Here is a 114,361-nt window from a genome sequence, read left to right on the forward strand (position 1 = left end):
GGCCGCGGGCCCGCGCAGCCGTTCGTCGAGCCGACGCGCCGCGTCCCGGAAGGCCCGGCCCATCCCGGGGCGGCCCAGCCGCAGCGCGAACCGGAACGGGCCCGAGCCGTCGACGGCGAAGGTCCAGCGCAACCGCGTCCCGTTCCCGGCCGGGGTGAGCAGCCACTCCTCCACCAGGGCCCGGAGGCCCGGGGTGTTGGCCTCGTCGACCCGATAGGCGTACCGCTCGGAGGGCTGTGCCGCGAGGATCGTCTCGCGCAGTACCGCGCCGCCCCTGAGCCGGATCTCGCGGCCCGTGCCCTGCCCGAGGGGCCGGGCCGCCGTCACCGCGGTGAACCAGCGGGGCCAGCCCGACACGTCGTCGGCGAGCGCGTGATAGATGTCCTCGGGGGACGCGGACAGCTCGGCGGCGTACACCAGGCGCAGGGGAGCGGACTCGACGAAGTCGATTCCGACGGGACGGAGCGGGCGTGACACGGGTGCACCTCCGTGCGGTCGAGGGCGTACAGAACGGCGCACACCCTAACTGGCGCTCCGTCAGATGTCTTCGCCCGCAGGGAGATCAGGCTGCGGGACGGAGCGGGCGGCGGCCGTGATGTTGCGTGCCATGCCGCCGAACACCACCGAGTGGAACGGCCACACGCTCCACCAGTAGGCGTGACCGAGCAGCCCGCGCGGATGGAACAGCGCGCGCTGACGATAGACCGTCCGGCCCTGGTCGTCACGGCCCGTCGAGAGTTCGAGCCAGGCAAGTCCGGGCAGCCTCATCTCCGCCCGCAGCCGCAGCAACTCACCCGGAATGATCTCCTCCACACGCCAGAAGTCCAGCGAGTCGCCCACCCGCAGCCGTTGCCGGTCCCGACGCCCGCGCCGCAGCCCGACACCGCCGACGATCCGGTCGAGCCAGCCGCGCACGGCCCAGGCGAGCGGGAAGGAGTACCAGCCGTTCTCGCCGCCGATGCCCTCGATCACCCGCCAGAGCGCGTCCGGCGCCACCGGTACCACCAGTTCCCGTTCGTCACGGTAGAGCGTGCCGCCCGACCAGTCGGGGTCGGTGGGCAGCGGATCGCTGGGCGCCCCGGGGACCGAGGCGGAGGACCAGCGGGTGTCGACCCGGGCGTCCCGGATGCGCTGGAGCGCCAGCCGCACCGCCCGGTCGAAGCCGGTGGGGCCGCCGGGCGGATCGGGTACGTACCGGGCGATGTCGTGCTCACGGCAGACCACCTCGTGCCGCAGCGACTCGGCCAGCGGGCGGGCGATCGCGTGCGGCACGGGCGTCACCAGACCGATCCACAGGCCGGACAGTCCGGGAGTCAGTACCGGAACGGGCAGGATCACCCGGTGCGGCAGTCCGGCCACCTCGGTGTACCGCCGCATCATGTCCCGGTACGTCATGACGTCCGGGCCCCCGATGTCGAACGTGCGGTTCACCTCGGCGGGCAGGCCGGCGCAGCCGACGAGATACCGCACCACGTCCCGCACCGCGATCGGCTGGATCGATGTACGGACCCAGCTCGGTGTGAGCATCACCGGCAGCCGCTCCGTGAGATGGCGCAGGATCTCGAACGAGGCCGAGCCCGAACCGATCACGACCGCCGCGCGCAGGACTGCCGTCGGCACCCCGGAACCGAGGAGCACACGGCCCACCTCGGCCCGCGACCGCAGGTGCGGCGACAACTCCCGTTCGGGCACCCCGGCCGGGATCAGCCCGCCGAGATAGACGATCCGCCCGACCCCGGCCTCCCGGGCCCGCTCACCGAAGATCCGCGCCGCCTCGCGGTCCGTCTCCTCGAACCCCGGTCCGGAGCCGAGCGCGTGCACCAGGTAGTACGCGACATCCACGCCCCGCATGGCCTCCCGCACCGAAGCGGCGTCGCGGACATCGCCCGCCACCACCTCGACCCGGCCCGCCCACGGGTGATCCCGCAGCTTGCCAGGGGTCCGCGCCAGCGCGCGCACCCGGTGCCCGGCATCGAGCAGCGCGGGCACCAGCCTGCCGCCGATGTACCCGGTGGCGCCGGTCACCAGACACCGCAGTCCCGCCTCGCCCGAGGGTTCGCTCATCTGCCCGAGTCTTCCACCGGACCGTGGCGTGCGGCCCGGCGAGGGGCTCCGAACGGCCGCACCGTCCCTTCATGGTCCGGACCGCTCCGGACGGCCCAGCAGATCGTCGAGGACCCGGCCGAACACCCGGCGGCCCGCCGCGGCGATCAGCGGATCGGTCCACCCGGGCAGCCCCCGTACCCGCAACTCCTCCACCCACACCACACGGGAACCGGACTCCGCCGGACGCACGTCGATCGAGGCCCGGCCCCGCACCGGCGAGCCACGCTTCTCCAGCAGGCAGAGCCCCGCGCGCCCGGCGACGGGCGGCGCCCACCGCACCACTTCCATCGGATCGTCGAAACCCAGCGGCCCCACCCCGGTCCGCGCCACGAACACGGTCCCCGCCCCGGTCGCCACCCCCGGCACCACGGTGATCCGGGTCAGCGGTACCCGCTCGGCGTGCCGCTCCCAGTCCGTCACCCGACGCCAGCACTCGGCAGGCGGCAGCGACGTGGAGCGTTCGATCCGGAAGAAGGCCATCCCCCGATCCTTCCGCATCCGCCGGGCGCCGGGCGCGAAGCCTCGCGCCCGGGTTCCGCCCTCAGCTGTCGTCGGCCGCGCTCCGGCCCGCCACCAGCAGGCCCGGAAGATGCTCCTCGATCTCCTCGCGATCGGCCGACGACAGCCCCGCGTCCGTCACGAAGGTGTCCACCTGCTCCAGCCCGGCGAACGAACTCAGCCCCACCGTGCCCCACTTGGTGTGGTCCGCGACCACCACCACCCGCCGCGCCGATCGGACGAAACGCCGGTTGGTCTCGGCCTCCGCCAGATTCGGCGTCGAGAGCCCCGCCTCCACCGAGATCCCGTGCACCCCGAGGAACAGCACATCGAAGTGGAGCGAGTCGATCGCCCGATCGGCCACCGGTCCCACCAACGAGTCGGAAGGGGTGCGCATCCCGCCCGTGAGCACCACCGTCGCGGACCCGGAGCGCGTGCCGCCCGCGGTGCCCGCGCGCTGCGCGGAGTGGAACACGTCGGAGACCCGCACCGAATTGGTCACCACCGTCAGATCCGGTACGTCCAGCAGTCGTTGGGCGAGCGCGTACGTCGTCGTGCCGCCGGACAGGGCGATGGCACTGCCGGGCACCGCCATCGCCGCGGCCGCCCGCGCGATGTCCTCCTTGGCGGTCAGCTCCAGCGCCGACTTGGCCTCGAAGCCTGGTTCGTGCGTGCTCGCCTCGACCACCGGAACGGCACCGCCGTGCACCTTCTCGATCACGCCCTGACGGGCCAGCGCGTCCAGGTCGCGGCGCACGGTCATGTCGGAGACGTTCAGCGTGCGGGTCAGTTCATTGACCCGCACCCCGCCCCGCCTGCGCACCTCGTCGAGGATCAGGGCACGTCGCTGCTCCGCGAGCAGGTTCTGATGGTCGCTCAACGCCCCGGTGCTCCTTCCCGCCGGTCGCCTGTGCCGGAACGGGATCATCCTGCCACGCGGTGTCGCCGCCCCCCGCAGTGGGGAGATTCCGTGAGGGCGGCGCGGACCGTATCGCTCCGCCACAATCCTGGTGACGTTCCATCAGTATTTTTCCCCCACACGAATGAGAGTGAGTCACCCCAGTGCCACCTGCCACCCAGGCCCCACCACCCCCGGGGCCCGCGCTGGAGTTGCTGGTCCACGGCGTGGGCGGCGCCACCCCCCAGGAGATGCTCGAAGACCCGCGCGTGGTCCGGATCACCGGCGACACCACCGCGGCCATCTACCGACGCCCCGCGGACACGGACGCCGAACAGCACCCCGAACGGTACCGCGACCGGCCCATCGAAGAGGCATACTGCTGGTCCAACCTCACCTCCGGCAACGGCTCTCGGGCCCTGTGGCTGCTGCTGCTCCCCTTCATGGTCGTCAACCTCGCCCACTGGATGCGCCCCACCGCCCGGGCCCGCACTCGCACGGTACGTCTGTACGGCGTCCTGGTCCGGCTCGTCGCGCTCAGCCTCACGGTCCTGCTGACGGCGTCGGTCTGCGAGGTCGCGCTCGACCTGACGGCCTGGCAGTGCGCGGGCGTGGCGGACTGCTCGGGCCGACGGTCCTGGCTCGGCTTCCTGTCCTCGGCGCAGGGCGGCTGGTGGTCGCAGCCGGGCCGCAGGCTGGCCGTCGCCGCGCTGGTGCCCACCGCCCTGGTGGGGCTGCTCTGGTTCCTGTCCAACCGGACGTGGAGCGCGTACGAGTCGCAGCGCCCGCTCACCGGCTCCGCACCGGACGAAGCCGATCCGGAGACCGGAGACGACCCGGGCGCCGCCGACGCGACCGCAAGCCGATCGGCCCTCGGCAGGCCGGGATTCTGGTACGGACGCCGGCTGGTCGCCCGATTGCGCGCCGCCCACACCGCGGCCGGATTCCTGACGGTCGCGGCGTCGGTCGCGGGAGCCGCGATCCGCCACGACCGCGCCGCCCCCGGTCCGGTGCCGGGTGTCCTCGGCGGGTTCATCGAGGTGGCGCTGGTCCTGGGCGCGCTCGTCGTGCTGTGGGTCGTCTGCCGACGGGGCCGCAGCGAGCGGCGCCTCGACAACCGACTCGACCGCGCCCTCATCACCTACCTGCCGGGTGCCGCCCTGACACTGCTCGTCCTCGCCGCGGTGTACGCCGCCTTGTCGCGTCCGGGCTGGGCGTCGGCGGGCGCCCTGCCGGGCCATGCGGCCTTCGGCATCGTCACGCTCGTCCAGGTACTGCTCGTCGTCCTCCTCGCCGCGGTGTCCCTCGGCCTGTACCGCCGCACTCCCGAGCCCCGCACGGTCCTGTACGGACTCGGCGGCCCGGTGGTGGCCATGCTCGCCTGCGCGCTCGGCGGCGTCATGACCGGCGGCGTCGCCCAGTGGGTCGCGGACTGGCTCGACGGCTCCGGCACCCCGGGCATGGCCGGTGCCCTCATCGAGGGCCCGCCGGTGCTGCTCAGCTGGCAGGCCGCGGTCATCCCGGTGCTGCTGGTGCTGCTGGTGATCCCGGGCATCCTGCTCCTCGTGCGCACCTGGCTCAAGGCCCGCGCCCTGGAACCGGAGGTGGACCGGGAGTACGGACCGAAGCAGCCCGATCCCGCCCGCACGCGGCAGATCGCCCGGATCCGCGCAACGGCGGCCCTCACCGACTCCGCGCCCTGGATCATCGGCCCGATCGCCGGTGCCGCGCTGCTGCTCGGCGCGGCTGCGGTCGGCGGTGCCTGGGCGAGCGGCAAGGTGCCCGGGGAGGCGATGAAGGGCAGCGGTCCGTTCGCCGAGGCCGTGGCCCGGGCCGCGCAGTCCACCGGTTCCTGGATGATCGGATTCGGCTTCATACTGTTCGTCACCTGGGGGAGGCGCGCCTACCGGGACGCCTCCGCACGGCGCACGATCGGCATCCTCTGGGACGTCGGCACGTTCTGGCCACGTGCCGCGCACCCCTTCGCACCGCCCTGCTACGCCGAGCGCGCCGTCCCCGACCTGGTGTCACGGATGTCCGGCTGGACCGGGCGCACCGGCGGCCGTCTCGTCATCTCCGGCCATTCCCAGGGCAGCGTCCTCGCCGCCTCCGCGGTGTGGCAGCTGCCCGCACGGACGCGAGGCCGTGTCGCCCTGCTCACCTACGGTTCGCCGATCGAGCGGTTGTACGGTCGCTGGTTCCCCGCCTACTTCGGTCCCGGACCGCTGCACGGTCTCCACCGCACCGTCCGCTGCTGGCGCAACCTCTGGCGGGCCACCGACCCGATCGGCGGCCGGGTCGGATTCGACGAGGTGCCGGGGGCCGCGGTGGACTGCGGGCCGCTCAAGGACCCCCTGGTCTACGGACGCACGCCCGAACATCCGCTGCCCGAACCCGTGCTGGGGCACTTCGACTACCAGGCCGATCCCGGCTTCGCCGAAGAACGAGCCGCGCTGCTGGACCGGCTCGGCCCGGTCCTGCCCCACCAGGCGGCGGCGGAGAAACCCGGGCCCGTGCCGTCCCGGAGCCCGTCGGGCGACCGCTGACCGAGCGGCCGCCCGACGGACGCTCAGGGCAGTTCCGGCAGATCCTCGGGATGGAGCAGGCTGAGGTCGTCCGTGCTCGGCTCGGCGAGCTGGGCGACCCGGCCCGCGTGCCGCTCCACCATCGCCTCGAAGGTCTGCCGCGCGGTGCGGCCGTTACCGAACGCCGGGCCCTTGGGAAGCTCGGCGAAGTACTTCAGCAGTGCCTCGCCGGACCCGGGGGCCAGGCTGTACTCGTGCTCGTCGGCCTGCTGCTCGACGATCCGGAGCAGCTCGGCGGGCTCGTAGTCGCCGAAGGTGATGGTCCGCGAGAACCGGGACGCCACACCGGGGTTGACGGTGAGGAACCGCTCCATCTCGTGGGTGTATCCGGCGACGATGACGACCACCGCGTCCCGGTGGTCCTCCATCAGCTTCACGAGCGTGTCGATCGCCTCCCGGCCGAAGTCGCGGCCGGAGTCCTCGGGGGACAGGGCGTACGCCTCGTCGACGAACAGCACCCCGCCGCGCGCCCGGTCGAAGGCATCCTGGGTCCGGATGGCGGTCGACCCGATGTGCTCGCCGACCAGATCGACGCGGGACACCTCGACCAGATGCCCCCGCTCCAGCACGCCGAGCGAGGCGAGGATCTCGCCGTACAGCCGGGCCACGGTGGTCTTGCCGGTGCCGGGGGAGCCGGTGAAGACGAGATGGCGCCGGACCGAGGCGGCTTTGAGCCCCGCCTCCCGTCGCCGACGGCCGACCTCGATCATGTCGGTGAGGGCACGCACCTCCCGCTTGACGCTGTCCAGGCCCACCAGGGCGTCCAGTTCCCCGAGAACCGTCTCCGAGTCTCGCGCCGGGGCGGCGGCCGGCACTTCGGCCGGGGCGGCGGCCGGATCCGCCGTTCGCGGCGCGGGAACCGCCCCGAGCAGAACGGGAGCGGCCGGCTGTGCCGCAGTGAGCACGGCGGGCGGCGACGGGACGGGGGAGCGCAGCGCGCTCTCGTCGCTGGTGCAGTCCTCCACGACCGGTCCCGCGTTCTGGCCGTCGCCGTGTGCGCCGCCCTCGGCGAACTCGTATCCGCCGCGGGCGCACCGCTCGGTGCGGCACCGGGTCAGCGTCGTACGGCATCCGTCCATCACGTGGAAGCCGTAGCCGTCGCTGCCGGTGACGCGGCAGCCGCGGAAGGTGCCGCGGCCCTCGGCGGAGACGTAGAAACCGGCCTCGGTGGGCGAGGCGACCGTGCAGCGCTCGATGACCGGATCGGCCCCCTTGGTGACGATGACCCCGGTCTGCACCGTGTCGACGGTGCAGTTGTTCAGCGTGCCGCCGCTGCCGTGATCGCGGAACCAGGCGCCGGTGGACGCCTCGCGGACCCGGCAGTCGTCGAGTTGGGCGGTCGCCCCGTCGCTCACCGACACCGCGGTGTTGCGGATCTGCGAGAGATCGCTGTCGACCACGTCGGCGCGCGAACCCCGGTCGAGCACGAAGATGGCGTCCGGCACGTCGTGGACCCGGCAGGAGTCCAGTATCACCGTGGCCCCGTCGCTCACCCAGACCGCCGGGTAGTCGCCCGTACTGTCATGGATCTCGCACTGGTTGGCGTCGACGCGGGTGCCCGGATCCCAGACCGAGAGGCCGTTGCGGCCGAACCGGCGCACCGCGGAGCGGGTCAGCGTGAGCACCGAACGGGAACGCAGGTCCACCGCGTTCTCCGGGATGTCGTGGATGTCGCAGTCGGCGAGGGTCAGTACGGCGTCGGTGTCGAGCGTGACTCCGTCCGCCGAGGTGCGGTGCACCGTGCAGTCGGTGAGATGGGCCGCCGCACGGGCGGAGACCTGTATCCCGCTGCCCTTGATCTCGTACACCTCGCAGCCGACGGCCTCCAGTCCGCTGCCCTCACCGGTGACGCTCAGCCCGGCTCCCGACGCGTGGTGGACCCGGCAGCGCTCCAGCCGCGGATGGGCGCCGTCACGCACCGAGACACCGGACTGCCCGGCCGAGACGACCTCGCACTGCTCGAACACCCCGCCCGCGCCGTCGAGCACGGCGATACCGGCCCCGGCCGGGTTGTCGACGGTGCAGCGGCGCACCGTCGGCCGGGCCGCGCCGCGCACCTCGATCCCGGCGGCCGAGCGCGTGACGATCCGCAGGTCGGCGAGGTCCGGTGCGCCGTCCTCGACGAGCAGTGCCGGGGCCGTCGAGTCCTGGCCCTCCACGTGCACGTCGGTCACGACGGCGGAGGCACGGACGGTCAACGGGACACCGTCGACCGGCGCGATCCGCACCGAGCCGACCGAGCCCTCCGGCCCGCGCAGCGTCACCGCGCGGTGCAGGACCAGGTTCTCCCGGTAGGTGCCCGGTGCGACGGTGAGGACGTCGCCGTCCGCCGCGGCCTCCAGAGCTGCGGTGAGGGAGGGGTACTCGCCTGTGCGGCGCCGCCACCGCGATGTGCCGGTGTGCGTCACCTGGACCGTGCCCTGTGCCATGGCGCTGCTGTGCCCCCACCTCGTGCGTGTGTGATGCCCCTGCCACCGGCCTCCGGGCAGCGGCGGACCTCGGGTCCGCCCCTCCCGGGGAAGCGTGCGGGCCGGTCCACCGTAGCGCGCGCGGCGGGCGGCAGTTGACCCGATCGGCTGCCGATCAGCTGCCGGTCCCGGTCCTGCCCCAGTCCGGACCGGCCTCGGCCCAGTCCCGGTCGATCCGTTCGTACCGGTTGCGGACCATGCGCCGCACGATCGGCCGACGGCCGCCCTCGACCGCTGCGGCGACGAGCAGCATCGCACCGACGCCGGCCAGCACCGCGTGCGTGCGGGCCGTCGCCGCGTCCATGGGACGGGGCACGGGGCGGCCCGCGCGATCCGTCCAGATCTCCACCGCGGCACCGGGTTCGGTCCGCCGGGACGGCGTGGTCACCGTGCCCCGGCGCTCCGTGCCGTCCGGGGCCGTCCAACGGGCCGTCACCGATGTCTGCGCGGCGCGTTCCGAGGACACCTCGGGGTCGGCGGCGGATCGGGGCGCCACCGGCGCGGTGCGCAGCACGATCGCCGTCGTGGCACGCCGCTCCGCCCGTTCGGCCCGCACCGTCCGCTGCAGGGCCTCGTCGGCGAGCGAGCCGCATGCCCAGCCCAGGGCCGGCGCCGCCGACAGCATGAGGAGCAGCGCGACGAGGGCCACCCATGCCTCGCGCCGGTCGGTGGCACGGCGCAGCGCGTTGCGCCGCCAGCGCCACACTCCCGCAGCCGCCCGCACCGTCCCGCCCCCCTTCCGTATCCGTCCTGGCCCGATACGGCACGCTTCATGCGTCGAAGCGCCGAAGAGGGCGCGACCGCACCCCGCATGACGTGCCGCCCACCCCTGCGGGTTCCTGCCGACGGACGCGGTTGACGGGCCGTCGGGTGCGCCCGACGGCCCGCGGAACGCCGAAGTCGCCGACGAGTCCCCATGGCTCGACGACGACCTCGGTTACGACCGTGCGACTCCCGCTCGGTACTTCTGACGGGTCAGTACCCCCGGCCCTGGTACGGGCGGTTGTACGGATCCTCGTAGGGCGAGGGTGCCGGGGCGGGGCGCGGAGCCGCCGGGCGCATCGCCTCGTACCCGGTGGTGGGCGCGGGCCGCTGATGCTGCTGCTGCGGCGGGTAGGGCGCCTGGTACCCGCCCCGGGGCGCGGCCGGCTGCTGCGGGATGTACGGTGCCGGGGCGTTGTGCAGCGGGGTGGGCTGCATCGGCGTGTATCCCTGCGGGGCCGGCTGCTGGTAGCCGTACGGCGGGCCGGGCTGGGAAGGGGCCGCCGGGAGAGCGGGTAGCGCCGCCGGCAGGGCTGGCAGATGGCTGTTGCCCGTGTCGTAGGCGGCGGGCACTCGGATCGGGGCGATCTGAGGGGTGCCCCGCTCCGCGACCAGGGAGTCGTAGATCGGAGTGTCGGGGAAGGACGACGCGGCGTAGTAGCCGCTGCCGAAGGTGGAGCGGGGGGACGTCATGCCACCTAAGTTAAGCCCACGACGCGCTGGTTGGGGAGCCTGGTAAGAGGGTTGTTTTGCGTGTTGTGGGTGAACCTCGTTCCCCAATGCGAGCGAACTTGGCAAAAAGGGGCATCGAAGGGTGTTGGGATCATGTAAAGAGGCGTGTTCCGGGGGTTACCGGAAGATCACCGGATGTCGACGACTCCGTTGCGCGGCTGCGGCCGCCGGGGCATTAGGTTGGCGGAGAAAGGCCTTCGGGCAGCCGGACTCGCGATGGGGGCGAGCATGACCATGCTAAAAGGCGCCAATGTTCCGGTGGCGGCTCGGGCCGTAGGGGTCGAATTGGGGTGGCGCACCTCTCCGGCGGCCCCGGATGTGGACGGCTCGGCGCTGCTGCTCGTATCCGGAAAGGTGCGCGGCGACGCCGACTTCGTCTTTTACAACCAGCCCGTCCACGCTTCCGGCTCGGTGCGTCACGAGGGCAAGCGGGCCGTCGGCGACACGGTGACCGACCGGCTCGCGGTCGACCTGGCGCGGGTCGAGCCGGACATCGAGCGCGTGGTCCTCGCGGCCTCCGCCGACGGCGGTACCTTCGGGCAGGTCACGGGGCTGTACGTGCGGATCACGGACGCGGCGGACGGTTCGGAGATCGCCCGCTTCGACAGCACGGACGCGACCGTCGAGACCGCGTTCATCCTCGGCGAGCTCTACCGGCGCCAGGGTGCCTGGAAATTCCGCGCCGTCGGCCAGGGATACAGCACCGGCCTCGAAGGTCTCGCGACGGACTTCGGTATTTCCGTCGATGAACCGCAGCGGCCCCAGCCCAATCAACAACCTCAATCGCCGCGGCACCCCCAGCATGCGGCGCGCATTGACCAACTTCCCCCGCCTCCGCCGGTACTTCCGCCCATGCCCGCGGCGACACCTCCGACACCTTCCGCACCGCCCGTCCCCACGCCCGTGCGTCTGACCAAGGTGACGCTCACCAAGCAGGCTCCGTCGGTCTCGCTCGCCAAACAGGGCGGTACTTCCGGAGTCCTCCGGGTGAATCTCAACTGGCAAGTCCGGAAACAGTTCACGGGCTGGGGTCGCAAACTCGGCAGGGCGGTCGCCAATCACGCGGATCTCGACCTCGATCTCTGCGCGCTCTACGAACTCGCCGACGGCCGCAAGGGGGTTGTGCAGGCACTGGGGAACGCGTTCGGCGCGCTCCACCAGCCCCCCTACATCCACCTCGACGGCGACGACCGCACCGGCGCCGTCGCCACCGGCGAGAACCTCACGGTCAACCTCGACCAGAAGGACAAGTTCCGCCGCGTCCTGATCTTCGTCACCATCTACGAGGGCGCCCGGAGCTTCGCCGACCTCCACGCGACCGTCACTCTCCAGCCCCAGCACGGAGCCCCGATCGACTTCTCGCTCGACGAATGCACGGTCCCGTCCACCGTCTGCGCGCTCGCGCTCCTCACCGGCAACGGCGGGGACCTCACCGTGCAGCGGGAGGCCCGCTACCTCGTGCCGCAGCGCGGAGTCAGCCCGCAGCGCACCGTCGACTACGCATACGGGTGGGGAATGAACTGGACCCCCGGCCGCAAATGACCCCCCGGACGTCCGGCCGGTGCTGCCGCCCCCGGCCCACGGCCGGTCCGCTCACCGGTCCGGCGCGGCCTCGGGACGGGCGTACGTGCGCCCCTTCCAGGCCGCGCCCCGGCCCCGGTGGTGCCGCACCGCCGAGTCGACCGTCATCAACAGGTACAGCGCGGCGGTGAACGGCAGCAGCGGGGCCCACCACAGCGACTGGCGGTAGTGGTTCAGCATCGGCAGGTACGTCCCGGCCATCACCGCCCACGCCGACCCGCCCGCCCATGCGGCCACCGGGTCACCGCCCAGCAGCCCGGCGGCGAGCGCGACCGGCGGCACCAGGTACACCAGGGCGAGGCCCAGCACCGTTCCCAGGAGCAGGAACGGACTGTGCCGCAGCTGGGCGTACGCGCTCCGCGACACCATCCGCCACAGATCCGCCAGGCACGGGTACGGCCGCACGCTGTCCACCCGCTCTGCGAGCCCCAGCCAGATCCGCCCGCCGCTGCGTCGCACCGCCCGCGCCAGCGACACGTCGTCGATCACCGCATGCCGGATCGACTCGGGCACCCGCGCCCGGTCCGCGGCCACGGTCCGCAGCAGCACGCAGCCGCCGGCCGCCGCGGCCGTGCGCGCCCCCTCCCGATTCACCCACCGGAACGGGTAGAGCTGCGCGAAGAAGTACACGAAGGCGGGGACCACCAGCCGTTCCCACCCGCTCGACACCCGCAGCCTGGCCATCTGCGAGACCAGGTCGTACCCGCCCGACACGGCGGAGGCGACCAGCTCCCGCAGGCTGTCCGGCTCATGCGCGATGTCGGCATCCGTCAGCAGTAAGTACTCCGGGGTCCTGGCCCGGGCCAGGACCATCCCGTGCCGCACGGCCCAGAGCTTGCCCGTCCAGCCCGGCTCCGGCTCGCCCGGCGACACCACCGTCACCGGCAGACCGCCGTACCGCACGGACAGCGCACGGGCGACGTCCCCGGTCCCGTCCTTGCTGCAGTCGTCGACGAGGAAGATCTCCGCGGTTCCCGGATAGTCCTGTGCGAGCAGCGACGGCAGACTCACCGGGAGCATGTCTGCTTCGTCACGTGCGGGCACCACGATCGCCACCGACGGCCAGCGTTCCGGCGGCTCGCGGCGCGGCAGTCTCTGGTCGGTCCGCCAGAAGAACCCCTGTCCCAGCAGCAACCACACCCACGCGGCCAGCGAACCCACGGCGATCCAGGCAATGGCACTCATTCGCCGCAGTCTGCACCACTGAGGAGGAATCGCAAGGGCGGTCGACTATGGTGACCGGGTGAAGATCGCGCTCATGGACTCCGGAATCGGCCTGCTCGCGGCCGCCGCCGCGGTACGCAGGCTCAGGCCCGACGCCGACCTGGTGATCTCCTCCGACCCCGACAGCATGCCCTGGGGACCGCGCACCCCCGAGGACCTGACCGGCCGCGCGCTGGACGTGGCCCGTGCGGCCGCCGCCCAGCGGCCCGACGCGTTGATCGTCGCCTGCAACACGGCCACCGTGCACGCCCTGCCTGCGCTCCGCGCCGAGCTGGAACCCACGCTGCCGGTCATCGGCACCGTCCCCGCCATCAAGCCGTCCGCCGCCGGCGGCGGGCCGGTCGCGATCTGGGCCACGCCCGCCACCACCGGCAGCCCGTACCAGCGCGGACTCATCCGGGAATTCGCGGGCTCCGTCACCGTCGCCGAGATCCCGTGTCCGGGGCTCGCCGACGCCGTCGAACATGCGGACGATTCGGCTGTCGACCGGGCCGTCGCCGCGGCCGCCGCACGCACTCCGCGCGATGCCCGGGCCGTGGTTCTGGGCTGCACCCACTACGAACTCGTCGCCGAGCGCATCCGCGCCGCCCTGCGGGAGCACGGCCTGCCGCCCGTCGCCCTGCACGGATCCGCCGGCGCCGTCGCAGCCCAGGCACTGCGCCGAATCGGGGAGGCACCCGCCCCGTCGGCCCAACCGGTCGGAAGTCTCACCGTGCTCCTCGGCGGACGCACCGCCGACCTGCCGCAGGCCGCCCTGAGCTACGCCGAGGGGCAACTGCTGGCGGCCGCCGCCCCCGCCCACTGACCCCCTCACGGCCCGTCCGGGCAGTCCCGGCGTGCGGTCCCCTGAGTACGCTGCTTGACATGAGGGACCACCCCCGAAAACCGAGGCACACCGGAGCCGAACCCCACTCCGACGTCTGGATCGGACGGGCCACCAACCGGGTCCAGTGGGTGCTCGCCGCCGCCGGCGCCGCCTGCCTGGCGCTCGGGGTCCAGCTGGCCGTCACCTCCAACTGGACCACCGGGATCGCCCCGCTGCTGATGTCCGTGATCGGCTGTGTGGCCGCCGGACTGCTCATGCTCTTCGGCACCCTCGCCTTCGTGAACGTGGCCGTCAGGGTCGACGGCGACGCCCTGGAGGTGCGCTGCGGCCACATGGGCCTGCCCCGCCGCCGGATCCTGCTGGCCCACGTCGTGGGCGCGGACTTCGCGCCCCGGGTCACCCCGCGCCAGTGGGGCGGATGGGGCTACCGCTGGCGTCCGGAACAGGGCACCGCCGTGGTGGTCCGCAGGGGCGAGGGCCTGGTGCTCCGGCTCGGCGACGGCCGGACGTTCACCATCACGGTCGACGACGCCGAGGCGGGCGTGCGGTTCATCCGCGAGCGCCTGCGCCTGTCGGGGACCGGCGCGGCAGCCGGGACCTGACGCCGGGCACGGCCGCCGGCGCCCCCGGAACCCGCCCGCCGGGCGGCGGTCCCGGGCCGAGGACGGTCCGCATCCTCGGGGGACGGCGCCGAATCGACTCGGCGCACACGGCCTCCTCGCGGACGGGGCTGCTCGGCGCACAGCCGATGACCGTAGACTCCGCCGGGTGAGCGCCACCATCACCCCAGTCGACGACCCGCAGCAGCCCGCACCGCCCCCCTCGTCCGGGGCCGGACGGCTCGCCCCGCGGCTCGTACGGCCCGCAGCCGCCGTCGTCTCGGGCGTGCTGCTGTACCTGAGCTTCCCGCCGCGGCCCCTGTGGTGGCTGGTCCTGCCGGGATTCGCCCTGCTCGGCTGGGTGCTGCACGAGCGCCGCCTGCGCGCCGGGTTCGGCCTCGGCCTCCTCGCCGGGCTGGGATTCATGCTGCCGCTGCTGCACTGGACGGGCGAGGAGGTCGGCCCGGTGCCGTGGCTGGCGCTCGCCGCCGCCGAGGCATTGTTCATCGCGGTCGGCTGCATGGGGATCGCCGCCGTCTCGCGCCTCCCGTGCCGGCCGGTGTGGGCCGCGGCGGTCTGGGTCCTCGACGAGGCGATCCGGGCCCGGGTCCCGTTCGGCGGCTTCCCCTGGGGAAAGATCGCCTTCGGCCAGGCGGACGGTGTGTTCCTGCCGCTCGCGGCCGTGGGCGGCACACCACTGCTCTCCTTCGCCGTGGTGCTGTGCGGCTTCGGTCTCCACGAGGTGGTGCACCGGATCCGCGCCCACCGCGGCACCCGTGAGGTGCCTCGGGCAGCCGTGGCCGCCGCCGCGGCGACCGTCCTCGTCCCCGTCGCCGGTGCCTTCGCCGCCCTGCCGCTCGTGGACGACTCGGCCGAGGACGGAACCGCTACCGTCGCCGCCGTCCAGGGCAACGTGCCGCGGCTCGGACTCGACTTCAACGCCCAGCGCCGTGCCGTCCTCGACAACCACGCCCGCCGCACCGAGGAACTCGCCCGGGACGTGAAGGCGGGCAGGAAGCCGCAGCCCGACTTCGTGCTGTGGCCGGAGAACTCCTCCGATCTCGACCCCTACCGGAACGTCGATGCCCGCATCGTGATCGACGAGGCGGTGAAGGCGATCGGCGTCCCCACCGTGGTCGGCGCGGTGCTCGACCCCGACACCGGCAAGCTGCGCAACTCACTCATCCGGTGGGACCCGGACAAGGGGCCCGTCGAGACCTACGACAAACGCCACATCCAGCCGTTCGGCGAGTACATCCCCATGCGGTCCGTCGCACGCCTCTTCAGCTCCGACGTGGACCGGGTCCGGCGGGACTTCGGACCGGGGAAGGAGGTCGGCGTCTTCGACCTGTCCGGCACCTACACGGGACTCGTGACCTGCTACGAGGCCGCGTTCGACGACGCCGTGCGGGACACCGTCGAGCACGGCGCCCAGCTGATCGCCGTGCCCAGCAACAACGCCACCTTCGGGCGCAGCGAGATGACCTACCAGCAGCTCGCCATGTCCCGGGTACGGGCCGTGGAGCACAGCAGGTCCGTCGTCGTCCCCGTCACCAGCGGGGTGAGCGCGATCATCCGGCCCGACGGGACCGTCGTCCGCAAGACGAAGCTCTTCACCCCGGACGTGCTCGTCGACGAGGTGCCGCTGCGGTCCTCGCTGACCCCCGCGACCCGCCTGGGCGCGCTCCCCGAGGGCGTGCTCGCACTGATTGCCGCGGCGGGACTCGGCTGGGTCGCCGTCCGTTCGGTACGGCTGCGGCGCGCCCGTTGACCGTCGTGTCGTGGCAGGGGCAGCGCATGAGGGCTGTCCCGTAATCCCCGACGGGCGCGCAACATCCCCGACGGGCGCGCAACGACAGCTGCTTCCCCGGGCTCCCGGCTGCGCTCGCGCAGGGGAGGCCCCGTTCCTCGCCGCATTGTCGGGACGTCCGCACACATCCGGTATGCGGACGTCCCTCCGCCTCGCGATGCACCGCACCCGACGCCGCGCACCGATCTGCCACGGGACAGCCCTTACGACCTGGGGAGTAATTGGGCTCGACGTCGCGGCTGCCGTGCTGGACGACGTTCCTTCTGCTGAGCCCTATTGCTTCTTGGGTCGCGACTTCGAGGCCGCCCAGATCAGTTGCAGCTGCCCGATCTCAGCGACGTTCTTCATCAGCTCGGCGTTCAGCCAGGCGATCATGTGTCCGATGGTGTTGTCCGGAGGGGTCTGCCACGGCAGCGTGGAGGCGGCGTCCAGATCGGCGTCGGTGAGTTTGTCGAGGACCGCTAGCCACTGGGTACGCAGATCCTGTAGCCAGGCCACGGTCGCCGGTCCGTTGCCGGGCCAGGTGAAGTCGGTACGCTCCCGGGGCGTACGTCCCTGTGCGTGATCGATGGCAGTGCTCCACCACCAGCCGATGTGCCAGCTCACCCAGCCGATGGTGGGAACCGGAACGGGGTCGGGCTCGGTGTTGGCCCAGTCCGGCAGCCAGTTCCCGGCGGCGTCCGGGCGCACTGTCCAAGTCAGGTCAGTGGGCTCCCACAGAAAGGCCTCGGGTGCGAGCCGCTCCAAGTGGTACTCGAACAGTGACCAGGTCATGTCGAACTGCCAGCGCAGTAACTCACGGCGGGGATTCCTCATCGTTCGATCCTCGCATGGTGCCCTGGAGGGCAGCCGTCACGTCGCCTGGCGTGGTGCATCAGGGTGTCACGGTGTAGCGCGCAGCAGACCCATCGCGTGAGATGAATCCGCGCGAGCGTCGCGGGCGAATGCGAGCACGTCAGATCAGGCCGTGACGGAGAAGGGCCGTACGGGTTAGGTGAGTTGTGAAGCTGACCTGGGCCCGTACAGCCTGCTCCCATCCTGCCCTGTCCGGGGTCTCCCGCGCACATTTCGGCGATTTGCTCCAAGAACTCGCGCCCAGGTGGACGGCGGTCCGCGAGTCCGCGTTGCATGAGCGGCGCGGGGGTGCCCGGCGCCGGGCGGCTGGGGCGGGCCGTAAGCAGAAGCTGGTCTTCCCCGACCGGCTGCTGGCCACCCTCGTCCACTTGCGGCTCGGGCTTCCGCATGCCGCCCTGGCCGAGCTGTTCGATGTCGATCGCTCCACCATCTCCACTGCGATCCGCGAGGTCCGGCCGCTGCTCGCGGCCCGTGGCTTCGCCGTCCCCGACCGGCGCGGCCTGCGCCTGCGGACCTTGGAGGATGTCTTCGCCTACGCCGAAGCCGAAGGCGTCGACCTCCGCATCGATGGCACGGAAGTCCAGGTCAGACGTCCCAAGGCCGGGCGCGCCGGACGTAAGGCGTTCGTCTCCGGCAAGAAGAAGCAGAACACCATCAAGACGACTACGTTCAGCGATCACCAAGGCCGTACCCTGTTCTCCGGCGTGACGCGGCCGGGCCGCGTGCACGACCAGACCGCCGTGCGCACCGAGGGCATCGCCGAGCAATTCCGCCTCCGCCCAAATGTGAAAGTTGAGGTGGACGAGGGCTACCGCGGCTTGGCCAACGAATTCCCACACCAGGTCAGCGCTCCGCCGAGGAAGCCGAAGGACGACGTGTGTGACGGCGAGAGGCGGGCCTGGCGTGAACAGCGACGCAGGCAGTCCTCGGCTCGGATCTGTGTGGAGCACACCAATGCCGAGTACAAGCAGTGGCGCCCGCTCCAGCGCTACACCGGACGGCGTGAGGACTACGACGAGACCCACCGCGCCATCGCCGGTCTGGTCTCCGACCGCTCCGCCCGCAGGGCAACCCGCCGCAGGACGAGTACCGAGCTGGTGCCCGTCCGCACGACGACCTGCTGATCACCCGACAGCCAAACCCCCAGGCCAGCACGTCCCGATCCCAATTGTCCCCGTGATCGTTAGGGTCGGACGCATGGCAACTCCTGATTTCATCCGCCGGATCCGCGCCACCGCGGGCAACCAGCTGCTCCTGCTGCCGGGCGTGACCGCCGTGGTCTTCGACGACGGGGGCAGAGTGCTTCTGGGCCGACGTGCCGACACCGGCAAATGGGCCCTGGTCGGCGGCATCTGCGAGCCGGGCGAACAACCGGCGGCCACCGCGGAGCGTGAGGTGTACGAAGAGACCGGCGTGCACTGCGTGGCCGAACGCGTGGTGCTCACACAGGCCCTGGCGCCGGTCCAGTACGCCAACGGCGACCACTGTCAGTACCTGGACGTCACGTTCCGCTGCCGGGCAACGGGCGGTGAGGCGTGCGTCAACGACGACGAGTCGCTGGAGGTGGGCTGGTACCCGGTGGACGCGTTGCCGCCGCTCGACGAGTTCTCCCTCCTGAGGATCAAGCAGTCCATGACCGACGAGCCCACCTGGTTCGAACCCACCGCCCGGCCGTGACCGCGCTGCCCGTCGCCCGCCCCGGCGACGGGCACCGTCGCATCCGGTGACCGCATGCGGGCGAACGGCTCGCCGGGCGGTTCCCGCCGTCGGCCGCGCACCGTCCGCCGACCCGGACCACCGTGCCGTCGGTGTCGACGATCACGAGCCCGTCGGGCCGGGCGGAACGGCACGCGGGTCCGGCACGGCAGGGCAGCGGTTCCCCGTCCCGCGGCCGGTGGCCGCCGGACGGGGAACCGGTCACGCGCCGCGGCCGAAGCCGTACGCGGTCCGAGGTGCCTCTGCGGGACGTCCCTCAACTCGGGGGCATCAGGACGGTGTCGACGAGGTACACGGTGGCGTTCGCCGTCCGGATGTCGCCGCAGACGATGTTCGCCTTGTCGTTGACCTTGAACGACTCACCCGACCCGGAGGTCTTGAGCATCGAGCCCTCCATGGTCTTGAAGCTTCCGTTCGGAAGCTGGCTGGAGGTCACGGTCTTGTCCACGACGTGGTACGTCAGGACCTTCTTGAGCTTTGCCTTGTCCTTCAACAGGGCGGCGAGCTCCGTCTTGGGGACCTTGTCGAAGGCCGCGTTGGTCGGTGCGAACACCGTGATGTGCTTCGCGTCGTCGAGCTTGGTGGTGAGGCCCGCGTCCTTCAGCGCCAGTGCCAGCTTGGTCAGTTGAGGGTTGGTCGCGGCGGCCCTGGCCACGCGCTCCTTGGACATCGCGTCGATGCTGCCCTTGCCGTTCTTCGGGAGCGAGGAGCAGCCGGGCCCGAACGGGCTCGGCGTTCCCGACGCGTTCGCGGCGACGGGCACCGCGTCATCGGCGAGTGCGTGTGGGGCGAGAACACCCAACGACAGGGGTAGCACCGTCGCGGCGGCGACGGACGCGACGACGGTGCGTGCGTGGAGTGCCTGCATGTCGGTTCCTCATTCCCTCGGGATGGAGGTCCGCGCGGCTTCCACCGGAAACCGACGGGCCGAGGACGGTGGCCGGCCGCCGGACGGGATGTCCGCACCGCTCCGGCACGCTCGCTCGGGCCACCGGGTCAAGCCTAGGCAGCAGTGGGCGGGATCTGCATCCGGTGGCGGACGGACCCCTCGTCCGACCGGGTGCGCGGTGCGGCGTGTCGGTTGGCCCCGGGCGACCGCGCGGTGATCATCCGTTGCGGGAGCACACGACGCGGGAGAAGGGCCGGTGATGGACGGGGCGAGGCCGGGAGGCGGCGGCATCCGCCGTCGCACGGGCCGCGTGTATCGCGCCCTGGCGGCGGCCATGGCCCTCTGCGCCCTGTCGGCCGTCGGCTGTTCCCCCGACCCCGGTCCGACTTCCGGTCCCGGCACGACGGGCACGCCACGCACGGAGCTGTCCCGTTGCCATAGCACCGTGGTGGGCGTGGCGCACCCCGACGACGACCTCTTCTTCCTGAACCCGGAGATCCTGCGGACGATTCGCGGGAACTGCCCGGTGCACACCGTGTACCTGACCGCGGGGAACGGCGCCGTTCAAAACCGCCTGAAGGCACTGGAGTACGTGGACCGCAGAGAGTACGGGGTACGGTCGGCCTACGCGTCCATGGCGGGGGCCGCCGACGACTGGAGACAGTCCGATGTGCGGTCCGACGGAGTTCGGATCAGATCCTTCCTGCTGGCCGGCCGGCCCCGGGGCGCCGAGGTCCGGCTCACCTTCCTCGACCTCCACGACGGGCTTCCGCACGGCCAGGAGGCCGACAGCGTGCTCAGGCTCTACGACGGGAGCAGACGGAGCGTCCACGGGTTCCTCGGGGACGTGAGCTACGACGAGGAGCGGCTGCTCGCCACGCTCTCCGCCCTGGTGCGGGACAGCCGTGCGGACCGCATCCTGACCATGGATTACGACAACGCGTCGTTCGCGTTCGGCCTCGGCGGAGGCGTCGACCACAGCGACCACGGCATCACGGCGCGTTACTTCAGGAGGGCGGGCTACGCACTCGGAGTCCCGGTGACGGGCTACCTCGCCTACACGATGTCGCCGATGAAGGCGAATCTCACCTCCGCGCAGGCAGCCGACAAGGAACGGGTGGCACGTTGGTACATCGCCAGGCGCCGGTGCCGCGCCACCGGATGGTGCGCGAACGTGCCGCCCTACAGCGGCCCGCTCCAGGAGGACTGGAAGTTGTGGCTCCACCGGCAGTACGTGCAGGTCCACCGAGCTCCGCGGCCCGGTGAGATCCTCGGGGACATCGGCCGGACCACGTACCACACAGGCCCGGATCCGGCACAGTGCCTCGACGCGTCGACCGGTTCGGCACGGCCCGGAGAAGTCCGCATCCGCGCCTGCGACGGATCCGCCGGCCAGCGATGGCGGACCGGGCACGACGGCGCCGTCGGACCGAAGAGCGCGCCGGGTTCCTGCCTCACCGCCACCGGCGCCGACGTCCGGCTCGAACCCTGCCGCGGCGGCGCGGAGCAGCGGTGGACCCGTGTGCCGTGGAAGAGCCCGACCTGGAAGCGTACGGCCTGGCGCATCGAGGGCGGCGGTCGTCGCTGCCTCTACCAGGACGACCGCGAACTCCCGTCCCGTTGGAACGGCCGGGACCATCCTGCCCCGCAGCTGACCCTCGCCGACTGTTCCGGCCCGGCCCGGCCGGAACAGTACTGGCAGTGGGGCACCTGACGGATCGCGCGCGGGCGCGGCCGTGGAGCGGTCCTCGGGCGGCCATGTCCCGGCCCCCACCCCGGGCGGGCGGAATCGGCGTGTGCCGGGGCACGGCACGAGCGTCCGCCGTCGGAGCGCGGGAGCCGAGCGTATTGCTGCTCCAGCAGCTTTCGCCCGGTGCAGTAGCTTGCCAAGGCCCCCCTGGAACACGCGCCGTCGCGCGGCGGAACGACCGGAGGATTCCCTCATGCCCCGAGAGGCGCCCTACCTCGCAGTGGCCGACGCACTGCGTGCACGCATCCTCGCGGGGGAGTGGGGGACCGGGGCACGTCTGCCCTCCCGCATACGGCTCGCCGAGGAGTACGGGGTCGGACGCAACGTCGTGCAGAGGGCCGTGGACCGTCTGATCATCGACGGCCTCCTCGAAGGACGCGCGGGATCGGGCACCTACGTCAGCACACCGCGCGAACGCCTGCGGCTGGTCCGCTCGCGGCACCGTGAACGCCGGGCCGGTTCCTCCCCGTCGTTCGGCGCGAGGGAGCGGGGCAGTGCCGACGCCTGGGACGCGCACAGCCAGGTTCGCGTCCCCGCCCCCGAGGCGATCGCCGAGCGGCTGGCCATCGGTCCCGGGGACCTCTGCGTCCGCACGTACTACGAGTTCCTCGCCGACGGGCGGCCCGTCCAACTCTCCGAATCCTGGGAGCCGATGGCGATCACGGACGGAACGCCGGTCGTGCTGCCCGAGAGGGGGCCCCTGGCGGGAAAGGGGGTGGTCGAGCGCATGCGCTCCATCGGTGTGGTCGTCGAGACCGTGGTCGAGGTGCCGCGCCCGGCCCGTGCCACCCGGGCCCAGGCGAACCTGCTGGGCATCGGCATGGGGGATCTCGTGCTGCGGATCGAGCGGACCATCCACGACATCGACGGACGCCCGGTGGAAACGGCCGACATGGTCATACCGGACGCGTGCCGGGAAGTGGTCTACGAGTTCGGGGCCGACCGGCCGCAGCGGTCGGGGCAGGAGAGCGACACCTCCACGCCGAACCACGGGGGACCCACGTGCCCAAGGCATTGAGGACCGGACTCCTGCGCGAGCGGGACTTCGGGCGGCTCTTCGCCGCCACCGCGCTCGGTCAACTGGGCGACCGCATCACCTTCCTGGCGTTGCCGTGGGTGGCCATCGCGGCATTGGACGCCGACGAATTCCAGGTCGGACTCCTGGCCGCGACGACGACGGCGGGCTCGCTCCTGGTCGGGCTGCCCGCGGGCGCGTGGGTGGACCGAACCCGCAAGCGATCGACGATGATCGGCGCGGATCTCGCTCGCGCGCTGCTCCTCTCGACGATCCCCGCGGCCTGGTGGGCGGACCTCCTCACCATCCGGTGGCTCTACGCGGTCGCCCTGGTCCACGGAGTGCTGACGGTCTTCTTCGACGTCGCCCACGTCAGCTACCTCCCGCACCTGGTGGGCCGCGGCAGGCTGGTCGAGGGGAACGCGAAGCTCTCGGCGGTGCGCTCGGTGACGAGTATCGGCGGACCCGCGATGGCCGGGCCGCTGATCGGCCTGGGCGGAGCCCCCGTGACGCTCCTGGTGAGTTCGGCCGGAATGGCCGTGTCGGGGCTGCTCGCGGCCACCATCCGCGCACGCGAACGGAAGCCGGAGCGCAGTGAGCGGCGTCGGCTGGGGCGAGAGATCAAAGAGGGGCTGATCTTCGTCCTCCGGTCCCCCGTACTTCGTGCGATCGTGCTGGGGGATGCGGTCTTCAACTTCTTCCTGGCCCTGTACCAGGCCGTGCTACTGGTCTTTCTGGAACGGGAGGCCGGTATCGGGTCCTTCGGGACCGGTCTCGTCCTGTCGGGAATGGGGTGCGGTGCCCTGCTGGGCGCACTGTCGGCGACGAGGGTCTCGAAGCGGGTCGGGCAGGGTCGCGTCATCTGGGTCGCGATCCTGGTCACCTGCCCGTCGACCGCCCTGATGCCGTCGGCACGACCGGGGTGGAGCTTGTGCGTGGCCGCGGTCGGACTCGCGGCTCTTTCGATGGGCGGGGTCGTCCGTGTCGTGGCCCAGTCGAGTCTTCAACAGGCACTCACACCGGATCGGCTTCTGGGCCGGATGAGCGCGACCGCTCGATTCGTGTCCTGGGGCGGGATTCCGTTGGGCGGGCTGTTGGGCGGGGCCTCGGGTTCCCTGTTCGGAGCGGCGGCCACGCTGTGGATCGGCGCGGCCGGCATGACGCTGAGTTTCCTGCCCGCCTTCCTCTCGCCCCTGCGCCCCACGCGCACATGGCCCGCGGAACATGCCCCGACCCACCCGACGGGGCTGCCGAAGGAGCCGATGGACGACGCGGACCTGTGCTGACGGCCGTCGTCCGCGGCGCGTCGGGGCCCGGGCCGGGGGATGCGACAGGTCGAAGTCGGCGATGGACGGGCCGACGACCGGCGCGATGCGGGACCATGCGCATCAGGACCGCGCACCAGTCGTTCGTCCCTCGCCGATTCACGTCGGCGCACCGTCGTCAAGGAGGGCTCCGATGTCATCTTCCCCGTCCGCGCCACGGACCGACCGCACGCAGCGGACCGTCGCCGCTGTGCATGCCGCCCCGGTGTTCATGGACACCGAGGCGACCGTCGACAAGGTCATCGGATTCGTCGAACGGGCCGGCCGGGAGGGCATCGACCTCCTGGTGTTCCCCGAGACCTTCGTACCGGGCTACCCGTACTGGATCGAGGCATACGCGCCGTTGGACCAGCAGAGCGCCAACGCCGCCTACGCCGGTGCCTCCGTCGAGGTGGCCGGACCACAGATCGCCCGGGTCCGGTCCGCGTGCCGCCGCGCCGGGGTCGGTACGGTCCTCGGCGTCAGCGAACGGCTCCCCGGTACCCGCACCTGTTTCAACAGTCAGGTCTTCATCGACCCCGACGGCAGTCTTCTCGGCGTGCACCGCAAGCTCCAACCCACCTATGCCGAACGGATCGTGTGGGCTCAGGGCGGTGGTTCGACGCTCGGCGTGTTCGACAGCGCGCTGGGCCGGATCGGCGGACTTGCCTGCTGGGAGCACACCATGAACCTGGCCCGACAGGCCCTGATCGCCCAGGGCCAGGAGATCCACGCGGCGGCCTGGCCCGGGCTGTCCACCATGGCGGGCTTCGAGGCCGTCGCCGACATCCAGATCGACGCCATGATGAAGACCCACGCACTCACCGCCCAGACCTTCGTCGTCTCCGCCGGCAACCCGGTGGACGCGACGTGCCTGAGCTGGATGGAGTCGGCCATGGGCCCCCAGAAGCACATCACCGAGGGCGGCGGCTGGTCGGCCGTGATCCACCCCTTCACCCAGTACCTGGCCGGACCGCACACCGGTCCGGAGGAGCGGCTCGTCACCGCCCGGATCGACCTCGCCGACCTCGACGCCGTCAAGGTCTGGGTCGACTCCCGCGGCCACTACGCACGACCGGAGATCCTCGGCCTGCGCGTCGACCGCCGCCCGCTCTGGCACGACGAGGGCCGCCGCGAGTGGCCCGCCGCCCCGGACGACGACACCGAGCGGCCCGCGAGCGGAACCGACTGAGCGCGGAGCGCGGGCGGCACCGCGACGCGGGCCCGGTGCGCCCGACGCCCCGCCGATGCCGTTCCGAACGCAGCGATGCAGTTGCCCGGCGCGGGCGGAAGTACCGGGGCTCGGTCCGCATGGCCGAAATCCCCGCCTTCCGCGGCGCGATCGTCGAATCCGTCCTCGCGGCCGCCCGCCGTGGAACGCCGTCCCCGGCCGGGCGGCGGTCCACCGCTCAGACCGGCAGGCGCGGCACGCTCTCGACGAGCCGACGGGTGTACGGGTGCGCGGGCGCACCCAGCACCTGTGCGGTCCCGCCCAGCTCGACCAGGCGACCGCCCTCCAGGACCGCCGTCCGTTCGCACAGCGAGGCGACCACCGACAGGTCGTGGGAGACCATGACGAGCGTCAGACCGCGCTCCTCCTTCAACTCCTCGATCAGCTCGACGACCTTCACCCGGGTCGTGACGTCGAGTGCGCTGACCGGCTCGTCGGCGATCAGCACCCGCGGATCGCACACGGTCGCCCGGGCGATGGCGATGCGCTGGCGCTGCCCGCCGGAGAACTCGTGGGGATACCGGCCGGCGGCGTCGGCGGGCAGGCCGACCTGCTCCAGGGCCCGGGCCACCTTCGGCGCGGCGGTGGCGCGGGTGTCGATGCCGAGCGAACGCAGCGGTTCGGACACGATGGCACCGATGCGCCGCCGCGGGTCCAGCGACGAGTACGGGTCCTGGAAGACACACTGCACACCGCGCCTGAAACGCCGCATCTGCCCGCCGTCGCGCGGCCTCAGCTCCTCGCCGTCGAACCGGACGGTGCCGGAGCCCGGGCGGGCCAGCCCGAGCAGCAGGCGCAGCAGCGTGGTCTTGCCGGCCCCCGACTCGCCGACGAGGGCCAGACTCTGCCCGGTCCCGACGGCGAGGGAGATGTCCTCGACGACCGGCGAGGCGCTTCCCCGGTAGCCGAAGGAGACTGCGTCCAGCTCCAGTACGGGCGTCATCACGCGCTCCTCGGGTCCAGGGCCGATTCCAGTTGCCGTGCGCTCGCCACCAGCGCCCGGGTGTACTCCTCGCCGGGGGTGCGCACGATCTCGCGGACGTCACCCTCCTCCACCGCCCGGCCGTCCTTCATGACCAGCACCCGGTCGGCGACCTTCGCGACGACCGCGAGATCGTGGCTGACGAAGAGGATCGCCATATCCCGCTCCCGCACCAGCGAGTCGAGCAGGCCGAGCATGTCGGACTGCACGGTGACGTCGAGGGCGGTGGTCGGCTCGTCCGCGATGAGCAGCTGCGGATCGCAGGCCAGTGCCATGGCGAGCGCGACGCGCTGGCGCTGCCCGCCGGAGATCTCGTGCGGGAAGGCACGGGCGATGCGGTCGGGCTCGGGCAGCCGTACCTGCTCCAGGGCGTCCACGACGGCCCGCCGCAGCGCGGCGCCCTTCAGACCGCGCCGCCTGCCCAGCGGTTCGGCGACCTGCCGGCCGACGCGCATCAGCGGGTCGAGCGCGGTGAGCGGCTCCTGGAAGACGACGGAGGCGTCCCGGCCGCGCACCTTCGTGAGCCGCCTCTCGTCCGCGCCCACGATCTGGGTACCGGCTAGCTCGACACTGCCGGTGGCCGTCATGCCCTCGGGCAGCAGACCGAGCACGGCGAGCGTGGTCAGCGACTTCCCGGAACCCGATTCCCCGATGAGACCGAGGCGTTCGCCGGGGGCCATGGCCAGGGAGAGGCCGTCGACGAGGACCTGCCCCTGTGCCGTGCGGACCGTGAGGTCGCGTACGTCGAGGATGTTCACGCGTGCCTCCGCCGGGTCGCGGGATCGAGGGTGTCGCGCAGCCCGTCGGCGACGAGGTTCACGCCGATGACGAGCAGGACGAGCAGGATGCCGGGGGCCAGGGCGCCCGCCGGGGCCGTGGTGAAGGTGGCCTGCGCCTCCTGGAGCATGCGGCCCCACGAGGCGTTCGGCGGCGGCGCGCCCAGACCCAGGTAGGACAGGCCGGCCTCGGCCAGCACCGCGAGGCCGAACTGGAGGGCGAGGTTCACCACCAGCGTCGGCCAGATGTTGGGCAGCACATGGCCGACCACGGTCCGCGGCCACGACGTGCCCGAGGTGCGGGCCGCCGTGATGTAGTCCTGCGCCAGGACCCGCTTGACCAGGATGCGCACCAGCCGGGCCACGACCGCGCTCTGCGCGAGGCCGATCGCCAGCACCGCGGAGCCCAGCGTGGCCGACCGGGCGGCGACGATCAGCATCGCGAGCAGCAGCGTCGGGAAGGCGATCAGGATGTCGAGGAACGCGGAGACCGTGTCGTCGAGCCAGCCCTGCGCGAACGCGGCGAGCACGCCCAGGACGCCGCCGAGCGCCGCGGCGATGAGCACCGAGCCGAGACCGGCCTCGAAGGCGATGCGCGAGCCGGTCATCAGCTGGGTGAGCAGGTCCCGGCCGAGCTTGTCGGTGCCGAGCAGATGGCCCGCACCCGGGCCGGCCAGCCGTCCGCCGGACGTGTCGTCGGCGGCGTACGGGAGCCAGAGCACCGACACCAGTGCGAGCACGGCGATCAGGCCGGTCAGGACGCAGCCGACCAGCAGGGTGGCCGATCGTCTCTCGGGCCTCGTCCCTGACGTGCGCTCGGTCGGATTCATGTGCTCCGTCGCGTTCGTGGATTCGGCGGGAACCGGGGTCTTCACCGGGCACCCCCGGAGAGCCTGCCGCGCAGCCGGGGATCGACGATCCTCTGGACCAGGTCGGCGACGAAGCCGATGACCAGCACCGAGAGGGTGGAGACGAACAGCACGCCCTGGATCACCGGGTAGTCGTGCTGCGCGATGCCGGTGGCGAGCAGGGAGCCGAGCCCCGGGAGCGCGTACACGGACTCCACGACCACGGCCCCCAGCAGCGTGGACGCCAGCTCGATGCCGAGGATGGAGATCACCGGCACCGAGGCGTTGCGCAGCCCGTGCCGCCACATCGCCTGCCCGAACGACGCGCCCATGGCCCGCGCGGTGCGCAGGTAGTCGCTGCCCAGCACGTCGAGCACGGCCGACCTGACGTAACGGGTGAGCGAGGCGCTCATCACGAGGGCGATGGTGATCACGGGCAGGGCCAGCGAACGGATCGCCTCGGACGGCTGCGCCCAGCCGTCCGGCGGGAAGCCGCCCGCGGGCAGCCAGCCGGCGTTCAGGGCGAAGACGGCGATCAGGATCATGCCGAGCCAGAACACCGGGACGGCGATGCCGAGCTGGGACACCCCGTTGAGCAGTGCGCCGTACCAGGTACGGCGCCGGTGTGCGGCGACGAATCCGACCGGCACGGCGATGAGCACCGCCAGGACGAACGACGCCAGCGTGAGCGGGACCGTGACGTTCAGCCGGGAGGTGATCTCGGGCCCGACCGGCAGCGAGCTGACGAACGAGGCGCCGAGGTCACCGCTCGCCAACTGCCCTATCCAGTGGGTGAACTGCTCGGGCAGTGGCCGGTCGGAACCGATGGAGTGCCGCGCCGCGGCGATCTGTTCGGCGTCGGCGCCCACCGAGGTGAGCGCGTTGGCCGGATCGCCCGGCAGCATTCGCAGCAGCACGAACAGGACCACGCTCGCCAGCGCCAGCGATACCAGCAGGAAGGCGAGGCGGCGCAGCAGGTACCGGCCCATCAGCCCTTCTTGATGTCGTAGGCGAAGAACTGGGAGTTGAGACCGTTCACCGGGTAGCCGGACAGCTTGTTGTTCGCCACGACGATCTGCGGGTAGAGGTACAGCCAGTCGCTGGCCGCGTCCTCGGCGGTCTTGCGGTTGACCTTCTTGAGCAGTTCGGTCTGCTCGGCTGTGCTGGACGCCTGCTCGGCCTCCTCGACCCACCGGGTGACCTGCTTGTCGTCGTAGCCCCAGTAGAAGTCGGGGTTGCCGTACCAGACCAGGTCGCGGTCGTTGACGTGCTCCTGGAGCGTGGCCGTGAAGTCGTGGTTCTTGTAGACCTTCGTGTACCACTCGTCCGGAGTGATCGTGTTGATCTTCACGGTGATGCCGACCTTGGCCAGCTCGGACTTGATGAAGGTCGCCGCGGTCGGGTGCGGGTCGTAGTTCGGGGTGTCGAGCGTGAAGGAGAAGCCCTTCGCGTATCCGGCGTCGGCCAGGAGCTTCTTGGCACGTGCGGTGTCGTACGCGTTGACGCCGGTGAGGTCCTCGTACCAGGGGTCGGTGGGCGGCACCATGGAGCCGATGGGCTTGCCGTAGCCGCCCCAGACGGACTCCAGCAGCTTCTTGTCGTCGATGGCGGCGGAGACGGCCTGCCGCACCCTGACGTCCGTGAACGGCTTGGCCCGGTTGTTGAACGCGAGGAGCAGTTTGGTCGTCGAATTGCCGTCGTTGACCTTGTAGTTCGCGTTGTTCTTGAACTGTTCGAGGGCGTCGGGCGACTGCTCGCTGGTGACGACGTCCACCGCGTTGGTCAGCAGCGCGTTGTTGAGCGCGGTGGCGTCCTTGTAGTAGTGGAAGACGGCCTGCTTGTTGGCGGCGGCGTCGCCCCAGTAGCCGTCGAACCGGGTGAGGCCGAGGGCGGATCCGCGGGTCCACTTGTTCAGCTTGTACGGCCCGGTGCCGTCCTCGGTCGTCCTGAGGTCCTTCGCCCCGGAGTTGACGATCCACACGTAGGAGAGGTTGTAGACGAAGGAGATCGACTTCTTGGCGAGCCGGACCTCCACCGTGCGGGCGTCGGGCGCCGTCACGGACTTGATGACCTCAAGATTGCTCTTGCGCGCGGACTGGGAGTCCTTCGCGATCACTCGCTCCAGGCTGTGCTTCACGTCCTGACCGGTGAGGGCCTTGCCGCTGTGGAACTTCACTCCGTCGCGGAGGGTGAAGGTGTACGTGAGGCCGTCGTCGGACACCTTGTAGTCCTGGGCGAGGAGCTTCTCGACCTTGCCCTCGTCGGTGAGCCGGAACAGTCCCTCGTAGACATTGCCGTTGAGCGCCTCGGTGACGCCCTGGCCGCCGCCCGCGGTGTTGTCGAGGTTCTGCGGCTCGTAGAGCGAACCGATGTTGACCGTGGCGTCCTTGCCGCTCCCGCCCGCGGACGCGCCGCTGCCGGAGCCGCCCCCGCAGGCCGTGAGGGTCAGGGCGAGGGCGGCGGCGGTCGCTCCGCCGTAGAGGGACGTCTTCTTGATGCTCATGGGAAGTGCGCGCTTTCGTGCTGCGGGGCGGGGAGTGCCGGGACGATCGGTGCCCGGGTGATCAGTGCTGTGCGGGGAAGCCGTCGCGGAAGACGGGTCGCTTCTCTCCCGCCGTCACGGGCAGGTGGAAACGGTTCTGCCGCGGCGGCATCGGACAGTTGTACTGGTCGGAGAAGCCGCAGGGCGGCACGAACGCCCGGTTGAAGTCGAGGAGGACCCGGCCCTCACCGGTGTGCGTGACGAAGAGAAAGCGCCCGGCGCCGTAGGTGGTGTCGCCGTTGGTCGGATCGCCGAAGACGAGCAGCAGGGTGCCGTCGTCGTCGAAGGCGCTCAGTGTGTAGTCCCGGCCGTCGAGGGTGAGCTCGATGTCTCCCGGCACGACGAGGTCACGGGTGCCGCCGTTGTCCCGGATGTGCTCGAATCCGACCCGCCTGGCGCCCGGCACCGGCGTGTACGAGGCATCCAGCACCCAGGCCGGGTCGTACGCGAAGACGTCGGTGCGGTCGAAGTGCTGGATCGCGGCGGACCGCGCGTCCCAGAACCGCAGCCCGTACTCGGGTGCGCCGGTGACGGCGTCGGTGCGCTCGACGGCGGTGACGGTGAGGGAGTCCGGCCGACCGGCCGCCGCGGCCTCGGGGTCGGGACGCTCACCGGCCGGGGCCCAGCGGGTCTCGACGAGTGCGAGGTTCCCGGTGGCCGAGGTCACCGAACGCCGACGCTCGACACGCCATGCCTCCCAGGCCGCGGCGGCATCGACGGGCTGTTCGAGGACTTCGGCGGCGTGCGGCACGGTTCGACTCATTCACGTAGGCGTTCATCGACTGACACGCCTCGAATGTCACGAAGCGTGAACTTCAACCCAAAGGGTCTTCTTTATCTTCCATAAGGGGCGCTAATGTCAAATGTGACTGCATGGTGAGACCGGGTGGGGTCGGGGACCCGCTCCGGGCGGCCTTCGGCGGCCGCGTGCGGAGGTGGTGCCCCGGTTCGGGCCGGGGCACCTGGGCAGGAGGCGGTTGCCGCCGGGGCCTCGGCGAGCGCGCCCGGTGCGTCATCCGAGCGGCGGCCCGGCCTCGGTGATCCAGGTGCGGGCCCAGGACACCAGCTTCCGGTCGCTCAGGGTGTCGACCCACAGATCGGCCCGCTCAGCCGTCCGCCCGGCGGGGCGGGGGCCGACGCCCAGCACGCGCAGGCCGGCCCTGCGTGCCGACTCGATGCCGGTGAGGGAGTCCTCGACCGCCAGTGCCTCCCGCGGCTGGACCCCGCAGAGCTTCGCCGCGGCCGCGTAGACGTCCGGCCTTGGCTTGGGGCGCAACGAGCCGCCGGCGACCACGACATGGTTGAAGTGGCCGAGCAGCCCGGCCCGCCGCAGGCAGGACTCGACGACTTCCAGCGGGCAGTTGCTGGCGACGGCGAGTGGGAGGTGACGTGTCGTCAGTCCGACCAGTGCCGCCGCGCCCGGCATGGTGACGGGATCCGCGTCGACGAGGTCCATGAAGTTCCTCAGGAGCGAGTGGGTCATGTCGTAGGTGAGCTCGGGTTTCCCGGTCTCCCGCGCCATGAGGCTCCCGCACTCGGTGTAGTGGACGCCCTGGGCGCGCGCCGCGAAGCCGATCGGCGGCTTGAGGCCGAACTCGCGGAACACGAGGTTGCGGGCGTCCTGCCAGTGGCGTTCGGTGTCCATCAGGGTTCCGTCGCAATCGAAGACGACGGCGGCGGGCGACCAGGTGAGGATGGAATGATCTGTCATTTCTCTGCCGTTCTCGGAGAGTGCGCCGGCCCCGGGTCGATCTCGCATCGCTGATGTCCCGGACTTCGGGGAGGGCGCGCTGAACTGTCGGGAATGTGATTCCGGGCGGCCTTCGGCGACCGCGTGCGGAGGCGGTCGATTTGCCTCCGTCGGGCCCGTCGGTGCGGAAATCGTCCGCCTCATCGGTGACGAGCCGAAAACATCGTGCCGACTACGTTAATTTCACGGCGGAGCGAGGGGCAATCACTACTTCGAGTGTTTTGCGGCAGTGCGGTCGCGCTCCGGGCGTGAATCATGGAGTGGCCCGTGGTAAGGGCGTGCACCGCCGATCGGCCGCCCAACCTGCTTCTTTGGTCGATATGTCGGAAGACGGTGGCGGTTTCCCGGTGGTGGTGTGACGGACTTGTGTGCGACGTCGGTCGAAATGAATGCGGAATTATCCGATGCTGCCCACGCGTGCGCAGTCGAAGAATCATAAAATCGCTGCACGGTATGGCTTGACGGCACCGTCATGCGCGGGTGCATTACCGCTTTGCGCCCTGTGCGTCGCATGAAATATCGAAGGTGGAACATACGTGCAGGACAGGGCGCGAACGACGCGGCGAAATCTCCTGGAAGCCGCGGCGCATCTCTTCGTCGAACGGGGATACGTGGGAACGAGCGTCAATGACATATGCGCCCGGTCGGGGAAGACCAGCGGAGCCATCTATTTCCACTACTCCAGCAAGGAGAAGCTTGCCCTCGCCGTGGTTCGCGAGCAGTTCGCCGCGTGGCCGCAGCTGACCGCGCACTACACGGCATCGCATGTTCCGCCGCTCGAAAGGCTCGTCGCCCTGAGCTTCGAGATCGCCGGGGTCCTGTGCCGGGACGTCACGGCCCGCGCGGGTGCCCGCCTGTGGGCCGAACGCCGCAGCATCGACGCGGTGGTTCCCACCCCGTTCGCAGCCTGGACGGCGGCGGCCACCCGACTGCTCGCCGACGCCCGGTCCAGGGGGGAACTCGCCGCGGGCGTCGAGCCGTCGGGTACCGCCCCGGCGCTGGTGTGCGCCTTCTTCGGCCTGTACAGCCTCACCGGCGAGGCCGCGGGGGAGACGGAACTCGCGGTGCGGCTCGACCAGTGGTGGCGTCTCGTGCTGAACGCGCTCCAGGCGCACCCGGACCCGGCGGCCCTGATCGCGCGGGCGCGGGCCCGGGTCTCGTGAGCGTCCCCGCCCTGCCGGGGCGCCGGGGGCGGGCGGCTGGCGGCCCCGGTCGCCCGTCCCGTCGTCCGTGCGGTCGTCGTAGAAACCGCGCCCCGCCCTGATCCCCGGGTGTCCGGCGTCGACCTACCGGTGCGGCAGGTCGTGCGGGCCGGTGGGCGGGGCCGTTCGGCCGCGCAGTGGTCCTCGATGTCGAGCACGACGTCCGGGCCGACCGCGTCCATCATCCGGAACGGATCGTTCGGCGTTCCCATGTCGATCTGCCCCATCCGGTCGATGTCCTGCGCTGCGGACGCGCCTGGGGGCGTACCGACGGGCGCGGAGGTCCTGTCGGCGAGGGCCCGTCAGCCGGCGAGGTAGTCGTGGACGGGCTCGCCCGGACCGAGGGTGAGATCGGTGAGGATGTGCCAGGCGTCGACGATCTCGTGGACCGGCAGGTCCGCCAGCGGGGCCAGCGCGTGCGCGAAGAGCTGGAGCCGGGCCGGACCTCGGAACGCGCTCTTCACCGTGATGTCGGTGATCCGGGTCCGGACCAGGTCACAGATCCGAGGCTTCCCGTCGTAGCCCGGAACCACCTGGACCATGAACGTGGGCAGGGTCAGCTCCGCCCGGGCCTCCGCGGGGTCCATCGGAGCGTGCTTGAAACCCATTGTCGCCGTGGCCACCCGGACCGAACCGTAGTCGAGCGTCCCGACCAGGGTGTCGCCCTCCAGGGCCAGACGCGGGGAGCCGCCCTTCTTCGGGTACGCGCTCAGTTCCCGGCCGCTGGAGATGGCCGGAACGCTGTCCACGTACATCGCGAGGCCGAACTCGGCGCGCTCGCCCTCGTACAGGACCTCCACCAACTGGGCCGCCTCGGTGCAGTCGCCCAGACCGGTGACGTCGGGCATGCGCATCACCTCGAACCGCACCAGTGGCTCGGCGACCGACAGCGGCTCGGGCAGGAGCCGGTCGAGCACCTCGGGGTCCGTGCGGTAGGTGATGCTCAGGTATTCGCGGTCGGTGAAGCGGTACCGGGTCGGCGGGTACGCGGGGCGGTCCAGCGGGGTGGCGAATGCTCGTGGGACGTCCTGGGAGCGCACGATTCCTCCGACGGACTGCGGGGGCCTCGCGCCTCGAACGGGCGGCGAGGCGTACGGCGGTTTCGCCCACAGTCTCCGGTAGGGGAGCGGTGATCGCATGTCGTGCGGTGCCCCGCCGGGAGGTCGGGGCTCGTTCCGCACCCACGTACCGTCCGGTCGCCGCTGCGGTCCCGTGCGGACCGCCGGCGGTCAGGACGTTCCGCGTGCCGGTGGATGGGTGGCGCGACGCATCTCCCGCAGGCGATCGGTCAGGGCCGTCACGGGCCCCCGGACGACGAGGTCCGGCACGACCTCACGGACCGGCAGCGGACTCACCGGGGAGGCTGCCGCAACCAGTCGGCGATCACCGGGGCGGCGCTGAGATCGTGCTCCTCGGCCAGGGCGGTCATGGCACCGCAGCCGGAGTGGCCGCGGACGACGATGTCGTGGACGCCCGGCACCGCGACGGCGTACTCGACGCTCGCCGCGACGCCGTCGGGCGCCGAGCCGTGGGCCGGGATCAGATTGCCGGCGGTCCGGATGGCGAACAGCTCGCCCGGTTCGCTCTGCGTGATCAGTTCCGGCACCACGCGGGCGTCGGAGCAGCCGATGAACAGTGTCTTCGGCCGGTGCGTCGTGGCCGGACGGGCGAACAGTCCCGCCTTGGCGGGAAAGACATCGCGTCGGAACCGCTCGGGGCCGTGGGTGATGTGGTGCAGGGGCACTCCCTTCGGTGGGTGCCGGCCCAGCGGGCTGACGTTTTCCACCATGCATGACCTGGCGGTATGGAGTCCAAGTCTTGCTATTCATAGGTTCATTGGTGGTGTCCATTGGTGGTGTCTGTGGAATCTGTGCCGCCGGGCCGGGGCGGTGCTGTCCGGGGTGCCGCCGCCCCGCCCGGCTCGACGGGAAGGGGGGACTCGCCCCTCGATGGCTGCGGCCATAGGCAGAAGAGTGCATTTGCGCAAAGTGTGATCGATGCGCTCTATACTTCGCGGCATGGGTCCGGAACTGCGGCACCTCCGCTATCTCGTCGCCGTGGTCGAGCACGGCAGTTTCACGCGTGCCGCCGAGGAACTGCGCATCTCCCAACCGACGCTGTCGCAGCAGATCAAACAGCTGGAACGGGTGGTCGGCGCCCAGCTGCTCGACCGGAGCGGACGAGGTGTCCGCCCGACCGACGCGGGCGAGGTCTACGTGAGCCACGCGCGGCGCGCGCTCCGCGAGCTGGCGGTGGCCGACCGGGCCGTGCTCGATGTCGCCGACCTCTCGCGCGGGCACGTGCGCCTGGCGATGACGCCGACCTTCATCGCCTACCTCGCCGGTCCCCTCGCGCGGGAGCTCCGCACCCGCCACCCGGGGGTCACCCTGGAGGTGCGGGAGATGACGCAGGACCGCATCGAGGCCGGTCTTCTGGCCGACGAGCTGGACATCGGCATCGCCTTCGAGGGGGACCACCTGTCCGGCATCGCGCCGGTCCCGCTCTTCACGGAGGCGCTCGGTCTGGTCGTCGCCGCCCGCGGCGGACCCGACGCGCGAGCCGCCCGGCCGGTTCCGGTGCGCGATCTCTCCGCACAGCAACTCGCCCTTCTCAGCAGTGATTTCGCCACCCGGAATCACGTCGACGAGTACTTCGCCAGGCATCGCGTCAGACCGCCGATCGTCGTGGAGGCCAACAGCGTCCAGGCGCTCACGGAGATCGTGCAACGCACCGCCTCGCTGGCCACCGTGCTGCCCGACGCGATCACGGACGACCGCCCCCATCTCACCCCCGTTCCGATCGATCCCCCGCTGCCCACGCGCGTGGTCGTGCTGCTGCGCAGGGGGAGTGCCTACGAGAGCGCCGCCGTACGTGCCTTCACCCGGCTGGCGCACGACCTGGTCCGGGAACGCGGCTACGCGTCGCCCCGGCCGATCCGCGGCGACGCCGACTGATGGGAGAATGACGACATGACGGCCGCGAGCGGCTTCGAGCCCGAATCGGAGCGGGTGACACGGCAGTTGCGCGACGAGATCGTCGACGGGGTGCGCGCACCGGGCAGCAGGCTCGTCGAGCGCGAACTCGCCGCGGAACTCGGGGTGAGCCGACTGCCCGTCCGGGAGGCCCTGAAGGCTCTGGTGACCGAGGGACTGGTCACCCCGCGGCCACGGACCTGGGCGGTGGTGCGGGAGTTCACACCGACCGACATCGCCGACCTCGACGAGGTCCGTTCGGCTCTGGAGACCCTGACGTTCCGGCTCGCCGCGCAGCGGCGCACCCGCGCCGGACTGGCGAGGCTCCGCGCGGATCTGGACACCGAACTGTCGGCGGCGCACGAGGGCGACGCCGTGCGGGCGCGGCGCGCCGCGGCCGACTTCCACGAGACGGTGGCCGCGCTGGCGGACAACGAACTCCTCGACGAGCTGGAGGGCACCCTGCGCAGCAGGATGCGCTGGCTGCTGGGGCAGCACGACGACCTGGTGGCGGTCGCCGAGGAGCACGCGGAGCTGTACGGGGCGATCGCGGACCGGGACGTCTCGCGGGTCGAGGCGCTCGTCATGAAGCACCTGGCGACGAGCCGCGCCGCCGTGCGCCGGAAGCAGTCCCGGGACTGACCGGACGCCGGTCACCGCGTCGGTCCGCCCGAGCGGATGCGGGAGGCCAGTACCGCGATGTCGTCCTCGGCGCCCTCGCCGTACCGGTCGAGCACCTCGTCCAGCAGGCCCTCCAGTCCTCCGCTCACGGGCATGCGCAGTTCCGTCAGCCGTGCGACGGACACGTCGACGGCCTCGTCCCGGCGCTCCACGAGCCCGTCAGTGTACATGAACAGCACGGTGCCGGGCCGGCAGGGGATTGGCCGGCTCTCGTACCGTCCGTACCCGGTGCCCAGGGGCGGCCCGACGGGCAGCTCGGGGATGCGGGCCGCGCCGCCGCCCGGGTCGATGAGGACGGGCGGCAGATGGCCCGCGCTGGCCACCTCGCACACCTCCCAGAGCCGGTCCACCACCGCGATCAGACAGGTCGCCGCCCGGTCGAGTCCCGACCGTTCCACCATGGCGTCGAGCCGCTCCAGGATGCGGTGCGGCGGCAGCTCGTCCGCGGCCAGCAGCCGCAGCAGGGAGCGGTAGTGGCTCATGGCGACGGCCGCCTCGACCCCGTGCCCCATCACGTCGCCCATGGCCTCCAGATGCCGTCCGTTCCGCAGCGGGATGACGTCGAACCAGTCGCCGCCGACGAGCACCCCGCGCTCGGCCGGCAGATAGCGGGTCGCGATCTCGATGTGCGGGTGCCGGCCGGACGGTTCGGACAGGAGCGAGCGCTGGAGCTCCAGGGCGATCCCGTGCTCGCGCGCGTATCTGCGGGCGTGGTCGACGTCGATGGCCACGCGCCCGGCGAGCTCCCGGGCGATGATCACGTCCACCTCCGAGGTGAAGGGCGGGGAGTTCCCCACCCTGCCGAGTGCGAGCACACCCTGCGGGATACCGCGGACCGAGAGCGGCACGACGCACATCGAGTGCAGGCCCATGGCCCGGTACGCGGCGGTCCGGCCCGGGTCCGGGCCGGACCGGCCGAGCCGTTCGTCCGTGGACGAGTTCTCCAGCACCGGCCGGTCGTCCGTCAGGGAACGCTGGACGACGGACTCCACCTGGTAGTCGATGTACTCGCCCGGCTCCCGGAAGTTCCCGGGGGCTTCGCGGACCTCGGGCGTCATGGCCAGGGCGGCACGGCGCAGCCTGACCACCCCGGGCGGCGGGCGGCGCACGGGGTGCCCGATCTCCGACGGGAAGACCTCGACGGAGGCGACGTCGGCAAGCGCGGGCACCATGAACTCCGCCAGTTCCTGGCAGGTGGTGTCCATGTCCAGGGTGGTGCCGATGCCGGTGGAGGCGCTGTCGAGCATGGTCAGGTAGTGCCGGGCGCGATGCAGCTCCTCCTGCTGGTGGCGGGACGCGCTGATCTCCATCACGATTCCGACCAGGCCCAGGCGGACGCCGCCGACCTCGATCCGGTGGTAACTGCCGCGCCAGTGCCGCCTGTCCTTCCCGGTCAGCTCGCGGGTGCGGCCGCTGAACGTCGTGTCGCGCGGATGCCCGTCCCGGAGCACCGCGCGCAGCACGTGCTGTCGTTCGTCGAACTCGGGCAGCACGTCGACGATGCTCCGCCCCCGGTGCTCCGCGGGCGACGGCCCGTTGATCCGGGCCTGAGCCGGGTTCACGTACAGGTACCGCAGCTCCGTGTCGTACAGCGCGACCCCGGCGGGCGCACCGTCGAAGAGGAGGGAGAGGACGGAGACGTCGAACGGCAGCGGCCATCCGTCCTGCGCTTCGGCCTGCACGTCAACCTCCTGGGGCGGGGCGCGGACCACCCGCTGCCCGGTCCTCAATCGTGGGTCCGGTGCCCGCGGCGCGCATCCGCTCCGATCGCGGCCGGTGCGGTCCGTGCGCCGCCCCGCCCGGCCGCCCCCGCCTCCGCCCGGGTGACGCCGGGGCGCCGTTGCGTGACCGAACGGCCGCCCGGACGTGACGTCACCCATGGGAGCCACGTCACATACGCACGGGGTTCGCGGATGCTCCGTCGCCCCTTGGGCCGAGAAGCAGTAGATGAAGGTAAAAAACGGATATTCTTCCGAAGTTGGGTAGTGCGTCACATCCTTGCGCTCACTCCGGCATTCCGCCCACGATGGCTGTCGTTGCGAGAATCCGCGACCGGACCCGGTGGATCCCACCGGCTCCGCCGTCGGGGCGGGCAGGGCTACGCCGACAACCTCGACGGCTGGATCAAGGAGTCGCCGGCCATCATGAAGGCCGAGGGCATCCCCGGCAGCTACGATCCACCGAAACATCATGCGGGAGCCCGGCGGCAACCCGAGCGCCCAGAACGACTGGGACGTCAACGCGCGACAGGGCACCCCCTCCAAGGGGCTGCTCCAGGTCATCCAGCCGACCGTCAACGCGTACCACGTCGACGGCACCGCGCACGACCCGACCAACCCCGTCGCCACCATCACCGCGGCCGCCAACTGCGCCGGGGATCGCTACGGGTCGATCGACAACGTCAACTCCGCCTACTGATCCGGGAATTCCGTTCCCTCGTCGGCGAGGCGCCGCCGGGCCGCGACGACGGACTCAGCTCTCGGCGTCGTCGGTGCGGCGCTCGCCCTCCGCCTGCGACGGCTGGGTGCGTGTCGTGGCCGGGTGCCGCTGTTCGGCCGGGTTCATGTCCTCCTCCAGCCGCTCGCCCTCGGCCTGTGACGGAGTCGGATACTCCTCGTTCTCGCTCATGGCCGCCTCCGCGATCGGAACGCGTACATGTGGGTGCGTACGAAATGAGCGTAACGCGCCCGTCGGCCGGGCGTCGCGGCCGTCATCCCCCCGCGGAGCCCGCCGGCCCCGCCCTCGGCCGAGTCGTCAGCCGCCCGGGGCCGGTGCAGTGTGGAAGACGTGAGTATCGGTGAGCGCTTCGCGGTGCTGCGGGAGTCCTGGCGGCCGGGCCACGGGCTGCTCGCGATCCCCGTCGGCCTCGTCGCCCTGATCACCGTTCTGGACATCCTGTCCGGGGCGGAAATCCAACTCGGTCCGCTGCTGGTCATCGCACCCGCGCTCACCGCGTCCTTCGCCGGTCCGGTGCTGACGGGAGCGATCGGGGTGCTGGCCGTGGCGGCCCAGGTCTTCATCGCCGAATACCTCGGGGCGCTGGACAGCCGCAACGCGCTCGTCCAGATCACCGCCCTCTCGGTGCTCACGGTCCTGATCGTGATCTTCTGCCTGATACGCGAGCGACGCGGACGCCTGCTCGCCCAGGTGCGGACGGTCGCGGAGGCCGCACAGCACGTGCTGTTGTGGCCGCTCCCGGAGCGGATCGGACCGCTGCGGGTCGCGTCCCTGTATCTGGCCGCCGAGGACGAGGCGCTGATCGGCGGGGACCTGTACGCGGCCGCGCGCGTCGAGGACGGCACCCGGATGATGATCGGCGACGTGAGAGGCAAGGGCCTGGCCGCCGTCGGAGAGGCGGCCGTGCTCCTCGGAGCCTTCCGCGAGGCCGCCCACCAGCAGACCGGACTGCCCGAACTGGCCGCGGCCCTGGAACGGAGCGTCTGCCGCTACCAGGACGACTTCGAGCCGGAGGGCGAGGCGGGTGAACCCTTCGTCACCGCCCTGCTGCTGGAGATCCCCGACGAGGGGCGCATCGGCAGGCTGACCAGCTGTGGCCACCCGCCGCCGCTGCTGCTCGGCGCGGGGCACTCCGTCACCGTGCCGGACCTCAATCCCGCCCCGCCGCTGGGGGTCGGCGGCCTGGCGCCGGCCTCCCACGCCATCGACGTGGTCGCCTTCGAGGACGGGGACACCCTGCTCCTGTACACCGACGGTGTCATCGAGGCACGGGACCGGGACGGGGCGTTCTACCCGCTCGTGGAACGGGCCTCCCGCTGGACCGACTGCGCCCCGGACGTACTCCTGCACCATCTGCGGCATGATCTGCTGGCCCACGCCGGCGGACGGCTGGGCGACGACGCCGCCGTCATCGCCATCCGCCGCCAGTCCGCCGCCACCGCGGCGCACCCGCTCGTGAAGAGCGTCTGCCCCGGCACGGCCCGTCCCGGCGCCGGCCGCCGACGACCCAGGGAGGAATAGGGCGGATGGCGAGCGGCGTCATGCGGCTTCGCATCCCGGGCGGGGCGACAACGACGGCGGACGGGGTCTTTCCGGTCCGAGCGGGGCCGGGAACCCGGGGAATGCCGCGGCCGGCCACGACGCGGCAGGTGCGGTGACAGGGCGTCGGGAGCCCGTACCCCGCTGCTCCCCGGGCCGCAGGGCCCGGAGCGGACCGGCCACCGGGTCCGGGACACGGCGCGCGCCGGACCACGGCCCCCGGGCCCCGGTCACCGGTGGACGCACCCGTGGGCGGGCGTAGCCTGGCCGTAGTGCCCGCGCATCGCGAGCGGCGACGAAGGCGGCGGCATGACCGACCCCCACGGTTTCCTCAGAGCCCATCGCCGACCCGTTCCGGCCCGTCCCGTCCAAGAACGCCTGGACGACTGGAACGAGGTCCACGCGGGGCAGGCCGAACTGCCGCTCGTGTCCGAACAGGCAGGGCGCTGCATGGACTGCGGCATCCCCTTCTGCCACAGCGGCTGCCCCCTGGGAAATCTGATCCCCGAGTGGAACGCGTACGCGCGCAGGGGCGACTGGCGGGCGGCGGCCGAGCGGCTGCACGCGACGAACAACTTCCCGGAGTTCACCGGACGGCTCTGCCCGGCACCGTGCGAGGACGCCTGCGTGCTGTCCATCAACGCCGACCCGGTGACGATCAAGAACGTCGAACAGGCCATCGCCGACCAGATCTGGGCGCGCGGATACGCGGCGCCGCAACCGCCCGCACGGATCGGGGACAGGACCGTCGCCGTCATCGGATCAGGACCCGCCGGACTCGCGGCGGCGCAACAGCTCACCCGCGCGGGCCACACCGTCACCGTCTACGAACGCGCCGACCGCCCCGGCGGGCTGCTGCGCTACGGAATCCCCGCGTTCAAGCTGGACAAGCACCAGCTGGACCGCCGCATCGAGCAGATGCGGGCGGAGGGCACGCGGTTCTGCACGGGAGTGGACGTCGGCGACGCCCTCGACGCCCGCCGGCTCTCGGAGCGGTACGACGCCCTCGTCGTCGCCGTGGGCGCCGCGGGGCAACGGGAACTCCCGGTCCCGGGCCGGGCCCTGCACGGCATCCACCAGGCCATGGACTACCTGACCGCGGCCAACCGGGCCGCCGAGGGGGACAGGGACGTTCCGGAGCCCACCGCCGAGGGCAGACACGTCGTGATCATCGGCGGCGGCGACACCGGATCGGACTGCCTGGGCACCGTGCTGCGCCAGAAGGCCGCCTCGGTGGTACAGCTCGACATCAACCCCGAGCCCGGCGCCCTGCGCCCGGACGACGAACCCTGGCCCGTGTACCCGAAGGTCTACCGCGTCTCCCACGCCCACGAGGAGGCCCGGGAACGCGACGGCACGGACCCGAGGATCTTCGCCTCCGCCACGCTCGGCTTCGACGGCGACCGGTCCGGACACGTGCGCGCGCTGCGCCTGGCGGAGGCGGAGCCCGGGAACCGGAATCCGCGGCCCGGGACGGAACACGTGATACCGGCCGATCTGGTCCTGCTCGCCCTCGGCTTCTTCGGCCCTGAACGGGGCAGCGGCCTGGTGCGCCAGCTCGGCCTCGTGCTCGACGACCGGGGCACCTACGCGCGGACCGCCGCCTTCGAGGCCGTGACCTCCGGTCCGGCGGCTCCTCGGGCCGGGACGAGCGGCGTGTTCGTCGCGGGCGACGCGGGACGCGGCCAGTCCCTCGTCGTGTGGGCCATCGCGGAGGGGCGGTCCGCCGCGGCCGCGGCGGACCGGTACCTGCGCGGTTCCACCGTCCTCCCGGCGCCCGTCGCACCGGACGACCGGCCCCTGGCCGCCTGAGGCGTCGCGCGAAACGGCCCGGAGGGAGGGGCGCACGGCACCTCAGGCGCGCGGGACCGGCACGCTCGGTCGGTTGACGGCGAGCTCGGTCGCGGGCGTCGAAGAACGTGATGCTCAGCCACGGAAGAATGCGCTTTTGCGCCCCCTCGTGCAGGCAGCAGGATGGCCGGGAACCGGCCTACGGGGAGGAATCATGACGTCAGCCATCGAAACGGGCCTGCTGCCCCTCACGGCCGAGGCCCGCCCCGGCGGGCTCGCCGTCGGAGGCGTCCCGCTCCTCGATCTCGCGGAGCGCTTCGGAACCCCGCTGTTCGTCTACGACGAGGAGCACCTGCGCCGCCGCTGCCGGGAGGCGGTCGCCGCCTTCGGCACGGACAACGTCGCCTACGCCTCCAAGGCGTTCCTGTGCACGGCCATGGCTCGACTCGCCCACGAGGAGGGGATGCTGCTCGACGTCGCCTCCGGCGGCGAACTGCGGGTGGCCCTGCACGCGGGCGTACCGGCCGACCGGATCGTGCTGCACGGCAACAACAAGGACGAGACGGAACTGCGCACGGCCATGGCGGCAGGGCTGCGGCACATCGTTGTCGACAGCCTCGACGAGATGGACCGCATCGAGCGGCTGCACGCCGAGGAAGGACTGCCGCCCGCGCCCGTCCAGCTGAGGGTGGCCCCGGGCGTCGCCGCAGGCGCGCACGAGGCGATCCGGACCGGCGGCCACGACTCGAAGTTCGGCTTCGGCCTGGCGGACGGAGCGGCCGCGCACGCCGTACGACGCGCCGCCGAATCCCCGGCGATGATCCTGGAGGGCATCCACGCGCACGTGGGCTCCCAGGTGCTGGACACCGCCGAACTCGCGGCCGGTGCCGCCGCCGTGGCACGGTTCGCGGTGCGGACGGGCACCCGTCGGCTGACCGTCGGCGGCGGCCTCGGCGTCGCCTACGAGGCCGGGCAGAGCGTACCGTCGTTCGCCGACTGGGCCGCCGCGGTGCGGCTCGCCGTCCGGGAGACGGGCTGGACGGGCGAGGTCGCGGTGGAACCGGGGAGGTCCATAGCCGCACGTGCCGGGCTGACCCTGTACCGGGTCGGCACGATCAAGCGGATCGAGGGCGTGCGGACCTACGTCGGTGTCGACGGCGGGATGAGCGACAACCCGCGTCCCGCCCTGTACGGGAGCCGCTACGAGGTGTTCCTGCCCCGCAGCCCGCACGCGCCGCGGCCGTGGCGCGCGCGACTCGTCGGGAAGCACTGCGAGAGCGGCGACGTGATCGTCGACGACGCCGCCCTGCCCGCCGGGACCGCCGTGGGAGACGTCCTGGCCACACCGGTCACCGGCGCCTACGGATACGCCATGGCGTCCAACTACAACAAGCTGCCGCGCCCGGCGGTCGTCTTCGTCCGCGACGGCGGTGCGCGCATCGCGGTGCGCCGCGAGACGGAGGAGGACCTGCTGCGGCTGGACGTCGACGAACCCGTGGAGTCGCCGGAACGGTCCGAGCCGGCAGGGACCGGTGCCGGGAGGGGCACTAGTCTGACCCGATGCTGAACAGTGCCCGACTGCTCGTCCTGCTGGAGATAGCCCGCACGGGCACCATCGTGGCGGCGGGCCGGGCGCTGCACCTGAGCCCGTCCGCGGTCTCGCACCAATTGGCCCGGCTGGAGCAGGAGGTCGGCACCGCACTGGTGGAACGTCAGCCGCAGAGCCTGCGGCTGACGGCGGCCGGGGCACGACTGGCCGAGCACGCGCAGGCCGTCGCCGACCTCATGGCCGTCGCGCAGGACGATCTGCGCGCGCACTCCGAGGGCGAGGCCGGCGTGCTGCGCGTGGGCTTCTTCGCCTCGTCGGGCCTGGAACTGCTGCCGCGGGCCCTGTCCGCCTTCGCGTCCGAGCGGCCACAGGTCGAACTGGAGCTGATCCTGGGACAGCCGCACGAGACGGTGCCCGACCTGGAGGCCGGCCGGCTCGACGCGGCGGTCGTCTTCGAACACCCGCTGGACCCCTGGTGCCGGCATGCGGGCGTCGACGTCGAGATGTTCTTCGACGAACCGCAGCTGGTGGTCCTCCCGCTGGGGCACCGCTTCGGACGGCGCACGACGGTCCGGCTCGCCGCCCTGGAGGGGGAGAGCTGGATCGGGACGCACGGCGGCAGCACCGGTGAACCGGTGCTGGAACGCGCGTGCGCGACCGAGGGATTCCGCCCGCGCATCCGCTGCCGCACCGACCACTACCAGGTCACGGTCAACCTCGCCCGGGCGGGCATGGGCATCGCCCTCGTCCCGGCCCTCGGGCTCGGGGACAGCACGGGCGTCCACGTCTGCCGACTCGACCATCCCCGGCTGCACCGGCGGATCGGGGTCGCCACCCGGCCCACCAACCGCAATCCGCTGCTGCAGATCTTCCTCGCGGAACTGCGGTCGGCGGCCGAGGAGGTCAGCTCGCTGCTTGAGATGCAGTGGTCCTGACGCGGGGCCGCACCCGCCCCGTCACGGGGCGGAGCGGTCGGCACAGGCCGCGAGGGTGCGACCGACGTCCCGCACGGCGTGCACCGCGGCCCGCTCGGCGCGCGGCCCCAGCTCCGTGTCCCAGTGCGCCAGCACCGCGTACGCGATCCGGCGGGCTCCGACGATGACACCGGCGTCGGCACGGACCCCGGTGTCGGTGCCGGTCTTGTTGGCCACCAGCAGCCGGTCGGGCAGCGGATCCGGAAAACCCGGCGCGTACGGGTCGTGATCCACCAGGGCCGGTACCAGCCCGTGGTCGGTGTTGGCGCGCATCCAGCCCAGCAGCCGTGCGGAGGCCGTGGGGGAGACCATCGTGCCGCGCGCCGCGTGCGCCACCAGCCCCGCCAGGTCCCGGGCGGTGCCGGTGGCGAAGACGGGGGGCACGTCCGGGCCCCGGGTGTCGCGGACCTTGTCGTGGAGCACGAGGCGGCCGACCCCGAGCCGCCGCGCCAGCAGGGCCGTGGACTCCCGGCCCACCAGGCGCAGCAACGCGTTGGTGGCGGTGTTGTCGCTGACCGAGGCGGTCAGCCAGGCCAGATCGTCGACGCTCCAGCCGACCCGGCTCATCCGGCGCAGCAGGCCGGTGCCGTCCGCACGGTCCTCGTCGAGAACCTCGACGACCTGGCCGGGTGACAGCTCCCCGCCGTCCAGCCGACGGGACACCTCGGCGAGCAGCAGCAGCTTCGAGGCGGACGCGACGGGCAGGACCACGTCGTCGTCGACCCCCACCGTGCCGCCGCCGTCGATGTCGACGGCGGCGACGGCCAGGGTGAGCGGCAGCGCGGCCGATCGCCGTGCCGCCGCCGCCACCTGTGACAGGCTCATCGGACCCTCACCACTTCCCCCGCCCGCACGGCCGTCGGACGGCCCTCCCTGACCGCGACCCGTCCCGCCACCACCACCGTACCGACGCCCTCCGGCGCCAGCAGCGGACGGTCGAACGTGGCACGGTCGAGCACCGTGTCCGGATCGAACACCACGAGATCCGCCACGGCGCCGTCGCGGACCTCACCGCGACCGGCGAGCCCGAACCGGCGGGCCGGCAGTCCCGACATCTTGTGCACCGCCCGCTCCAGCGGCAGCAGCCGTCGATCGCGGACGTAGTGGCCGAGCACGCGGGCGAAGCTCCCCGCCCAGCGGGGATGCGGGCGGCCCGGCTTGGGGACGCCGTCCGAGCCGATCATCGACAGCGGTCCTGCCAGCACCCGTTGCACGTCGTCCTCGTGCATGGAGTGGCTGATGATGGTCACCTCGCCCCGCTCGGCCAGCAGCAGATCGCAGACGTAGTCGACCGGGTCCACACCCTGCTCGGCGGCGAGGTCGGCGACCCGGCGGCCCTCGGCGTCCGGGCGGGACCGCGCGGACGCCACCGCGATGAGGTCCCAGCCGCCGTTGCCCACGGTGTTCTCCCACCCGGCGACGCCCGTCGCGATGTCCGCCCGGATCCGGTCGCGGACATCGGCGCCTTGCAGCCGTTCCAGCAGCGCGCCGACACCGCCCTCACTCGCCCACGGCGGCAGCATCGCGTGCAGCACGGTGCTGCCCGCGGTGTACGGGTACACGTCGCACAGCACGTCCAGGCCCTCGGCCCGGGCCCGTTCCAGCCGGGGCAGCGTGCGCAGGGTGGCCCCCCAGGCGTGGCGGCCCGCCGTCTTGTGGTGGGAGACCTGGAGCGCGGCGCCGGAACGTGCCGCGATCTCCAGCGCCTCCTCCAGGGCCGATTCCACCTGCGACATCTCGTCGCGCAGATGGGTGACGTAGGGCTTGCCGTGGCGGGCGGCGACCTCGGCCAGCGCGACGATCTCCCCGGTGGCCGCGTAGGTGCCGGGCGGGTAGATCAGCCCGGTGGACAGGCCCGCCGCGCCCTGCCGCAGCGCCCGGTCGAGCAGGGTGCGCATGGCATCCAGTTCGTCGGGGCGCGGCGGACGGTCCTCGAAGCCCATCACCCCGGCGCGCAGGGTGCCATGGCCCACCAGCGAGGCGATGTGGTTGTACCGCAGCGCCGGGTCCTGACCGGCGGCGAACGCGTCGAAGTCCACCGCCGGCCGGATGGGCCCGAGGCCGAAGGTCACCCGGAGGTGTTCGGCGAGGTCCGGCAGCCGTTCCGGGAGCGCGGGGAACAGACTGGTCCCGCAGTTGCCGCAGATCTCCGTGGTGACCCCCTGGAGCAACGGCGCAAGGCGCAGCTCGTCGGCAGGTTCCGCGGCGGCGTCACGGGGCACGGCCAGGGCGTCGGAATGGGTGTGCACGTCGATGAAGCCGGGGGCGACGACGCGACCGGACACATCGAGGACCTCGGCCGCCGCGGCCCGTGTACCGGCCGGGAGCACGGCGATCCGTCCGTCCGCGACCGCGACATCCGCCTCCCGTGCCGGTGCTCCGGTGCCGTCGACGAGTGTTCCGCCGCGCAGCAGCAGGTCGAGTGGGCGGCCCATCACAGCACCGTCGACAGGAAGGCCCGCGTGCGCGCGTGGCGCGGGGCGGTGAACAGGAGTTCCGGGCTGCCGGACTCGACGACGGCGCCCTGGTCCATGAACACGACACGGTCGGCGACCTCGCGGGCGAATCCCATCTCGTGCGTGACCACGACCATCGTCGTGCCCCGGCGGGCCAGATCGCGCATGACGCCCAGGACCTCGCCGACGAGTTCGGGATCGAGGGCGGAGGTCGGTTCGTCGAAGAGCATCAGGGCGGGCTCCATGGCCAGCGCGCGGGCGATCGCCACGCGCTGCTGCTGACCGCCCGACAGCTGCGCCGGGTAGTGGTCCGCCCGATCCGCCAGACCGACCTCGGCCAGCAGATCCAGGGCCTGCTTCCTGGCCTCCGCACGGGACCGGCCCAGCACGGCGACCGGACCCTCCATCACGTTCTGGACCGCGGTGCGGTGCGGGAACAGGTGGAACCGCTGGAACACCATGCCGATCCGCTCGCGCTGACGCCGTACGTCGCGGGGGCGCCGCTCGCGCAGGCGGCCGGACGGGCCGTGCTGTTCGTAGCCGATCAGCTCGCCGTTCATCCACACCCGCCCCGCGTCGATCTGTTCGAGGTGGTTGAAGCAGCGCAGCAACGTCGACTTGCCGGAGCCGGAGGGACCGATGACGCACAGCACCTCACCGCTGCGGACCTCCAGATCGATGCCCTTCAGCACCTCGGCCTCACCGAACCGCTTGCGGACCCCGCGGGCCGCGAGAATCACGTCGTTCATGCCGTCGCTCCCTTCCTGCCCGCACGCCCCGGTCGTAGATCGGCCAAGATCCTGCGCCGCAGCGGCGGGGCGGCCCCCGGGCTGTACCGGCGTTCGACCGCGTGCTGTCCGATGCTGGCGATCGTCGTGAGGACCAGGTACCAGAGGGATGCCACCAGCAGCAGCGCCACCACCTCGAAGTTGGCCAGATAGAGGTGCTGGGACACGGTCATCAGGTCCGATCCGGCGATGACGGACACCAGCGAGGTCGTCTTGAGCATGGAGATGAACTGGTTGCCGAACGGCGGGACGATCACCCGCATCGCCTGCGGAAGCACGACCCGGAACAGGATCTGACGGTTCGACATGCCGAGGGACGCCCCGGCCTCCCGCTGGCCGGGATCCACACTCCCGATACCGGCCCGGACGATCTCCGCCATGTAGGCGCCCTCGTTGATGGAGAGCCCGAGCAGCGCCGCCACGAAGCCGGTGATGACCTGGTTCGACTGCCAGCTGATCAGCTTCGGTCCGTCGAAGGGGACGCCGATGCTGATGACCGGGAACAGCAGGGCGAGGTTGAACCAGAAGATCAGCTGGACCAGCAGGGGGGTGCCCCGGAAGAACCAGGTGTACGCACCGGCCGTGAAGCGCAGCACCGGGCTGTCGGAGAGCTGCATCACCGCGACGACGACGCCGATCACCACACCGAGGGTCATCGAGACGAGGGTGAGCTGGATCGTCACCCACAGTCCCCGCAGGATGACGCCGTCGAACTGGTACTCCGCGACGATGTCCCAGTGCAGGTGGGGGTTGACGATGATGGTGTACGCGATCCACACCGCGAACAGCGCGGCGGCGAGGACCGCCAGCCAGCGCCCCGGCCGGGGGCGGCGGCTCAGCCGGAGCGCGAGGTCGTCGTCCGGTGCCGCCGGGCCGTCCGCCGGCGCGACGGCGGACGTCTTCGGATGGGTCATGTCCGTGCTCACCGCCCGTCGTTGACCGTTGCCTCGGTGACGGCGCTGTCGCCGACGCCCCAGGTGTCGAGGATCTTGCGGTACTCGCCGCTGTCGATCAGCTCCTGCAGGGCCCGGTGCACCGCGTCGCGCAGCCCGGCCTGGTCCTTCGAGACCGCGATGCCCCACGGCGCGGTGCCGTACTGCGTCGGCAGCACCTCGTACGCGCCGCTCTTCTTCTCGGTGAACATCCGGGCGACGGGATAGTCGACGAGGGTGGCGACCGCGCGCCCGCTGTCGATCTGCAGCAGACCGGTCGGCGCGTCCTCGCTCTGCGAGATCCGCATCTTCTCCCCGCACTTGGCGTTCTGCTCCTCGCCGATGCGGAGGTTGGAGCTGCCCTTGGCGAGGACGACGTCCTTCCCGCACAGGTCCGCGAGGGACGTGATGTTCTGCGGGTTGCCCTTCTTCGTCATGATGACGCCGCCGGTCCGGAAGTAGTCGACGAAGTCGACCGCCTGCCGCCGCTGGGGGCTGTCCGTCATGGACGACATGACCAGGTCGAAGCGGCCGGACGCCAGACCGGGTATCAGCCCGTCGAACGCCGCGTTGGTGAGCTCCACCCGCAGCTTCAGCCGACCGGCGACGGCCTTGGCCAGATCGGGGTCGACCCCGGTCAGCCGGGTGGTCCCCGGCTCGTACATCTCCATCGGCGGATACCCCACAGCGGTGGCCACCCTCAGCACCCCCTTCTTCCGGTACGGGTCGGGGAGCAGCTCGGCCGCCGGCCGGCCGTCGGCGGCCCGGGAGGAACTGCCGGACGGGGCGTCGCCCTGGCCGGAACGCCCGCAGGCGGTGGCCGCGAGGGCGACCACGGCCAGGGCTGCCAGACAGCGCAGAGAACGAGGACGTTTCATCAGTTTTCTCCCTCAACGGGGTGGCGGTGCGCCGATGCTGGCAGTAGGGCCCCGGGGAATGGAAGATGATGAAGCCATTCATGCCTGACCATCGAAATCTGTACGGGTCCGCCGCGCTTGCCGGACCCGGTACGGGAATGGGGCATCGCATGCCACGCTCTCCCGGCCGACGTGCCGTGCTGCTGTCGACCGCCGGACTGCTCATGGGCGCCACGGGCTGCGCCGCCACCTCGCGGAGGGCGACGGGACCGTCCGAATCCGCGTCCCCGCCCGGCCCGGCGGCCTCGTCCCCGCCCGCGCCGCTCCCCGCGACCACCGCCTGGCGCCCGAACCGTGACGACGTGGAGCCCGACGTGAAGCTGCGGGCCGTCCAGGTGGTGGAGGCGATCGGCGCGTGGCCCGCCGGGCAGGGCGGTGCCGACGCGGCGAAACGACGGCTGGTCGCGCTCGGGGCCGCGCCCTCGCTGCTGGACCGGGCGGGCCCGATGCGGCCCGCCGCACCCGAGGCCGCCCTCCAGGTGATCGAAGCGCAGTACGGGGGGATCCTCGCGGACACGGCCAGCGTGATGGTGGCGTACCGGCAGTGGACGCCCGGTCATGACGGCGGCACCACCGTCGAGGTCCTGCTCGACCGGGCGCGGCCCCGCTGGGAGGTCACCGAGCTCCGTCCCGGCCGCCCGGGCCCCGCCGCGGTCCCCGTTCCTTCTCGGGCGCGGCAGGTGCTCGACCACCCGCGGATCGGGCTGCCTCCCGCGGCGGAGGCGGACGTCCGCAGCGGGCACATCCGCCCGACCGCGCTGCGGGCCCTGCTGGACCTGGCCGGCACGTACCGGATCGACGTCACGGTGTTGAGCTCCGGGCACCCGCTGTACGTGTTCGGCACCGACCGGCTGAGCGACCACCCACCGGGCCGGGCCTTCGACGTGTGGCGGATCGACGGGCACCCGGTCGTCGACCGGGCGACCTCGCGCCGGCTGATCGAGTCGTTCATGCGGGACGCGGCGGCGGCCGGTTCGTACAACGTCGGCGGACCGCTGCGGCCCTCGGGAGGGGCGACGCCCAACCAGTTCTTCACCGACGACACCCATCACGACCACGTGCACGTGGGGTTCGCCGGCTGATGCGGCCGGTGCCCCGCTCCGCCCGGACCGGGCCAGGAGACCGGCACCCCCCCGGAGTGACGTCGGCCCGAAGGCGACGGCCCGCTCCCGGCGCGCCCGTAAGGTCGCATCATGCGCGTACTCTTCGCCTCGACCCGCGGATCGGGCCACTTCCACCCCCTCGTCCCCCTCATCGACCTGTGCACCGGGCGCGGCGACGACATCCTCGTCGTCGCCCCGCCCGGCCTCGAACCGTTACTGGCGGCCCGTCAGCAGCCGTACCGCATCGGCGCGGAGCCGCCGGACGGCGCACTGTCCGCGACGCTGGGCCGGGTGCTGCGACTGCCCCCGGACGAGAGCGTGTCCCTGATGATCCGGGAGGTGTTCGGCGGGCTCTTCCTCGACGCGATGCTGCCGGCGCTCGACGAGGCGTGCCGCACCTGGCGGCCCGATCTCGTGCTGCACGAGGCATGCGAGTTCGCCTCGGTGATCGCCGCCGAACGCCACGGAGTCCCGCATGCCAGGGTCGCGGTCTCGGCGGCGGAGTTCACGCGCTCCGGCGACGCACTGCTGGACGCCGTGTTCGAGTCGCACGACCGCGGCCTCGCCGACCGGCTCCGGACGTCCCCGTACCTCACCCGCCTGCCCGCCTCCCTGGACCCCTCGCCGTACCCGCGGACCCACCGCTATCACGCGTCCGCACCGTCCGTCCCGGCGCCGGACCGGTGGGACGACGGCGAGGAACCGCTGCTCTACGTCACCCTCGGCACCGAGGCGGGTGCCCTGCCGACGGCCGCCGGACTGTACCGCGCCCTGCTGGACGCCGTGCGCGGACTCCCGGTGCGGGTCCTGCTGACGGTGGGACACGGCACCGACACGACGGACCTGGGACCGATTCCGCGCAACGTCCGGGTGGAGGCATGGGTGCCGCAGGACGACGTCCTGCGCAGCGCCTCCCTGGTCATCTGCCACGGCGGGTCGGGAACGGTGTTCGGCGCCCTGGCGGCCGGTGTCCCCCTGGTCTGCGTCCCGCTCTTCGCCGACCAGCCCGACAACGCGCGGATGGTGGCAGCGGCGGGTGCGGGGGTCGCCGTCGCCCCGACCGGTGCTCCGGCCGACGAGGCGGCGGTGCTCGGCGCCGACGACGTCTCCGGCATCCGGTCCGCCGTCCAACTGCTGCTCAAGGATTCGTCGTACCGGGCGCGGGCCGAGCAGTTGGCCGCCGAGATGCGGTCCGCCGCCGACTGCGCGGAGCTGATCGCCGCCCTCGATCCGACCACCTGAACCGGACGCGCCGGGCGCGGCCCCGTTCGGGCCCGGCACGTCCGTCCGGTGGGGTTCCCGGCGCGCGGGCGCTGCGGCGGCGCGTCGGCGGGCATGGGAAGAGAGTGCCAGCAGTTTCCGAGCCCGTGATCAACCTCGTCCGGCGCACCACCGAGCCCGTCGGGGCGCAGACCCTGCGCTCCACGGCGGCCGCCGTCATCGCCTACGTCGTGGCGGTGTGGACGCTTCCGCATCCCGCCCCCCTCACGGCGCCCCTCACCGCGCTCCTCGTCGTCCAGGTCACCCTCTACGCCACCCTCACCACCGGGATCCGCAGGGTGAACTCGGTCGTCGTCGGCGTGGTCATCGCCAGCGCGTTCAGTTCCCTGGTCGGCCTCAGCTGGTGGAGCCTGGGACTGACGATCTTCGTCTCGCTGATCATCGGACGGCTGGTACGGGTCGACGAGTTCGTGCCCGAGGTGGCGATCAGCGCCATGCTCGTCCTGGGCGTCGCCCAGGTCGCCTCCACGGCGCTGGACCGCGTGCTGGAGACCCTGATCGGCGCGGGTGTGGGACTACTGTTCAACCTGGTCCTCGCGCCACCCGTGTGGGTGCAGACGGCGGGCGCGTCCATCGACAGCCTCGCCCGGTCGATGGCAGTGCTGTTCCGCGCCATCGGCGAGGACGTGCACGGCCACCTCTCCGTCCCCCGGGCGGCCGACCGCCTGCACGAGGCCCGCCGCCTGGACCACGACATCGTCGAGGTCGACGCCTCCCTGCGGCAGGCCGAGGAAGGGCTCACGCTCAATCCGCGGGTCCGGCAGGGGCTGCTCTACCGGGTCGTGCTGCGCACGGGCCTGGACACCCTGGAGATCTGCGCGGTGGTGCTGCGGGTGCTGTCGCGCACCCTGACCGATCTGGCCAAGGCCCGTACCGACGAGTCGCTGTTCCCCACCGACGTGGCCGAGTCCCTGCGGGAGCTGTTCGGGCAGATGGCCGACGCCGTCGAGGCGTTCTCGGCCCTCATCACCACCCCGCTCGCGGAGAACGCCGAGGAGGCGGAGGACCGGCTGGCCCGCGCGCTCGCCGTCGGCCGGGCGACCCGGGACCGGGTGGCCGACCTGCTCCTGGAGAACGTCCAGGAGCGTCCCCGCCAGTGGCAGCTGCACGGCGCCCTGCTCGCCGAGGTCGATCGGATCCTGGACGAACTGGACGTCGACAAACGCACCGAACGGCTGGGCAAGGAACTCGACCGGCGCTCGGGCCAACTGCACGAACGCCATCCCTGGCTGCGCGCCGTGTCCCGGCGGCTGCGGGGCGGACAGGGCTGAGACGGGGCCACCGGCAGGGCCGCGGGCCGGACCCGGCCCGGCGCGAGAACGCGCTCGCCGCCGAGCCCGTCGCTCCCCGTCACCGGCGCTCACCCGGACGGTCGGCCGTATTCACTCCGCTGCTCCCCGTGCCGCGCCGACCCGGCCGGAGCCCGGGAACGCTGGGTCGTGTCGTCGAACGGCAGACGGCAGTGCGACGACACGACCGGACCCACCCACCGCCCCTCGACGAAGAGAGATCAGCATGCCCCCCTCACCCCTCCCCGCCCCGCGGACACGGATAGCCGGGCGCCGCCGCGGGCGGACCGTCGCCGCAGCGCTCGCCACGGCCGCTCTCGTCGCGGTCGCCGTCCCCGCCGCGGCCGACACCGACACCGGCGCCGATCCGGCCGGCACCCGGCCCACCGTGGTGCTGGTGCACGGCGCGTTCGCCGACGCCGCGGGCTGGAAGGGCGTGGCGGAACGGCTCCGCGGCGACGGCTACGAGGTCATGACCCCGGACAACCCGTTGCGCGGGCTCGCCGCGGACTCCGCGCACCTGGCCGAGGTGCTGAAGGGCGTCCGGGGCCCGATCGTGCTGGCCGGCCACTCCTACGGCGGCGCGGTGATAAGCAACGCCGCCGCTGCGAACCCCCGGGTGAAGGCCCTGGTGTTCGTGTCCGCGTTCATGCCCGACAAGGGGGAGTCGCTGAGCGAACTGGGGACGCGGTTCACCGGTTCCGAACTGAACGCGGCCCTGAAGCCCGTGCCGGTCAAGAACGCCGACGGCACCGAGGGCACCGATCTGTACATCCGTGACGACCGGATCCACGAGGTCTACGCGGCGGACCTGCCGACGGACACCGCCGCACCGACGACCGCCGCCCGGCGTCCCCTCGGCGGCGCCGCGCTCATGGACCGGGCGACCGCGGCGGCCTGGCGGAGCATCCCGTCCTGGGCCCTGGTCGCCACCCGGGACAAGGCGATCGCCCCGGATCTGGAACGCTTCCAGGCGAAACGCGCCAAGGCGCACACCGTCGAGGTCGACTCCTCGCACGCGGTGATGGCATCGCACCCCGACGCCGTCGCCGACCTCGTACGGCAGGCGGCCGGCGGCTCGTCCGACACGTCGTCGATGGCCTCGACCGGCATCAGCACCCTGATCGTGGCGGGCCTCGGCGGTCTCGCCGTGCTCACCGTCCTGACCGGCGCGGGAATCCTCGCGGCGAGCCACCGGCGGCGCATCACCGGAGGCGGCACGGGGCCGCTGATCTGACCCCGTGCCGGTACGGCCCGGTCCCGGAATCCGCCCGTCCAGGACCGGGCCGCACCCCGCGCACGCGCCTCCGGCCGCACCTCACGCCCTGGCACGGGCCGACCCCGCCGCGCCTGCGGCGCGCGGGCCGTTCCCGCTGCCGCCCGGCTCAGGAGTACGCGCGCAGCGCCACGATGCGCGGATGCCGTGCGCCGTTCGTCGGCGAGGTGCAGAGCGATCCCCTCGGCCGCCCTCTCGGGTGGGTGTGTCCGCGGACCGGAGCGGGACCGGTCGGGCACGGATCCACGGTCGGGCGCGGGGTTCCGGTCACGGGCCTCCTCACGGCACCAGCCTCGAATCCGACAGCCGCGGCGAGGGCGGTTCCGCGCCGTCCAGCGTGGCCGAGTACAGCGCGGCGTGCTCCTCGCGGGACACCACCGATCTGCCGCCGCGCAGCGTGAGCCGGTTGCCGCGCGGAGTCGTCCAGCGCACCTCCGCGTGGTCACCGGTCGTGATCACCTCGGGGTCCGGCTCCCGGCCGCGCTCCGTGCCGGACGGCACCAGCGACAGCGAACCCGCCGCGAAGGCGTCGCCCACCGTCGCCCAGTCCAGCTCGGCCGGGGTCGGGCTCTCGAAGAGGACGATCTCGATCCGCGCTCCGTCCGCGTGCGGCACCAGCCTGACCACGGGCCGGCGACCGCCGAAGGCGCCCCCGGCCAGTCGAAGCTCCAACCGCGCCGTTCCCAGGTCGAGTTCGGCGCCGCCCTCCACCTCGATCACCTCCGGCACGGGCGGCGCGCCGATCATGTCCACCACCAGCCGCAGCGACCGGGCCCGGAACCGGTCGCCCGGCTCGATCATGTCCAGGTGGTGGTGGCGGTCGCCCGCCGGGCAGGCGAATCCCGCCAGCCAGGCCACATGCGGACCGCTCTGCACGGTCGACAGGACACCCGACGCGAAATCGAAGTCCTCCGCGCCGTCGTCCTTCACCAGATGGACGTGCAGGTGCCCGGGGGAGCCGTCCGGCCGCACCCAGTGACCGAACAGCGCCCGCCGCTGCAACCAGGTGTCCTGGTGATTGACGCTGCCCAGCGTGGTGACCGGGTCCAGCCAGGTCGTCCCGGTCTCCGGGTGCGGGGAGGCGGCGAAGAGTTCCCGATGCTCGTGCTCGCCCTCCAGGGCCGCCAGCCGCGCCGCCGCCCACGGGGGCATGCGGTAGTCGACACAGGCGTGCACCCCGACCGACATCTCCCCGCCGACCGGTGCGATCTCCGGCGTGCCCAGCGCCCCGCGCACCGCCTTCACCAGGAACGGTGGCACACCCAGGTCGTTGCTGTAGCAGCGGGCCATCGGGCCGGAGAGCTGACGGGTCGGCGGGTGCCAACGGGCCAGGAAGTGCAGCCAGAGCCGGTCGTGCAGCCGGTCGTTGAGCTCCAGCACCCGCTCGTCGCGCACGTGCTCGCGGATCAGGGTCAGGGTCTGGAGCACGACACCCCAGTAGGACGGGCTGTTGAACTCGGTGAAGCTCCCGGTGATGTCGATCGCCTCGCACAGCCGCGTCATGCGGTCCGTGCCGTAGGCGAACAGCGCCTCGTCGTCCAGGAGTCTTCCGGCGGCGAGCGCGACGAACGTGCCCATCACGGCGACATTGGTGTACGTCATGGGGACGTTCCGGCGGACGATCGACGCCGCCGCGTGCCGCACCGACTCGCGGAGTTCGTCCAGCACGGGCGCCGGCAGCCGGTCGCCGTGGCGGGCGTGGATCAGCAGCAGGTGGATGCCGAGGAAGTCCGCCCAGTTCCAGTCCGGCGGGTCCATCTCCGCCGCCGGTTCCTCGGCGTAGTAGCCCCAGATTCCGTAGGTCGGGTTCTCCTCGGAACGGTCCTGGAGCTCCGCGACCCGGAGGATCGCGGCGTGGGCACGCTCGGCGTCGCCCGGCGCGTCCCGCTCCAGCAGGAGCAGCGCGTACTGCAGGGAGTTGCGGGTGGGGTGCGCGAGACCGCCCTTGATGTGGGTGTGGATCGGGTTGTAGGGGGCTTCGACCTGCAACAGGTTCGCCTCGGGGTCCCAGCGGCGGTCGCCCCCGGAAAGGGCCGCTCGCAGCAGGGCGCGGTCGTACTCGGCGGCCGACCAGGCAGGGTGCACGGGATGTCCTCCAGCTCGCGATCGTCCGTCCGACGATCTCCGGAAACGCTTGGGAAACGTTTTCCAGAGGCTAAGCCGAGGTCCACCCTCCGGCAAGGGGCATGTGGTGAACCTTCGCCCAGGAGTCCGCCTCGCACCCATTGACGCGGCGATATCGCACGGTGCAAGGTGACCCCGGCTGGAAAACGCTTTCCGGCCAGTTCCGGTCTGTCCTGAATGGAGTCCCCGATGAGACCCTCCCTGCGCATCGCCATGACGGGCGTCACCGCGGGCGCGCTCGTCTGTGCGCTTGCCTCGTGTTCCGGTTCCGGCAGCGACACCGCCGCCGACGGCAAGGTGACCATCACCGTCTCCGGGCGCCCGCCGGCCACCGACGCGGCCTCGGTCAAGACGTTCAATGCGCGGGTGGCGGAGTTCGAGAAGGCCAATCCCGGGATCAAGGTCAGGACGAACGAGTACCAGTACGACCAGCAGAGCTTCCAGACCAAGGTCGGCGGCGGCAGCCTGGAGACGATCGTCCGGGTGCCGCTGACCGAGATGTCGGGGCTGATCAAGCGCAGGCAGATCGCCGATCTCACCGAGGACTTCAAGAAGCTCAAGCACAGCGAGGACTTCAACCAGGTCGCACTCGGCGCCGCGAAGGGCCTGGACGGCAAGACCTACGGCATCCCCACCGAGGAGTACGCCCTCGGACTGCTCTACAACCGGGACCTGTTCCAGAAGGCCGGGCTCGACCCCGACAAGCCGCCGACCACCTGGGCCGAGGTCCGTGCCGCGGCCGGGGCGATCTCGGAGAAGACCGACGCCACCGGCTACGCCCAGATGACCAAGGAGAACACCGGCGGCTGGATGCTCACCGCCATGGCCTACTCCTTCGGCGACTCCATGCAGGAGGAGTCCGACGGCAAGTGGGCCAACACCTTCGACCGCTCCGGCAGCGGCGCCGAGAAGGCCCTCGGCACGCTCAAGCAGATGCGCTGGACCGACGACTCGATGGGCAAGAACCAACTGCGCAACATCACCGACGTGGAAAAGGACTTCTCCGCCGGGAAGATCGGCATGACGATCGCCGGGCCGAGCGCGGTCAACCACTACGTCCAGCAGTACAAGGGCGACCCGAAGGCCGTCGGACTGGCCGCCATGCCCACCGACGGCGGCGCCAAGCGGACCCTCGCCGGCGGCACCATCGCGGTCATCAGCCCCCGCGCCACCCCGCAGCAGCGTGAGGCGGCCGTGAAGTTCATCGACTTCTACTACCTCGCCACCAAGTACGACCCCGCCCTCGCGGGGAAGGACGCCGCCGCCAAGAAGAAGGACGGCGCCGTGATCGGGGTGCCGACCGTCCCGTTCTACGGGCCCGCCATCGCCGGCCCGGTCAAGGAAACGGTCGACCGGCAGGCCAACGTGCCGGTCGAGCACTTCGCCCCGTACAGCAAGGCACTCGACGGGTACGAACTCGTCGTCGAGCCGCCGGTCGAGGCGCAGAACGTGTACAAGGCCCTCGACAGCGCCGTGCAGGCGGTGCTGACCCGCAAGGACGCGGACCCGGCCGAGCAGCTGAAGAAGGCCGCCGCACAGGTCAAGTCCCAGGTGGAACGGGCGCAGCACTGAGACGTGCCCGGCACGTCGGAACCGAGCACAGCACGAGGAGAGGCGAGGAGACGTCATGAGCAGGTCGCACGCGCCTGCGGCGCCCGCCGGGAACCGCACCCGCAAGGACCGGACGCACGAACACCGTCCCGACGACGAACCCGCGGCGTCCCCGGCGCCGCAGGGGCAGCCGCCGGGCACCGCCTCCCGGCGGCGCGGCAGTCCGGCGCAGCGCTTCGCCCGCTGGGTCAGGCAGGGAGGGATCACCACCATCCTGTTCGGCCTGCCCATGGTGCTGTGCTTCGCCTACTTCTCCTGGTGGCCGATCGCCCAGAGCGTCCGGCTCAGCTTCGAGCAGACCAATCTGGTCGGCCCGGCCACCTGGGTGGGCCTGGACAACTTCCGGCACGTGCTGGAGGACCCGCTGCTGTGGACGGCCGTCAAGAACACCGCGCTGTTCGCGGTGCTCGCCCTGGTGATCGGCTTCCCGCTGCCGCTCTTCCTCGCGGTGCTCATCGCCGAACTGCGGCGCGGCGGCACGCTGTTCCGCATCCTCGCCTACCTTCCGGTGGCGATCCCGCCGGTGGTCTCGGTCCTGCTCTGGAAGGTGTTCTACGACCCGGACGGCGGCCTGTTCAACCAACTGCTGGCCCATGTGGGCCTCGGCCCGTACCCCTGGCTCCAGTCCACCGACACCGCGATGCTCTCCATCGTCCTGGAAGCCACCTGGGCGGGCTTCGGCTCCACGGTGATCATCTACCTCGCCGCGCTCGGCTCCGTACCGAGCGAACTCTACGAGGCCGCCGAGATCGACGCCGCGGGCATCTGGCGCCGGGTCTGGCACATCACCCTGCCCTCACTGCGCGGTGTCGTCCTGATCATGCTGCTGCTCCAGATCATCGGCACCCTCCAGGTCTTCACCGAACCCTTCGTGATGACGGACGGCGGCCCGGAGGACTCCACCGTCACCGTCCTGATGCTGATCTACAACTATGCCTTCCAGAACGGCGACTTCGGAGCCGCGACCGCGCTCAGCGTGCTGCTGGCCCTCGTGCTCGGCGCGCTCTCGGCGATCTATCTGCGGGCGACGAGGAGCTGGAGCAACTGATGGCCGTACAGACACCCCTGCGCAACCGTCGCGGCAACCGACCCGAGGAGAGCGGACGCGGACTCATCTCCCGCGCCGACCGGCGGCGGACCTCCGTACGCGTCTCGCTCGGCTCCGTCCAGGGCCTCACGTTCCTGCTGCTGGTCGCCTTCGGCGCGGCACCCCTGTACTGGACCTTCAAGGGGGCCGTCTCACCGACCCAGGAACTGCTGCGCGACCCGCTGGCCCTCTGGCCCGACCAGGCGCAGTGGGGCAACCTCTCCCGCGCCTGGGACGAACTCCAGGTCGGCCAGTACCTCTGGAACACCGTGGTCCTGGTCACCGGTTCCGTCCTCGCGCACCTCCTCGTCGCCACCACCGGTGGCTACGTGCTGTCCGTGCTGCGCCCCAAGTGGGCCGCGCCCGTGCGCTGGTTGGTGCTCGCCACCCTCTTCATCCCCGGCTCCATCTCCCTCGTCGCGCTCTACCTCACCGTGCTCGACCTGCCGGGACTCGGCATCTCGCTCGCCAACAGCCCGTGGGGGGTCTGGCTGCCGCATGCCGCCAGCGCCTTCACCGTGCTCATCGTGATGAAGTTCTTCGACGGCATCCCGCGCGAACTCTTCGAGGCCGCCAAGGTCGACGGCGCGGGCCCGTTCGTCATCTTCCGCCGGATCGTGCTGCCCATGTCGCGGCCGATCCTCGCGGTGGTGACCCTGCTGACGGTCATGAACTCCTGGAAGGACTTCCTCTGGCCGATGATCGTCATCTCGGACACCGAGAAGCAGCCGATCTCCGCCGCCCTGCCGCGCCTCGCGGAAACGGCGGAACAGTCGCTGCTCATCGCCGGGATGCTGCTCGCCATCCTGCCCCCGGTCGTGCTGTTCCTGATCTTCCAGCGGCAGATCGTACGCGGCGGGGGAGGCTTCACCGGCCTCAAGGGATGAGTACCACCCGGGAAGGCGCGGACCCGGTCCGCGCGGGCCGTCGGCGGCAGCGGTGCACGCCGAGGGCACAGGACCGGTGTGCTCCGCCGGAGTACGGCCGACGGAGCACACCACCGCCCGGGACCACCCAGAAAGGCACCGCGCCGATCCGATCGAGAGGACGCCTCGATGGAACAGAACGGCACGATCCGGCCAGGTCCCCTGGCACCGGCCAGAGTAGTGGGCCGCTCCCGACGCCCCGCCGCATGGGGCGCCGCCGCGGCCCTGCTCGGCTGCCTCCTGGCGGCAGCACCCCTGCCCGGCACGGCCCCGGCCGCCCACGCGGCCGGCACCCTCACCGTCACCTCGCCCGACCTGCTGTTCATCCAGGGGCAGGCGAAGATCACCCTCACCTCCGACCAGGCGTCGGTGGCCTGGAAGGCGCTCGACGACCAGGGCCTGGCCGTCGCCTCGGGCACCGCACCGGTCTCCGGCGGCACCGCCACCGTCGACGTCACGAAACTCGGCAGCGGCTACTACACGCTCCAGGCCACCGCCGGAACCACCACCCGCACCGCGAACTTCGGCGTGCTGACCGCCCTGACCGGCAAGGAGCAGCAGGACAAGCGCTTCGGCACCGGCATCCACTACGGGTGGAACGACGGCGACGACCAGAAGCTGCTGCGCGCGGTCAAGACGATGGGCATGCACGGCATCCGCTCCGACATCAACTGGAGCGCCATCGAGAAGACCCCCGGCGAGTACACCTGGAGCAACTACTCCACCGACCAGCACATTCCGTACGCCAAGTCGCAGGGGCTGATCTCCCTGCCCATCTCCGGCTACCGGAACCCCAATTACGACAGCAACCGGACCCCGGCATCCGACGCGGCGCTGGAGGCATACGGCAAGTACACCGCCGCCGTGGTGGAGAAGTACCAGCAGTCCAGCAAAGAGATCGAGATCTACAACGAGTACAACTCGACCGGCTTCAACAACGGCACCTGCGGCATCACCGCAGACTGCTACCTCAAGCTGCTCAAGGCGAGTTTCGGCAAGGTGCACGCCAAGGTCCCGGACGCCACCGTGGTCGGCGGCGGCCTCGCCGGTCTCCAGACCGACTGGCTGAAGCGCCTGTACGCCATCGGCGGCCTCGACTACATGGACGCGCTGAGCGTCCACCACTACGGCTACCCGAACCCGCCGGAGACGGCACTGGCGACACTGCCGCAGGTACGCGCGGACCTGGACGCGGCCGGCGGCAAGGACTTCCCGCTCTGGATCACCGAGAACGGCTACCCCACCCACAACGACGGCGTCAGCCTCGCGACGCAGGCCGCCTACCTGCCGCGCGCCCAGATCTTCTCGTTCGCCTCCGGCGTCGACCGCTACTACTGGTACGACCTCACCAACGACGGCACCGACGTCAACAACAAGGAACACAACTTCGGCGGCTTCAAGCGGCCCACCGCGGACGTCAAGGCATGGCAGCCCAAGCCGTCCGTCGTCACCGAGGGTGTCCTGATCCGCCAGCTCGCCGGCCGCGCCTACGCGGGCCGTGACGACGCGGGCTCCGACGCCGTCCGCTCGTACCGCTTCGGCACCGGCAACGACACGGTCCGCACCCTCCACACGACGGCCTCGACCCCGGGAACCGCGGAGCTGACGGCTTCCGGCCCGGTCACCGTCACCGACCAGATGGGTCACACCAAGACGTACCTGCCGGTCGGCGGCAAGGTGCAGCTCGGCATCGACGACAAGGTGCTGTACGTCAAGGGCGCGGTGAGCGGGGTCAAGGCAGTGACCGGCCCCGTCTTCTCCCTCCAGCTGCCGCAGCGCACCAACACGGAGGAAACCGTCGACGCGGTGCTCCAGGTGGACGGCACCAAGGGCCGGACGCTGCCGCTGGGCTACGACTTCCGGATCGCCGGGGAGAAGTTCCGCGTGACCGCGGAGCCCGGCAAGGTGGTCCGCCGCACGGTGGAACTGCCCACTTCCGCCCTGACCGGCCCCCGCTCGGTCAGCGGCACGGTCGCACTCGGACCGGTCAACCTCGGCCGGGTCACCACCGACACCGAGGTGGTACCGCCGACCCAGGTCCTCTTCGACCCGGTGGTGAAGCAGGCGGCCCCGTTCGCCGCCGCGCTGAAGGTCACCGTCACCAACAACCGCGTCCGCGGCCCGCTCGACCTCACCAAGCTGGAGTGGCAGGTCAACGAGGGCACCGCCTTCCTGGACCGGGGCACCATCGACGGCCCGATCCGCGTCGGCGCCGGGGCCAGCACCTCGTACACCGTGGACGCGCGCAACATCAAGCCCTGGAAGCGCTACTGGACGGCCGCCTATGTCAACACCCCCGACGGCGCGAGGAACGCCGTGGGCGCCTGGAACGGCTGGGGCGCCGTGCAGCCGGCCGGCACCGCCACCGCCACCCCCATCGACATCGTCGCCGACGGTTCGGTGTCCTACAGCAGCGGCTACAAGGGCGCCGACGACCTGTCGGGCACCGTCCGGCCGCAGTACACCGACGCCGGACTCGTGATCGAGGGCGCGATCACCGACAACGTCCTGGCCCAGCCCGCCACCACCGCCGAGAACATGTGGCAGGGGGACAGCATCCAGTTCGCCGTCACCCCCCAGGCGCCCGGCCGCAGCCGGCAGTACGTCGAGGTCGGCGCCTCGCTCGTCGGCGGCGAACCGAAGGTGTACACCTGGCGCGCACCGGCCGGGCAGTCCGCCGGCCCGACCCCGGGGGCCACCGCCCGGATCACCCGTGACGGCACCACCACCCGCTACATGGTGACGGTGCCGTGGGCCTCGCTCGGCCTCGCCGGCAAGCCGACCGCGTCCATCGGACTCGGCTTCGTCGTCAACGACAGCGACAACGACGGCCGGGCCCGCGGCTGGACCGAGTGGGGCGGATCCATCGCCAACAACTCCAAGAGCGCGGGCGGTCTGCGCGCCGTCCAGCTGACAGACTGACCGACCGTGCGATCCCACCCATGAAACGGGCGGGGTCGGGTGCACCTGACAGCACCCGGCCCCGCCGCTCCACGTTCCGCGGCCGCCCGTCACCGGTGACGGCCGAAACGCCACCACCACCGCGAGGAGACCTGCTCCATGGCCCTGTTCGACCTGCCGCTGTCCGAACTGCGCGACTACCGGCCGACGATCGACGAACCGGACGACTTCGACGCCTTCTGGTCGAAGACCCTGGCCGAGACCCGCGCCCACGACCCGGCGGTCTCCTTCGAACCCGTCGCGACCGGACTGACCGGGCTGCGGACCTGGGACACCACGTTCGCCGGCTTCGGCGGCCACCCGATCAAGGGCTGGTTCGGCGCACCCGCGCACGCCGAGGGCCCGCTCCCGCTGGTCGTCCAGTTCCACGGCTACAACGGCGGACGCAGCCTCCCGCACTGCTGGGGCCTGTGGCCGCTCGCCGGGTTCGCCCACTTCATCATGGACGTGCGCGGACAGGGCAGTGGCGGCAACGTCGGCGACACCCCCGATCCGGTCGGCTCCGGCCCCTCCCACGCGGGCTTCATGACCCGCGGCATCGAGGACCCGGAGCAGTACTACTACCGCCGGGTCCACGCCGACGCGGTGCGCGCCGTGGAAGCGGCCCGGTCCCATCCGCTCGCCGACCCGGCCCGCACGGTCGTGCTCGGCGGCAGTCAGGGCGGTGGCATCGGCCTGGCGACGGCGGCGCTGGTCCCGGACGTGGCGGCCGTCGCCGTCGACGTGCCGTTCCTCTGCCACTTCGAACGGGCCGTCACCCTCACGGACGCCGACCCGTACGCGGAGATAGCCCGTTACCTGAGGATGCACCGCGGCAAGGAGGACACCGTGCTGCGCACCCTGTCGTACTTCGACGGCGTGTCGTTCGCCGCCCGGGGCACCGCCCCCGCACTGTTCTCGGTGGCCCTCCAGGACCAGGTCTGCCCGCCCTCCACGGTCTTCGCCGCGCACAACGCCTACGGCGGCGAGAAGGAGATCGAGGTCTACCCGTTCAACGGACACGAGGGCGGCGCCATGTTCCAGGAGGCCGCCCAGCTGCGCTGGGTGCCGCAGACGCTCCGGCGGGTCCGCTGAGCGCGGGTGTTCCCGCCGGGGCGTCCCGACGGGAACGTCCTACGCCGTCAGCGGGGCGGGGAGCTCGCCGACACGGTCGACCGCGGCCCTGACGAGGACGGCGGAGACGCCGACGACGGTCCCGGCGGGGCCGGCGTCGCCCGCCTCGGTGAGCACGGTGCGTTCACCGAGGAACTCGTACGTCGTCCGGTCGAAGACCCACTGCGTCTGCTGTCCGTGCGAGGTGCGCGCCACGGCGACGCCCTCGCGCCCCGCCGCGTCGACGGCCGTGCCGACCACCGTCACGCCCGGGATTCCTGACGCGGCCCGGTAGAGGGCGGCCTCGACCCGGGGCGGCGCCCAGGTCTCGGCCAACAGGTCGCCGATCGCGGTGAACGCCCGCTGGTCCGGATCCGGCCCCTGCCCGCGGGTCTGGTCCCGGACGAGCGCCAGCAGCGTATCGGGATCCGTGGGCAGCGAGGCGACGTGGAGATGGGTGGGCGCGGAGACCGACGGACCGGCCGTGGACGCGGGGGCGGGCCGGGGCGTCGCCCCCCGGCCGTCGAGGCGGTCGCCCCCCGCGGCGGCACCCAGTGGGGTGTCGGGCCCGCCCTCCTCGCGCAGCAGACCGGAGCGGCGTCCGTCGGCGGCGGACCACACCTGCCGGGTGTGCGCGGGAGGCATGGTCACCGGGCCCCCGGCGGCGCTCTGCGCGGCGTACGCGACCCTGCTCTCGATGTACACGAACTGATCGGCACGGACCGCCGAACGCTCCGCTCCGGCGGCGGCGAGAGCGACGTGGCCGAGGAGCCGTGCTGCCTCGGCCGTTCCCGTCGTGCGTCCCCCCGCGACCACGGCGGTGTCCCGCCCCGGCACTTCGGGGACGTCGCGCGCGAGGTCCACCGCCACGACGCCGACGGCCACCAGGGCACAGGCGAGGGCCGGCAGCGCGACCCGGACGAGTCGCCGGCGCGGGCCCGTGCGCCGGACCGTGGCACGGCCGGGCGCGGCGTCCCGGTCGGCCTCGCGCAACACTCTCTCCCTCAACAGCAGTTCCCGGTCCGGAGCCAGGCCCGGGACCGGGGGCGGGGCCGACAGGCCGACGGGTTCGGGGCGGGCGGCCCGCACGGAACGGCGGTCCGTGCGACGCCGGGGGACGATCGTCATCCGAGCTTCTCCTGGGTCAACGACCGGGCTGCGGCGAAGCGGCCCGGTACCGGCATGTCGGGGGTGGGACGCGGCCGTGCGGAACGGGCCTCGGCGTCGGTGAGTTCGCGCAGCCGGGCACGGGCGCGGGACAGGCGTGAACGGACGGTGCCGACCGGTACGCCGAGCGCCTCGGCCGCGGCCTCGTAGTCCAGCCCGGCCCACACGACGAGGGTGAAGACCTCCCGGTCGCGTGGGCGCAGCCGGGCCAGCGCGGCGTGCGCGGCGCGCAGTTGCTCGGTGTCGGCGAGGTGCGCGACGAGATCGTCGACGAAGTCGGGCACCTCGCCGCGCTCCGGGATCCGGGCGAGCGCGATGTCGCGGCGGCGTCGCGCGCGGGCGTCGCGGCGCATGACATTGGTCGCGATGCCCAGCAGCCAGGGGCGCAGACCGCCTCCGTCGGGACGCAGCCCCTCCCGGCCGCGCCACGCCTCCAGGAAGGTCGCCGACACGACGTCCTCGGCCTCGGCCCAGTCGCCCGTCACCCGCAGGGCATAGCGGTACAGCACCCGGGCGTGCTCGTCGTACAGCTCTGCCAGGGCTTCGCGGTCCCCGCGGCGGAAGCGATTCCTCATGAGTGTCTCCACACTCTGCTCTGCCACTTCCGTTGCGCCGGTTCCGGTGACCTGCACCACACGTGCCGAAGAATCAGCCGTTGCCCCTCATGTGACGTACCTCACCGGAACCCCGGCGGTCGCGGGCGCAGTGCAGACCATGAACACTTCACCCGTGCCCCGTCGCCGCGTCCTGCGGAACCTGACCCTCGCCGTCGCCCTGGTCGGCGGCGTCACACCTGCCTGGAACACCGCCGCACTCGCCGCGGAACCGGCGACCTTCGCCCTCACGATCGTGCACGTCGGCCGCGACGGCCGCCCGACGGACGACTACAACACCACCGTCACCGGAGTCTCCGGCCCGGGTGCCGACACGTCCGTCCGGCCGCACGACGCGTCCGGCACGACCACCGTGCGGCTGCCGCGCGGCCGGTACCTGCTGGACAGCTCCCTGACCTCCGGCGACGGCGCGGGCGGCACGGACTGGATCGTCCAGCCGCGCCTCGATCTCGACCACGACACCACCGTCACCGTCGACGCGCGGACCACCGCACCCGTCGACGTGACCCCGCCCGACCCGTCCGCGGGCTTCCTGCACGGCGCCATGGTCGTCCGCGTCACGCACGGCGGCGCCACCCGCGACGTCAACCTGATCACGGCCACGCCGAACCTGCGCGTCGCACACCTCGGCCCCGATGCCGAGGCCGGCACCGTGAAGCAGTGGTACGACGCGTACTGGTCCGGGAAGACCACAGGTTACGCGCTCGGGCACATCGGCACCGGATCCCGTGCCCTGACCGGACTCACCCGGCACCCCTCCGCGGCGGACCTGGCCACGGTACGGATCCGGGGGGCAGCCCGGCCCGGCACCGAGCAGAACGCGTCCGTCGACCTGCAACCGTCCGACGGGCCCACCGTCGGCGTGTCCCAGTTCCTGCCGACCCCCGGCACCCTCACCTATCTCGTCACGCCGGAGCGCGGCACCTGGGACATCGCGTACACCGTTCCCGGCACCCCGGGAGCCGCGTCCAGCCGCTACGCCGCCGACCGCATCCCCGTGCGCGCCGGGCGGACGACCACGCACACCTTCGACAACGCCGTCTTCGGCCCCGCCCTCGCCGGCCGGCCCGGCGTCCTGCGCGACGGCGACGGACTCACCGTCGACGTCCCGCTGCTCACCGACGGGGACGGCCACATCCCGTCGACACCGCCGTTCGACACCGCCTCCACCACGCTGCACCGCGACGGCGTGCTCGTCGGGAAGCGGACCGGAACCCCGGGGCGGGCCGCCTTCACCGTGCCGCCGGGCCGCGCCGCGTACCGGATCACCAGCACCGTGCACCGCAAGGGCGCGCCCGGCACCGCCACGCGCGTGACCGCGTCCTGGACCTTCACCTCGGACACCACGAGCGGCCCGGCCCCGGTGCCGGTGAGCGTGGTGCGGTTCTCGCCGGAGCTCGACCTCACCGGCACCGCGGCGGCCGACGCGCCGCTCCGCGTCCCCGTCACCGTCCTGGGCGCCGCGGGCGGGCGCATCCGCTCATCGGTCTTCTCGTACTCCACGGACGGCGGCACCTCGTGGACCCCGGTCCCGGTCGAGCGGGGCGCCCTCACGATCCACAACCCCCGCGCGGGCACCGGAGTCTCCCTGCGGGCGGAGCTGACCGACAACGGCGGGAACACCCTCACTCAGACCACCATCGACGCCTACCGCACCCGATGACCCCCTGACACGGTCCCGTCCGGCCCGTCCGCACGCCACCCCGACAGCGGCTCACCGGGGAGTTCCCTCCCCGCACGGCCCTGCCGGGGTGGTATGGATCACGGACACCCGGTGGACGACGCGTGTATGGTCCACCGGGGCACCTCGCGGCCCGGGACCGGCAACACGACCAGGGGCGGACAGTGCGGCAGAGGGCCTACGGGCAGGTGATGCGGGCCACCGCTTGCCTGCTGATGGTGTGGCAGGTCTGGATGGTGTGGTACATCGCCAGCCACGAGGCCGCGGGCGTGGAATGGACCTGCGACGGGACCGGCAGCTGCGCCAGCGACCAGTTCGCGTCCATGGCCCCGTTCATCGGCATCGGATCGGCCGTCGTCCTCGGACTGCTCTCCGCCCGCTTCCTGCACCGCGCCGCCCCCGGAGTGGTGATCGCGCTCAGCGCCCTCGGCACCGTCGCGGGCTGGTACGACGCGCTGGCGGAGGGCGAGGTCGGCCACGACTCCACCACCACCTTCTTCATCGTCCTGCCCATCGGCGAGTTCACCGTCTCCACCTGGCTGACCGTCCTCTGGTCCGTCGCCGCGGCCGGCTGCCTCGCCGCATGGTGGGGCGCCGCGGTGAGCCTGCGCCGCACCGCGGGACTGCGCCGCCTCTCCCGCCGCTGCGCCACTGCCGACGCGACCCTGGAGGGATGGCGTGCGGTGGGCACCAAGTACGGCGAGGTCACGGTGGTGTTCGACGACGCCGCCGGGGTGCGCCACCGGGTCCCGGCCCTGGTGGAACGCGTCGCGCTGCGGCGTGACGTCCGTGCCGTGTACGACCCCGACCGCCCCGACGACCCCGCCCGCACCAGGGTCGCCATCTGCCGCCGAAAGGGGCTGAGGATCGTATGAACCAGTCGCTGTCCCCCCTGCGCAGGTTCGTCACCGCCTTCGGCCTGCTGTCCGTCGCCGCCGCGGGACTCGCGTTCACCGCGCTCGTGCACGGCGCCGTCTTCGGCCCCCGCTGGCTGCTGCTGACCGGCCTGCCGGCGAGTGCCCTGGCCCTTGTGGTGTTCGGCAAGGTGAGCGAGTCCTCGCACACCGACGTCCTCGTCCGCGGCCTGCGCCCCGGCGGTCCGCGCGCCTTCGCGCCCGCCGTGGTCAACGGCGTGAGGGCGGTGAGCAAGGAGACCGGTCGGCCGATGCTCGACGGGCGCTCGCTGAATTCCGAGTTCGCCTTCGACCTGACCGTGGTGCCCGAGGGACTGCCCGCGTACCGGGTGCAGATCCGTCACCCCCTCGACGTGCAGGGTCTGCTGCACCGGTCCAGTGCGGTCGTCGAGTACGACCCCGAGCAGCCCTGGCGGGTCGTCATCCCCGACAACCCGCCGCGCGAGTGGCTGGCCCGTGCGCACGGCGTCACCGCGCCCGATGTGGTGAAGGGGGTGCCCGGCCGGGCACCGTTCGGCCTGCGGATCTTCGTGGCGAGCGTGGTGTTCGCCGCCGTCCTGCTGGTGCTCGTACGCGTGCTGGGCTGAGGCCGCCGCCGGGTCGCGGGCCCGTACGACGGCCCACGACCGGCGGGCCGGGCCCGACGCCCGTCAGCCGCCGCGCGGATACTGCTTGAGCACCTTGCCCTTGACATCGGCCCGCAGATAGGCGCCGCCGTACTCGTCGGAGACGTAGAAGCTGAACGTCGGCCGGTAGTCGTCGAACGGGGAGGCCGGATCGACGTCCACGTAGTGGGTGGTGGGCTCGGACACCCCCAGCTCCTTGTCCGCCCGGCGGATCAGCGCCGGCATGACGTCCCAGTCGTACTTCTCCAGGTCCACGGCCTTGTCGTTCGGCATGAGCGTGCCGCCCGCCCGGTCGCGGGTGACCTTGCCGTCCCGGTACGTGTAGACGTCGTACAGGCTCTTGTCGGCCTTGACCGGGGCCTCGATCCGGGCGAAATCCTCGTACAGCGTGAACGAGGTGATCCGGCTGGAGCCCGTCGTCCGCTTGAGCGCCGCGATGACGGTCCGCGCCCCGTCCGGCGTCAGCAGATTCCCCTTCACCGCCTCGTCCGTGTCCTGCGCGTCCGCGGCGTGCTGGGCCCCGGACGTCGCGGCGGACGACGGTCCGCCGGTGGGGCGGCCCGAGGCGGACGGCGCCGCCCCGGACGCCTTCGTGTCCGGGGCGGGCAGCAGCGCCCACACCAGGGCACCGGTGAGAGCGGTCCCCGCGAGAGTCACCGAGATCGCCGCGGTCCGGTTCCGGCGCACCCGGCGCCGGACCTCCTGGTCGCCCAGCGGCGCGGGCCGCGGGGGCTGCGGTGTCACGACCCGCGGGCGAACGGGCGCGGTGGGCAGCACGGTCGTCGGGCCGACCGGCGTACGGCCGGACGGCACCGAGTCCTGCGGGGCGGCCGGTCCGAAACCCGGCGGCACGGCGTCCTGGGGCGGTGCGGAGGCGCGGGGCGCGGACACGGCCCCGCCCGGCCCCGCGACGACCGCCGCCAACATCCGGTCCAGCTCCTGCGGACCGGGCCGGGCGGCCGTGTCCCGGGTCAGCAACGCGGTGAGGACCGGGGCCAGCGGGCCGGCCTCCACCGGGGGCGGAACCTCGTCGTCGAGCACGGCCGCCAGCGTGGCCAGCGTGGTGGCCCTGCGCAGCGGATGACGGCCCTCCACGGCCACGTACAGCATCATGCCGAGCGACCACAGGTCCGACGACGGATCACCCTCCTCGCCGCGGATGCGCTCCGGCGCCATGTAGTCCGGCGAACCGATGATCGAACCGGTCGCCGTCAGACTCGTGGACTCGCGGATCGCGGCGATGCCGAAGTCCGTGAGCACCGGACTGCCGTCGGGCCGCAGCAGGACGTTGGCCGGCTTGACGTCGCGGTGGTGGATTCCGGCGGCGTGGGCGGCACGCAGCGCGGACAGCACTCCACGGCCCAGCTCGGCGGCCTCCACCGGGGTCAGGGTGCCCTCGGCGAGACGCTCCGCGAGCGATACGCCGGGCACCAGCTCCATCACGATCCACGGGTACGCGTGCTCGCCGCCGTCGACGATGTGGTGCACCGTGACGACGCCGGGGTGGTCGAGCCGGGCCAGCGCCCGGGCCTCGCGCAGCACCCGCTCGCGCAGCAGCCGCGCCGACTCCGGGTCGTTCTCCGCGAGCGCGGGGTCCGGCGGCCGGACCTCCTTGAGCGCCACATCGCGGTGCAGCGCGATGTCGCGGGCCCGCCACACCATGCCCATACCGCCACTGCCGAGCCTGTTCACCAGCTCGAAACGGTCGTCGATCACACGGCGCACAGGCCCCCCAGCGTTCATGAAAAAGAGGGTACGGGGCAGGTCCGCGCGCCCGCGCACCCACCCCGTACAATCACGCGCCGGCGCCCCGGGCGAGCCGCAGCGTCACGATCTGGAACGGGCGCAGCCGCAGCCGCACCACGTTCCCCTCCAGCTCGGCGGACGCGTCGGCGAGGGGGCGCTCCAGCAGATCCACGACGCGCGCACCTGCCGGGACGAAGCCCGCCGTCAGCCGCGCCGAGGCGCGCCCGCCGTGCGCCTCGTGGAGCCGGACCACCACGTCCCCGCTCCCGTCGTCCGCCAGCTTGACCGCCGTCACGACCACCGCGTCGTCGTCGACCGAGACCAGCGGCGCGACCTCGGCACTCCCCGGCACCCGGCGTTCGGGAAGACCGAACTGCCAGCCCTCGCGCACCGCGTCCCCGACCGTCGCCCCGGGCAGCAGCGCGTACCGCAGGCGGTGCACCCCCTGGTCCGTCTCCGGGTCGGGATAGCGCGGCGCCCGCAGCAGCGACAGCCGCACCGTCGTCGTGGTGGAACCGTCCTCGCGGACCGTGCGGGTCACGTCGTGCCCGTACGTCGAGTCGTTGATCAGTGCCGCACCCCAGCCGGGCTCACCGACGTGCAGGAACCGGTGGGCGCAGATCTCGAACTTCGCCGCCTCCCAACTGGTGTTGGTGTGCGTCGGTCGCCGGACGTGCCCGAACTGGGTCTCCGCCGTGGAGTGATCGGCCCGCACGTCGATCGGGAACGCCGCCTTGAGGAACTTCTCCCGCTCGTGCCAGTCGACCTCGGTGGCGATGTCCAGCCGCCGCGCCCCCGGCCGCAGCGAGAGCACCTGGACGACGCGGGACGAACCGAAGCTGCGCACCACCTCGACCCCGTCGGCGTGCGGGCGCACCGCGTCGGCCCCGGTCAGATCCGTCACCGTGTTCCGGTAGAACGCGTCGACGTCCCAGGCGTCCCAGTGGTTGGGCAGATCGGGGTGGACCTGGAGCAGGTTCGCCGCGCAGCCCGGCGCGACCGTCTCCCGCCCCGCCACCAGATCGACCACCGAGACCACCAGGCCCCGCGCGTCCACCGTCACCCGCAGCAGCCCGTTGTCCAGCCGGAAGCCGTCACCGGCCGGCTCGGCCGCCACCGGTCGCTCCGGCGGCTGAGGGGCGAGCGACGCACCACCCGCCGCCACACCGGCCCGGGCGTGCGGGGCCGCGTTGAAGACGACGGCGCCGTCCCCCTCCGGGGCGCCCGCCAGGGCCCGTTGCGCGGCCCCGATCACCCCTTCGAGCTCCTCGGCCACCCGGGCGTACACGGCCTCCGCCTCACGGTGCACCCAGGCGATGGACGAACCCGGCAGGATGTCGTGGAACTGGTGCAGCAGCACGGTCTTCCAGACCCGGTCCAGCACCTCGTACGGGTAGGCGAACCCGGCCCGGACCGCCGCGGTCGCGGCCCAGAGCTCGGCCTCCCGCAACAGGTGCTCGCTGCGCCGGTTGCCCTGCTTGGTCCGCGCCTGCGAGGTGTACGTGCCCCGGTGCAGCTCCAGGTACAGCTCACCCAGCCACACCGGCGGCCGCTCGTACTCGGCCTCGGCGGCGGCGAAGAAGTCCGCGGGCCGCTCGATCGTCACCCGGGGCGACCCCTCCAGGTCCGCCAGCCGCTCCGCCCGGGCCAGCATCTCCCGGGTGGGGCCGCCGCCCCCGTCGCCCCAGCCGAACGGGACCAGCGAGCGCGTCGCGTGCCCCTTATCCCGGAAGTTGCGCTCGGCGTGCGCCAGCTCCTCGCCGGACAGCTCCGCCACATACGTGTCCACCGGCGGGAAGTGCGTGAACACCCGGGTGCCGTCCAGCCCCTCCCACAGGAACGAGTGGTGGGGGAACGGGTTCGTGGTGTTCCACGAGATCTTCTGGGTGAGGAACCAGCGCGACCCCGAGAGCGCCACCAACTGCGGCAGCGCCGCCGAGTAGCCGAACGAGTCCGGCAGCCACACCTCCTCGGTCTCGACCCCGAACTCCTCCAGGAAGAACCGCTTGCCGTACACGAACTGCCGGGCCAGCGCCTCCGACCCCGGCATGTTGGTGTCCGACTCCACCCACATTCCGCCCACCGGGACGAACTGTCCGGCCGCCACCTTCTCCTTGACCCGTGCGTACAGCTCCGGCCGGTGCTCCCGCAGCCAGTCCAGCTGCTGCGCCTGCGACATCGCGAACACGAACTCCGGCCGGTCGTCCATCAGCGCCAGCACGTTGGAGGTGGTGCGGGCGACCTTGCGGACCGTCTCGCGCAGCGGCCACAGCCACGCCGAGTCGATGTGCGCGTGCCCCACCGCGGACAGCCGGTGCGCGGAGGCGTGCGCGGGCGAGGAGAGCGCCGGACGCAACGCCTCCCGGGCGGCGGACGCGCTCGCGCCCACGTCGTCCAGGTCCAGCGCGTCCAGGGCGCCCTCCACCGCGCGCAGGATCTCCCAACGGCGTGCCGAACCGACCGGCAGCTGACGCATCAGCTGGTCGAGCACCTCCAGGTCCTGGAGCAGTTCCCAGACCTGCCGGTCGAAGACCGCGACGTCCATCCGCTCGACGCGGTACAGCGGTTCGTCGCCCGCGGTCTCCCGGTCGCCGAGCGCACTGACGCCGTCCAGGATCTCCGGATTGGCGGCCGCCTCCAGGTAGTACGTGAACTCCTCGCCGCCCGCGACCCGTTCGCCGACGCGCAGCCAGGTGTTGAGCGGATTGAGCGCCTTGACGACGGTGCCGTCCGGCCGGTGGGCCAGCGCCTCGGCGGAGAATCCCGGCCGGTCCCGGGCGAAGCCCAGGTCGATCACGGCCTCGACGGTCTCACCGGCCCAGTCCTCCGGGACGCGGCCGGTCACCCGGAACCAGCTGGTGCCCCAGGCCGGGCCCCAGTCGTCGCCGATCGCCCCGGCGGTGTAGGCGGCGGCCGTCGCCTCGTCGAAGGGCACCGGCTCGCCGGGGGCGTGCCAGATCTCGAACTCCATGGGGGCGCTGCGGGGGTGGACGGCGGGGCGGATGCGCTCGCGCAGGACGCGGTCGAGACGTTCCTCGGTAAGTGTGCGGTCGTCATGCATGGGTGCAGGGTCTCTCTGGTGAGGGGAGGCGATGAGGAGGCGGGGCGGTGCCGTTCCGGCCGGGACGGCACGGGAGGCAGGAGGTGATGGAGGGGGTCAGGGGAGTTCGTCGAAGCCCACGCAGGGCAGCGACAGGTCGGCGGCCAGGCCGAGGAGCCCCTCCAGCCGGGCCGGCGCGACGTGGTTGGCCTCGTGGGCGTCGGCGACGCAGTGGGCGTAGAGCGTGGTGGCACCGCCCTCGTCGGCGGTCCGGCGCAGCGCCGTCTCGACACCGGTCAGGTCGTCGTCGTAGGCGACGCCGCCGCGTCCGGAGTCCACCGAGCAGCCGGGCAGGACCCGCCGGGAGGCGAGCTCGGCGGCCGGGACGTGCAGCTCGTCCGCGAGCGAGGGATCGGCGCGGCGTCCGGCGGGCAGGCCGCCGCGCAACCGCTCGAAGAGCGCGAGCAGCAGCCGGTCGGTGCTCTCGTCGCGGGCACTGCACGGGTAGGCGAAGCTGCGTGCCGGGAAGCCGAGGCGCCGCAGCGACTCCAGGGCGGGCACCACCTCCCGGTCGAGATAGGCACCGGCGCCGTGCGCGGCGACGAAGTCCGTCGCCCGCTCGTGCCGCAGACCGTGGCACCCGACGGTGTGGCCGTCGTCCGCGAGGCGGCGCAACATGCGCACCTCGTCCCCGTCGAGCCGGTCCGGTTCGCAGACGAAGAAGGTGACACGTGCTTCGTGGCGTGCGAACAGCGGGGCGACGGCGGCCCATTCGCGCACGTGCCGGTCGTCGAAGGTGAGCAGCAGGGCCCGGTCGACGCGCCGGTCCGTGCGCAGGTCCGTCCGGTCGGTCATCGCCCGGCCCCCTCGGGCGCCCAGCCGGTCACGGAGCCGTGCAGCGCGGTGTAGAACGGATCGCCCGGGCCGATCTCGCCGGCCAGGACGGGACGTCCGGTGAGCGCGGCCTTGTACATCGCGCTGATCAGTTCCAGGGAACGGCGGCCGTCCCCGGCGCTCGCCCGGGGACGGCGACCGGCCCGCATGTCGGCGAGCAGCGAGCGGAGCTGGGCGGCGTGCGAACTGGGAACGTCCTCGGCGGGGGCGGTCCAGGCGGCGGCCCGGGCGGGCTCGACACCCGGCGCCGGGGTGTAGGTCCAGTCGCCGTTCCCGTACCCGTACAGGTGGTTCAGCTCGATGGTCGCGTCCCGCAGATCGATCCGCAGATGGCTCAGCTGGCGCGGCGAGAGGGCGCTGTTGACCACGGTGGCCAGTGCGCCCGAGGCGAACCGGACGGTGGCGGTGGTGACGTCGTCGGTCTCCACGTCGCGGGCCAGCCGACCCGCCATCGCCCGGATCTCCGCCCAGTCCCCGAGCAGTTCCAGCAGCAGGTCGATCTGGTGGATGCCGAGACCCATGGCGGGGCCCGCCCCCTCCGTCGCCCACTTGCCCCGCCACGGCACGGCGTAATAGGCGTCATCGCGGTACCAGGTCGTCTGGCAGTGGGCGACCAGCGGTGCCCCCAGCTCACCGGAGGCGATCAGCTCCCTTGCGTGCTCGGCACCCGATCCGAACCGGTGCTGGAAGACGATCGGGGCGTACGGCCCGTGTTCGCCCTCCGCGGCGGTCATGGCGTCGTACTCGGCGAGGCTGAGCGCGGGCGGCTTCTCGCACCACACCCAGGCACCGGCCCGCAGGGCGGCGACGACCTGCTCCCGGTGCGCGACGGGCGGCGAGGCGACGACGACCAGATCGGGCCGGAGCTCGCGCAGCGCGGCGGCGAGGTCGGTGGAGTGGTGCGGGAGCGAGAAGTCGGCCGCGAACGAGCGCGCCGCGGCCGGATCGGTGTCGACGGCTCCGACGACGCGGAAGTCCGAGGGCAGTTCGAGGAACGCCGGCATGTGGACGGCACGGGCGATGTTGCCCGCGCCGACGAGCAGTACACGGTAGGGATTCACAGTCACGGTCACAGGGAGGCCATCCAGGCTGAGTACGTGCGTCGAGAGGTGGGAAAGCGTTTTCCAGAAGCTCGGGGGAGTGCCCCTTCGCGAAGGAGGGGCACCGGGGCGGGCGGAGTGGGGTGGGCGGAGGCCGTTCAGAGGGTGGCGTAGAGCGGCCCGGCGCTGGTCACGGGTCCGGTACGGAGCCGGTCCGGCCAGGCGAGGGCGAGGCCGAGCGAATCGCTCAGCCTGCTCTGGAACGAGGCGAGCCGCCGCTCGGACCCGCGGACCGCGCGGGGCGGCAGCCGGTGCTCCAGGCAGTACGAGACGAGGGCGCCGACGGCCTCGCCGATGCTCCACTGCCCGGCGTGCCCGCCGAGCGCGGGCGCGCTGACGTGCGTCGCACCGGCGTTCCGTCCGGCCGGGAGCAGGTTCTCCACCCGCACGGGCAGCAGCGCGCCCAGGGGCAGCTGGAACGGCAGACATTCCAGGTCGAGCCCGGCGCCGCCACCGGCGCCGGGGTGCAGCGTGATCCGGGAACGCAGCGTCCCCACGCTGTCCGCGAAGGTCTCCGCCCCCCGCGCCCCGGCCCGCGCCGCCGCGGTCATGTGGTGTTCCAGCAGGGTGAACTCGGCCCGGATACGCCGGGATTCGCGCACGTGCGGGGTCATGGCGAACCCGTCGGCCGTGCCCGTCACATCGGGCCGCAGGCGCAGTTCCGGGTAGCCGCGCCCGCCGTCGTGCCGGGGTGCCCGCGTCTGCATCCAGTACAGGAACGACAGGGCCTGCTCGCGGGCCTCCCGCTCGGCGCGTGCCCGCGCGCCGTCCCCGCCGCCGACGAGCGGCAGGCGCGTGTAGGCCGTCTGCTCCCAGTCGACCAGGGTGATGTCGCTGTCGAAGGTGCCGGGCAGGCAGCGGCTGCGGGCCAGCACCCGGCGCTGGTGCCAGCGGTCGTTGGGCGGTGCGCCCCACGGCGGGACCTCGTCCGGCTCGTGCAGGAACAGCGGCACCTGGCGGGCCGCGGTGCCGCCGGGTTCCGCGGTCTCCCAGGAGAAGGCGCCGGCCCACCGGTCGTAACCGGCCGGTCGGTCGACGGTGTGGTCCTCGCCGGGCCGGTGGTCGAGGGCGAAGACCCAGGAGAACGGCTGCTGGTCCAGCGGGTCGGCGGTGTCGGCGGCGTGCGGCTCGCCGGTCTCCTCGCGGGACTCGGCGCCCGTGACGTGTTCCACCCCCGCCAGGTCGAGCAGGTCGCCGAGGTCGGTCGCGTCGACGACGTACGCTGCGCCGACCGTGAGCGGGCCGCCGTCCGCCGCCTCCAGGGTGACCGCGGTCACCCGGTCCCCGTCGGTCCGGGCCGCGACCGGGCGGTGGCCGAGGAGCAGCGTGAGCCGCCCCGAGGCGAGATGCGGGGCGAGGAGTTCCTGGACGACGGCGAGCGCGGCCCGCGGTTCGTGGCTGAGGTGGCCGGTGGTGCTCAGACCCGGGTCGAGCAGCGGGTCCGCGTACGGCTCCGGGCACAGCGGATAGTTGCGGCGGTAGAAGTCGCGTATCCGTTCCCGCAGGTCGCGGTAGCCGGGGGAGACGGGGTCCAGCTCGACACGGTGGCCGTCGGCGAGCGGCACCGCCTGCGCGGTGAGCAGGCCGCCGGGCCAGTCCGCCGCCTCGGTGAGCACGACACGGTGGCCGAACCGGACGGCGGTCAGTGCGGCGGCCAGGCCGCCTGGTCCGGCACCGACCACCAGGACGTCGGTTCCGAGCTCGCGGGTACGGGGTGTGGGGGCGGCGGACACAGGAGTCTCCTCCCTCAGGGCCGACGGGCGGCGACGGTACGGAGCCGGACCGGCACGGACTCGCTCGTCCTGATCCGGACGGGGAGCACGATCTGCTCGGCGCTGCGGTACGGGTCCTCGCCCGCCGTGCGCTCCGCGATCCGGGTGATCAATTGCTCGACCGCCCGGCCGCCGATCTCCCTGGCGGGCAGGCGGGCGGCGAAACTGGTGAGCGGCAGCAGGTCGTAGGGGCCCGCGTCGTCCATGCCGGCCAGCACGATCTCGTCGGGCACGGCGATGCCGAGCGCGGCCAGGTCGGAGGCGGCGGTGGCGACGGCGAAGCCGTGTGCGCACAGCAGGGCGGTCGGCGGCTCGGGGGCGGCGAGGAGCTCGGACAGCAACCGCCGACGGTCGTCCTCGGGCAGTGCCGTGTAGGAGCGCAGTGCCGTCAACTGGGGGAGCAGGGGCTGGTCGTGGGCGCGCAGCGCCTGTTTGTGCCCGGTCATCCGGTCGTGGACGCTGGTGCACTCGGTCTCGCCCCACAGCGTCGCGATGCGCTCGTGGCCGTCGGCCAGCAGATGCTCCGTGAGCCGGTAGCCCACGTCGTAGTTGTCGGCGGTGACCGCGTCGAAGGCGAGGCCGGGGAAGTACCGGTCGACCAGCACCATGGGGATGCGCCGGGTCCTGATCTCGTCCAGCACGTCCACGGCGGGCACGCCCTGGACGGGATACAGGATGATTCCGTCGACCCGGTCCTCCACGGCCTGCCGCAGCGCCTGTTCCTGGCGGGTCAGGGACGCGGCGTGGTCGGCGTCGCCGGTGTCCGTCATGTGGACCGCGGAGTCGGCGAAGAACAGTCGCAGCCCGCGCTCCGAACACCCCGATTCGACCCCGCGCAGCACCTCGGACTGGTACGGGCCCTGGCCGCTGATGACGCACGCGACCACTCCCGACCGGTGGGCGGCGGGAGGCTCGGCGGCGCGCTCCGCCGGATCGGCGACGAAGGTGCCGCGACCGCGACGGCGCACCAACAGCCCCTCCGCGACGAGGTCGTTGAGTGCCCGGACGGCGGTGGTGGAGCTCACCCCGAAGCGTTCGCGCAATTGGTTCTGTGTGATGAACGGAGCACCGGCCTCGTACTCGTCGCGCGCCACCTCGGCCCGCAACTCGTCCTTGATGCGCTGGTATTTGGGTCCGGACGTGCTCATCCAGACACCACCCTCTCGAATTTGACGCGTCAAACTGCGTGGAGATCAGTGTGGCGGTGGTTAACGCATTATTTCAAGGGGGTTGCGGCGAAAGAATGGGTACTTAGTGCGTCATGAGCGGGGGTTGGCGGTTCATGCGTCAACCCTGGCGCCCGTCCCGGCTCTGCCGGGCGTGATCGGCGGGCGGCGGCGCCGTACTGGCCCGCACCACCAGACGCGAGGGCACGGCGAGCGTGCGCGGCGTCGGCGGCGCGTCGCCGAGGGCCAGCAGCAGTGCCCGGCGTCCGATCTCCTCCAGCGGCAGCCGCACGGTGGTCAACGCGGGGGTGACGTCGCAGGCCACCGGAAGATCGTCGAAGCCGACCACCGACACGTCGGCGGGCACGCTCCGGCCGAGATCGTCGCGGAGCGCCACGAGGGCCCCGAGCGCCATGGCGTCGTTGAGCGCGAACAGCGCGGTGATCCCGGGCGACCTGCGGAACAGCAGGGTGGCGGCGGCCCGCCCGCCGTCCCGGGTGAAGTCGGCCTCGGCGCGGTGGCGCTCCTGCACGGCGATGCCCAACTCGGCCGCCCGCTCCAGGAAGCCGTGCAGCCGTTCCTGCACCGAGACCAGCGTCAGCGGTCCGCAGATGACGCCGATCTCCGTGTGCCCCAGCCGGGCGAGATGCTCGGCGACCGCCCGGCCGCCCTCGCGGTTCCCCGGCACGATCGTGTCCACCGGCAGATCCTGGTGCGCGACCGCGGTCACCCGGCCGCCCTGTGCCGCGAACGCCTCCAGCTCCTGGACGAGCGCGGGGCTCCGGTCGGTGAAGCCCGAGCCCGCCAGGACGACGGCGCGGGCCCGCTGCGCGCGCAGCCGCGCCACGTACTCCGCCTGGAGGCCGGGCTCGTGGAAGGTGCCCGCCAGCATCACGAGCAGCTTGTGGTCGCGGGCGACCTCCATGACACCCGCCGCGATCGCCGCGTAGTAGGCGTCGTTCACGTCGTGCACGACGAGGCCGACGATGGACGTCGTGGACTGCACGAGTGCGCGGGCCGGTGCGTTGGACACGTAGCGGAGCCGGGCGGCCGCCTCCAGGACGCGCTCCTGGAGCTCCTGGGTGACGTTGCGGTCGCTGTCGCCGAGGACGCGCGAAGCCGTGGCGAGGGAGACCCCCGCGTCCTGCGCGACCTGCTGGAGCGTCACGGCGGACGGCGGGCGGGGACGGGCTGAACGTCGATTGACCTGGCTCGGCATAGGGCTACGATAGCCGTACTGAAAGCGTTTTCCCATTGCGCGACCAAGAGGGTACGACGCTCGGCGGCCCCGCTGCCCTCCCTCGCTCAGTCCGCCCTCCATCGGCCCGGCTCGGCCGGCGGCATCGTGGCCAGGCAGTGGTAGACGGCATCACCGCGGAAGGCGAACCGCCGTTCGACCTCCGCGGTGAGCCGGACACCGAGGCCCGGCGCCCGCGGAGGGAGCAGACGGCCCGACTCGATGCGGAACGGCTCGACCAGCAGCTCGCGCCGCAGAGCGTACGCGGGCAGTGGCCACTCGGCCAGCCGGCCACCACCGGCGAACGCGGCGTGGTAGTTGGCCGCCTGACACACCGCACTGCCCCAGCAGTGGACCACCGGGTCGATGCCGTGTTCCGCGGCCCCCGCGAAGACGGCGAGTGTCTGCCGCGGCCCGCCGACGACCGTGGCGTCCGGCTGCACCATGTCGTAGTACCCCGCGGCCATGCGCTCCAGCAGCTCCCGCGCGGTGGTGACGGTCTCCCCGCCCGCCACCGGGCAGCCGGCCGACCGCCGCAGGGCGGGGTACTCGTGCGCACGGGCCGGGCCCAGCGGTTCCTCCAGGAAGCGCACCGGCTGCCGCGTCCCCGCCCGTACCGCGTCGAGGAACGCGAGCGCGTCCGCCGCCGACTGGCCGGGGTCGTCGAGGCTCTGCGCCATGTCGACGGCGACACCGATCCCGTGTGGGGCGGCGTGTTCCAGCGTCCACACCGCCTTGTCCGCTTCGTGGCCCCGTGCCCTGATCTTGAAGGTGCCGATCCCGAGCGCGGCGACAGCGGTGAGCTCGGCGCCCATAGCCGACGGAGAGGTCGAGTCGCCTCCGCTGGCGTAGAGCCGGATGCTGTCCGTACGGCGGCCGCCCAGCAACTCGTACGCGGGCACACCGGCCCGCTTCCCCAGGGCGTCGAGCAGGGCCGCCTCCACGGCGGAGACGACGTGGCGGGCCGCCCCCTGGAGACTCCAGTACCCCGTGACACGCACCATGTCCCGGTACCGTTTCGCCAGGTCCCCGGCCGGGCGCCCGGCCAGGAAGGGGGCCAGCAGCTCGACCGTCGACACGAAGACGTGCGGCGCGAACACGGCGAGATATCCCTCGCCCAGACCGGTCGTCCCGTCGTCCAGGGTCACCTCGACCAGTCCCGTCGTGCGCCACCCCGTGGGCAGCGCCACGCGCACCTCCAGATTGTCCGGGTCGGCGTACGGGGCGCTGAGCAGCACCGGCCGGATCGCCGCGATCCGTGCTCCGTCGTCGACGAGCGCACCCATGCGCGCGCAGCTGTGTTCGGCCATGTCGTCGCGTCCTCAGAATCCTCGGTCCCACCGCACGGGGTTGCGCAGCGGGGTTCCTGTCACGAACCGGTGCAGGTTCTCGGCGAACAGGTCGATCACCCGCACGCCCTCGTCCGTCGAACCACCCGCGGTGTGCTGGGTGAGGACGACGTTCGGGCAGGTCCACAAGGGATGCCCGGCGGGCAGCGGCTCCGTGTCGGTGACGTCCAGCACCGCACCGCCGAGCCGCCCCGAGGACAGCTCGGACACCAGCGCCTCCTCGTCCACCAGCGACCCCCGGCCCGCGTTCACCAGGACCGCCCCGGGCCGCATCCGGGCCAGCCGCCGCGCGTCCAGCAGCCCGCGCGTCCCGGGCGTCCCGGGCAGCAGCCCCACCACCACGTCGAAGTCCGGCAGCCGCACATCGAGCTCGGCCGGGGTGCGGATGTCGCCCGAGCCGCGCGCGAAGTGCGAGACCCGGCAGTCGAACGGCCCGAGCAGTTCGGCGAACCGCCGGGCGATGGACCCCCGGCCCAGCACCAGGACGTGGGCCCCGGCCAGCAGCCGCAGCCGCGGTCGGACCTCCGACTTCGCCCAGGTGCCGCGGGAACGCAGCCCGCACAGCTCGTCGATGCCGCGGTGCAGCGCGAGGATGCCCGCCAGGCACGACTCGGCCACCGGGCCGGCGAAGACGTCACCCAGGTTGGTCACGGTCAGCCGACGGCCGAGGACCGGCCAGTCCAGGCCGAGATAGTCGTCGATCCCGACCGAGGCGAGCTGGAGCCACCGGAGCCGGGGGGCCTCGGCGACCCGGTCCGCCCCCGGATTGCCGAGCGCGATGTCGGCGTCGGCGAGGGCACGGGCGTCGGCCGCCGAGACCGTCCCCGGCTCGGCGAACCACACGGACCCGGTGCCGAGTCGGCGCAGGCGGGCACGGCCGGACTCGTCGAGCGGCAGCTCCACGTACAGGCCGAGGGGGCGTTCGCCCGCGTTCACCACGGGTGCTCCGCGAGGTATGCGGCGATCCGGTCCCGGTCCCAGGCGCCGTCCGCGACGGTGACCCGGTAGCGACGGGACAGGGTGTCGCCCGGAGCCAGCACCAGTTCCTCGTGGAACGCGTAGGAGGGGGCGACGGCCGCGAACGGTTCGTTGCGGACGAACCAGTGGGCCGGGTGCGTGCCGCGTGTTCCCGCGTGGTCGTTCTCCGGGGCGTGCCGGAAGATCAGCGTGGCGTGGCCGTCGCTGCCGTCCAGTTCACCGCTGTAGGCCAGCCAGGGCGCCTGCGTCCCCATCAGGCCGGGGCCCTCGCCGTCCGGGCCGAGGATCCGGCCGCCGCGGAAGGCGCGCGGCCCGCGCCAGAAGAGGCCGGTGTAGCCCGCCGCCTCCCGGCCGTGCGTCGTGGGGCTGCCGAAGCGCAGCGGCTCGGCACGGCGGTTGGTGATCGCACTCGACCAGGTCAGTGTCCAGCTGCCGCCGATGTCCGCCGGGCCGCTCCCGGTGCCGTCCGCCGGACCGGTGCCCGGGGCGGTGTGCTCGATGTCGTGCAGTTCGATCCGGCGCAGTTCGTCGGCCCAGTGCGTGCCGTCGTGGTGGTGCCAGCTCAGCCGCTCGGCGACGACCACGCGTCCGGCGTCCGCCGTCACCTCGTCGAAACCGAGGTGCGCCATCGAGCCGACGCGCTCGGGCAGGGGCTGGTAGCCCAGGCCGTGCACATAGGTGTGGCCGCCCCAGAGGTTCTGCCCGGACAGGTGGGAGGCCGTCATCTGAAGGCCCTTGTGCCAGCGGTGGTCGTTGGGCCGGTAATCTGTGACAACGTTGTCAGTCAGTGTGCGCAGGGGGTGGATGTACGGCTTGGGGGCCTCCCAGGCCGCTTCCGGCCGGTAGACGTAGTTGATCAGATCGACGCCTCGGCGTTCCTCGGTGACCGTGATCCGGTCCCCGTGGACGTGTGTGACGCGCAGTGCGGGGCTGCTCATGTCCGAAGTCTCCAGGGTTGGCTGGAAAGCGCTTACCGCAACCTAGGTCCTGGAGCGGGGTACGTCAATACGGAGCGGGAGTCGGCGTCGGACGTGTGGCGGGCGCGACGTGTGGCGTGCCGCGCGCGGAGGCGGCGCGGCGGCAACGGGGCGGTGCGGGGGAACGCGGGGGAGCCGCGAAGGGGATACGGAGATGCCGGGGGCGCGGGGGAGCGGCCGGCGCCGCCGCTCGCTCGGGGGAGGGGCGTGCGCCGGCCGTTCGCGCGGGGCGGTGCTACCGCTGGGGCGGGCGGATGCCGCCGCCCATGTCGCCCTGCTGGTCGCACTGTTCCTGAAGCTTCCGGGCCTTCTCCTGGAGCCGCTGACGCTGCTCAGGGTCGGTGGTGCGCTCGGCGGCCTCGGTCATCTGCCGGGCCTTTTCGCGCAGCTGCTGCGCACGGTCACCGGATTCACGTGCAGCGCTCATCATCACTCCTTGTGCGGTAGGGAAGAGCGGGCTCCATCAGAGAACCAGTGCCGACGGGCCGCCGCACCCCGAACGGTCACGCAGAGTGATGGCTTGTCGAGGAGGTGGCGTCGCGGTGTGCCGGAGGGGGTGCGGGGCGCTGGCATGATCGAGGGATGAACGAAAGCATCATCGCCGCGTGTGACGGCGCATCGAAGGGCAATCCCGGACCCGCGGCCTGGGCGTGGGTCGTGGCCGATGCGCAGGGGCAACCGCGGTGCTGGGAAGCGGGCCCGCTGGGGACCGCCACCAACAACGTTGCCGAACTCACGGCGCTGCGCGAGCTGTTGGAATCCACGGACCCGTCCGAGGCGATCGAGGTGCGGATGGACTCGCAGTACGCGATGAACGCCGTGACCAAATGGCTTCCCGGATGGAAGCGCAACGGCTGGAAGACGTCGGCCGGCAAGCCGGTGGCCAACCGCGAACTGGTGGTCCGCATCGACGCCCTGCTCCAGGACCGGTCCGTGAGGTTCGTCCACGTCGCCGCGCACCGGGTGGGCGGCGACCCGCTGAACGCGCTCGCCGACCAGGCGGCGAGCGAGGCCGCGGCGACCCAGCAGCCGGACGGCACGGCGCACGGCGCCACCGGGTTCCCGACCCCGGCCCCCGCGCGGGCGACCGAGGGGCGGAGCGGGCGCACCCCGGCGAGGAAGGCGGCGGGCGCTCCCCGCTCCGGGCGTTCCGGCGGCACGATCCGGGCCAGGTACGCCGGCCGATGCCACTGCGGGAAGCCGTACGCGGCGCAGGAGATGATCGCGAAGTCCCCGAACGGCTGGGGCCACCCGGAGTGCCGCACCGCCTCCACCTGAGCCTCGTACTCGACGGGGCGGGCGCCGTCCCGGCCGACAGCCCCGGCGCGGGGACCCGCCGGGTCCGGAGCCGGGGCGGGCGGCGGCCGGTCCTCGTCGGGCCCCCGGCGCCGGCCGGCCCCACCGGGCTCCGGACCCGGCAGGCACCGGGCACCGGACGTGGGCGCCGGGCGGTGCCGTCGAGTGCCCGCACGAGGGGCGCCGCGCGTGCCATGATGCGGCAGGGCGGCGGTGCGGGCGGTGTGCCGCCGGTGCCGGGTACGGACACGCTGGGGGGCGTATGGGAGGCACGGGCGCGATCCTGCGCGAGCTGCGCGGCGCGCAGAAGACGGCCAAGGGGGTGTCGCTGTACTCGCGCCACGTGAACCGGCCGCTGGGCCGGCTGTTCGCGGCGGGCGCGTACCGACTCGCCCTGACGCCCAATCAAGTCACACTGATCAGCGCCCTGTTCACCTTCACCTCGCTCGCCGCGGTGGCGCTCGTCCGTCCCTCGTGGGGGCAGGCGGTCGCGGTGTACGCGGGCCTGGCGACCGGCTTCGCGCTGGACTCGGCCGACGGCCAGCTGGCCAGGCTGACCGGCCGGGGCGGCCCGGACGGCGAGTGGCTGGACCATGTCGTGGACTGCGCCAAGATGATCCTCGCGCACACCGCGGTGCTGATCTCCTTCCGGCGGTTCTTCGACCTGCCGTCCGAGGGGTGGCTGCTCCTGCCGCTGGGCTTCCTGTTCGTCGCCGTGCTGACCTTCTGCGCCGGGCTGCTGCGCGAACAACTGGGCCGGGTGGCGGCGTCCGGCGGGCCGGTGCCGGGCGGGGGCGCTCCGGCCCGAATCTCCCGGGTGCGGGCCGCGGCGCTGCTGCCTGCCGACTACGGGGTGTTCTGCCTGGTGTTCCCGCTGCTGGGCAACCCGACCGCGTTCCGTCTCGGCTACGCGGCGCTCGCCGCCGTGCACGCGCTGTTCTTGGTGCTGTTCCTCGTCAAGTGGTTCAGGGAGCTGAGAGCCTTCCGGACTCCGGGCTGACCAGCGTGTCCAGCACCCGGCGCAACTGGGTGCTGGACGTGTGCACGGTGTACGGGAAGTAGACCACCTCGACGCCGACCTCGGCGAAGTCGCGCTCCAGCCGTCTGCCCCTCTCGGTGTCCCGCCAGTCGTCCCCCTTGAAGATGACGTCGAACCTGACCTGCTGCCAGGTCTCGATCTTGTCGGGCACGGTCTCGACGAACGCCGCGTCCACGTAGCGCACGCTGCGCACGATCTCCAGCCGCTCCGGCAGCGGGATCACCGGCGCGTGCCCCTTGGCGAGCGCGGCCATCTCGTCCGAGACGACGCCCGCGACGAGGTAGTCGCACCGGCTGCGGGCGTGCCGGAGGATGTTGAGGTGCCCGATGTGGAAGAGGTCGTAGACCCCCGGCGCGTAGCCGACTCTGTACACCATCCGCTCTCTGCCCCCACGGTGGACGTGATACCCGTGTCCTGCGGCACCGCACGGACGAACGGTCCGGTGCCGCGGAGTACGGGTATCGGTGTTGGTGGTTCAACGACCTTACTGTGTAGTCCAGTTGCGCATCTCGTGAACGGATAAGCTCACTTTTGGGACTGTTCCGCGAGGGGCACAGACCGTTCTGGGGGAAAGGCGTGTGTCCATGGCCGAAGCCGGCCGTCACCATCCGTTCGAGGGCCGCACACTGCTGGTCGTCTCGACGAACTACGCGCCGGAACCCACCGGCATCGGACCGTACGCCGCGCAGCTCGCCGAACACTGGGCGGCGTCCGGCGCCGAGACCCACGTACTGACCGGGATGCCGCACTACCCGTCGTGGCGGACCGAGGGCGACTACCGGGGCGTGTGGCGGGTCACCGAGCGACGGGCCGGAGTCGTCGTCCACCGGCGAAGACACTATGTGCCGTCCCGTCAGACGGCCCTGCGCAGGGCCGCGTTCGAGGCATCGGTGCTCGCCCACGGCGTGCTGTCGCCGCCCGTCGCGCGTCCGCCCGACGCGGTGGTCTCCCAGATGCCGAGTCTCGCGGGCGGGATTCTCGGTGCCCGGCTCGCCCGACGCCACCGCGTCCCGTACCTGCCGGTCGTGCAGGACCTGATGGGCGCCGCCGCCGCGCAGAGCGGGATCAGGGGCGGGGACCGGGCCGCGGCGGTCGCCTCGGCCGCGGAGCGCCACATGTTGTGCCGCGCGGCTCTCGTCGGCGTCATCCACGAGAGCTTCGTCCCCCGCGTCGCCGGGTACGGCGTGGACCCCGGCCGCATCCGCGTCGTCCCCAACTGGACGCACGTACGCGCCCCTTCGGCGGACCGCGCGGCCACCCGGGCACGCCTCGGCTGGGACGAGGGCACCCCCGTCGTCCTGCACTCCGGGAACATGGGGCTCAAACAGGGCCTGGAGGTCCTCGTCGACGCGGCCCGGCTCGCCCCGGACGTACGCGTCGTGCTCATGGGCGACGGGAGCAGACGCGACGCACTGCGCGCCCGCGCGGCCGGTCTGCGCAATCTCGACTTCCTGCCGCCCGCCGACGCCCGCACCTTCACCGACGTCCTCGCCGCCGCCGACGTCCTCGCCGTGACCCAACGGGCTTCCGTGCTCGACATGAGCGTCCCGTCCAAACTCACCTCCTACTTCGTCTCCGGCCGCCCCGTCGTCGCCTCCGTCGCCGACACGGGGGGCACCGCCCAGGAGATCCACCGCTCCGGCGCCGGGGTCCTCGCCGCCCCCGAGGACCCCGCCGCACTGCTGTCGGCCGTACGCGGGCTCGTCGGGGCACCGGCCGCGGCCGACGCCCTCGGCGCCAACGGGCCGCGCTACGTCGCACGACATCTCGGCCGGGAAACCGCCCTGGCCCGCTTCGACGCCCTGCTCACCGAGGCCCTCGCGGACGCACAAGGGAGACCACACCGATGACCCACCCGATCCGGGCCCAGGACGACCAGGACGAACCGGCCCTGCTGCGGGACCAGTTCCGTCAGCTGCTGCGGTACCGGGCGCTGCTCGCCGCCGGTGTGGCACTCGGGCTGCTCGGCGGGGGCTGGCTCGCCCTGAGCGGGGAGAGGAGCTACACGTCGACCGGCGAGGTGGTCGTGCGCTCCGCCGTCTCGGATCCCTTCGCCGCGGGTGCCTCCGCCGACAAGGGGATCAACATCGGTTCCGAGCGGCAGACCGCCGTCAGCGACACCGTGGGCACCCTGGCCGCCGGCGTCCTCGCCCGGGACGGGGACCCGGTGGAGGTCGGCCCCCTGCTCTCCGGCCTCCAGGTCACCAACCCGCCGAACACCCTCGTGCTCCGCTTCGCGTACACCGACCGCACACCGGCCCTGGCACGCGCACGTGCCCAGGCACTTGCCGACGCCTACCTGGAGATCCGCAGACAGCGCAGCGAGAACAGCATCGCCAACATGGTCGACGGCTATCGGGCCCAGTTGGAGCCGCTCACCGAGCAGCGCGACCAACTGGCGGAGCAGGCCGCCGGGAGCAACGACGCGACGGCCGCGCGGGCCAACCTCGTGGTGGCGATCTCCGAACTCAACCGCAAGATCTCCGAGTTGCGCGCCCTGGACACCACCCCGGGCTACCTCACCAAGAAGCCCGCCGAACCGACGGAGCCCACCGGGCCGGGGCTGCTCCTGCTGCTGGGACTCGGCTCCGTCGTCGGGCTCGCGCTCGGGCTGCTGCTGTCCTGGGTGCGCCTGGTCTTCGACCCCGCGGTGCGCTCCACCCGGGAACTGGTCCGCGCGCTCGGCGCCCCCGTGCTCGGCACCCTGCCCAGGGAACGGGCGTCCGCGGGCAGACTGCTCGCCATCGGCCGCGGCGGCAGCCGGCTCGCCGAGGAGTACCGATTGGTCGCCTTCCGGCTCGCCTACGACCCGTCGTTCGCGCGCCGCCGCAGACTCCTGGTCACGGCGCCGCGCGGGGACAACGCCGCAGCAGCCGCCGCCGCGGCCAACCTGACGGCCGCCTTCGCCGAGATGGGGCGGGATGCCGTCCTGCTCGAAGCCGATCTGCGCACCCCCACCCTGGCCGCGGACCTGGTCCCGGCCGGGTACGCCGTGCTCGGCCCGCCGGCACAGGGCCGACGCGGCTGGCCGTCGGACAGCCGGATGAACGTGGACGTGCCCGGATCCGGCGCCTTCACCCTGATCATGGGGCGACGCACGGACAACGTGGCGCGTGCCCTGACCTCCGCACCGGTGGGCCGGATCACCGACGAGGCCGACCGGCCGGGCACCGTCGTCATCGTGCTGGCCCCACCCGTGCTGTCGTACGCCGACACCGTCGCGTTGATCGACCGGGTGGAAGGCGTCATGGTGGTCTGCGATCCGCGGGCGGTGCGCCGCAGCGACCTGGAACGGATCCGCGAAGTCGTCGAGGCGGCGGGCGGAGGTGTCCTCGGCACCCTGCTGCACCCCGCCCCGAGCCGCCACGAGCGCCGCGCCCGTGTCCGGGCCGCCCGGCTCGCGGCCGACGCCGCCGAGCACTCCGGGCCGGGCCGGGGCGAACGGGTCGCCGGTCAGGCCCGGCACGTCCGCGGCGGCCCGGAACACACTGGCGACCCCGCCGAGACTCTCGGCCTGCGCGCCTTCGACCCCACCACGCGACCCAGATGAGGGCACGCACCGCGATCGCCTGCTCGGTCGCGGACCAGGGCGTGGCGGCGCTCACCAACATCCTGGTGCTGGTGGTGGCCGCCCGGCTCTCCGGCGCGGCCGAATTCGCCCGGTTCTCGGCGGTCTACCTCGTCTTCACCGTGCTGCTGGGGGTGTCCGGCGCCCACACCGGGCAGCCGCTCGTGCTGCGACGCGGCGGCGGGGACGAGGTGCGCGGCGCATGCCGGTCGGCGGTCGCCTTCACCCTGCTCGCCGCCGCCGCACTCGGCGGCCTGCTCGCCACCGTCTGCCTGCCGCTGCCCGGAGCCACCGCCGACGCCCTGACGGCGCTGGGTCTCGTCCTGCCGGTGGTCCTGGGGCAGGACGCCGCACGCTACGCCCTGGCCACCCTGCACCTGCCGCATCTCGCACTCGCGGGCGACACCCTCCGGCTGGCCTGCGTGATGGGCGCGCTGGGCACACAACAACACGGCACACCGGCCGCCCGGCTCGTCCTGCTCTGGGGCCTGTCCGCGCTGCCCGCTCTGCTGCTCTGCGTCGCCCTGCTGCACCGCAGGACGGCCGGAACACCACTGAGGCCCGGCGCCCCGATCCGCAGCGGTCGCCTCGGGCGGCGCTTCGTCGTCGAGTTCGGGGTCGGTAACGCCACGAGCCAACTGTCCGTACTCGGACTGGGCACGGTGGGCGACCCGCTGGTCGTCGGTGCCCTGCGCGGCGCGACCACCCTCTTCGGGCCGCTGAACGTGCTGTTCACCTCCGCCACCGGCTTCGGCCCCCCGCTCCTCGGACGGCTCCCCCCGCAGCGGCGGGTACGGGCCGCGGCGGCGCTCGCCGCCCTGCTGGCCGCGACGGCCGCGCTCTGGGCCACCGCGCTCGCCCTGCTGCCGGACCGGATCGGCCGCCACCTGCTCGGCGACACCTGGCCCACGGCGTCCGCGCTGCTCCCGGCGACGGGCAGCCAGTACGCCGCGATGGCCGTCGGCACCAGCGGACTGCTGGCCCTGCGGATGCTCGCCCCCCGCGCCACCCTCCCCATCCAGGTGGTCTTCTCGCTCGCCGCCGTCGCGTTCCTCATCGGCGGATATGCGCTCGCCGGGGTGCCGGGCGCCGCCTGGGGCCTGTGCCTGGGATCGGTCTGCAAGGCGGCCGCCACCTGGACCCGGGTGGCACGGCTGCACCGCCGCGGCGCCGAGGCACCGGAGCCGGTCAGTACGGATCCCGTCCGCTCCGCCCCCTGAAGCTGGTGACCAGCAGCAGACAGAGCAGGGCGATCGCCGGTTTGCCCATGGCCTGGAGCAGCGGACCCCGCAGCAGGATGAAGGTGTACCCGGCGATCAACGGCACGACGACGGCCGTGACACCGCCCGGCCCGGCCCGCGAGACGGCCCGCGCGTAACGCCGGTCGGTGCGTGCCGCGGCGTACCCGATCAGCGCGAACGCCCCGGTCATGCCCACCGCCCCGAAATCGACCCAGAACTCGGTCCACAGCGGCGCCGACAGGTTGGTCATGTTCATCCCCATCCACTGGCCGACCCGCACCCCGGTGTCCTCGGGTTTGCCGCCCCACACCGACCGGGGCACGAAGAACAGGGCGGAGCCCGCCAGTTGGCGCCCATAGGTGTGGCCCCAGGTGTCGACCCAGGTGACAGTGTTGGCGAACATCACCGTCTGGTCGTAGTCCTTGGTGGCCAGCGGCTCGAAGACCGACGACGACTCGACCGGCCGGTATCCCGCGCTGTCGTAGCGGAACCGGTCCGCGTACGGGAACAGCACCAGCGCCCCGACCACCCCCAGGGCCAGCACCGACCGGTACATCGCCGCGCTGGTCGGGAACGCGGTGAACAGCAACGACACCAGCACGGTGAGGAACCAGTAACGGGCGTTGGACACAGGGTTGTTGACGACCACGTTGAGGGCGGCCAGCACACACCAGGCCAGCACCGTCGCGGGGGAGCGCCGGGCCCGGCGCGAGGTCACCAGCCGACGGGTGCAGAACAGCAGCGCGAGCAGCGCCGGGACCGTGCCGAATCCCTTCAGGAACGCGGAACCCACGTTGGACGCGCCGGACGCGACCCCGCTGGCGGCGACCGAGTCGCTGATCTCCTGCCGACTGGTGAAGAAGACCGCGGGCCCGCCGACCTTCAGCACGTAGTACCCGCTCGCCACGAGGGCGAGCAGCACCAGCAGCCCGAGCCGCCCCCGGTGCACGGTGGCCGGACCGTTCCCGGCGCGGCCGGCGGGGCGTTCGCGCAGCGGTCGCCGGGACGCCAGCAACGCGCCGAGGTCGAAGGCGGCGCACCCCACCAGGACCAGCGCCACGGCCGTCACCAGATCGGAGCGCGGCCCGATCAGTGGCGTGGGGGTCTGTCCGATGACCGCCTGCGCGAACGGCGCCACACCCATCGCGATGTACACGAACATCCAGAACACGCCCTGCAACAGGCGTCGCCGGGTGGAGAGGATCATGGTGGCGAGCCGGGCCCCCGCATAGCAGGTCAGCACGAGCTGCAACCAGTACGCGGTGTCCCGGGCGCCGGTGCCGGGCTGCGCGGCGATCACCGCGGGAAGGAAACAGACCAGGGCGAGGATGAGGGGCACGGCCAGCGCGCGCGAGAGCATGGCCCACGACATGGGCTTCGCCGACGGCCGGTCCCGGCCCCGCGGACCGGGCTCCGGTACGGGGGCGGACGGCTCCGCCCGGTGCACGGACGTCATGGGCTCCCCGTTCCACGCATCGGTGAACACTCTAACGAATCAACGCACTTGAGGAATCGCGACGGCCAAGGGCTGTCCCCGTGATCCGCCCCGCATCACGGGGACAGCCCTTAGGCTGAGGATCCGTCCGAGGTGGGGGAGCCCTGGTGAAGATCCTGCACATCGTCACACTGCACACCCCGGACCACGCGTTCGGCGGCCCGACCAGGGTGGCGCTCAACCTGTCGAAGGCGCAGCGGGCCGGCGGCGACGACGCCCGGGTGATGGCGCTGGGCGACGGTTTCGCGGGCGAACTGCCGCGCGTGGTGGAGGGCGTGCCGGTCCATCTCTTCCGCGCCCGCCACGTGCTTCCGGTGTTCGAGGTCAGCGGCATCACCTCCGGCGCGCTGCTGAACACCGCCCGCCGCATGATGCGCGGCGCCGACCTCGTCCATGTGCACCTGATGCGCGACCTGGTGACCCTCCCCGCCGCCCTGCTCGCCCTGGCCTCCGGCACCCCGCTGGTCGTCCAGACGCACGGCATGGTCGACCCCACCGAGAACAGGTTCGCGCAGCTGACCGACCTCCTGGCCGTGCGCAGGGTGCTGCGCGGCGCCGACGCGGTGCTCCACCTCACCGAGACCGAACGCGTCGACGTGAACGCGGTCGCCGCACCCGTGCCGCTCACCCGCACCGTGCGCCTGGTCAACGGGGTGCGGCCGCAGGAGCGCAAGCCCGCCCGCGAGCCGGGACGGCCGCCCACGGTCCTCTTCCTGGCCCGGATCCAGCGGCGCAAGCGACCGGAGGACTTCGTCGCCGCGATGCCGACGGTGCTGGCCGAGCACCCCGACGCCCGGTTCGTGCTGGCCGGGCCCGACACCGGGGCGCTGGGCCCGACCCTGGCACTCGCCCGTGCCCTGGGCGTGACGGATTCCCTCGACCACGTCGGCCCCCTCGACCACGAGGAGGTCCTCGCGGCGGGCAGGCGGGCCGATGTGTACGTACTGCCGTCGATCGAGGAACCGCTGGGCGTCTCCGTCCTCGAAGCGATGTCCGTGGGCACACCCGTGGTCGTCACCCGCACCTGCGGGCTGGGCCCCGACGTGGCACGGGCCGGTGCCGGGCGGGTGATCGACAGCCGGGTCGGCGAAGACGGCGAGAACGCCCGCAAGGTCGCCCGCGCCGTCCTGGAACTCCTCGAACCCGAGGCCGGGGAGAGGGCCGGACGGGCGGCCTGGGAGCTGGTCGACGAGCACTTCACCATCGACGGTGTGACCCGTGCCCTCCGGCGGACCTACGAGGACGTGGTCCGCCGGAGGGCACGATGAGTCAGCTCGTCCTGCCCTCCCGGGACTTGAGTCCGATCTGCCATCGGTAGAAGCTCATCGCCAGCGCGAAGTCGAAACCGGCCCGCCCGTCGAGGAACCCCCGCCGGTACAGGTACATGTAGGCGAACGACACCAGAGGCTTGAACGGTGCCCTGTGGAACAACTGCCCCTGGCGGGACTTCACCCTGCGTACCTGTTCCTTGACCTCGGGGTGGTGCTCCAGCCATGCCTCCCAGTCGGAGTACCGGTTGTGCCGCTCGAACCAGGCGCCGACCGGGTCGAGGTCCTGATGCTCGATCGGGTTGCGGAGCGCCCGCACCGATGCGGCGAGCGGCTGGTAGTGGCCCTCCACCTCGCCGATGCCCGGGGCATCGAGATCTCCCACCTCGGGGTACCGGCAGCGGGTGCGGTCGGTCAGCGACCGCTTGCGGATGGTGTAGCCGTGCCGCAGCCGCTTCCCGGAGAACCAGTAGCCCAGCGGAATGTCGTACGCCGCCGGTCTCGGCGCGCCGGGCTCGGCGAACTCCGCCCGGAGCTCGGCCAGCAGACCGGGGCCGATCCGCTCGTCCCCGTCCAGCAGCAGGATCCAGTCCAGATCGGTGCGGACATGGTCCAGGCACCACTGCTTCTTGCGCGGATGGCCGCCGTCCCAGGTGTACGTGATCACCTCGGCCCCGCACTCCTCGGCGATCTTCGCCGTGCCGTCGGTACTGTGCGAGTCGACGACGACGACCGCCTCGAAGTGGTCGAGGACCGAACTCACGGCCTCGGCGATGTTCAGCCCCTCGTTCTTCGTGGGGATCGCCACGGCGATCGGCAGCTTCCTCATCCGGTCCCTCCCTCGGGCAGCCAGGCGTAGCAGCCGGTGGAGGTGAAGGCGCGTGCCGTTCCCGGGACGGTGATCACGGCCCGCTTCCCGGCAGCGGCGGAACCCGATGCCGACACCTCGCCGTTCGCCCCGGTGATCTGCCACGCGCAGGAGTCCGTGGGGGAGGCGGCACGGTAGCGGCCGGGCCGGAGCCGGGCACCCCGGTGGGTGCCGTCCGGACACCCCCGGGCGGCCTCGCGCAGCAGGTCGCGGTGCTGGACGCACAGGTGCTCGACCGCCGCCTCGGCATCGGCGATCTCGCCCGTCACGATGGCACCGACCGCGATGTCCCGGTCGGCCTTCACCAGGAACGAGAGCCGATCGCAGGTCTCCTGTCCGGTCTGGAGCACGGCCGCCGGGTCCATGCCGCGGGGCACCCGGTCGACCAGGTAGTCCTTCTCCCTCTTGGTGAACGAGCCGCTGGCCGGGGTGAGTTCGCCGACGGGCAGCTTCGGCTGCTCGTCGGGGGCCGCGGCGGTCGGGGGGCGGGAAGGGGCGGCGCCGGGGCCGGCGGACGGGGCGGCGGCGGAGGGCGCGGGTGCCGGCACCGACGCGGACGCCGATGCGGACGACGACGCCCGGGGCTCGTCGGCCGTCGTGCGGCCGTCGGAGGACGAGCCGCAGGCCGCCAGGGCCGCCGCCAGTACGACGGCGGCGGCACCGGCACGGAACGGATGTGTCATCAGCCCGTCCTCAGGGCGTAGTGGGCGGCGACCTGCGAGCTGCTCAGGGCGGCCCCGTAGACGGCGGTCTCGTCGATCTGCCCGGCGAAGAAGTTGCTCGTCGGCTGCCCCGGCCAGTTGGTCAGGGCGTCCCCGCCCACGCGCCAGTAGCCGGTGTAGTTCTGGCTCACCGTGTACGCGCTGTTGGAGGCGCGCAGCTTCCCGTCCACGTACAGGGCCATGCCACCGGCGCCCTGGGTGGCGACGACATGGTGCCAGGCGCCGTTGTTGTAGGCGGCGGGCGTGGTGATGGTCTTGGCGCCGCTGTTGTAGACGCCGAAGACGAGCTTTCCGTCGTTGCGCATGTACACGTGCTTGTCGAACTGGCTGCTGTTCTGCATGGTCGCGTTGCCGAAGCCGATGATCTTCCCGCCGCGCTTCGTCGTGGTCTTGATCCAGGTCTCCAGCGAGAACCTGGTGAGGTGCGCGTGGCGGTCGTTGGTATACATGTACTGGTTCGTTCCGTTGAAGCCGATCGCGGTGGACGGCCCGGCGACCGCCGCGGGCTTCTGACGGTAGGCGGGCGAGTTGCGCAGGAAGCCGCCGCGCTGCCTGCTGCTGGTGTCGGCGGCGAACGTCGATGCTCCCTCGTCGTACCGCCAGTACGACAGGGCGCCGTCGGACAGCACCCGTGCGGGGTACTTCTCGGCGGCGGACGTCACCGTCGCCGACACGGCGGGCGACTTGGCGCTCGTGTTGGTGCCGTCGCTCGCATCGATCCGGTACGAGTGGGTCTCGCCCGGGGACACGTCGGTGTCCGTCCACCTCAGCTGCGGCCGGTCCCAGAACACCGAGGACGCACCGGCGGTGAACACCGGGGTGGTGGCTCCGTCCTTGTAGATCCGGTAGGTGAGCCGTCCGTCGTCGGTGTCGAAGCTCGCCTGCCAGTTCACCTCGATCTTCCCGGGGGCGACCGTGGACAGGCTGACGTTGGGCACCCACGGCGCCCCGGTGTCGGGGCCGTCGGCGAAGCGGGTCAGGCCCTGCTGCCGCACCCCGTTGACGGTGGTGAACTCCCCGCCCACCCAGAGATAGTGGTGGCCGCCCTTGTCGGTCTGCGCCATTACCCGGGGGCCCACCGGCTCGCCGATGCCGTCGTTGGTGTCCGGGAACCAGGGGAGCAGCTTCGGATCGTTCACGGACTGGGCCAGCAGATGCTTGCGCGGCTGGTCCGGGAACTCGCCCATGCTGGAGCAGTCGTGCGCGTGACTCCCGCTGTACAGGACGCCGTCGTGGACCAGGACGGCCTGGGTGGCGCCCAGGCAGGTGTCGCGCCAGCGCTGTTCGAAGTTGCTGAGGTTCAGCGCGATCCTGCCGTCGAAGACACCCTTTCCGGTGCCCTCGTTGGCGGTGTAGAAGCCCGTCGCGTCGGTGGTCAGGTCCTGGACCGTGGAGGTGTTGGGAATGAAGCCGGCGGGGTAGCCCTTGACGAGGGCGCCGGAAGTGGCGTCCACCACGGCCAATGCGTGCGAGGCGGTGCCGTTGACCTTGAAGAAGTCGCCGCCGAGCAGCACGCGCCTGCCGTCGGGGGTCAGTTCAAGTGCCCGGCCCACCTCGTCGGCGTCGGCCTTCCACGGCTTCGGCGCGCCGCCGGTGGTGACCGCGGCGAACTTGTTCCGGGTCTGCCCGGCGACCGTGTTGAAGTCGCCGCCAAGGTAGACGGTGTCCGCCGTGACGGCCAGGGCTCGCACCGTCGCGGAGACGGACACCTTGAAGTCCTGGCGCGGGGTGCAGGTCGCCGTGTCGATCGCCGCGACGTTGCTGACCCCGACCCCGCTCACGGAGCCGAACTGCCCCCCGACGTACAGGGTCTTCCCATCCGGGGAGAGCGCGAGCGCCCGGACGGTCGCCGTGCCCGACGACATCGTGAACGACAATTTGCAGCCGGTGGGCGCGCCGGTCGCGGCGTCGAACGCGGCGAAGTTCAGGGCCGGTTGCTCGGAGGTGCCGGCGGCCGCGCCCGGCGGGCGGACGGTGGAGAACGTGCCCCCGGCGTACACGACGCCGTCGTGGGACGCCGCCATCGACCAGACGATGCCGTTGGTCTGCCAGGTGCTGAGGTCGTCCGCGGTCAGCGAGACCGGCGGGGTCAGGGCCGAGGCCGCGGGCGCCCCGGACGCCGTCGCGGTGAGTGCTCCGGCGAGCAGGCACAACGCCGCGGCCGCGGCACGCGCCCGGCCGCGCCCGACGGGCCTGCGCCCCGTGGGTGTGTTCATCGATCAGCTCCGTGGATGAGGACGGACCGCGGCCGGAGGACCGCGGTTCCCGTGCCGTGCGTCGGATCGACGACCGGTGGTCGACCCGGCGTACGGGGGCGGGCGGACGGGTGGCGTGCGCGGACCGGTGGTCCGGGCCGCACGGATGTGCCCGGTTCCGCCGTCGTGCGGCGGAATGCGGGGGAGCGGGCGGGGCGGCTCATCGGTCCACCCGCACGGCGGTGCCGGCGAGTTGGTCGGAGAGCTTGCGGACATCGGCGTCGACCATGATCGCGGCGAGTTCCCGCGCTCTCACCGCCGGTTTCCAGCCGAGCTGTTCCTCGGCCTTGGCGGCGTCGCCGATCAGGGCATCGACCTCGCTGGGACGCTCGTACTTGGCGTCGTGACGCACGTGTTCGCGCCAGTCCAAACCCGCGTGCGCGAAGGCATACTCCAGGAACTGCCGCACGCTGACGCCCTCCCCGGTGGCCACCACGTAGTCGTCCGGGGTGTCGCGCTGGAGCATCCGCCACATCGCGTCCACGTATTCGGGGGCGTAGCCCCAGTCGCGCACGGCGTCGAGATTGCCCAGGTACAGATGGGTCTGCAGACCCGCCTTGATCCGTGCCACCGCACGCGTGATCTTCCGGGTCACGAAGGTCTCGCCGCGACGCGGGGACTCGTGGTTGAAGAGGATCCCGTTGACGGCGAACATGCCATAAGCCTCACGGTAGTTGACCGTAGCCCAATACGAATAGACCTTCGCGACGCTGTACGGACTGCGTGGGTGGAACGGCGTGTTCTCGTTCTGCGGCGGTGGACTCGCGCCGAACATCTCGGACGACGACGCCTGGTAGATCCGGGTGTCCACACCGCTCGCGCGGACCGCCTCCAGCAGCCGCATCGTGCCCAGTCCGGTGATGTCGCCCGTATACAGCGGAGCCTCGAAGGAGACGCGCACATGCGACTGCGCGCCGAGGTTGTAGACCTCGTCCGGCCGGATGTCGCGCAGCAGATTCACCAGCGCGACCCCGTCGGCCAGGTCCGCGTGGTGCAGTACGAACGACCTGTCCTCCTGCTCGGGGCCCTGGTAGATGTGATCGATCCGCTCCGTGTTGAAACTCGACGACCGGCGTATCAGTCCATGGACCGTGTACCCCTTGCCCAGCAGCAACTCGGACAGGTACGAACCGTCCTGTCCCGTCACGCCGGTGATGAGCGCGGTCTTCGTCATACGTCCCCCACTGTCTTCCGCCCGAAGGGCTGTCCGTCCACACCGATGTCTCCCGCCGATTCCGGAATCGGCGGATCTGCGGCACAACGTCACCGCGTCCCGCTGCTGCTGGCACAATCCGGGCCATGACGACTGACCCCACCGGTCCATCCCGGGAAGCCGCCCGCCCCCTGCTGCGTCCCGGGGCGCGCATATTCGTCGCGGGCCACCGCGGTCTGGTCGGCTCCGCGGTGGTGCGCCGCCTCGCCTCCGCCGGGTACGAGGTGATCACCCGCGGCCGCGACCGCCTCGACCTGCGCGACACCGAGCGGACCGGGGCCTTTCTCCGCCGGGCCCGCCCGGACGCCGTGGTGCTGGCCGCCGCCAGGGTCGGCGGAATCATGGCCAACCACACCTACCCGGTGCAGTTCCTGGAGGACAACCTGCGCATCCAGCTGAGCGTCGTCGCCGGCGCGCACGCGGCCGGGACCGACCGGTTCCTCTTCCTCGGCTCGTCCTGCATCTACCCTCGCGACGCCCCGCAGCCGATCCCCGAGGACGCCCTGCTCACCGGGCCGTTGGAGGCCACCAACGAGGCGTACGCGCTGGCCAAGATCGCCGGGCTCGTGCAGATCCGCTCCTACCGTCGCCAGTACGGCGCCTCGTACATCAGCGCCATGCCCACCAACCTCTACGGGCCCGGCGACAACTTCGACCCGGAGACCTCGCACGTCCTGCCCGCACTCATCCGCCGTTTCCACGAGGCGCGGCGGGACCGGGCGCCCGCGGTCACGCTCTGGGGCTCCGGCGGTCCGCGTCGCGAGTTCCTGCACGTCGACGATCTTGCCACCGCCTGCCTGCTGCTGCTGGAGCGCTACGACGGCGAGGACCCCGTCAACATCGGATGCGGCAAGGACCTGAAGATCGCCGAATTGGCCGAAATCGTAAGAGAAGTGACGGATTATCAGGGAAGGATCGAGTGGGACGCGTCGAAGCCCGACGGCACCCCGCGCAAACTGCTCGACACCACCCGGCTCACCGCCCTGGGGTTCACCCCGCGGATCTCCCTGCGCGACGGGATCGCCGCCACGTACGCCTGGTGGCGGGAGCAGCCCACCACCCGGTCGTGAGCGGAGCCGAGGTACCGGACGGGCCGGGGCGGTCGCCGTCGCGCGACGACCGGCCGTCCGGCGGACGGCCCCGGCCCCGCAGCGGCCCGGCACGGTGCGCACGGCCGCCCGCCGCCCTCAGTACGCCCCGCGACCGTCGGCCACGGCGCGCAGCGTACGGGCCATGAGGCCGAGGTCGGTGGCGACGGTCCAGTTGTCGACGTACCACAGGTCGAGCGAGACGGTCTCCTGCCACGACAGGTCCGAGCGCCCGCTGACCTGCCACAGACCGGTCAGCCCCGGCCGGACCGCGAGCCGTCTCAACTCGTGTTCGGCGTACCGCGACACCTCGTCGGGCAGCGGTGGCCGCGGGCCGACCAATGACATGTCGCCGCGCAGCACATTGACCAGTTGCGGCAGTTCGTCGAGGGACGTGCGGCGCAACAGGCGGCCTATTGCGGTCACCCGTGGGTCGCGGCGCATCTTGAACATCGGACCGTCGTTCTCGTTCGCCGCGGCCAGCCGGTGCCGTCGGCGCTCCGCGTCCACCACCATCGTGCGGAACTTCCACATGGTGAACGGGCGGTTGTTCAGCCCCTGGCGGATCTGGCGGTGGAACGCCGGTCCGTCGGAGCCGAGCCGCACCGCCATCGCTATCAGGAGCAGCACGGGTGCGAGGACCAGCAACCCGAGCGCCGCGCCGGTGCGGTCCACCACCGTCTTGAGGAGCGTCTGGGGACCCCGGCGCAGCGGCGGGGCGATGTGCAGCAGGGTCAGCCCGGCGGCCGCGGTCGGGCGCACCCGGTCGGCCGCGATCCCCGTGAGTTCCGACAGCACGGACAACGGGAGGCCGCCGTCGTGCAGACCCCAGAAGAGCCGGCGCAACCGCTCCTCGGAGAGCCGGGGCCCGGGTACCACCAGTGCCAGATCCACGTCGTGGGCGAAGGCCGCGCCCAGTACCGTCGACACGTCGTCGTCGGCGGGCGCCGGTGCGAGCCTGCCGGGTACCCGTAACCCGCACTCCAGCGCCGCGGTCCCCACCGGCACCGCCGCCACGACCGCGTAGGGGTGGTCCGCACGGGAGCCGAGCACCCGTACCGCGCGTTCCACCCCCGGGGCCTCGCCGACCACCAGTACCCGGCGGGCGGTCCGCCGACGCCGGCCCGCCCGGGGCAGCCACCGCAGGAGCGGGCCGACCGGAAGTCCGGGCAGCAGGGCGAGGACGGCGGTCACGGGCTCGACCCGGTCCCCGGTCACGGTCTGTCCCACGGCGAGCAGTCCGACGAGCAGCAGCCAGTCGCCGATCGTGCTCAGCGGCTCCGGCGGATGCGCCTCGGCCCGGAGCGCGTACCGGCCGCGTGCGGCGCGTACGCCGGCCCACGCCAGCGCCGCCAGGACCGCCGCCACCACGGCCCTCGGCTCCCCGCCGGACCGGAGGACGAGCCACGCCGGAAGGCCGAGTCCGAGAAGTTCGGCACCGACGAGAGCGGGCACACGGCGGTCGGTCCGCCGCTTCGCCGTGACCGTTCCCCGGCGTCCGCGCGACGCGCCCGGAGCGTCCCGCGGTGGAACACGTTCCTCGCCGCGAGGCCGAGGGGGAACAGCCCGCGGACGAGGCGTGCCCGCCAGCTCCATGGGCCCTGATCTGTCCGAATCGGGTAGCTCGACATGCCCCATGAACCCCCCAGTCACAGTCGCATCTCCACAAACGGGGCGCATCCGTCGATCCCATGAACTGACGGATGCGCCCTCGCTCGCTGCACGATATCCACACACATGGCATTTCGCTGGAGTTCCGGTGAAGTTCAGACATGCGCACGGACTGGGAAGTCGTCCCGTTCCGTACGGGAATCCGGCATCCGGTGTCACCTGTTCGGATGCGAGGGCCGTCGGGGCCGGATGACGCGCGAACCTGAACCACATCTGCCGCATGGTTCCATCAACCGGTGCGTCCCGGGAGACGGCCCGGTGGTATCCGGGCGAACGGGCCCGCCTCAGAGGCTGCCGTGTTCGTCCTCGGGCCGCGACGGCCAGGCGGCGTTCTCCCTGCCCGGCGCCAGCCGCTCCACCACGTCGGCGAGTTCCTCGCATGCCTGCTCGATTCTCCGCCGGATGTTGCTCTGTTCGGTGACCACGGCCGCGAGCAGCAGCGCGGTCAGGGCCACGCAGCCGTTGAACACGGCGAGATTGACCATCACATGGAGCACGCTGTGGCCCACGAACGGGCCCACCCCCTGCACCCCCGCGACCGCGGCCATCACCGACACCAGGAACGCGCACGGCGCGCTCCCCGCGAGCTGGAAGCGCAGCGCCGCCCAGACGAGCAGCGGGAAGACGAGATAGATCATCTCCAGTGAGGTTCTGGTGGCCACCAGCGAGACCGCCACGGCCGCGACTCCCAGCAGGCACGCCTCGCCCCACCGGTCGTCCGCCCGGGGCATCCGCGCCGCGCGCACCGTCAGCAGCAACGGGGTGACGACGAGGACCCCCATCGCGTCGCCCGACCACCAGGCCGTCCAGACCGGCCAGAATCCGCGCAACGGCAGATCGTCGTCCACCACCAGCATGCAGGTGCCCACGGTCGCGCTGATCGTCATGCCCACGAGAGCACCGAGGAAGACCAGCACGAAACCGTCGCGCAGCCGGTCCAGTTCCCGTCGGAAGCCGGCCCTGCGGAGCATCAGGTACGAGCAGACCGGCGCCAGGGTGTTGCCCGCCACGACGACACAGGTGAGGACCGAGACGGAGTCGCTGAGCGTGGAGACGACGCACAGCGAGCCCAGCGCGATGCCGGGCCAGACCCCCGGGCCCAGCAGGATGAGGGCGCTCAGCGCGATGCCCGTCGGGGGCCAGAGCGGGGTGACCGCCGCACCGTGGACGGCCACCCCGGGGATCAGCCCGAGCCCGCCGGAGGCGTAGTAGGCGGCGGCGACGGCCAGGGAGCGCAGAGCGGCAGGTCCGGTACGTCTGGTTCTCTCGCTGCGGATCACGCATCTCATCAGACACCGGCCCGGACGGGTGACGCCCGAGTGACACGCTCGGCGCCAGCCCGGTCGTCAGTCCCGGCCGGGTACGGCCCCGTGGCGCAGGACGAGAACGGCGGCGTCGTCCTCGTGCCCGGTCCGCTCCGCCGTGCGCAGGACCGCGTCGGCGAGCTCACCGGCCTCCGCGGTGCCCCGGACGGCAACCAGCCGCATCACCGCGTCCAGCCCCCGGTCGATGGGGTACGAGGGTCCTTCGACCACACCGTCCGTGACCAGTACGAACGCCCCGGGGCCGGTCAGCCGCCGCCGGGTGACGGGGTAGCGTTCGCCCGCCCGGATCCCCAGCGGCAGACCGCCCTCGTCCGTGGTCAGCCCGGACCGGCCGTCCGCCGTGCCCCACACCGCCGCCACGTGCCCGGCGCGGGCGCTGTGGAGTTCCTGGGCAACCGGGTCCAGGCGCACGAACGTGCAGGTCGCGAAGAGGCCGGAGTCCACGGACAGCAACAGGTCATTGGTCCGGCCGACGATCTCTCCGGGGTCCGCGGCAGTGGCGGCCATGGCCCGCATCGCGATGCGGACCTGGCCCATGAAGGCGGCCGCCTCGACATCGTGGCCCTGGACGTCCCCGATGGCGAAGGCCAGCGCGCCGTCCGGCAGCACGAAGCCGTCGTACCAGTCGCCGCCGATGTCCAGCCCGCTGCGGGCCGGTGCGTACCGGGCGGCGGTTCGCAGCCCCGGGCAGTCGGGCAGCGACGAGGGGAGCATCTCGCGTTGCAGTGCCTCGGCCAGTTCCACCCGCGCCCGCTGCAGCTCCACCTCACGGCGTGCCCGTGAGGTGAGCTGTTGCAGAGTGGTGAGCAGTTCGCCGGCGCTCGCCGAACGGGGAGGACGACGCCGGTTCATGGCCGCTCCGCACTCGGTGGAAGTGACATCACGCATCCTATTTCGACGTCGTGCTCCCCGCAGGGCGAACAGGCGCGGGTCCCGCCGCCGCGGACGGGCCCCCGGCGCGCGGCACGGCGGGCGGACGCGCCCGTGCGGGGGGATGCTGTTGACAGGACCGTGTCGTGACCGGCGCACCGAGTCCGGGCGCGGTCGCAGGAGGTGCGCGATGACTCGCACGCTGGAATGGAACGTCCGCGTCGGGCTGTCCGAGGAGGACGGTACGACCAGGGCCGAGGCGGTGCTGGACACCGGCTCCGGGAGAGTCGTTGGACACGGGGTCGCCCGCTGCAATCCGCAGGACGTGGACATCCCCGTGATCGGTGACGAGCTCGCGGCGAGCCGTGCCATGAAGGACGTCGCCGTGCAGTTGATGAAGGCCGCCGACCAGGAACTGGAGTCGGCGGGGGCGGGGCCCCCGAGCGGCCCGGTGGCGCCACCGTACGCGTGGTCCGACACCTCGGTCTGAGCCGCCACCGGCCGGGCCCGCGGCCGACGGGACGGTGGCCCGGACCATGGGGCCCGGTGCTCGCCCCGCGCGGTCCGGGCCCGGCGGTCTCAGCCGCCCGCCCCGGCGTGCCGCGCGACGATCCCGGCGGCGTCCGTGCCGCGGGGCAGGACCCCGTACTGGTGGCCGCGGTCCGCACCGAGCCGGGCGGCGACGAACGCCTCCGCGCTCCGCGCGGGCGCGTGACGCAGCATCAGCGACGACTGGAGGGCCAGCGCCATGCCCTCGACCGTCGCCCGGGCGCGGGTCTGTGCGGCGAGCGGGTCGCGCAGGTCCTCGGCCAGTTCCCGGCGCAGTCGACGGACGTGCGCGTCCAGGACCGCGTCGGCGCCGGCCGTGGTCTCCAACTCGGCCCAGAAGGCGTCCAGGGAGCGAGGGGTCCTGGCGATGCCGCGGAGCACGTCGAGGGCGATGACGTTGCCGGAGCCCTCCCAGACCGCCATCACCGGCTGCTCGCGATAGCGCCGGGCCAGCGGCCAGTCCTCGGTGTAGCCGTTGCCGCCCAGACACTCCAGCGCCTCGTACGCGTGGTGCGGGCCGCGCTTGCAGATCCAGTACTTGGACACCGCGGTGGCCAGCCGCCGGAACATCTCCTCCGACTCGCCGCTGTCCGCCTCGTACGCGTGGGCCAGGCGCAGCGACGTCCAGGTCGCCGCCTCCGCCTCCAGCGCCAGATCCGCGAGGACCGCGGTCATGGCGGGCTGGTCGACCAGCCGGGCCCCGAACGCGTCGCGGTGCCGCGCGTGCCAGATCGCCTCGGACACCGACTCGCGCATACCGGCGGTGCTGCCCAGCACGCAGTCGAGCCGGGTGTGGTTGACCATCTCGATGATGGTGGGGACCCCGCGCCCGGGCTCGCCGACCCGCACCGCCCAGGTGCCGTCGAACTCGACCTCGGAGGAGGCGTTCGACTTGTTGCCCAGTTTGTTCTTCAACCGCTGGATCCGGATGGTGTTGCGGGTGCCGTCGGCCAGTACCCGCGGCACGAGGAAGCAGGTGAGCCCGGCCTCGGCCTGTGCCAGGACCAGGAAGGCGTCCGACTGCGGGGCGGAGAGGAACCACTTGTGGCCGGTCAGCAGGTGGGCCCGGCCCGCGGGGTCGGAGGGCAGTGGGACGGCCCGGGTGGTGTTGGCGCGGACGTCGGAGCCGCCCTGCTTCTCCGTCATCCCCATGCCGAACGTCAGCCCGGACTTGTCGGCGGGGGCGATCGGCCTCGGGTCGTAGGAGCGGCTGAACAGGCCCGGCAGCCAGTCCCGTCCCACCTCCGGATCGCGCCTCAGCACCGGGACCACGGCATGGGACATGGACATCGGGCAGGCGTGGCCGGGTTCGACCTGGGCGAACAGCATGAACGACGCCGCCCGTGCCACCGCCGCCCCGGGCTTCGGGTCGGCCCAGCCGGCGGTGTGCGTGCCGTGCCGTACCGCGGCGCCGATGACCTCGTGGTAGGCCGGATGGAAGTCGATCTCGTCCACGCGGTGGCCGTAGCGGTCGTGGGTGCGCAGCACGGGCGGCGACGTGTGCGCCTGCTCGGCGTTCGCCCGGAACCGTTCGGACCCGACCAGGGCGCCGATGTCGTGCAGTTCCGGCTCGTGCCAGGCGGCGCCGAAGGCGCGGACGGCCTCGGCGAGCGGAAGGTTGGCGCCGTACTCGTCGAGGCCGGTGCGGGGCGGTGCCTGGTTGGTGACCTCGTGGGTGGGGTGCGGCGCGGGCGCGCCGGGCCGGAGCCCGGGGCGCTGCGGGGTGACGGTCATCGCGGGTTCCTGTCCTGGTCGGTGGGGCGGATGACGGGGGCGGGGGCGGTCGGTCGGGCGGGGGCGGCGCCGACCGCTCTCAGGCACAGTGCGGTGAGGGATGCGACGACCGGTTCCGGGTCGGTTCGCCCACCGACCGGCGACAGCGGGCCGAGCAGGGCCTCGCCGACCGCACCGATCACTGCGGCCGCCGACAACTGTGCGTTCTGCACAGGGAGTTCACCGGATTCCACCCCGGCGGCGACGATCGACTCGGCGAGAGCGTGATAGCCGCGCCGAAAGGTCAGCCGCTCCTGTTCGACGTGCGGATCGACAGGTTCGGCCAGCAGCGCCCACGCGGTGCGCGGGGTGCGCAGCGCACGACGGGAGAAGACCTCGACCAGGGCGCGCAGCTGTTCGGCGGCCCCGGTCCGGGCCCCGACCGCGGTGCGCACCGCGGCAAGCTCGTGACCGGCCACATGGCGGAAGACGGCGGCGAGCAGCTCCTGTTTCGAGGCGAAGTGGTTGTAGACGCTGCCGGTGGCGACGCCGGCCCGGTCGGCGAGCGCGGAGATGCTCGCCGCCGCGTACCCGCCCTCGGCCAGCAGCGCCCGTGCGGCGTCCAGCAGTCGCTCGCGGTGAGCGAGCCGGGTCGCCTCGGTGCGGGCAGTGGGACGGTAGGCCATGATGATCTGAACCTCGATTCATATCTTCACCTGGGTGCACTCAACCACGGTCGCCCGCGCGGGGCAATGGGGCTGCGGCGACCGCGGACTGCCACTCGTGCCCGTGTCGTGCCGCCCGGACCGGGGTGTGTCGCCGCGTGCGCGTCCGCGACCGGGCGCCATCGGTGCGCCCCGTTCTACCTGCGGCTGCGCGGCAGCGACGGCAAGCGGCACGGAAGGGGATTCCTCGGCGCGGCGATCGACCCGCACGGCCCGCTCCCGCACGAGCCCGGCAGGGGCAACCCGTGGCTCGACACCTGGTTCCACACCAACCCGGTCTTCGTGGACGTGGTGCGCTGACCCCGGACCGGCGAGCCGGGGAGCGGGGCGGCGCGACCCCGCCGGGCGGGCCGGAGCCGCGTCGCGCGGCTCCGGCCCGTCCTCAGGCGTCCAGAGCGGCGGAGACCACCGCCCGGGCCTCCTCCTGCACCCGGCCGAGGTGGTCGGTTCCCAGGAACGACTCGGCGTAGATCTTGTAGACGTCCTCGGTGCCCGAGGGGCGGGCGGCGAACCAGGCGTTGTCCGTGGCCACCTTGATGCCGCCGATCGGCGCGCCGTTCCCGGGGGCCTCGGTGAGCACCGCCGTCACCGGTTCACCGGCCAGGGTGTCGGCGGTGACCTGCTCGGCGGAGAGGCGCGCGAGCACCGCCTTCTGCGCGCGGTCGGCGGGGGCGTCGATCCGCGCGTAGGCCGGTTCACCGAACCGGGAGGCCAGTTCCCGGTAGCGCTCGGACGGCGTCCGGCCCGTCACCGCGAGGATCTCCGAGGCGAGCAGCGCCAGGACGATGCCGTCCTTGTCGGTCGTCCACACCGACCCGTCGCGGCGCAGGAACGAGGCTCCCGCCGATTCCTCGCCGCCGAAACCGAGCGAACCGTCGGCGAGTCCGTCGACGAACCACTTGAAGCCGACCGGCACCTCCACCAGTTCCCGGCCGAGACCCGCGGCGACCCGGTCGATCATTCCCGAGGAGACCAGCGTCTTGCCGACCGCCGCGGTGGCGGGCCACCCCTCCCGGTGGGAGAAGAGGTAGTCGATGGCGACGGCAAGGTAGTGGTTCGGGTTCATCAGCCCGGCGTCGGGCGTCACGATCCCGTGCCGGTCGGCGTCGGCGTCGTTTCCGGTCGCCAGGGAGTACCGGTCGCGCTGTTCGATCAGCGAGGCCATCGCGTGGGGCGACGAGCAGTCCATCCGGATCTTCCCGTCCCAGTCCAGCGTCATGAACCGCCAGGTGGGATCGGTCAGCGGATTGACCACGGTCAGGTCCAGCCGGTGCTGCTCGGCGATGCGGCCCCAGTACGCGACCGACGCGCCGCCGAGCGGATCGGCACCGATCCGCACCCCGGCCGAGCGGATCGCGTCCAGGTCGAGCACGGAGGGCAGGTCCGACACGTAGCCGTCCAGGAAGTCGTACGTCCCCGTGGTCGCCGCCGCCCGTGCCCGCGCGTGCGGGATGCGGCGCACGTCCTTCATGCCGGCGGCGATGATCTCGTTGGCGCGCTCCTGGATCCAGCCGGTGGCCTCGGAACCGGCCGGGCCTCCGTGGGGCGGGTTGTACTTGAACCCGCCGTCGCCGGGCGGGTTGTGGGACGGCGTCACCACCACACCGTCGGCGAGGCGCGAGGTACGGCCCCGGTTGTGCGTGAGGATCGCGTGCGACACCGCGGGCGTCGGGGTGTACCCGTCGGCCGGATCGACGAGCACCGTCACGTCGTTGGCGGCGAACACCTCGACGGCGGTGATCCGGGCCGGTTCGGACAGCGCGTGCGTGTCGGCGCCGAGGAAGAGCGGACCGTCCGTGCCCTGCCGCGCCCGGTACTCGACGATCGCCTGGCTGGTGGCGGCGATGTGGTCCTCGTTGAACGCCGTGGCCGGCGACGACCCGCGATGGCCGGAGGTGCCGAAGGTCACCCGCTGACCCGGCTCGGCCGGATCCGGGTGCAGCGTGTAGTACGCGGTCACCAGGCGGGCCACATCGGTGAGATCCTCCGGCCGGGCCGGCTGCCCGGCTCGTTCGTGCGGCATGTGCCATTCCTCCGTGTCGGTCGGTCGTTGCGGACTTCCGCCCCGTCATCTTCGCGGGTGACGCACACCGGGCCGCCGCCGCCCCGCCGCCGCCCCGCCGCCGCCCCGCCGCCCGGGCGGCGGGTGAGGACGCGCAGGCCGCCGGGGCCGGGCCGAATCCCGTGGAGCCGCCGCCGGCACCGGCGCAGGGTGCGCCACGATGACGAACTGCCCGCCGCGCGGCGGGCGAAGCGACGGCTTCCGGCCGAACGGGAGGAGGACCGCTCGGTATCGGACGAATCCGCGACGGCCGGCACGGTACGGCTGCGGCGGGCCGCGCCCGAGGATGCGGAACTGCTCACCCGGCTCTTCCCGGAGTCCCGGGCCTTCTGCGAGCGGCACGGATTCACCGGGATCGGGTTCGACGACGGCGAACGCAACGAGGAGGGGGAACCGGACGTCAGGCACCGGTGGATCACTGACGGCTGACCGCTTTCGGCCGACCGCTGATGGCTGACGGCGTCCGCGCCGGGGGTGCCCGCCCGGCGTGCCCGTCCCGGTGGCCCGTCCCCCGGAACGCCCGTCCGGCGGGTCGCCGCCGACGCCGGGGCGGCCGCGGACGGGGAACGGGCACCCGCCACGGGTGCCGGCAGGATCGCGAGCCGGCCGGGGGTGCGGCAGAGTGGGCGCATGGACGACTTGTTTGCCCTCGCCGAGGAGCATCTGAAGGCGGCGCGCTCCTCCGCGCACGGACGCAGTGCCCACCGCCTGCTCCACGAGGAGCCCCTGCGCCAGACCGTCATCGCCCTCACCGCGGGCACTGCCCTGGACGAGCACAACGCCCCCGCCGCGGCCTCCCTCCAGGTGCTCCGCGGCAGGGTACGGCTCACTGCGGGCTCGGGGAACGTGGAGCTGGGCACCGGACGGCTCCAGCCCATTCCGCAGGAGCGGCACGGGCTGTTGGCGCTGGAGGACGCCGTGGTGCTGCTGACCACCGTCAACGAATGACGGCCGTCGTCGCGGGCTCACCGGTGCCCGCCGTCCGCAGCCGCTCCAGGACCCACAGGGCCAGGCTCCCCGCGGCCAGCGCCGCGCCCAGCAGGCACACCCCGTTCCAGCCCGCCCGCGACCAGACCACCGAAGCGAGCACGGCCCCGGTCGCACCGCCCAGGAAGAACAGCGTCATGAAGCCGGAGTTGATCCGGTTGCGGGCCTCGGGGCGCAGTGCGTAGATCACGTTCTGGCAGCTGTTGAGCCCGGCCTGCTGGGCGATGTTCAGCGAGACCACCCCGACCGCCAGCCAGGGCAGGGACGACTCGCCGGCCAGCAACGGCAGCCACGAGAGGGTCAGCAGCGCGGTCGCGGTCCCCGACACCACCTGTACCCGCCCGCGGTCGCTCAGCCGGGCGGCGACGTTCATGCCCATCACACCGATGACGCCCAGCAGCCCGAAGAGCCCGATGGCGGCGGCGTTCCAGCCGAACGGTGACCGGGTCAGGAGGAAGGTCAGCGCGGTCAGCTGCACGCTGTACGAGGCCATCGAGAAGGCACCGATGGCCGATCGCCAGCGCAGCAGGGGCTCCTGCCGCAGCAGCGCCAGGGTCGAGCGCAGCAGCCCGGTGTACGAGGTCAAAGCCGCCTCGTGGGAGCGGGGCAGCCGCGGCAGCCGGGTGTGCAGGAGTACCGCCATCACGACCATGAGCAGGGCGTTCACCCCGTACGCGGTCCGCCACCCGCCCAGTTCGGACAGGGCGCCGGAGGCCAGTCGGCCGACCAGCCCGCCGAGCAGCACCCCGGACATGACGAGCCCGACGACCCTGGCGCGTTCCTCCGGGGCCGCGAGGGTGGCCGCGAACGGAACCACCACCTGTGCCCCCACGGAGGTCAGTGCGACGAGCAGGGTCCCGGCGATCAGCAGCGGACCGTTCGGCGCGACGGCCGTCGCCAGCAGGAAGAAGGCGGTGAGCGCGAACAGGCACACGGCCAGCCGCCTGCGCTCCAGCACGTCCCCGAGCGGCACGAGCAGGATCAGGCCCAGCGCGTAACCGGCCTGGGCCGCCGTCACGATCAGGCCCGCCGCGGTCACGCCTATGTGCAGATCGCGCTCGATGACGTCGAGCAGCGGCTGTGCGAAGTAGTTGCCGGCGACCGAGAGCCCGGAGGCCAGGGCCATCAGCAGCACCGGGCCGCGCCCGGTCGCGGGGGAGTCGGTGGACATACGGGACGGGACCCGGTCACGGGTCCCGCCGACGGAGGGGGAAAGTGCCATGTCCCTCAGCGTCCTGGATCCGTCATCCATGAGTCCAACACATGTTTTTCATTTCATCGATCGTGATTCACGATGGATGGATGGAACTTCAGCAGATGCGGTACGTCGTCGCGGTGGCGGAACTCGGCGGCTTCACGCGTGCCGCGAAGCGGTGCCTGGTCGTCCAGTCCGCCCTGAGTCATCAGATCGCACGGCTGGAGAAGGAACTCGGCGCCCGGCTCTTCGAGCGGACCAGTCGGCAGGTGCGGCTCACCGCCGCGGGCGAGGCGTTCCTGCCCGCGGCCAGGCAGGCGCTGGACGCGGCGGAACGGGCCCGGACCGAGGTCGCCGCGACGGCGGGGGAGGTACGCGGCAGGCTCGCGGTGGGCGCCATCCCGACCGTCGCGGCGGTCGACGTACCGGCCGCCCTGCGGGCCTTCCACCTCCGCCACCCGCACGTGCACATCGTCCTGCGCGACGGTGCGAGCAAGGACCTGGTCCGGGACGTGCGGGACGGCACGCTCGACGTGGCGTTCCTGGGGGTGCTGCCGAGCTACCGGCCCAAGGGGGTCAGGGACCGGGAGCTCGCCACCGGCGAACTGGTCGCCGTCGTCGCCCCGACCCACCCGCTGGCGGGCAGCACCGAGGTCGGTCTGGACCGGCTGGCGACGGAGAAGTTCGTCGACTTCCCGGACGGCACCGCCGCCCGTGCCCAGTCGGAGGAGGCGTTCGCGGCGATGGGTCTCACCCGCGAGGTGCCCTTCGAGGTCAGCGGCACCGACTTCATCGTCGGGCTGGTGCGCAGCGGGCTCGGCGTCGCCCTGCTGCCAGCCGCCTTCGCGGCGGAACTGACCGGCGTGCACACCCTGTTGGTCCGGGAGGCGCCCGCCCGCACGGAGCGGCTCGTCTGGAGCCGGTTCCGCCCCACCCCGGCCGCCGCGGCGTTCCTGGCCGGACTCGGCGTCGACGCGGCGGCCGGTCCCGGGGAGTCTCCCGCGCCCGGTGTCCCGGACACCGGTCACTGACGGGGAGCCACCGCCCGGGGAGGAAACACAGGAGCGCCGCGCCGAGGACCGGAGCGGCCGACCTCGTGTCCGCGGCCCGCGACGGCCCCGTGCACGCCGTCCGGCGAGCAGCCGTGGGCGTCACGATCCGTGGACGTCCGACCGGACCGACCGGGCGGCCCCGTGCGTTCCGCGGGGACTGCTTCGCGCCATCCGTGCCGGACCGGCCGCGGGGCGGGTGCCGACGGTCATCACCGGGCAGGTACTGGTGTACGAACGGGAAGAGGAGCCGGCGCCCGCCACCGAGGGGCGCACGAGGCGAGGGAGCGTACCGTGTGGCAGTTCTCCGACGACCGTGGCCAGGTGTCCACCGCCGAGCGGACCCCGGCGAGAGTGCTCGCCTACGTGCAGGCCGGAGCGACCCTGTGGGACCACGGGGTGTGCCCGAGCGCGATATTCGGCTCCGACCACGACGACGACGCCGTGCCCGACACGGCGAAGACGGGATCGCTCCCGTCCGAGGGCGTGCGTTACGTCGGAGCGGGCAGCGCCCTGGACGCCGCCACCCTGCTGAGCACGGAGCCGGACCTCGTCGTGGCCGTGAGCTACGGCGGCGGACAGGTCTACGGGATCGCCCCGAAGACCGCCCAGCACCTGGAGGAACACGTGCCGGTCGTCGTCATCGACGTGGGCGGGGCACGCTCCTTCACGGAGATCGGCAACCGGTTCGCGCACCTCGCCGAATCGCTCGGGGCCGGGTCGGTACGGACCGCCGAACAGTACCTGGAGGCCGCCCGGGACCGGCTGCGCGCGCAGTGCGCCGGACCCGGCCGGCCCCGTGTCCTCGCCCTCTCCCCGGCCGGGCGGGAGCAGGCCCACCTGGCGCGCCCCCGCATGTGGCCCGAGCTGCGCGCGCTGGCCGAACTCGGCGTCGACCTCGTGGAACCGGCCGAAGGACCGGGCGCGAACTGGTCCACGGTCGGATGGGCCGAGGCGCGGGCGCTGCGCCCCGCGACCGTCCTCGCCGACATCCGGGCCCATGCCGCCCCGATCGACGGACTCCGGAGCAACGAGGACTGGACGGCGATCGAGCGGGCCGCCGAGGTGGTGGACTGGAACCCGGAGCCGGTGTGCAGCCCGCAGGCCCACACGCGGTTCCTGGGCCTCGTCGCGGACGCGCTGGAGTCCGCCACCGGCCGGTGAGGAGGGGTCCGACCGCGGGTTGACGCGGCCGCGGGGGCGCGGACGGCATCCACGCTCCCCGCCCGCACGGGCGCGCGTGCGCCGTACGAAGGCTTCCGGTCGCGGCCGTGCGCCACCGCCCGCAAGCCCGACGGCGTCCGGTTCCCCCACGCGTGCGGGCAGGATGGGGGTCCGACGTGTTCGCGGCCCGCACCGGCCCCTTGCGACAGCCGCGGCACCGCATGCCAGGAGACCCCCATGCCCGACCGATCCGACCTGCTGGTCATCGGAGAATGCGTCGCCGACATCGTCCGGCTGCCGGGCGAGGCCGCCCGGGTCCATCCCGGGGGCAGCCCGGCCAATGTGGCCCTCGGCCTGGCCCGGCTCGCACACGCCACCACGCTGCTCACCCAGCTGGGCCCGGACGACAACGGCAGGCTGATCGGCGACCACCTCGCCGGCGCCGGGGTCGAGGTCCGCACGGACGGCGCCCCGGTGCCCACCCCGTCCGCCGCGGTGAGCCTCGACCGGGACGGCCGGGCCGCGTACGCCTTCGAGATCGCCTGGACCCTTGCCCCGGTTGCTCCGGCCCGGCCGCCCCACCACGTCCACACCGGTTCGATCGCCGCGGTGATGGAGCCGGGCTCGGCCACCGTCCTCGCCGCCGTCGAGTCGCTGAGGACGTCCGCGACCGTCAGTTTCGATCCCAATGTGCGGCCGGCACTGATGGGCGAACACGACGCGGCCGTCCGCAGGATCGAGCGCTGTGTCGCGCTCGGCGACGTGGTCAAGGCCAGCGACGAGGACCTGGCGTGGCTGTACCCGGGCGAGGAGCCGGAAGCGGTCGCGGAGCGCTGGCTGGACAGCGGCCCCGCGCTCGTCCTCGTCACCCTGGGGGACAAGGGCGCCCTTGCCGTCTCGGCGGGCGTGCGGGTGGCGGTCGGCGCGCCCGTCACCGATGTCGTCGACACGGTGGGGGCGGGGGACGCCTTCATGTCGGGCA

The 114,361-nt window shown here is 72.5% G+C and carries 96 protein-coding genes and 3 pseudogenes (2 of these 99 running past the window's edge); 45 read left to right on the top strand and 54 right to left on the bottom strand.

All coding sequences use genetic code 11. The features are described from left to right. From ACFC79_RS10960 to ACFC79_RS10975, 4 genes are all read right to left on the bottom strand, one after another. Positions 1-477: the 5' portion of an SRPBCC family protein gene (locus ACFC79_RS10960; RefSeq protein ID WP_376237990.1), read on the bottom strand. It extends 3 nt beyond the left edge of the window; only the first 477 of its 480 coding nucleotides appear in the window; its start codon is at positions 475-477; its stop codon lies off the left edge, out of view. A gap of 60 nt (positions 478-537) precedes the next feature. Next, positions 538-2,064, bottom strand: coding sequence for an SDR family oxidoreductase (locus ACFC79_RS10965; RefSeq protein ID WP_376237992.1), 1,527 nt, complete (start codon positions 2,062-2,064; stop codon positions 538-540). Between the two features lie 69 nt (positions 2,065-2,133). After that, the gene (locus ACFC79_RS10970; protein ID WP_376237995.1) at positions 2,134-2,586 is read right to left on the bottom strand and encodes an SRPBCC family protein; all 453 of its coding nucleotides are present in this window, start codon (positions 2,584-2,586) and stop codon (positions 2,134-2,136) included. A 61-nt stretch (positions 2,587-2,647) separates the two neighbouring features. Beyond that, positions 2,648-3,484: a DeoR/GlpR family DNA-binding transcription regulator gene (locus ACFC79_RS10975; protein WP_376237998.1), complete on the bottom strand. Its 837-nt coding sequence runs from the start codon at positions 3,482-3,484 to the stop codon at positions 2,648-2,650. Between the two features lie 182 nt (positions 3,485-3,666). Here ACFC79_RS10975 and ACFC79_RS10980 point away from each other — a divergent pair, with 182 nt between their 5' ends. Beyond that, a complete protein-coding gene (locus tag ACFC79_RS10980) occupies positions 3,667-6,048 on the top strand; it encodes a hypothetical protein (protein WP_376238001.1) in 2,382 nt (793 codons plus the stop codon). Positions 6,049-6,071: 23 nt separating this feature from the next. Here the strand turns inward: ACFC79_RS10980 and ACFC79_RS10985 are convergent, their stop codons facing one another. The 3 genes from ACFC79_RS10985 to ACFC79_RS10995 all read right to left on the bottom strand — a co-directional run bounded on the left by ACFC79_RS10985 (position 6,072) and on the right by ACFC79_RS10995 (position 10,010). After that, complete coding sequence (locus ACFC79_RS10985; protein ID WP_376238003.1) at positions 6,072-8,516, bottom strand: right-handed parallel beta-helix repeat-containing protein; 2,445 nt, start codon at positions 8,514-8,516, stop codon at positions 6,072-6,074. 154 nt (positions 8,517-8,670) lie between these two features. Continuing rightward, positions 8,671-9,279 carry a hypothetical protein gene (locus ACFC79_RS10990; protein WP_376238006.1) on the bottom strand — a complete coding sequence of 203 codons (609 nt, stop codon included), beginning with the start codon at positions 9,277-9,279 and terminating at the stop codon, positions 8,671-8,673. 251 nt (positions 9,280-9,530) lie between these two features. Then, on the bottom strand, positions 9,531-10,010 hold the full coding sequence (locus ACFC79_RS10995) for a DUF6643 family protein (protein ID WP_376238009.1): 480 nt from the start codon (positions 10,008-10,010) through the stop codon (positions 9,531-9,533). A gap of 255 nt (positions 10,011-10,265) precedes the next feature. Between ACFC79_RS10995 and ACFC79_RS11000 the strand changes: the two genes are divergently transcribed. Then, positions 10,266-11,591, top strand: a complete 1,326-nt coding sequence (locus ACFC79_RS11000) for a TerD family protein (RefSeq protein WP_376238012.1) — start codon at positions 10,266-10,268, stop codon at positions 11,589-11,591. Positions 11,592-11,642: 51 nt separating this feature from the next. Here ACFC79_RS11000 and ACFC79_RS11005 read toward each other — a convergent pair whose 3' ends face one another. Beyond that, positions 11,643-12,815, bottom strand: coding sequence for a glycosyltransferase (locus ACFC79_RS11005; RefSeq protein ID WP_376238015.1), 1,173 nt, complete (start codon positions 12,813-12,815; stop codon positions 11,643-11,645). A 58-nt stretch (positions 12,816-12,873) separates the two neighbouring features. Here ACFC79_RS11005 and ACFC79_RS11010 point away from each other — a divergent pair, with 58 nt between their 5' ends. The 3 genes from ACFC79_RS11010 (at position 12,874) to lnt (ending at position 16,050) form a co-directional block, all read left to right on the top strand. Continuing rightward, positions 12,874-13,659 carry a glutamate racemase gene (locus ACFC79_RS11010; RefSeq protein ID WP_376238018.1) on the top strand — a complete coding sequence of 262 codons (786 nt, stop codon included), beginning with the start codon at positions 12,874-12,876 and terminating at the stop codon, positions 13,657-13,659. Positions 13,660-13,718: 59 nt separating this feature from the next. Next, positions 13,719-14,282: a hypothetical protein gene (locus tag ACFC79_RS11015; RefSeq protein WP_376238020.1), complete on the top strand. Its 564-nt coding sequence runs from the start codon at positions 13,719-13,721 to the stop codon at positions 14,280-14,282. Positions 14,283-14,448: 166 nt separating this feature from the next. Next, entirely contained in the window at positions 14,449-16,050 is a 1,602-nt protein-coding gene (lnt, locus tag ACFC79_RS11020) for an apolipoprotein N-acyltransferase (protein WP_376238023.1), read from the top strand. Between the two features lie 312 nt (positions 16,051-16,362). Here the strand turns inward: lnt and ACFC79_RS11025 are convergent, their stop codons facing one another. Beyond that, the gene (locus ACFC79_RS11025; RefSeq protein ID WP_376238026.1) at positions 16,363-16,905 is read right to left on the bottom strand and encodes a DinB family protein; all 543 of its coding nucleotides are present in this window, start codon (positions 16,903-16,905) and stop codon (positions 16,363-16,365) included. Between the two features lie 185 nt (positions 16,906-17,090). Between ACFC79_RS11025 and ACFC79_RS11030 the strand changes: the two genes are divergently transcribed. Both ACFC79_RS11030 and ACFC79_RS11035 read left to right on the top strand, forming a co-directional pair. After that, entirely contained in the window at positions 17,091-18,068 is a 978-nt protein-coding gene (locus ACFC79_RS11030) for a transposase family protein (protein WP_376238028.1), read from the top strand. Between the two features lie 73 nt (positions 18,069-18,141). Beyond that, positions 18,142-18,621 (top strand): NUDIX domain-containing protein, encoded by a 480-nt coding sequence (locus ACFC79_RS11035; RefSeq protein WP_376238031.1) that lies wholly within the window; start codon positions 18,142-18,144, stop codon positions 18,619-18,621. Between the two features lie 295 nt (positions 18,622-18,916). On the opposite strand, the gene ACFC79_RS11040 is transcribed toward ACFC79_RS11035, so the two are convergent. Then, on the bottom strand, positions 18,917-19,528 hold the full coding sequence (locus ACFC79_RS11040) for a fasciclin domain-containing protein (protein ID WP_376238033.1): 612 nt from the start codon (positions 19,526-19,528) through the stop codon (positions 18,917-18,919). A gap of 475 nt (positions 19,529-20,003) precedes the next feature. Between ACFC79_RS11040 and ACFC79_RS11045 the strand changes: the two genes are divergently transcribed. From ACFC79_RS11045 to ACFC79_RS11060, 4 genes are all read left to right on the top strand, one after another. Then, complete coding sequence (locus ACFC79_RS11045) at positions 20,004-21,263, top strand: ricin-type beta-trefoil lectin domain protein (protein ID WP_376238036.1); 1,260 nt, start codon at positions 20,004-20,006, stop codon at positions 21,261-21,263. A 229-nt stretch (positions 21,264-21,492) separates the two neighbouring features. Next, positions 21,493-22,317 carry a GntR family transcriptional regulator gene (locus ACFC79_RS11050; protein ID WP_376238038.1) on the top strand — a complete coding sequence of 275 codons (825 nt, stop codon included), beginning with the start codon at positions 21,493-21,495 and terminating at the stop codon, positions 22,315-22,317. Then, positions 22,302-23,600, top strand: coding sequence for an MFS transporter (locus ACFC79_RS11055; protein WP_376238040.1), 1,299 nt, complete (start codon positions 22,302-22,304; stop codon positions 23,598-23,600). Before ACFC79_RS11050 ends, ACFC79_RS11055 begins: the two co-directional genes overlap by 16 nt. Positions 23,601-23,772: 172 nt before the next feature. Further along, entirely contained in the window at positions 23,773-24,810 is a 1,038-nt protein-coding gene (locus ACFC79_RS11060; protein ID WP_376238043.1) for a carbon-nitrogen hydrolase family protein, read from the top strand. A 217-nt stretch (positions 24,811-25,027) separates the two neighbouring features. Here the strand turns inward: ACFC79_RS11060 and ACFC79_RS11065 are convergent, their stop codons facing one another. The 7 genes from ACFC79_RS11065 to ACFC79_RS11095 all read right to left on the bottom strand — a co-directional run bounded on the left by ACFC79_RS11065 (position 25,028) and on the right by ACFC79_RS11095 (position 31,708). Beyond that, entirely contained in the window at positions 25,028-25,792 is a 765-nt protein-coding gene (locus ACFC79_RS11065) for an ABC transporter ATP-binding protein (RefSeq protein ID WP_376238045.1), read from the bottom strand. Beyond that, entirely contained in the window at positions 25,792-26,589 is a 798-nt protein-coding gene (locus ACFC79_RS11070; protein ID WP_376238048.1) for an ATP-binding cassette domain-containing protein, read from the bottom strand. The genes ACFC79_RS11065 and ACFC79_RS11070 overlap by 1 nt, the downstream gene beginning before the upstream one ends. Next, positions 26,586-27,437, bottom strand: coding sequence for an ABC transporter permease (locus tag ACFC79_RS11075; protein WP_376238051.1), 852 nt, complete (start codon positions 27,435-27,437; stop codon positions 26,586-26,588). Before ACFC79_RS11075 ends, ACFC79_RS11070 begins: the two co-directional genes overlap by 4 nt. Positions 27,438-27,478: 41 nt before the next feature. Next, the gene (locus ACFC79_RS11080; RefSeq protein ID WP_376238054.1) at positions 27,479-28,444 is read right to left on the bottom strand and encodes an ABC transporter permease; all 966 of its coding nucleotides are present in this window, start codon (positions 28,442-28,444) and stop codon (positions 27,479-27,481) included. Then, positions 28,444-29,958: an ABC transporter substrate-binding protein gene (locus ACFC79_RS11085; protein ID WP_376238056.1), complete on the bottom strand. Its 1,515-nt coding sequence runs from the start codon at positions 29,956-29,958 to the stop codon at positions 28,444-28,446. The genes ACFC79_RS11080 and ACFC79_RS11085 overlap by 1 nt, the downstream gene beginning before the upstream one ends. 61 nt (positions 29,959-30,019) lie before the next feature. Then, on the bottom strand, positions 30,020-30,760 hold the full coding sequence (locus ACFC79_RS11090) for a DUF1684 domain-containing protein (RefSeq protein ID WP_376238058.1): 741 nt from the start codon (positions 30,758-30,760) through the stop codon (positions 30,020-30,022). Positions 30,761-31,009: 249 nt separating this feature from the next. Next, positions 31,010-31,708: an HAD family hydrolase gene (locus tag ACFC79_RS11095; protein WP_376238061.1), complete on the bottom strand. Its 699-nt coding sequence runs from the start codon at positions 31,706-31,708 to the stop codon at positions 31,010-31,012. Positions 31,709-32,283: 575 nt separating this feature from the next. On the opposite strand from ACFC79_RS11095, the gene ACFC79_RS11100 reads away from it, so the two are divergent. Continuing rightward, positions 32,284-32,910, top strand: coding sequence for a ScbR family autoregulator-binding transcription factor (locus ACFC79_RS11100; protein ID WP_376238063.1), 627 nt, complete (start codon positions 32,284-32,286; stop codon positions 32,908-32,910). A 203-nt stretch (positions 32,911-33,113) separates the two neighbouring features. Here the strand turns inward: ACFC79_RS11100 and ACFC79_RS11105 are convergent. From ACFC79_RS11105 to ACFC79_RS11115, 3 genes and pseudogenes are all read right to left on the bottom strand, one after another. Continuing rightward, positions 33,114-33,176, bottom strand: a pseudogene (locus tag ACFC79_RS11105) (hypothetical protein); the annotation flags it as partial. Between the two features lie 75 nt (positions 33,177-33,251). Further along, positions 33,252-33,989 (bottom strand): acetoacetate decarboxylase, encoded by a 738-nt coding sequence (locus ACFC79_RS11110; protein ID WP_376238065.1) that lies wholly within the window; start codon positions 33,987-33,989, stop codon positions 33,252-33,254. Between the two features lie 326 nt (positions 33,990-34,315). Further along, positions 34,316-34,687 (bottom strand): annotated as a pseudogene (locus tag ACFC79_RS11115) (carbonic anhydrase); the annotation flags it as partial. A gap of 280 nt (positions 34,688-34,967) precedes the next feature. Between ACFC79_RS11115 and cynR the strand changes: the two are divergent. Next, positions 34,968-35,903: a transcriptional regulator CynR gene (gene cynR / locus ACFC79_RS11120; RefSeq protein WP_376238067.1), complete on the top strand. Its 936-nt coding sequence runs from the start codon at positions 34,968-34,970 to the stop codon at positions 35,901-35,903. Between the two features lie 15 nt (positions 35,904-35,918). Further along, entirely contained in the window at positions 35,919-36,563 is a 645-nt protein-coding gene (locus ACFC79_RS11125) for a GntR family transcriptional regulator (RefSeq protein WP_376238070.1), read from the top strand. 11 nt (positions 36,564-36,574) lie between these two features. On the opposite strand, the gene ACFC79_RS11130 is transcribed toward ACFC79_RS11125, so the two are convergent. Beyond that, entirely contained in the window at positions 36,575-38,284 is a 1,710-nt protein-coding gene (locus ACFC79_RS11130) for a SpoIIE family protein phosphatase (RefSeq protein ID WP_376238072.1), read from the bottom strand. Positions 38,285-38,701: 417 nt separating this feature from the next. On the opposite strand from ACFC79_RS11130, the pseudogene ACFC79_RS11135 reads away from it, so the two are divergent. Then, positions 38,702-39,020 (top strand): annotated as a pseudogene (locus ACFC79_RS11135) (transglycosylase SLT domain-containing protein); the annotation flags it as partial. Positions 39,021-39,074: 54 nt separating this feature from the next. Here the strand turns inward: ACFC79_RS11135 and ACFC79_RS11140 are convergent. After that, positions 39,075-39,230, bottom strand: a complete 156-nt coding sequence (locus ACFC79_RS11140; RefSeq protein WP_376238075.1) for a hypothetical protein — start codon at positions 39,228-39,230, stop codon at positions 39,075-39,077. Positions 39,231-39,389: 159 nt separating this feature from the next. Between ACFC79_RS11140 and ACFC79_RS11145 the strand changes: the two genes are divergently transcribed. The 4 genes from ACFC79_RS11145 to ACFC79_RS11160 all read left to right on the top strand — a co-directional run bounded on the left by ACFC79_RS11145 (position 39,390) and on the right by ACFC79_RS11160 (position 44,873). After that, a complete protein-coding gene (locus tag ACFC79_RS11145; RefSeq protein WP_376238078.1) occupies positions 39,390-40,580 on the top strand; it encodes a PP2C family protein-serine/threonine phosphatase in 1,191 nt (396 codons plus the stop codon). 327 nt (positions 40,581-40,907) lie between these two features. After that, positions 40,908-42,410, top strand: coding sequence for a glutamate synthase subunit beta (locus tag ACFC79_RS11150; protein WP_376238080.1), 1,503 nt, complete (start codon positions 40,908-40,910; stop codon positions 42,408-42,410). A gap of 193 nt (positions 42,411-42,603) precedes the next feature. Beyond that, positions 42,604-43,956 (top strand): diaminopimelate decarboxylase, encoded by a 1,353-nt coding sequence (gene lysA, locus ACFC79_RS11155; RefSeq protein ID WP_376238083.1) that lies wholly within the window; start codon positions 42,604-42,606, stop codon positions 43,954-43,956. Then, positions 43,950-44,873, top strand: coding sequence for a LysR family transcriptional regulator (locus tag ACFC79_RS11160; protein ID WP_376238085.1), 924 nt, complete (start codon positions 43,950-43,952; stop codon positions 44,871-44,873). The genes lysA and ACFC79_RS11160 overlap by 7 nt, the downstream gene beginning before the upstream one ends. 21 nt (positions 44,874-44,894) lie before the next feature. Here ACFC79_RS11160 and ACFC79_RS11165 read toward each other — a convergent pair whose 3' ends face one another. From ACFC79_RS11165 to ACFC79_RS11185, 5 genes are read right to left on the bottom strand one after another with little or no spacing between them, the layout of a single operon-like run. Further along, complete coding sequence (locus tag ACFC79_RS11165; protein WP_376238088.1) at positions 44,895-45,737, bottom strand: serine hydrolase; 843 nt, start codon at positions 45,735-45,737, stop codon at positions 44,895-44,897. Next, on the bottom strand, positions 45,734-47,347 hold the full coding sequence (locus tag ACFC79_RS11170; RefSeq protein WP_376238090.1) for an amidohydrolase family protein: 1,614 nt from the start codon (positions 47,345-47,347) through the stop codon (positions 45,734-45,736). Before ACFC79_RS11170 ends, ACFC79_RS11165 begins: the two co-directional genes overlap by 4 nt. Next, on the bottom strand, positions 47,347-48,117 hold the full coding sequence (locus ACFC79_RS11175; protein WP_376238092.1) for an amino acid ABC transporter ATP-binding protein: 771 nt from the start codon (positions 48,115-48,117) through the stop codon (positions 47,347-47,349). The genes ACFC79_RS11170 and ACFC79_RS11175 overlap by 1 nt, the downstream gene beginning before the upstream one ends. Further along, positions 48,114-49,070, bottom strand: a complete 957-nt coding sequence (locus ACFC79_RS11180) for an amino acid ABC transporter permease (RefSeq protein WP_376238095.1) — start codon at positions 49,068-49,070, stop codon at positions 48,114-48,116. Before ACFC79_RS11180 ends, ACFC79_RS11175 begins: the two co-directional genes overlap by 4 nt. Positions 49,071-49,078: 8 nt before the next feature. Further along, a complete protein-coding gene (locus ACFC79_RS11185; RefSeq protein ID WP_376238097.1) occupies positions 49,079-49,966 on the bottom strand; it encodes an ABC transporter substrate-binding protein in 888 nt (295 codons plus the stop codon). A gap of 149 nt (positions 49,967-50,115) precedes the next feature. Between ACFC79_RS11185 and ACFC79_RS11190 the strand changes: the two genes are divergently transcribed. The 4 genes from ACFC79_RS11190 (at position 50,116) to ACFC79_RS11205 (ending at position 54,915) form a co-directional block, all read left to right on the top strand. Beyond that, on the top strand, positions 50,116-51,087 hold the full coding sequence (locus tag ACFC79_RS11190; RefSeq protein ID WP_376238100.1) for a hypothetical protein: 972 nt from the start codon (positions 50,116-50,118) through the stop codon (positions 51,085-51,087). A gap of 111 nt (positions 51,088-51,198) precedes the next feature. After that, entirely contained in the window at positions 51,199-52,350 is a 1,152-nt protein-coding gene (locus ACFC79_RS11195; RefSeq protein ID WP_376238103.1) for a glycosyltransferase, read from the top strand. A gap of 104 nt (positions 52,351-52,454) precedes the next feature. Further along, complete coding sequence (locus ACFC79_RS11200; protein ID WP_376238106.1) at positions 52,455-53,660, top strand: aromatic acid exporter family protein; 1,206 nt, start codon at positions 52,455-52,457, stop codon at positions 53,658-53,660. Between the two features lie 244 nt (positions 53,661-53,904). After that, complete coding sequence (locus tag ACFC79_RS11205; RefSeq protein ID WP_376238109.1) at positions 53,905-54,915, top strand: alpha/beta fold hydrolase; 1,011 nt, start codon at positions 53,905-53,907, stop codon at positions 54,913-54,915. Positions 54,916-55,233: 318 nt separating this feature from the next. Here ACFC79_RS11205 and ACFC79_RS11210 read toward each other — a convergent pair whose 3' ends face one another. Then, a complete protein-coding gene (locus ACFC79_RS11210; RefSeq protein ID WP_376238111.1) occupies positions 55,234-57,039 on the bottom strand; it encodes a hypothetical protein in 1,806 nt (601 codons plus the stop codon). Positions 57,040-57,267: 228 nt separating this feature from the next. Between ACFC79_RS11210 and ACFC79_RS11215 the strand changes: the two genes are divergently transcribed. The 5 genes from ACFC79_RS11215 (at position 57,268) to ACFC79_RS11235 (ending at position 64,737) form a co-directional block, all read left to right on the top strand. Then, positions 57,268-58,650: an ABC transporter substrate-binding protein gene (locus ACFC79_RS11215; RefSeq protein ID WP_376238114.1), complete on the top strand. Its 1,383-nt coding sequence runs from the start codon at positions 57,268-57,270 to the stop codon at positions 58,648-58,650. Positions 58,651-58,705: 55 nt separating this feature from the next. Beyond that, positions 58,706-59,737, top strand: a complete 1,032-nt coding sequence (locus ACFC79_RS11220; RefSeq protein WP_376238117.1) for a carbohydrate ABC transporter permease — start codon at positions 58,706-58,708, stop codon at positions 59,735-59,737. After that, positions 59,737-60,663, top strand: a complete 927-nt coding sequence (locus tag ACFC79_RS11225) for a carbohydrate ABC transporter permease (protein ID WP_376238120.1) — start codon at positions 59,737-59,739, stop codon at positions 60,661-60,663. Before ACFC79_RS11220 ends, ACFC79_RS11225 begins: the two co-directional genes overlap by 1 nt. Positions 60,664-60,882: 219 nt before the next feature. Further along, the gene (locus tag ACFC79_RS11230; protein WP_376238122.1) at positions 60,883-63,624 is read left to right on the top strand and encodes a hypothetical protein; all 2,742 of its coding nucleotides are present in this window, start codon (positions 60,883-60,885) and stop codon (positions 63,622-63,624) included. 138 nt (positions 63,625-63,762) lie between these two features. After that, entirely contained in the window at positions 63,763-64,737 is a 975-nt protein-coding gene (locus ACFC79_RS11235; protein ID WP_376238124.1) for an acetylxylan esterase, read from the top strand. Positions 64,738-64,776: 39 nt separating this feature from the next. Here ACFC79_RS11235 and ACFC79_RS11240 read toward each other — a convergent pair whose 3' ends face one another. Together ACFC79_RS11240 and ACFC79_RS11245 are read right to left on the bottom strand one after the other, a co-directional pair. After that, a complete protein-coding gene (locus ACFC79_RS11240) occupies positions 64,777-65,883 on the bottom strand; it encodes a CU044_5270 family protein (RefSeq protein WP_376238127.1) in 1,107 nt (368 codons plus the stop codon). Then, a complete protein-coding gene (locus tag ACFC79_RS11245) occupies positions 65,880-66,497 on the bottom strand; it encodes an RNA polymerase sigma factor (protein ID WP_376238130.1) in 618 nt (205 codons plus the stop codon). The genes ACFC79_RS11240 and ACFC79_RS11245 overlap by 4 nt, the downstream gene beginning before the upstream one ends. A gap of 139 nt (positions 66,498-66,636) precedes the next feature. On the opposite strand from ACFC79_RS11245, the gene ACFC79_RS11250 reads away from it, so the two are divergent. The 3 genes from ACFC79_RS11250 (at position 66,637) to ACFC79_RS11260 (ending at position 69,718) form a co-directional block, all read left to right on the top strand. Next, entirely contained in the window at positions 66,637-68,199 is a 1,563-nt protein-coding gene (locus ACFC79_RS11250; RefSeq protein ID WP_376238133.1) for a serine protease, read from the top strand. A 182-nt stretch (positions 68,200-68,381) separates the two neighbouring features. Then, positions 68,382-69,092 (top strand): hypothetical protein, encoded by a 711-nt coding sequence (locus ACFC79_RS11255; RefSeq protein WP_376238135.1) that lies wholly within the window; start codon positions 68,382-68,384, stop codon positions 69,090-69,092. Then, a complete protein-coding gene (locus ACFC79_RS11260) occupies positions 69,089-69,718 on the top strand; it encodes a hypothetical protein (protein WP_376238138.1) in 630 nt (209 codons plus the stop codon). The genes ACFC79_RS11255 and ACFC79_RS11260 overlap by 4 nt, the downstream gene beginning before the upstream one ends. 63 nt (positions 69,719-69,781) lie before the next feature. On the opposite strand, the gene ACFC79_RS11265 is transcribed toward ACFC79_RS11260, so the two are convergent. The 11 genes from ACFC79_RS11265 to ACFC79_RS11315 all read right to left on the bottom strand — a co-directional run bounded on the left by ACFC79_RS11265 (position 69,782) and on the right by ACFC79_RS11315 (position 84,443). Continuing rightward, positions 69,782-71,500 carry a protein kinase gene (locus ACFC79_RS11265; RefSeq protein WP_376238140.1) on the bottom strand — a complete coding sequence of 573 codons (1,719 nt, stop codon included), beginning with the start codon at positions 71,498-71,500 and terminating at the stop codon, positions 69,782-69,784. Positions 71,501-71,552: 52 nt separating this feature from the next. Next, on the bottom strand, positions 71,553-74,564 hold the full coding sequence (locus ACFC79_RS11270) for an alpha-mannosidase (protein ID WP_376238142.1): 3,012 nt from the start codon (positions 74,562-74,564) through the stop codon (positions 71,553-71,555). Positions 74,565-74,660: 96 nt separating this feature from the next. Then, positions 74,661-75,398, bottom strand: a complete 738-nt coding sequence (locus ACFC79_RS11275; RefSeq protein ID WP_376238145.1) for a polysaccharide deacetylase family protein — start codon at positions 75,396-75,398, stop codon at positions 74,661-74,663. Beyond that, a complete protein-coding gene (locus tag ACFC79_RS11280; RefSeq protein ID WP_376238309.1) occupies positions 75,395-76,441 on the bottom strand; it encodes a Gfo/Idh/MocA family protein in 1,047 nt (348 codons plus the stop codon). The genes ACFC79_RS11275 and ACFC79_RS11280 overlap by 4 nt, the downstream gene beginning before the upstream one ends. Before the next feature lie 194 nt (positions 76,442-76,635). Next, entirely contained in the window at positions 76,636-78,270 is a 1,635-nt protein-coding gene (locus ACFC79_RS11285; protein ID WP_376238147.1) for an FAD-dependent oxidoreductase, read from the bottom strand. A gap of 14 nt (positions 78,271-78,284) precedes the next feature. Further along, positions 78,285-79,457, bottom strand: coding sequence for a substrate-binding domain-containing protein (locus ACFC79_RS11290; protein WP_376238149.1), 1,173 nt, complete (start codon positions 79,455-79,457; stop codon positions 78,285-78,287). Between the two features lie 139 nt (positions 79,458-79,596). Beyond that, the gene (locus ACFC79_RS11295; RefSeq protein WP_376238152.1) at positions 79,597-80,643 is read right to left on the bottom strand and encodes a LacI family DNA-binding transcriptional regulator; all 1,047 of its coding nucleotides are present in this window, start codon (positions 80,641-80,643) and stop codon (positions 79,597-79,599) included. Positions 80,644-80,780: 137 nt separating this feature from the next. After that, a complete protein-coding gene (locus ACFC79_RS11300; RefSeq protein WP_376238155.1) occupies positions 80,781-82,022 on the bottom strand; it encodes a mandelate racemase/muconate lactonizing enzyme family protein in 1,242 nt (413 codons plus the stop codon). 12 nt (positions 82,023-82,034) lie between these two features. Then, positions 82,035-83,000 carry a D-2-hydroxyacid dehydrogenase gene (locus ACFC79_RS11305; RefSeq protein ID WP_376238158.1) on the bottom strand — a complete coding sequence of 322 codons (966 nt, stop codon included), beginning with the start codon at positions 82,998-83,000 and terminating at the stop codon, positions 82,035-82,037. Beyond that, entirely contained in the window at positions 82,994-83,977 is a 984-nt protein-coding gene (locus ACFC79_RS11310; protein ID WP_376238161.1) for a PmoA family protein, read from the bottom strand. The genes ACFC79_RS11305 and ACFC79_RS11310 overlap by 7 nt, the downstream gene beginning before the upstream one ends. Positions 83,978-84,251: 274 nt before the next feature. Further along, entirely contained in the window at positions 84,252-84,443 is a 192-nt protein-coding gene (locus tag ACFC79_RS11315) for a DUF6381 family protein (RefSeq protein ID WP_376238163.1), read from the bottom strand. A gap of 155 nt (positions 84,444-84,598) precedes the next feature. Between ACFC79_RS11315 and ACFC79_RS11320 the strand changes: the two genes are divergently transcribed. Both ACFC79_RS11320 and ACFC79_RS11325 read left to right on the top strand, forming a co-directional pair. After that, positions 84,599-85,294 (top strand): ribonuclease H, encoded by a 696-nt coding sequence (locus ACFC79_RS11320; protein WP_376238166.1) that lies wholly within the window; start codon positions 84,599-84,601, stop codon positions 85,292-85,294. A gap of 280 nt (positions 85,295-85,574) precedes the next feature. Then, the gene (locus tag ACFC79_RS11325; RefSeq protein WP_376238169.1) at positions 85,575-86,312 is read left to right on the top strand and encodes a CDP-alcohol phosphatidyltransferase family protein; all 738 of its coding nucleotides are present in this window, start codon (positions 85,575-85,577) and stop codon (positions 86,310-86,312) included. Here ACFC79_RS11325 and ACFC79_RS11330 read toward each other — a convergent pair. Then, the gene (locus tag ACFC79_RS11330) at positions 86,278-86,727 is read right to left on the bottom strand and encodes an adenylyltransferase/cytidyltransferase family protein (RefSeq protein WP_376238170.1); all 450 of its coding nucleotides are present in this window, start codon (positions 86,725-86,727) and stop codon (positions 86,278-86,280) included. The genes ACFC79_RS11325 and ACFC79_RS11330 overlap by 35 nt on opposite strands. Before the next feature lie 208 nt (positions 86,728-86,935). Between ACFC79_RS11330 and ACFC79_RS11335 the strand changes: the two genes are divergently transcribed. Genes ACFC79_RS11335 through ACFC79_RS11345 form a run of 3 tightly spaced genes read left to right on the top strand, consistent with a single transcriptional unit; the run spans position 86,936 to position 91,139 of the window. Continuing rightward, positions 86,936-88,201 (top strand): glycosyltransferase, encoded by a 1,266-nt coding sequence (locus tag ACFC79_RS11335; protein WP_376238173.1) that lies wholly within the window; start codon positions 86,936-86,938, stop codon positions 88,199-88,201. Then, entirely contained in the window at positions 88,198-89,901 is a 1,704-nt protein-coding gene (locus ACFC79_RS11340) for a lipopolysaccharide biosynthesis protein (protein WP_376238175.1), read from the top strand. Before ACFC79_RS11335 ends, ACFC79_RS11340 begins: the two co-directional genes overlap by 4 nt. Further along, positions 89,898-91,139 (top strand): hypothetical protein, encoded by a 1,242-nt coding sequence (locus ACFC79_RS11345; protein ID WP_376238178.1) that lies wholly within the window; start codon positions 89,898-89,900, stop codon positions 91,137-91,139. Before ACFC79_RS11340 ends, ACFC79_RS11345 begins: the two co-directional genes overlap by 4 nt. Here ACFC79_RS11345 and ACFC79_RS11350 read toward each other — a convergent pair. After that, positions 91,108-92,616, bottom strand: a complete 1,509-nt coding sequence (locus ACFC79_RS11350) for a hypothetical protein (RefSeq protein WP_376238180.1) — start codon at positions 92,614-92,616, stop codon at positions 91,108-91,110. The genes ACFC79_RS11345 and ACFC79_RS11350 overlap by 32 nt on opposite strands. 146 nt (positions 92,617-92,762) lie before the next feature. Between ACFC79_RS11350 and ACFC79_RS11355 the strand changes: the two genes are divergently transcribed. Next, entirely contained in the window at positions 92,763-93,923 is a 1,161-nt protein-coding gene (locus tag ACFC79_RS11355; protein ID WP_376238182.1) for a glycosyltransferase, read from the top strand. Position 93,924: 1 nt separating this feature from the next. Here the strand turns inward: ACFC79_RS11355 and ACFC79_RS11360 are convergent, their stop codons facing one another. From ACFC79_RS11360 to gmd, 4 genes are all read right to left on the bottom strand, one after another. After that, the gene (locus ACFC79_RS11360; RefSeq protein ID WP_376238185.1) at positions 93,925-94,752 is read right to left on the bottom strand and encodes a glycosyltransferase family 2 protein; all 828 of its coding nucleotides are present in this window, start codon (positions 94,750-94,752) and stop codon (positions 93,925-93,927) included. Continuing rightward, complete coding sequence (locus ACFC79_RS11365; RefSeq protein ID WP_376238187.1) at positions 94,749-95,474, bottom strand: hypothetical protein; 726 nt, start codon at positions 95,472-95,474, stop codon at positions 94,749-94,751. The genes ACFC79_RS11360 and ACFC79_RS11365 overlap by 4 nt, the downstream gene beginning before the upstream one ends. Next, positions 95,474-97,729, bottom strand: a complete 2,256-nt coding sequence (locus ACFC79_RS11370) for a LamG-like jellyroll fold domain-containing protein (protein WP_376238190.1) — start codon at positions 97,727-97,729, stop codon at positions 95,474-95,476. The genes ACFC79_RS11365 and ACFC79_RS11370 overlap by 1 nt, the downstream gene beginning before the upstream one ends. 199 nt (positions 97,730-97,928) lie before the next feature. Continuing rightward, positions 97,929-98,942 (bottom strand): GDP-mannose 4,6-dehydratase, encoded by a 1,014-nt coding sequence (gene gmd / locus ACFC79_RS11375; RefSeq protein WP_376238191.1) that lies wholly within the window; start codon positions 98,940-98,942, stop codon positions 97,929-97,931. Between the two features lie 125 nt (positions 98,943-99,067). Between gmd and ACFC79_RS11380 the strand changes: the two genes are divergently transcribed. After that, positions 99,068-100,051 carry a GDP-L-fucose synthase family protein gene (locus ACFC79_RS11380; RefSeq protein ID WP_376238194.1) on the top strand — a complete coding sequence of 328 codons (984 nt, stop codon included), beginning with the start codon at positions 99,068-99,070 and terminating at the stop codon, positions 100,049-100,051. 117 nt (positions 100,052-100,168) lie between these two features. Here the strand turns inward: ACFC79_RS11380 and ACFC79_RS11385 are convergent, their stop codons facing one another. The 3 genes from ACFC79_RS11385 to ACFC79_RS11395 form a co-directional block, all read right to left on the bottom strand. Beyond that, positions 100,169-101,665 carry an exopolysaccharide biosynthesis polyprenyl glycosylphosphotransferase gene (locus tag ACFC79_RS11385; protein ID WP_376238195.1) on the bottom strand — a complete coding sequence of 499 codons (1,497 nt, stop codon included), beginning with the start codon at positions 101,663-101,665 and terminating at the stop codon, positions 100,169-100,171. A 359-nt stretch (positions 101,666-102,024) separates the two neighbouring features. After that, positions 102,025-103,020 (bottom strand): MASE1 domain-containing protein, encoded by a 996-nt coding sequence (locus tag ACFC79_RS11390; RefSeq protein WP_376238198.1) that lies wholly within the window; start codon positions 103,018-103,020, stop codon positions 102,025-102,027. Between the two features lie 66 nt (positions 103,021-103,086). Then, entirely contained in the window at positions 103,087-103,917 is an 831-nt protein-coding gene (locus ACFC79_RS11395; protein WP_376238201.1) for a PP2C family protein-serine/threonine phosphatase, read from the bottom strand. Between the two features lie 208 nt (positions 103,918-104,125). Between ACFC79_RS11395 and ACFC79_RS11400 the strand changes: the two genes are divergently transcribed. Next, on the top strand, positions 104,126-104,425 hold the full coding sequence (locus ACFC79_RS11400; protein WP_376238204.1) for a DUF1876 domain-containing protein: 300 nt from the start codon (positions 104,126-104,128) through the stop codon (positions 104,423-104,425). Between the two features lie 89 nt (positions 104,426-104,514). Here ACFC79_RS11400 and ACFC79_RS11405 read toward each other — a convergent pair whose 3' ends face one another. Further along, entirely contained in the window at positions 104,515-106,218 is a 1,704-nt protein-coding gene (locus ACFC79_RS11405; protein WP_376238206.1) for an acyl-CoA dehydrogenase family protein, read from the bottom strand. Beyond that, positions 106,215-106,883 (bottom strand): TetR/AcrR family transcriptional regulator, encoded by a 669-nt coding sequence (locus tag ACFC79_RS11410; protein WP_376238209.1) that lies wholly within the window; start codon positions 106,881-106,883, stop codon positions 106,215-106,217. The genes ACFC79_RS11405 and ACFC79_RS11410 overlap by 4 nt, the downstream gene beginning before the upstream one ends. Positions 106,884-106,991: 108 nt before the next feature. Between ACFC79_RS11410 and ACFC79_RS11415 the strand changes: the two genes are divergently transcribed. Then, positions 106,992-107,222, top strand: a complete 231-nt coding sequence (locus tag ACFC79_RS11415; RefSeq protein WP_376238315.1) for a hypothetical protein — start codon at positions 106,992-106,994, stop codon at positions 107,220-107,222. A gap of 82 nt (positions 107,223-107,304) precedes the next feature. Here the strand turns inward: ACFC79_RS11415 and pgm are convergent, their stop codons facing one another. Continuing rightward, complete coding sequence (pgm, locus tag ACFC79_RS11420; protein ID WP_376238212.1) at positions 107,305-108,945, bottom strand: phosphoglucomutase (alpha-D-glucose-1,6-bisphosphate-dependent); 1,641 nt, start codon at positions 108,943-108,945, stop codon at positions 107,305-107,307. Positions 108,946-109,134: 189 nt separating this feature from the next. On the opposite strand from pgm, the gene ACFC79_RS11425 reads away from it, so the two are divergent. Then, positions 109,135-109,413: a hypothetical protein gene (locus ACFC79_RS11425; RefSeq protein WP_376238214.1), complete on the top strand. Its 279-nt coding sequence runs from the start codon at positions 109,135-109,137 to the stop codon at positions 109,411-109,413. 201 nt (positions 109,414-109,614) lie between these two features. Continuing rightward, the gene (locus tag ACFC79_RS11430; RefSeq protein ID WP_376238217.1) at positions 109,615-109,932 is read left to right on the top strand and encodes a cupin; all 318 of its coding nucleotides are present in this window, start codon (positions 109,615-109,617) and stop codon (positions 109,930-109,932) included. Here ACFC79_RS11430 and ACFC79_RS11435 read toward each other — a convergent pair. Beyond that, positions 109,922-111,193 (bottom strand): MFS transporter, encoded by a 1,272-nt coding sequence (locus ACFC79_RS11435; RefSeq protein ID WP_376238220.1) that lies wholly within the window; start codon positions 111,191-111,193, stop codon positions 109,922-109,924. The genes ACFC79_RS11430 and ACFC79_RS11435 overlap by 11 nt on opposite strands. An 80-nt stretch (positions 111,194-111,273) precedes the next feature. Here ACFC79_RS11435 and ACFC79_RS11440 point away from each other — a divergent pair, with 80 nt between their 5' ends. The 3 genes from ACFC79_RS11440 to ACFC79_RS11450 form a co-directional block, all read left to right on the top strand. Further along, positions 111,274-112,197 carry a LysR family transcriptional regulator gene (locus tag ACFC79_RS11440; RefSeq protein ID WP_376238223.1) on the top strand — a complete coding sequence of 308 codons (924 nt, stop codon included), beginning with the start codon at positions 111,274-111,276 and terminating at the stop codon, positions 112,195-112,197. 312 nt (positions 112,198-112,509) lie between these two features. After that, a complete protein-coding gene (locus ACFC79_RS11445) occupies positions 112,510-113,379 on the top strand; it encodes an ABC transporter substrate-binding protein (RefSeq protein WP_376238225.1) in 870 nt (289 codons plus the stop codon). A gap of 237 nt (positions 113,380-113,616) precedes the next feature. After that, positions 113,617-114,361 carry the 5' portion of a carbohydrate kinase gene (locus ACFC79_RS11450; RefSeq protein ID WP_376238228.1) on the top strand. The gene runs 188 nt beyond the window's last position, so 745 of the gene's 933 nt are visible here — the first part of the coding sequence; it begins with the start codon at positions 113,617-113,619; its stop codon lies beyond the right edge, outside the window.

The organism is Streptomyces sp. NPDC056061 (assembly GCF_042266885.1).
Lineage (GTDB): Bacteria > Actinomycetota > Actinomycetes > Streptomycetales > Streptomycetaceae > Streptomyces.

Coding starts and splice junctions, on each gene's coding strand:
- ACFC79_RS11050 (WP_376238038.1), top strand. CDS start 21,493: ATGCCCCGAGAGGCGCCCTACCTCGCAGTGGCCGACGCACTGCGTGCA.
- ACFC79_RS10970 (WP_376237995.1), bottom strand. CDS start 2,586: ATGGCCTTCTTCCGGATCGAACGCTCCACGTCGCTGCCGCCTGCCGAG.
- ACFC79_RS11235 (WP_376238124.1), top strand. CDS start 63,763: ATGGCCCTGTTCGACCTGCCGCTGTCCGAACTGCGCGACTACCGGCCG.
- ACFC79_RS11245 (WP_376238130.1), bottom strand. CDS start 66,497: ATGAGGAATCGCTTCCGCCGCGGGGACCGCGAAGCCCTGGCAGAGCTG.
- ACFC79_RS11275 (WP_376238145.1), bottom strand. CDS start 75,398: ATGACCGACCGGACGGACCTGCGCACGGACCGGCGCGTCGACCGGGCC.
- ACFC79_RS11315 (WP_376238163.1), bottom strand. CDS start 84,443: ATGAGCGCTGCACGTGAATCCGGTGACCGTGCGCAGCAGCTGCGCGAA.
- ACFC79_RS11270 (WP_376238142.1), bottom strand. CDS start 74,564: ATGCATGACGACCGCACACTTACCGAGGAACGTCTCGACCGCGTCCTG.
- ACFC79_RS11325 (WP_376238169.1), top strand. CDS start 85,575: ATGGGAGGCACGGGCGCGATCCTGCGCGAGCTGCGCGGCGCGCAGAAG.
- ACFC79_RS11400 (WP_376238204.1), top strand. CDS start 104,126: ATGACTCGCACGCTGGAATGGAACGTCCGCGTCGGGCTGTCCGAGGAG.
- ACFC79_RS11195 (WP_376238103.1), top strand. CDS start 51,199: ATGCGCGTACTCTTCGCCTCGACCCGCGGATCGGGCCACTTCCACCCC.
- ACFC79_RS11190 (WP_376238100.1), top strand. CDS start 50,116: ATGCCACGCTCTCCCGGCCGACGTGCCGTGCTGCTGTCGACCGCCGGA.
- gmd (WP_376238191.1), bottom strand. CDS start 98,942: ATGACGAAGACCGCGCTCATCACCGGCGTGACGGGACAGGACGGTTCG.
- pgm (WP_376238212.1), bottom strand. CDS start 108,945: ATGCCGCACGAACGAGCCGGGCAGCCGGCCCGGCCGGAGGATCTCACC.
- ACFC79_RS11440 (WP_376238223.1), top strand. CDS start 111,274: ATGGAACTTCAGCAGATGCGGTACGTCGTCGCGGTGGCGGAACTCGGC.
- ACFC79_RS11340 (WP_376238175.1), top strand. CDS start 88,198: ATGACCCACCCGATCCGGGCCCAGGACGACCAGGACGAACCGGCCCTG.
- ACFC79_RS11060 (WP_376238043.1), top strand. CDS start 23,773: ATGTCATCTTCCCCGTCCGCGCCACGGACCGACCGCACGCAGCGGACC.
- ACFC79_RS11300 (WP_376238155.1), bottom strand. CDS start 82,022: ATGGCCGAACACAGCTGCGCGCGCATGGGTGCGCTCGTCGACGACGGA.
- ACFC79_RS11075 (WP_376238051.1), bottom strand. CDS start 27,437: ATGAATCCGACCGAGCGCACGTCAGGGACGAGGCCCGAGAGACGATCG.
- ACFC79_RS11090 (WP_376238058.1), bottom strand. CDS start 30,760: ATGAGTCGAACCGTGCCGCACGCCGCCGAAGTCCTCGAACAGCCCGTC.
- ACFC79_RS11175 (WP_376238092.1), bottom strand. CDS start 48,117: ATGAACGACGTGATTCTCGCGGCCCGCGGGGTCCGCAAGCGGTTCGGT.
- ACFC79_RS11310 (WP_376238161.1), bottom strand. CDS start 83,977: ATGAGCAGCCCCGCACTGCGCGTCACACACGTCCACGGGGACCGGATC.
- ACFC79_RS11140 (WP_376238075.1), bottom strand. CDS start 39,230: ATGAGCGAGAACGAGGAGTATCCGACTCCGTCACAGGCCGAGGGCGAG.
- ACFC79_RS11015 (WP_376238020.1), top strand. CDS start 13,719: ATGAGGGACCACCCCCGAAAACCGAGGCACACCGGAGCCGAACCCCAC.
- ACFC79_RS11410 (WP_376238209.1), bottom strand. CDS start 106,883: ATGGCCTACCGTCCCACTGCCCGCACCGAGGCGACCCGGCTCGCTCAC.
- ACFC79_RS11380 (WP_376238194.1), top strand. CDS start 99,068: ATGACGACTGACCCCACCGGTCCATCCCGGGAAGCCGCCCGCCCCCTG.
- ACFC79_RS11150 (WP_376238080.1), top strand. CDS start 40,908: ATGACCGACCCCCACGGTTTCCTCAGAGCCCATCGCCGACCCGTTCCG.
- ACFC79_RS11260 (WP_376238138.1), top strand. CDS start 69,089: ATGAACCAGTCGCTGTCCCCCCTGCGCAGGTTCGTCACCGCCTTCGGC.
- ACFC79_RS11290 (WP_376238149.1), bottom strand. CDS start 79,457: ATGAGCACGTCCGGACCCAAATACCAGCGCATCAAGGACGAGTTGCGG.
- ACFC79_RS11350 (WP_376238180.1), bottom strand. CDS start 92,616: ATGACGTCCGTGCACCGGGCGGAGCCGTCCGCCCCCGTACCGGAGCCC.
- ACFC79_RS11265 (WP_376238140.1), bottom strand. CDS start 71,500: ATGAACGCTGGGGGGCCTGTGCGCCGTGTGATCGACGACCGTTTCGAG.
- ACFC79_RS10995 (WP_376238009.1), bottom strand. CDS start 10,010: ATGACGTCCCCCCGCTCCACCTTCGGCAGCGGCTACTACGCCGCGTCG.
- ACFC79_RS11330 (WP_376238170.1), bottom strand. CDS start 86,727: ATGGTGTACAGAGTCGGCTACGCGCCGGGGGTCTACGACCTCTTCCAC.
- ACFC79_RS11165 (WP_376238088.1), bottom strand. CDS start 45,737: ATGAGCCTGTCACAGGTGGCGGCGGCGGCACGGCGATCGGCCGCGCTG.
- ACFC79_RS11320 (WP_376238166.1), top strand. CDS start 84,599: ATGAACGAAAGCATCATCGCCGCGTGTGACGGCGCATCGAAGGGCAAT.
- ACFC79_RS11240 (WP_376238127.1), bottom strand. CDS start 65,883: ATGACGATCGTCCCCCGGCGTCGCACGGACCGCCGTTCCGTGCGGGCC.
- ACFC79_RS11085 (WP_376238056.1), bottom strand. CDS start 29,958: ATGAGCATCAAGAAGACGTCCCTCTACGGCGGAGCGACCGCCGCCGCC.
- ACFC79_RS11180 (WP_376238095.1), bottom strand. CDS start 49,070: ATGACCCATCCGAAGACGTCCGCCGTCGCGCCGGCGGACGGCCCGGCG.
- ACFC79_RS11430 (WP_376238217.1), top strand. CDS start 109,615: ATGGACGACTTGTTTGCCCTCGCCGAGGAGCATCTGAAGGCGGCGCGC.
- ACFC79_RS11000 (WP_376238012.1), top strand. CDS start 10,266: ATGGGGGCGAGCATGACCATGCTAAAAGGCGCCAATGTTCCGGTGGCG.
- ACFC79_RS11365 (WP_376238187.1), bottom strand. CDS start 95,474: ATGACACATCCGTTCCGTGCCGGTGCCGCCGCCGTCGTACTGGCGGCG.
- ACFC79_RS11435 (WP_376238220.1), bottom strand. CDS start 111,193: ATGGCACTTTCCCCCTCCGTCGGCGGGACCCGTGACCGGGTCCCGTCC.
- ACFC79_RS11215 (WP_376238114.1), top strand. CDS start 57,268: ATGAGACCCTCCCTGCGCATCGCCATGACGGGCGTCACCGCGGGCGCG.
- ACFC79_RS11395 (WP_376238201.1), bottom strand. CDS start 103,917: ATGAACCGGCGTCGTCCTCCCCGTTCGGCGAGCGCCGGCGAACTGCTC.
- ACFC79_RS11160 (WP_376238085.1), top strand. CDS start 43,950: ATGCTGAACAGTGCCCGACTGCTCGTCCTGCTGGAGATAGCCCGCACG.
- ACFC79_RS11095 (WP_376238061.1), bottom strand. CDS start 31,708: ATGACAGATCATTCCATCCTCACCTGGTCGCCCGCCGCCGTCGTCTTC.
- ACFC79_RS11125 (WP_376238070.1), top strand. CDS start 35,919: ATGACGGCCGCGAGCGGCTTCGAGCCCGAATCGGAGCGGGTGACACGG.
- ACFC79_RS11065 (WP_376238045.1), bottom strand. CDS start 25,792: ATGACGCCCGTACTGGAGCTGGACGCAGTCTCCTTCGGCTACCGGGGA.
- ACFC79_RS11035 (WP_376238031.1), top strand. CDS start 18,142: ATGGCAACTCCTGATTTCATCCGCCGGATCCGCGCCACCGCGGGCAAC.
- ACFC79_RS11250 (WP_376238133.1), top strand. CDS start 66,637: ATGAACACTTCACCCGTGCCCCGTCGCCGCGTCCTGCGGAACCTGACC.
- ACFC79_RS11040 (WP_376238033.1), bottom strand. CDS start 19,528: ATGCAGGCACTCCACGCACGCACCGTCGTCGCGTCCGTCGCCGCCGCG.
- ACFC79_RS11205 (WP_376238109.1), top strand. CDS start 53,905: ATGCCCCCCTCACCCCTCCCCGCCCCGCGGACACGGATAGCCGGGCGC.
- ACFC79_RS11220 (WP_376238117.1), top strand. CDS start 58,706: ATGAGCAGGTCGCACGCGCCTGCGGCGCCCGCCGGGAACCGCACCCGC.
- ACFC79_RS11005 (WP_376238015.1), bottom strand. CDS start 12,815: ATGAGTGCCATTGCCTGGATCGCCGTGGGTTCGCTGGCCGCGTGGGTG.
- ACFC79_RS11335 (WP_376238173.1), top strand. CDS start 86,936: ATGGCCGAAGCCGGCCGTCACCATCCGTTCGAGGGCCGCACACTGCTG.
- ACFC79_RS11080 (WP_376238054.1), bottom strand. CDS start 28,444: ATGGGCCGGTACCTGCTGCGCCGCCTCGCCTTCCTGCTGGTATCGCTG.
- ACFC79_RS11225 (WP_376238120.1), top strand. CDS start 59,737: ATGGCCGTACAGACACCCCTGCGCAACCGTCGCGGCAACCGACCCGAG.
- ACFC79_RS11385 (WP_376238195.1), bottom strand. CDS start 101,665: ATGGAGCTGGCGGGCACGCCTCGTCCGCGGGCTGTTCCCCCTCGGCCT.
- ACFC79_RS11345 (WP_376238178.1), top strand. CDS start 89,898: ATGAGGGCACGCACCGCGATCGCCTGCTCGGTCGCGGACCAGGGCGTG.
- ACFC79_RS11170 (WP_376238090.1), bottom strand. CDS start 47,347: ATGGGCCGCCCACTCGACCTGCTGCTGCGCGGCGGAACACTCGTCGAC.
- ACFC79_RS11185 (WP_376238097.1), bottom strand. CDS start 49,966: ATGAAACGTCCTCGTTCTCTGCGCTGTCTGGCAGCCCTGGCCGTGGTC.
- ACFC79_RS11280 (WP_376238309.1), bottom strand. CDS start 76,441: ATGCCGGCGTTCCTCGAACTGCCCTCGGACTTCCGCGTCGTCGGAGCC.
- ACFC79_RS10965 (WP_376237992.1), bottom strand. CDS start 2,064: ATGAGCGAACCCTCGGGCGAGGCGGGACTGCGGTGTCTGGTGACCGGC.
- ACFC79_RS10985 (WP_376238003.1), bottom strand. CDS start 8,516: ATGGCACAGGGCACGGTCCAGGTGACGCACACCGGCACATCGCGGTGG.
- cynR (WP_376238067.1), top strand. CDS start 34,968: ATGGGTCCGGAACTGCGGCACCTCCGCTATCTCGTCGCCGTGGTCGAG.
- ACFC79_RS11025 (WP_376238026.1), bottom strand. CDS start 16,905: ATGAGGAATCCCCGCCGTGAGTTACTGCGCTGGCAGTTCGACATGACC.
- ACFC79_RS11360 (WP_376238185.1), bottom strand. CDS start 94,752: ATGAGGAAGCTGCCGATCGCCGTGGCGATCCCCACGAAGAACGAGGGG.
- ACFC79_RS11405 (WP_376238206.1), bottom strand. CDS start 106,218: ATGACCGTCACCCCGCAGCGCCCCGGGCTCCGGCCCGGCGCGCCCGCG.
- ACFC79_RS11370 (WP_376238190.1), bottom strand. CDS start 97,729: ATGAACACACCCACGGGGCGCAGGCCCGTCGGGCGCGGCCGGGCGCGT.
- lysA (WP_376238083.1), top strand. CDS start 42,604: ATGACGTCAGCCATCGAAACGGGCCTGCTGCCCCTCACGGCCGAGGCC.